At 74.1% G+C, this 113813-nt stretch carries 101 protein-coding genes and 2 pseudogenes (1 of these 103 only partly in view); 64 read left to right on the forward strand and 39 right to left on the reverse strand.

Features of this window, described 5'->3' with window-relative positions; genetic code table 11:
• Nucleotides 1–8 precede the first annotated feature (8 nt).
• The 6 genes from sp36 to JQX11_RS23035 all read left to right on the forward strand — a co-directional run bounded on the left by sp36 (nucleotide 9) and on the right by JQX11_RS23035 (nucleotide 7403).
• Nucleotides 9–164 (forward strand): Sp36 family protein, encoded by a 156-nt coding sequence (sp36, locus tag JQX11_RS23010; protein ID WP_088643831.1) that lies wholly within the window; start codon nucleotides 9–11, stop codon nucleotides 162–164.
• A gap of 12 nt (nucleotides 165–176) precedes the next feature.
• The gene (locus tag JQX11_RS23015; protein WP_088643832.1) at nucleotides 177–638 is read left to right on the forward strand and encodes a RidA family protein; all 462 of its coding nucleotides are present in this window, start codon (nucleotides 177–179) and stop codon (nucleotides 636–638) included.
• 123 nt (nucleotides 639–761) lie between these two features.
• Nucleotides 762–1562: an MBL fold metallo-hydrolase gene (locus JQX11_RS23020; protein WP_204927048.1), complete on the forward strand. Its 801-nt coding sequence runs from the start codon at nucleotides 762–764 to the stop codon at nucleotides 1560–1562.
• Nucleotides 1559–5134 (forward strand): adenylate/guanylate cyclase domain-containing protein, encoded by a 3576-nt coding sequence (locus JQX11_RS23025; RefSeq protein WP_204927049.1) that lies wholly within the window; start codon nucleotides 1559–1561, stop codon nucleotides 5132–5134. The genes JQX11_RS23020 and JQX11_RS23025 overlap by 4 nt, the downstream gene beginning before the upstream one ends.
• 163 nt (nucleotides 5135–5297) lie before the next feature.
• The gene (locus JQX11_RS23030) at nucleotides 5298–5816 is read left to right on the forward strand and encodes a hypothetical protein (protein ID WP_204927050.1); all 519 of its coding nucleotides are present in this window, start codon (nucleotides 5298–5300) and stop codon (nucleotides 5814–5816) included.
• Nucleotides 5817–5846: 30 nt separating this feature from the next.
• Nucleotides 5847–7403 (forward strand): serine/threonine-protein kinase, encoded by a 1557-nt coding sequence (locus tag JQX11_RS23035; protein WP_204927051.1) that lies wholly within the window; start codon nucleotides 5847–5849, stop codon nucleotides 7401–7403.
• On the opposite strand, the gene JQX11_RS23040 is transcribed toward JQX11_RS23035, so the two are convergent.
• Nucleotides 7390–7716 (reverse strand): hypothetical protein, encoded by a 327-nt coding sequence (locus JQX11_RS23040; RefSeq protein WP_204927052.1) that lies wholly within the window; start codon nucleotides 7714–7716, stop codon nucleotides 7390–7392. The two genes, JQX11_RS23035 and JQX11_RS23040, sit on opposite strands and share 14 nt — an antisense overlap.
• Before the next feature lie 129 nt (nucleotides 7717–7845).
• Here JQX11_RS23040 and JQX11_RS23045 point away from each other — a divergent pair, with 129 nt between their 5' ends.
• The 3 genes from JQX11_RS23045 to JQX11_RS23055 all read left to right on the forward strand — a co-directional run bounded on the left by JQX11_RS23045 (nucleotide 7846) and on the right by JQX11_RS23055 (nucleotide 11793).
• Nucleotides 7846–9639 carry an alpha/beta hydrolase gene (locus tag JQX11_RS23045; protein WP_204927053.1) on the forward strand — a complete coding sequence of 598 codons (1794 nt, stop codon included), beginning with the start codon at nucleotides 7846–7848 and terminating at the stop codon, nucleotides 9637–9639.
• Between the two features lie 175 nt (nucleotides 9640–9814).
• Nucleotides 9815–10756, forward strand: coding sequence for a transporter substrate-binding domain-containing protein (locus tag JQX11_RS23050; protein ID WP_204927054.1), 942 nt, complete (start codon nucleotides 9815–9817; stop codon nucleotides 10754–10756).
• Complete coding sequence (locus JQX11_RS23055; RefSeq protein ID WP_204927055.1) at nucleotides 10753–11793, forward strand: hypothetical protein; 1041 nt, start codon at nucleotides 10753–10755, stop codon at nucleotides 11791–11793. Before JQX11_RS23050 ends, JQX11_RS23055 begins: the two co-directional genes overlap by 4 nt.
• 33 nt (nucleotides 11794–11826) lie before the next feature.
• On the opposite strand, the gene JQX11_RS23060 is transcribed toward JQX11_RS23055, so the two are convergent.
• The 8 genes from JQX11_RS23060 to JQX11_RS23095 form a co-directional block, all read right to left on the reverse strand.
• Nucleotides 11827–12990, reverse strand: a complete 1164-nt coding sequence (locus JQX11_RS23060; protein ID WP_204927056.1) for an acyl-CoA dehydrogenase family protein — start codon at nucleotides 12988–12990, stop codon at nucleotides 11827–11829.
• Nucleotides 12987–14993, reverse strand: a complete 2007-nt coding sequence (locus JQX11_RS23065) for an ATP-binding protein (protein WP_204927057.1) — start codon at nucleotides 14991–14993, stop codon at nucleotides 12987–12989. The genes JQX11_RS23060 and JQX11_RS23065 overlap by 4 nt, the downstream gene beginning before the upstream one ends.
• Before the next feature lie 9 nt (nucleotides 14994–15002).
• Nucleotides 15003–16604, reverse strand: coding sequence for an acyl-CoA carboxylase subunit beta (locus JQX11_RS23070; protein ID WP_204927058.1), 1602 nt, complete (start codon nucleotides 16602–16604; stop codon nucleotides 15003–15005).
• Between the two features lie 58 nt (nucleotides 16605–16662).
• The gene (locus JQX11_RS23075; RefSeq protein ID WP_204927059.1) at nucleotides 16663–17859 is read right to left on the reverse strand and encodes an acyl-CoA dehydrogenase family protein; all 1197 of its coding nucleotides are present in this window, start codon (nucleotides 17857–17859) and stop codon (nucleotides 16663–16665) included.
• Complete coding sequence (locus JQX11_RS23080; protein ID WP_204927150.1) at nucleotides 17856–19565, reverse strand: acyclic terpene utilization AtuA family protein; 1710 nt, start codon at nucleotides 19563–19565, stop codon at nucleotides 17856–17858. The genes JQX11_RS23075 and JQX11_RS23080 overlap by 4 nt, the downstream gene beginning before the upstream one ends.
• 168 nt (nucleotides 19566–19733) lie before the next feature.
• Nucleotides 19734–20384: a TetR/AcrR family transcriptional regulator gene (locus JQX11_RS23085; RefSeq protein WP_204927060.1), complete on the reverse strand. Its 651-nt coding sequence runs from the start codon at nucleotides 20382–20384 to the stop codon at nucleotides 19734–19736.
• Nucleotides 20385–20500: 116 nt separating this feature from the next.
• Nucleotides 20501–21244, reverse strand: a complete 744-nt coding sequence (locus tag JQX11_RS23090) for a metallophosphoesterase family protein (RefSeq protein ID WP_204927061.1) — start codon at nucleotides 21242–21244, stop codon at nucleotides 20501–20503.
• A gap of 166 nt (nucleotides 21245–21410) precedes the next feature.
• The gene (locus JQX11_RS23095) at nucleotides 21411–22088 is read right to left on the reverse strand and encodes a Crp/Fnr family transcriptional regulator (RefSeq protein ID WP_067306583.1); all 678 of its coding nucleotides are present in this window, start codon (nucleotides 22086–22088) and stop codon (nucleotides 21411–21413) included.
• Between the two features lie 219 nt (nucleotides 22089–22307).
• Here JQX11_RS23095 and JQX11_RS23100 point away from each other — a divergent pair, with 219 nt between their 5' ends.
• From JQX11_RS23100 to JQX11_RS23125, 6 genes are read left to right on the forward strand one after another with little or no spacing between them, the layout of a single operon-like run.
• On the forward strand, nucleotides 22308–22973 hold the full coding sequence (locus JQX11_RS23100) for an adenosylcobinamide amidohydrolase (RefSeq protein ID WP_204927062.1): 666 nt from the start codon (nucleotides 22308–22310) through the stop codon (nucleotides 22971–22973).
• Nucleotides 22974–23030: 57 nt separating this feature from the next.
• Nucleotides 23031–24188: a CapA family protein gene (locus JQX11_RS23105; RefSeq protein WP_204927063.1), complete on the forward strand. Its 1158-nt coding sequence runs from the start codon at nucleotides 23031–23033 to the stop codon at nucleotides 24186–24188.
• 51 nt (nucleotides 24189–24239) lie between these two features.
• Entirely contained in the window at nucleotides 24240–25028 is a 789-nt protein-coding gene (nth, locus tag JQX11_RS23110; RefSeq protein WP_204927064.1) for an endonuclease III, read from the forward strand.
• A complete protein-coding gene (locus JQX11_RS23115) occupies nucleotides 25025–25636 on the forward strand; it encodes a TlpA family protein disulfide reductase (RefSeq protein WP_204927065.1) in 612 nt (203 codons plus the stop codon). Before nth ends, JQX11_RS23115 begins: the two co-directional genes overlap by 4 nt.
• Nucleotides 25637–25664: 28 nt before the next feature.
• Nucleotides 25665–26363 carry an NUDIX hydrolase gene (locus JQX11_RS23120; protein WP_204927066.1) on the forward strand — a complete coding sequence of 233 codons (699 nt, stop codon included), beginning with the start codon at nucleotides 25665–25667 and terminating at the stop codon, nucleotides 26361–26363.
• Between the two features lie 58 nt (nucleotides 26364–26421).
• Entirely contained in the window at nucleotides 26422–27600 is a 1179-nt protein-coding gene (locus JQX11_RS23125) for a MarP family serine protease (protein WP_088643850.1), read from the forward strand.
• 59 nt (nucleotides 27601–27659) lie between these two features.
• On the opposite strand, the gene JQX11_RS23130 is transcribed toward JQX11_RS23125, so the two are convergent.
• From JQX11_RS23130 to eccCa, 4 genes are all read right to left on the reverse strand, one after another.
• Complete coding sequence (locus JQX11_RS23130) at nucleotides 27660–28385, reverse strand: phosphatase PAP2 family protein (protein WP_204927067.1); 726 nt, start codon at nucleotides 28383–28385, stop codon at nucleotides 27660–27662.
• A gap of 29 nt (nucleotides 28386–28414) precedes the next feature.
• On the reverse strand, nucleotides 28415–29203 hold the full coding sequence (locus JQX11_RS23135) for a phosphatase PAP2 family protein (RefSeq protein ID WP_204927068.1): 789 nt from the start codon (nucleotides 29201–29203) through the stop codon (nucleotides 28415–28417).
• 40 nt (nucleotides 29204–29243) lie between these two features.
• Nucleotides 29244–30599, reverse strand: coding sequence for a type VII secretion-associated serine protease mycosin (gene mycP, locus JQX11_RS23140; RefSeq protein WP_204927069.1), 1356 nt, complete (start codon nucleotides 30597–30599; stop codon nucleotides 29244–29246).
• 75 nt (nucleotides 30600–30674) lie between these two features.
• Nucleotides 30675–34655, reverse strand: coding sequence for a type VII secretion protein EccCa (gene eccCa / locus JQX11_RS23145; RefSeq protein WP_204927070.1), 3981 nt, complete (start codon nucleotides 34653–34655; stop codon nucleotides 30675–30677).
• 102 nt (nucleotides 34656–34757) lie between these two features.
• Between eccCa and eccD the strand changes: the two genes are divergently transcribed.
• Nucleotides 34758–36158 (forward strand): type VII secretion integral membrane protein EccD, encoded by a 1401-nt coding sequence (eccD, locus tag JQX11_RS23150; protein WP_204927071.1) that lies wholly within the window; start codon nucleotides 34758–34760, stop codon nucleotides 36156–36158.
• An 82-nt stretch (nucleotides 36159–36240) separates the two neighbouring features.
• Here eccD and JQX11_RS23155 read toward each other — a convergent pair whose 3' ends face one another.
• The gene (locus tag JQX11_RS23155) at nucleotides 36241–36747 is read right to left on the reverse strand and encodes an inorganic diphosphatase (RefSeq protein WP_204927072.1); all 507 of its coding nucleotides are present in this window, start codon (nucleotides 36745–36747) and stop codon (nucleotides 36241–36243) included.
• Between the two features lie 606 nt (nucleotides 36748–37353).
• On the opposite strand from JQX11_RS23155, the gene dacB reads away from it, so the two are divergent.
• The 4 genes from dacB to JQX11_RS23175 all read left to right on the forward strand — a co-directional run bounded on the left by dacB (nucleotide 37354) and on the right by JQX11_RS23175 (nucleotide 43054).
• Nucleotides 37354–38781, forward strand: a complete 1428-nt coding sequence (dacB, locus tag JQX11_RS23160; RefSeq protein WP_307826318.1) for a D-alanyl-D-alanine carboxypeptidase/D-alanyl-D-alanine endopeptidase — start codon at nucleotides 37354–37356, stop codon at nucleotides 38779–38781.
• A 127-nt stretch (nucleotides 38782–38908) separates the two neighbouring features.
• Entirely contained in the window at nucleotides 38909–39976 is a 1068-nt protein-coding gene (locus JQX11_RS23165; protein WP_204927074.1) for an Rv3626c family coenzyme F420 biosynthesis-associated protein, read from the forward strand.
• 208 nt (nucleotides 39977–40184) lie between these two features.
• Complete coding sequence (gene tilS / locus JQX11_RS23170; RefSeq protein ID WP_307826319.1) at nucleotides 40185–41207, forward strand: tRNA lysidine(34) synthetase TilS; 1023 nt, start codon at nucleotides 40185–40187, stop codon at nucleotides 41205–41207.
• Nucleotides 41208–41425: 218 nt separating this feature from the next.
• The gene (locus JQX11_RS23175) at nucleotides 41426–43054 is read left to right on the forward strand and encodes a gamma-glutamyltransferase family protein (protein WP_204927075.1); all 1629 of its coding nucleotides are present in this window, start codon (nucleotides 41426–41428) and stop codon (nucleotides 43052–43054) included.
• Between the two features lie 28 nt (nucleotides 43055–43082).
• Here the strand turns inward: JQX11_RS23175 and JQX11_RS23180 are convergent, their stop codons facing one another.
• Nucleotides 43083–44045 (reverse strand): GlxA family transcriptional regulator, encoded by a 963-nt coding sequence (locus JQX11_RS23180; RefSeq protein ID WP_204927076.1) that lies wholly within the window; start codon nucleotides 44043–44045, stop codon nucleotides 43083–43085.
• Nucleotides 44046–44195: 150 nt separating this feature from the next.
• Between JQX11_RS23180 and JQX11_RS23185 the strand changes: the two genes are divergently transcribed.
• The 4 genes from JQX11_RS23185 (at nucleotide 44196) to folE (ending at nucleotide 48145) form a co-directional block, all read left to right on the forward strand.
• A complete protein-coding gene (locus JQX11_RS23185; protein WP_204927077.1) occupies nucleotides 44196–44333 on the forward strand; it encodes a hypothetical protein in 138 nt (45 codons plus the stop codon).
• A gap of 99 nt (nucleotides 44334–44432) precedes the next feature.
• Nucleotides 44433–45008 carry a hypoxanthine phosphoribosyltransferase gene (gene hpt, locus JQX11_RS23190; protein WP_067302270.1) on the forward strand — a complete coding sequence of 192 codons (576 nt, stop codon included), beginning with the start codon at nucleotides 44433–44435 and terminating at the stop codon, nucleotides 45006–45008.
• A gap of 432 nt (nucleotides 45009–45440) precedes the next feature.
• Nucleotides 45441–47447: an ATP-dependent zinc metalloprotease FtsH gene (ftsH, locus tag JQX11_RS23195; protein WP_204927078.1), complete on the forward strand. Its 2007-nt coding sequence runs from the start codon at nucleotides 45441–45443 to the stop codon at nucleotides 47445–47447.
• Nucleotides 47448–47482: 35 nt separating this feature from the next.
• On the forward strand, nucleotides 47483–48145 hold the full coding sequence (folE, locus tag JQX11_RS23200) for a GTP cyclohydrolase I FolE (RefSeq protein ID WP_204927152.1): 663 nt from the start codon (nucleotides 47483–47485) through the stop codon (nucleotides 48143–48145).
• Between the two features lie 48 nt (nucleotides 48146–48193).
• Here folE and JQX11_RS23205 read toward each other — a convergent pair whose 3' ends face one another.
• Both JQX11_RS23205 and JQX11_RS23210 read right to left on the reverse strand, forming a co-directional pair.
• The gene (locus tag JQX11_RS23205; protein ID WP_204927079.1) at nucleotides 48194–48898 is read right to left on the reverse strand and encodes a hypothetical protein; all 705 of its coding nucleotides are present in this window, start codon (nucleotides 48896–48898) and stop codon (nucleotides 48194–48196) included.
• Nucleotides 48899–49130: 232 nt separating this feature from the next.
• Entirely contained in the window at nucleotides 49131–51704 is a 2574-nt protein-coding gene (locus JQX11_RS23210) for an FtsK/SpoIIIE domain-containing protein (protein WP_443673948.1), read from the reverse strand.
• A 426-nt stretch (nucleotides 51705–52130) separates the two neighbouring features.
• Here JQX11_RS23210 and JQX11_RS23215 point away from each other — a divergent pair, with 426 nt between their 5' ends.
• Entirely contained in the window at nucleotides 52131–52691 is a 561-nt protein-coding gene (locus tag JQX11_RS23215) for a hypothetical protein (RefSeq protein ID WP_204927153.1), read from the forward strand.
• A 2-nt stretch (nucleotides 52692–52693) separates the two neighbouring features.
• Here JQX11_RS23215 and JQX11_RS23220 read toward each other — a convergent pair whose 3' ends face one another.
• From JQX11_RS23220 to JQX11_RS23250, 7 genes are read right to left on the reverse strand one after another with little or no spacing between them, the layout of a single operon-like run.
• Nucleotides 52694–53296, reverse strand: coding sequence for a hypothetical protein (locus JQX11_RS23220; protein ID WP_204927081.1), 603 nt, complete (start codon nucleotides 53294–53296; stop codon nucleotides 52694–52696).
• A 13-nt stretch (nucleotides 53297–53309) separates the two neighbouring features.
• The gene (locus JQX11_RS23225; protein ID WP_204927082.1) at nucleotides 53310–54485 is read right to left on the reverse strand and encodes a M23 family metallopeptidase; all 1176 of its coding nucleotides are present in this window, start codon (nucleotides 54483–54485) and stop codon (nucleotides 53310–53312) included.
• Complete coding sequence (locus tag JQX11_RS23230; RefSeq protein WP_204927083.1) at nucleotides 54482–55030, reverse strand: hypothetical protein; 549 nt, start codon at nucleotides 55028–55030, stop codon at nucleotides 54482–54484. The genes JQX11_RS23225 and JQX11_RS23230 overlap by 4 nt, the downstream gene beginning before the upstream one ends.
• 4 nt (nucleotides 55031–55034) lie before the next feature.
• A complete protein-coding gene (locus tag JQX11_RS23235; RefSeq protein ID WP_204927084.1) occupies nucleotides 55035–57005 on the reverse strand; it encodes an MFS transporter in 1971 nt (656 codons plus the stop codon).
• A gap of 2 nt (nucleotides 57006–57007) precedes the next feature.
• On the reverse strand, nucleotides 57008–60820 hold the full coding sequence (locus JQX11_RS23240) for an ATP-binding protein (protein WP_232378407.1): 3813 nt from the start codon (nucleotides 60818–60820) through the stop codon (nucleotides 57008–57010).
• A 49-nt stretch (nucleotides 60821–60869) separates the two neighbouring features.
• Nucleotides 60870–61232, reverse strand: coding sequence for a hypothetical protein (locus tag JQX11_RS23245; protein WP_067302246.1), 363 nt, complete (start codon nucleotides 61230–61232; stop codon nucleotides 60870–60872).
• Between the two features lie 13 nt (nucleotides 61233–61245).
• Nucleotides 61246–61560: a hypothetical protein gene (locus JQX11_RS23250; RefSeq protein WP_088643869.1), complete on the reverse strand. Its 315-nt coding sequence runs from the start codon at nucleotides 61558–61560 to the stop codon at nucleotides 61246–61248.
• 355 nt (nucleotides 61561–61915) lie between these two features.
• Between JQX11_RS23250 and folP the strand changes: the two genes are divergently transcribed.
• From folP to JQX11_RS23285, 7 genes are all read left to right on the forward strand, one after another.
• On the forward strand, nucleotides 61916–62803 hold the full coding sequence (gene folP / locus JQX11_RS23255; RefSeq protein WP_204927085.1) for a dihydropteroate synthase: 888 nt from the start codon (nucleotides 61916–61918) through the stop codon (nucleotides 62801–62803).
• Complete coding sequence (gene folB, locus JQX11_RS23260) at nucleotides 62800–63159, forward strand: dihydroneopterin aldolase (RefSeq protein ID WP_204927086.1); 360 nt, start codon at nucleotides 62800–62802, stop codon at nucleotides 63157–63159. The genes folP and folB overlap by 4 nt, the downstream gene beginning before the upstream one ends.
• On the forward strand, nucleotides 63156–63683 hold the full coding sequence (folK, locus tag JQX11_RS23265) for a 2-amino-4-hydroxy-6-hydroxymethyldihydropteridine diphosphokinase (protein ID WP_204927087.1): 528 nt from the start codon (nucleotides 63156–63158) through the stop codon (nucleotides 63681–63683). The genes folB and folK overlap by 4 nt, the downstream gene beginning before the upstream one ends.
• A gap of 19 nt (nucleotides 63684–63702) precedes the next feature.
• Complete coding sequence (locus tag JQX11_RS23270) at nucleotides 63703–64227, forward strand: DUF3180 domain-containing protein (protein ID WP_372444624.1); 525 nt, start codon at nucleotides 63703–63705, stop codon at nucleotides 64225–64227.
• A gap of 100 nt (nucleotides 64228–64327) precedes the next feature.
• Nucleotides 64328–65539, forward strand: a complete 1212-nt coding sequence (locus JQX11_RS23275) for an ABC transporter permease (RefSeq protein WP_204927089.1) — start codon at nucleotides 64328–64330, stop codon at nucleotides 65537–65539.
• 83 nt (nucleotides 65540–65622) lie between these two features.
• Nucleotides 65623–65928: a hypothetical protein gene (locus JQX11_RS23280; RefSeq protein WP_088643875.1), complete on the forward strand. Its 306-nt coding sequence runs from the start codon at nucleotides 65623–65625 to the stop codon at nucleotides 65926–65928.
• A gap of 65 nt (nucleotides 65929–65993) precedes the next feature.
• The gene (locus tag JQX11_RS23285) at nucleotides 65994–66491 is read left to right on the forward strand and encodes a hypothetical protein (protein WP_204927090.1); all 498 of its coding nucleotides are present in this window, start codon (nucleotides 65994–65996) and stop codon (nucleotides 66489–66491) included.
• A gap of 15 nt (nucleotides 66492–66506) precedes the next feature.
• On the opposite strand, the gene JQX11_RS23290 is transcribed toward JQX11_RS23285, so the two are convergent.
• Nucleotides 66507–67502, reverse strand: a complete 996-nt coding sequence (locus tag JQX11_RS23290) for an ABC transporter ATP-binding protein (RefSeq protein WP_204927091.1) — start codon at nucleotides 67500–67502, stop codon at nucleotides 66507–66509.
• 2 nt (nucleotides 67503–67504) lie between these two features.
• Here JQX11_RS23290 and JQX11_RS23295 point away from each other — a divergent pair, with 2 nt between their 5' ends.
• The 4 genes from JQX11_RS23295 to JQX11_RS23310 all read left to right on the forward strand — a co-directional run bounded on the left by JQX11_RS23295 (nucleotide 67505) and on the right by JQX11_RS23310 (nucleotide 72094).
• Nucleotides 67505–68191 carry an ABC transporter permease gene (locus JQX11_RS23295; RefSeq protein ID WP_204927092.1) on the forward strand — a complete coding sequence of 229 codons (687 nt, stop codon included), beginning with the start codon at nucleotides 67505–67507 and terminating at the stop codon, nucleotides 68189–68191.
• 105 nt (nucleotides 68192–68296) lie between these two features.
• Nucleotides 68297–69019 carry an ABC transporter permease gene (locus tag JQX11_RS23300; RefSeq protein ID WP_088643879.1) on the forward strand — a complete coding sequence of 241 codons (723 nt, stop codon included), beginning with the start codon at nucleotides 68297–68299 and terminating at the stop codon, nucleotides 69017–69019.
• Between the two features lie 153 nt (nucleotides 69020–69172).
• Nucleotides 69173–70177 (forward strand): glycine betaine ABC transporter substrate-binding protein, encoded by a 1005-nt coding sequence (locus JQX11_RS23305; protein ID WP_204927093.1) that lies wholly within the window; start codon nucleotides 69173–69175, stop codon nucleotides 70175–70177.
• Nucleotides 70178–70372: 195 nt separating this feature from the next.
• The gene (locus tag JQX11_RS23310) at nucleotides 70373–72094 is read left to right on the forward strand and encodes a hypothetical protein (protein WP_204927094.1); all 1722 of its coding nucleotides are present in this window, start codon (nucleotides 70373–70375) and stop codon (nucleotides 72092–72094) included.
• A 16-nt stretch (nucleotides 72095–72110) separates the two neighbouring features.
• Here the strand turns inward: JQX11_RS23310 and JQX11_RS23315 are convergent, their stop codons facing one another.
• Both JQX11_RS23315 and JQX11_RS23320 read right to left on the reverse strand, forming a co-directional pair.
• Nucleotides 72111–73280, reverse strand: coding sequence for an NADH-quinone oxidoreductase subunit D (locus JQX11_RS23315; protein ID WP_204927095.1), 1170 nt, complete (start codon nucleotides 73278–73280; stop codon nucleotides 72111–72113).
• Nucleotides 73277–74416: an SAM-dependent methyltransferase gene (locus JQX11_RS23320; RefSeq protein WP_204927154.1), complete on the reverse strand. Its 1140-nt coding sequence runs from the start codon at nucleotides 74414–74416 to the stop codon at nucleotides 73277–73279. The genes JQX11_RS23315 and JQX11_RS23320 overlap by 4 nt, the downstream gene beginning before the upstream one ends.
• Before the next feature lie 46 nt (nucleotides 74417–74462).
• Here JQX11_RS23320 and JQX11_RS23325 point away from each other — a divergent pair, with 46 nt between their 5' ends.
• The 8 genes from JQX11_RS23325 (at nucleotide 74463) to JQX11_RS23360 (ending at nucleotide 82862) form a co-directional block, all read left to right on the forward strand.
• A complete protein-coding gene (locus JQX11_RS23325; RefSeq protein ID WP_204927096.1) occupies nucleotides 74463–75743 on the forward strand; it encodes a phytase in 1281 nt (426 codons plus the stop codon).
• A 161-nt stretch (nucleotides 75744–75904) separates the two neighbouring features.
• Complete coding sequence (locus tag JQX11_RS23330) at nucleotides 75905–76882, forward strand: Rossmann-like and DUF2520 domain-containing protein (RefSeq protein WP_204927097.1); 978 nt, start codon at nucleotides 75905–75907, stop codon at nucleotides 76880–76882.
• Between the two features lie 64 nt (nucleotides 76883–76946).
• Entirely contained in the window at nucleotides 76947–77792 is an 846-nt protein-coding gene (panC, locus tag JQX11_RS23335) for a pantoate--beta-alanine ligase (RefSeq protein WP_204927098.1), read from the forward strand.
• A gap of 29 nt (nucleotides 77793–77821) precedes the next feature.
• Nucleotides 77822–78247 carry an aspartate 1-decarboxylase gene (gene panD / locus JQX11_RS23340; RefSeq protein WP_088647581.1) on the forward strand — a complete coding sequence of 142 codons (426 nt, stop codon included), beginning with the start codon at nucleotides 77822–77824 and terminating at the stop codon, nucleotides 78245–78247.
• 100 nt (nucleotides 78248–78347) lie between these two features.
• Complete coding sequence (locus tag JQX11_RS23345) at nucleotides 78348–79250, forward strand: septum formation family protein (protein ID WP_204927099.1); 903 nt, start codon at nucleotides 78348–78350, stop codon at nucleotides 79248–79250.
• Between the two features lie 74 nt (nucleotides 79251–79324).
• Complete coding sequence (locus JQX11_RS23350; RefSeq protein ID WP_204927100.1) at nucleotides 79325–81022, forward strand: L-aspartate oxidase; 1698 nt, start codon at nucleotides 79325–79327, stop codon at nucleotides 81020–81022.
• A gap of 114 nt (nucleotides 81023–81136) precedes the next feature.
• Complete coding sequence (gene nadC / locus JQX11_RS23355; RefSeq protein ID WP_204927101.1) at nucleotides 81137–82033, forward strand: carboxylating nicotinate-nucleotide diphosphorylase; 897 nt, start codon at nucleotides 81137–81139, stop codon at nucleotides 82031–82033.
• A gap of 70 nt (nucleotides 82034–82103) precedes the next feature.
• Nucleotides 82104–82862 (forward strand): type III pantothenate kinase, encoded by a 759-nt coding sequence (locus tag JQX11_RS23360; protein ID WP_204927102.1) that lies wholly within the window; start codon nucleotides 82104–82106, stop codon nucleotides 82860–82862.
• Nucleotides 82863–82890: 28 nt separating this feature from the next.
• Here JQX11_RS23360 and JQX11_RS23365 read toward each other — a convergent pair whose 3' ends face one another.
• Nucleotides 82891–83631 (reverse strand): class I SAM-dependent methyltransferase, encoded by a 741-nt coding sequence (locus tag JQX11_RS23365; RefSeq protein ID WP_204927103.1) that lies wholly within the window; start codon nucleotides 83629–83631, stop codon nucleotides 82891–82893.
• Between the two features lie 92 nt (nucleotides 83632–83723).
• On the opposite strand from JQX11_RS23365, the gene lysS reads away from it, so the two are divergent.
• The 3 genes from lysS (at nucleotide 83724) to JQX11_RS23380 (ending at nucleotide 88695) form a co-directional block, all read left to right on the forward strand.
• Nucleotides 83724–85232, forward strand: coding sequence for a lysine--tRNA ligase (gene lysS, locus JQX11_RS23370; protein WP_204927104.1), 1509 nt, complete (start codon nucleotides 83724–83726; stop codon nucleotides 85230–85232).
• 113 nt (nucleotides 85233–85345) lie between these two features.
• Nucleotides 85346–85690 carry a histone-like nucleoid-structuring protein Lsr2 gene (locus JQX11_RS23375; protein ID WP_168222573.1) on the forward strand — a complete coding sequence of 115 codons (345 nt, stop codon included), beginning with the start codon at nucleotides 85346–85348 and terminating at the stop codon, nucleotides 85688–85690.
• 479 nt (nucleotides 85691–86169) lie between these two features.
• Complete coding sequence (locus tag JQX11_RS23380; protein WP_204927105.1) at nucleotides 86170–88695, forward strand: ATP-dependent Clp protease ATP-binding subunit; 2526 nt, start codon at nucleotides 86170–86172, stop codon at nucleotides 88693–88695.
• A gap of 123 nt (nucleotides 88696–88818) precedes the next feature.
• On the opposite strand, the gene JQX11_RS23385 is transcribed toward JQX11_RS23380, so the two are convergent.
• Nucleotides 88819–89724, reverse strand: coding sequence for an iron-sulfur binding domain-containing protein (locus tag JQX11_RS23385; RefSeq protein WP_204927106.1), 906 nt, complete (start codon nucleotides 89722–89724; stop codon nucleotides 88819–88821).
• 96 nt (nucleotides 89725–89820) lie between these two features.
• Here JQX11_RS23385 and JQX11_RS23390 point away from each other — a divergent pair, with 96 nt between their 5' ends.
• The 3 genes from JQX11_RS23390 to JQX11_RS23400 all read left to right on the forward strand — a co-directional run bounded on the left by JQX11_RS23390 (nucleotide 89821) and on the right by JQX11_RS23400 (nucleotide 91891).
• A complete protein-coding gene (locus tag JQX11_RS23390; RefSeq protein ID WP_204927107.1) occupies nucleotides 89821–90333 on the forward strand; it encodes a glycine cleavage system transcriptional repressor in 513 nt (170 codons plus the stop codon).
• A gap of 114 nt (nucleotides 90334–90447) precedes the next feature.
• On the forward strand, nucleotides 90448–91011 hold the full coding sequence (locus JQX11_RS23395; protein ID WP_204927108.1) for a peptide deformylase: 564 nt from the start codon (nucleotides 90448–90450) through the stop codon (nucleotides 91009–91011).
• Between the two features lie 148 nt (nucleotides 91012–91159).
• The gene (locus tag JQX11_RS23400; RefSeq protein WP_204927109.1) at nucleotides 91160–91891 is read left to right on the forward strand and encodes a hypothetical protein; all 732 of its coding nucleotides are present in this window, start codon (nucleotides 91160–91162) and stop codon (nucleotides 91889–91891) included.
• Nucleotides 91892–91900: 9 nt separating this feature from the next.
• On the opposite strand, the gene disA is transcribed toward JQX11_RS23400, so the two are convergent.
• The 4 genes from disA to JQX11_RS23420 all read right to left on the reverse strand — a co-directional run bounded on the left by disA (nucleotide 91901) and on the right by JQX11_RS23420 (nucleotide 96596).
• The gene (gene disA, locus JQX11_RS23405) at nucleotides 91901–93082 is read right to left on the reverse strand and encodes a DNA integrity scanning diadenylate cyclase DisA (protein WP_088643288.1); all 1182 of its coding nucleotides are present in this window, start codon (nucleotides 93080–93082) and stop codon (nucleotides 91901–91903) included.
• A 142-nt stretch (nucleotides 93083–93224) separates the two neighbouring features.
• Entirely contained in the window at nucleotides 93225–94676 is a 1452-nt protein-coding gene (radA, locus tag JQX11_RS23410) for a DNA repair protein RadA (protein WP_204927110.1), read from the reverse strand.
• Between the two features lie 86 nt (nucleotides 94677–94762).
• A complete protein-coding gene (locus tag JQX11_RS23415; protein ID WP_204927111.1) occupies nucleotides 94763–95566 on the reverse strand; it encodes a copper chaperone PCu(A)C domain-containing protein in 804 nt (267 codons plus the stop codon).
• A 142-nt stretch (nucleotides 95567–95708) separates the two neighbouring features.
• Nucleotides 95709–96596 (reverse strand): UbiA family prenyltransferase, encoded by an 888-nt coding sequence (locus tag JQX11_RS23420; RefSeq protein ID WP_372444625.1) that lies wholly within the window; start codon nucleotides 96594–96596, stop codon nucleotides 95709–95711.
• Between JQX11_RS23420 and JQX11_RS23425 the strand changes: the two genes are divergently transcribed.
• The 4 genes from JQX11_RS23425 (at nucleotide 96595) to JQX11_RS23440 (ending at nucleotide 100408) form a co-directional block, all read left to right on the forward strand.
• Entirely contained in the window at nucleotides 96595–97353 is a 759-nt protein-coding gene (locus tag JQX11_RS23425) for a methyltransferase domain-containing protein (RefSeq protein WP_204927113.1), read from the forward strand. The two genes, JQX11_RS23420 and JQX11_RS23425, sit on opposite strands and share 2 nt — an antisense overlap.
• A 44-nt stretch (nucleotides 97354–97397) precedes the next feature.
• Nucleotides 97398–98564, forward strand: a complete 1167-nt coding sequence (locus JQX11_RS23430; protein ID WP_204927114.1) for an acyl-CoA dehydrogenase family protein — start codon at nucleotides 97398–97400, stop codon at nucleotides 98562–98564.
• Nucleotides 98565–98622: 58 nt separating this feature from the next.
• Nucleotides 98623–99684, forward strand: coding sequence for a type III polyketide synthase (locus tag JQX11_RS23435; RefSeq protein ID WP_204927115.1), 1062 nt, complete (start codon nucleotides 98623–98625; stop codon nucleotides 99682–99684).
• 160 nt (nucleotides 99685–99844) lie between these two features.
• Nucleotides 99845–100408 (forward strand): hypothetical protein, encoded by a 564-nt coding sequence (locus tag JQX11_RS23440; RefSeq protein WP_204927116.1) that lies wholly within the window; start codon nucleotides 99845–99847, stop codon nucleotides 100406–100408.
• Nucleotides 100409–100418: 10 nt separating this feature from the next.
• Here the strand turns inward: JQX11_RS23440 and JQX11_RS23445 are convergent, their stop codons facing one another.
• Nucleotides 100419–101138: a hypothetical protein gene (locus tag JQX11_RS23445; protein ID WP_204927117.1), complete on the reverse strand. Its 720-nt coding sequence runs from the start codon at nucleotides 101136–101138 to the stop codon at nucleotides 100419–100421.
• A gap of 328 nt (nucleotides 101139–101466) precedes the next feature.
• On the opposite strand from JQX11_RS23445, the gene JQX11_RS23450 reads away from it, so the two are divergent.
• The 5 genes and pseudogenes from JQX11_RS23450 to JQX11_RS33635 all read left to right on the forward strand — a co-directional run.
• Nucleotides 101467–101952 carry a CarD family transcriptional regulator gene (locus JQX11_RS23450; protein WP_007073334.1) on the forward strand — a complete coding sequence of 162 codons (486 nt, stop codon included), beginning with the start codon at nucleotides 101467–101469 and terminating at the stop codon, nucleotides 101950–101952.
• A gap of 54 nt (nucleotides 101953–102006) precedes the next feature.
• Nucleotides 102007–102702 (forward strand): 2-C-methyl-D-erythritol 4-phosphate cytidylyltransferase, encoded by a 696-nt coding sequence (gene ispD, locus JQX11_RS23455; RefSeq protein ID WP_204927118.1) that lies wholly within the window; start codon nucleotides 102007–102009, stop codon nucleotides 102700–102702.
• A 16-nt stretch (nucleotides 102703–102718) separates the two neighbouring features.
• The gene (gene ispF, locus JQX11_RS23460) at nucleotides 102719–103201 is read left to right on the forward strand and encodes a 2-C-methyl-D-erythritol 2,4-cyclodiphosphate synthase (protein WP_088643252.1); all 483 of its coding nucleotides are present in this window, start codon (nucleotides 102719–102721) and stop codon (nucleotides 103199–103201) included.
• Nucleotides 103202–103208: 7 nt separating this feature from the next.
• Nucleotides 103209–103406: pseudogene (locus JQX11_RS33630) on the forward strand (tetratricopeptide repeat protein); the annotation flags it as partial.
• A 357-nt stretch (nucleotides 103407–103763) separates the two neighbouring features.
• Nucleotides 103764–104546: pseudogene (locus JQX11_RS33635) on the forward strand (tetratricopeptide repeat protein); the annotation flags it as partial.
• A gap of 93 nt (nucleotides 104547–104639) precedes the next feature.
• Here the strand turns inward: JQX11_RS33635 and JQX11_RS23470 are convergent.
• Nucleotides 104640–105821 (reverse strand): homogentisate 1,2-dioxygenase, encoded by a 1182-nt coding sequence (locus JQX11_RS23470; protein WP_204927120.1) that lies wholly within the window; start codon nucleotides 105819–105821, stop codon nucleotides 104640–104642.
• A 95-nt stretch (nucleotides 105822–105916) separates the two neighbouring features.
• Between JQX11_RS23470 and JQX11_RS23475 the strand changes: the two genes are divergently transcribed.
• The 5 genes from JQX11_RS23475 to JQX11_RS23495 all read left to right on the forward strand — a co-directional run bounded on the left by JQX11_RS23475 (nucleotide 105917) and on the right by JQX11_RS23495 (nucleotide 110276).
• The gene (locus JQX11_RS23475) at nucleotides 105917–106768 is read left to right on the forward strand and encodes a hypothetical protein (RefSeq protein ID WP_204927121.1); all 852 of its coding nucleotides are present in this window, start codon (nucleotides 105917–105919) and stop codon (nucleotides 106766–106768) included.
• Nucleotides 106765–107961 carry a fumarylacetoacetase gene (gene fahA / locus JQX11_RS23480; RefSeq protein ID WP_204927122.1) on the forward strand — a complete coding sequence of 399 codons (1197 nt, stop codon included), beginning with the start codon at nucleotides 106765–106767 and terminating at the stop codon, nucleotides 107959–107961. Before JQX11_RS23475 ends, fahA begins: the two co-directional genes overlap by 4 nt.
• Nucleotides 107962–108115: 154 nt before the next feature.
• A complete protein-coding gene (locus JQX11_RS23485) occupies nucleotides 108116–108325 on the forward strand; it encodes a DUF397 domain-containing protein (protein ID WP_088643247.1) in 210 nt (69 codons plus the stop codon).
• 109 nt (nucleotides 108326–108434) lie between these two features.
• The gene (locus tag JQX11_RS23490) at nucleotides 108435–108917 is read left to right on the forward strand and encodes an SRPBCC family protein (protein ID WP_204927123.1); all 483 of its coding nucleotides are present in this window, start codon (nucleotides 108435–108437) and stop codon (nucleotides 108915–108917) included.
• 111 nt (nucleotides 108918–109028) lie between these two features.
• A complete protein-coding gene (locus JQX11_RS23495; RefSeq protein WP_204927124.1) occupies nucleotides 109029–110276 on the forward strand; it encodes an outer membrane protein assembly factor BamB family protein in 1248 nt (415 codons plus the stop codon).
• A 47-nt stretch (nucleotides 110277–110323) separates the two neighbouring features.
• Here JQX11_RS23495 and hisC read toward each other — a convergent pair whose 3' ends face one another.
• The 4 genes in view from hisC to hppD are tightly spaced (at most 40 nt apart) and all read right to left on the reverse strand, a layout consistent with a single transcriptional unit that may run on beyond the window.
• Nucleotides 110324–111427 (reverse strand): histidinol-phosphate transaminase, encoded by a 1104-nt coding sequence (hisC, locus tag JQX11_RS23500; RefSeq protein WP_204927125.1) that lies wholly within the window; start codon nucleotides 111425–111427, stop codon nucleotides 110324–110326.
• The gene (locus tag JQX11_RS23505) at nucleotides 111424–112524 is read right to left on the reverse strand and encodes an RDD family protein (RefSeq protein WP_204927126.1); all 1101 of its coding nucleotides are present in this window, start codon (nucleotides 112522–112524) and stop codon (nucleotides 111424–111426) included. Before JQX11_RS23505 ends, hisC begins: the two co-directional genes overlap by 4 nt.
• Before the next feature lie 40 nt (nucleotides 112525–112564).
• Entirely contained in the window at nucleotides 112565–113302 is a 738-nt protein-coding gene (locus tag JQX11_RS23510) for an RDD family protein (protein ID WP_204927127.1), read from the reverse strand.
• An 11-nt stretch (nucleotides 113303–113313) separates the two neighbouring features.
• Nucleotides 113314–113813: the 3' portion of a 4-hydroxyphenylpyruvate dioxygenase gene (gene hppD / locus JQX11_RS23515; RefSeq protein WP_204927128.1), read on the reverse strand. It continues 706 nt past the right edge of the window; 500 of the gene's 1206 nt are visible here — the last part of the coding sequence; its start codon lies off the right edge, out of view; it ends in the stop codon at nucleotides 113314–113316.

Here is a 113813-nt window from a genome sequence, read left to right on the forward strand (position 1 = left end):
TTCCACCGATGCAGAAGTGGGAATACGCCACGGTCCCGCTGCTGGTCCACGCGACCAAGCAGATCCTCGACAACTGGGGCGAGGACGGTTGGGAACTCGTCGCCGTGATCCCCGGCCCGAACCCGGACCAGTTGGTCGCGTACCTCAAGCGTCCCAAGGGCTGAAGGGGTCCGACGATGAGCAACGGACCCCACGCCAAGCTGGCCGAGCTCGGCCTGGCCCTGCCCGACGTGGTGCCGCCGGTGGCCAGCTACGTGCCGGCCGTGCAGTCCGGTCAGCACGTCTACGTCTCCGGTCAGCTGCCGGTGGCCGAGGGGAAGCTGCTCGCCACCGGCCAGGTCGGCGCGGGTGTCTCGCCCGAGCAGGCCAAGGACCTCGCCGAGCGGTGCGCGCTGAACGCCCTCGCCGCCGTCGACTCGCTGGTCGGCCTGGAGAACATCGTCAAGATCGTGAAGCTGACCGGCTTCGTGGCCTCGGCGCCGGGCTTCCACGGCCAGCCGGCCGTGATCAACGGAGCCTCGGACCTGCTCGGCGCGGTCTTCGGGGAGGCCGGCCGGCACGCCCGCTCCGCCGTCGGGGTGGCCGAGCTGCCGCTGGACGCCCCGGTCGAGATCGAGTTGATCGTCGAGGTGGCCTGACCGCGTCGCCACTCCCCGCGAGCTGACCCGACCGGTCGGTCGAAAGCCGTGAAGGACCACAAACCAGTGGGCCGGTTCGGCAAGATCGCGGGGAGTGGCGCACAGGGTCGTACGATCGCAGCCATGACCGGGCATGTGACGGCACCGCCGGCCGCACCGGCCGACCGGCTGCCGCAGTGGGTGACGTTGCTGCGTGCCCCCAACCCGGGGCCGATGACCCTGGAGGGCACCAACACCTGGCTGCTGCGCGCCCCCGACGCGGCCCGGGCGGTCGTCGTCGACCCCGGCCCGGCCGACGAGGGGCACCTGGCCGCCGTGGCCGCGTCCGGCCCGGTCGGGCTCGTGCTGATCACCCACGGGCACCCCGACCACACCGAGGGCGCCCCCCGGCTGAGCGACCTGCTCGACGGGGTCCCCGTGCTCGCCGTCGACCCGGCGCACACCCTCGGCGGGGACCCGCTGACCGGGGCCGCCGGGCAGCTCGACGGGTACGGGCTGGGCATCGACCTGATCGCCACCCCCGGGCACACCGCCGACTCGGTCTGCCTGCTGGTGTCGTACGGCACCGAGCGGGTGGTGCTGACCGGGGACACCATCCTCGGCCGGGGCACCACCGTCGTCGCCCACCCCGACGGCCACCTCGGCGACTACCTCACCAGCCTGGAGCGGCTGTCCGCGTACCAGGGAATCCCGGCGCTGCCCGGCCATGGCCCGGCGCTCGCCGACTGCGGCGCGGCGGCCGACTTCTACCTCGCCCACCGCCGGGCCCGGCTCGACCAGGTCCGGGCCGCCGTCGACGCGGGCGCGCGCACCGCACCCGAGGTGGTGGCGACCGTCTACGCGGACGTGGACCGGTCGCTGTGGTGGGCCGCCGAGTGGTCCGTCCGCGCCCAACTGGAGTACCTGGGAGTGGAGCAGCCGTGACCTGCCCGGTGTGCGGCACGCTCGCCGTCCCGGGCGCGCGGTTCTGCCACAACTGCGGGGCGGCGCTGCCGGCCGCCGCCGGCCTGCCGACCGCCGAACGCCGGGTCGTCACCGTGCTCTTCGGCGACCTGTCCGAGTTCACCTCCTGGTCGGAGGACCTCGACCCGGAACGCGTCGGCGCGGTCACCGACCGGGTGCTCGCCGCGCTCGCCGGCGCGGTGAAGACGTTCGGCGGGCACGTCGACAAGCTCACCGGCGACGGCATCATGGCGGTCTTCGGCGCGCCCGTGGCCCACGAGGACGACGCCGAGCGGGCCGTGCGGGCCGCCCTGTCGATGCAGCGGGCCGTGCGCCGGGTGCTCGACGACGAACGCGGCGGCGGCGCACCGCTCGGCCTGCGGGTCGGGCTGAACACCGGCGACGTGATCGCCGGCATCCAGGCCGCCATCGAGTACACGGTCATCGGGGACACGGTGAACACCGCCGCCCGGCTGGCCGACGCCGCCGCCGTCGGCGCGATCTACGCCGGTGCCCGTACCTCGTCGGCCACCCGGCACGTCGCCTCTTGGCGGGTGCTGCGCCCGCTGCGGCTCAAGGGCAAGCGCGAGCCGGTCGAGGCGTACGAGCTGCTGGGCCTGCTCGACGCCCCGGGCACCCGGTCGGGGCTCGGCGACGAGGCGCCCTTCGTGGGGCGGGAGACCGAGATCGGCCGGGTCGCCGGCCGGCTCGCCGAGGTGATCGACCGGGGCGAACCCCGGGTGCTGCTGATGACCGCCGAGGCGGGGATCGGCAAGTCCCGGTTCGCCGCCGAGGTGGAACGCCTCGCCGCCGGCTACGACGTCGGCGCGGGCCGGTACGCCGCCCACAGCGGGGCCCGGGTGCTCTCGGTACGCTGCGCCGCCTTCGGCGAACGGCGTCGGCTGGCCCCGCTGGCCGACCTGGTCCGGGCCGCCGTCGGCCTGCCCAGCGACACCTCCACCGCGCTCACCCGGCCGGCCGTGGAGGAACGGCTGCGCCGGCTCGCCCAGCGGCTCGGCCGGCTGCGCGCCGATGCGCCACCGCTCGCCGGTGACCAGCTCCTGGCCCTGCTCGGGTACGCCGAACTGCCCGCCGGCAGCCCCGGTGAACAGGGCGGCTGGGGGACCACCCCGCCGGCCGCCGACGCCGAGGCGGTGCCGGTCGCGGTGGCCGGGCTGCTCAGCGCCCTGGCCGCCGAGGCGCCGCTGGTGATCGTGGTCGACGACCTGCACGACGCCACCGGCGAGACGATCGCCGCCCTCGGCGCGACGCTGTCCCGGCTCACCGGCCCGGTCCTGGTGATGCTGCTGGGCCGCCCGGAGCTGGTCCGGACCGCCGGGGCGTTGACCTGGATCGCCGACGCCGAGGTGCAACCGCTGCCGCCGCTGCGCGGCGCGGACGCCTCCCGCCTGCTCACCAGCTATCTCAACGGCGGCAGGCTGCCCCAGGCCGACGCCGACCGGCTGCTCGCCACCGCCCAGGGAAACGCCTTCTACCTGGCCGAACTGGTCACCCTGCTGCGGGAACGGGGAGCGTTGACCGCCGGTCCCGACGGCGGCTGGCGGCTGGTGCCCGGGTCGCTGGGCAGCCGGCTGCTCTCCCGGGACCTCGCCGCCGTGCTCGCCGCCCGCATCGACGCGCTCCCGCCGGAGGCCCGGTCTGTGCTGCGGGACGCCGCCGTGGTCGGCGACGTGGTGCCCACCGGCGCGTTGGAGGCACTGCGTGAGCAACGGTCCGGGCCCGCCGGCCGGCCCGGCGCGGTGGCCGCCGTCGAGCTGGAACGGGCCGTGGAGGAGCTGCTGCAACGCCGGATGCTGCACCGCACCCGCAGCGGGTTCGCGTTCGCCACCCCGCTGATGCGGGAGGCCGCCTACGCCGGGGTGAGCAAGGCCGAACTCGCCGAACGGCACGCCGCGCTGGCCCGCTGGGCGACCGGGGTCCCCGGCGCGTCGGTCGCCCCGCCGGGCGGGTTCACCGACGCGGCCCGCGACGACTTCGTGGCCGAGCAGGTCGAGCGGGCCGCCGTCCTCGCCGACGCGGTGAAGCTCCGCCCGGACTCGCCGGCCCGGACGGTCGCCGGGCTCGGGGTGGCCGCGCTGGGCCGGGCCGCCCGCCGGGCGTTGCAGGCCGGCGAGCCGGCGCTGGCCGTCGAGTACGCCGAACGCGCCGCCGACCTGGCCCGCGACGGGCTGCCCCCGGCCGACCGGGTGGTGCACGCGCGGGCGTTGCTCCAGGTGGGCCGGGTCGGTGACGCGCTCGCCTTCGCCGAGAAGATCGCCGCCAACGCCGGTGACGACGCCGGCACCCGGGCCAGCGCCCTGCTGCTCGCCGGTCAGGCCCAGCAGACCCAGGGCGACCAGGCCCGCGCGGTGGCCTGCTGGCAGGAGGCGTTGCAGGTGGCCACCGCCGGGGAGGTGACCAACCTGCGGGCCTCGGCGATGCGCCGGCTCGGGATGGCCGACTTCGTCGCCGGCCGGCTCGGGCAGGCGAGCAGCCGCCTCGCCGCCTCCTACCAGATCAGCCTCGCCGCGAAGGACCTGCGCGGGCAGGCGTGGGCGTTGCAGAACCTCGCCTGGGTCACCACCACCCGGGGGGACTTCGCCGGCACCGACGCGGTGCTCGGTCGGGCCGCCCGGCTCTTCGCCGAGCTGAAGGACCCGTACGGGCGGGCCTGGCTGCGCGGCACCACCGCCTTCGCCCGGCTGCTGGCCGGCCGACTGGGGGAGGCCTGCCGGCTGGCCGGGATCTTCCTGCCGTTCGGGGAACGGGTCGGCGAGGCGTGGGCGGTGGGCACGCTGCGCGCGGTCGAGGCGTTCGCCGGGGCGGAGATGGGCGAGGTGGCCGAGGCGGACCGGTCGGCCCGCCGGGCGTACCGGGACTTCGCCGCCGTCTCCGACGACTGGGGGCGCGGGTTCGCCCTGGTCGTCCGGGGGGTGGTGGCGCGGGGGCTGGGCGAGCCGGAGCACGCCGCCGACCTGTTCACCGACGCCCTCGCGTACGCCGGGCGGACCTCGCACCCGCTGCTGACCGGGATGGCCGGCACGCTGCGCGGCTTCGTGGCGTTGGACATGGGCGACTGCGAGACCGCCGAGCGGGACGCCCGTGCGGTGCTGACCGCCGTCGAACCGCACAACCCGCAGGCACCGGCGCAGGCCGCGCCCCGGGTGCTGCTCGCCACCGCCCGGCTCGCCGCCGGTGACCCGGCCACCGCGGTCGGGTTGCTCGCCCCGGTGGCGACGACCGCCGCGAAGACGCCGACCCTGCTGTTCTCCCGCCGGCAGACCCTCGCCCGGTACGCTTCCGCGCTGCTCGCCCACGGCCAGTCGGAGCAGGCGTTGGACTGGGCCCGGCGGGCGGTCGCCGCCCCGGCGGAGGACGTCCGCAGCCAGGTGATCGGCGCCGGGGTGCTGGCCGAGGCGTTGGCGGCGTGCGGCCACCCGGTGGAGGCGGCGGCCAGCGCGCAGGAGGCGGTGCGGCTGGCGTACGCCACCGAGCAGCGCAGCGAACGGGCCAGCGCCGACGCCCTGGCGGCCCGGCTGGCCGACGGGGTCTGACCGGGACGTCGGCGGGTGCCGGCGGTGGGCCGCCGGGCTGCGGTCGTCGGCGGACGGCAGGTCTGTCGGTTCCGGGGATGTGCGCCTGTCGGCCGGGACGGTTAGCGTGTCACTTCACGCGACCGCCCCTCGGTGCCGGTCGCGCCGTCGGGTGGGGGGCAGGATGAGGTTGCCGCGTTCGGGCGCCGGTTGGACGATCGCGGTCTTCGGGGTGCTGGCGGTGCTGCTCGGCGCGCTCGGACTGGTGTGGCCGGAGGCGCAGCTGCGGATGCTCGGCTTCGAGGTGCCGGCGACCCGGGCACCCGGCGACTACACCGGCACGTTCCTCACCGCGTCCTCGATGGCCTCGTTCAACATGGGCGTCTACTACCTGTTGGCGGTGGCGACCGAGTGGCGGGCGTTCTACCGGTTCACAGTGGTGTTCCGGCTGGTCACCTTCACCGTCTTCACGCTGACCGTGCTGGCCGACGTGGCACCGGACCGGTTCATCGGGGTGGCGTTGTGGGAGGGTGCGGGCGCGGTGGCGACGGCGCTCGGCCTGCGCTTCGACGCCCGTCGATCAGCAGGTGGGGACGGTAGCGCTCCCAACTCGACACCGTCGCAGGTCAGTGGCGTATCCGGGGGCACGACGAGCCGGTCGGCCGCCGCCGGTCCGGCCACCGCCGCCGGTACGGACCGCTGAGCGCCCCGGCGGAACGGGTATTTTCGAGCCGTGACCGAGACCCCGCCCGGCGCCCTCCGGCTGCCCAATGTGCCCGGTCTGACCGACTTGCAGGTCTTTGCCCGGGGTGGCTACGCCACCGTCTACCGGGCCACCCAGATCTCCGTCGGTCGGGAGGTCGCCGTCAAGGTGGAGAACCGCACCCTGGACAACGAACGCGACCAGGCCCGGTTCCTGCGGGAGGCGCGGGCGGCCGGGCGGATGTCCTCGCACCCGCACGTGGTCGACCTCTTCGACGTCGGGGTGACAGTCGACCAGCACCCCTACCTGATCATGGAGTTGTGCGACGGGTCGTACGCCGAACGGATGCGGACCTCGCCGCTCGACGCGTCCGAGACCCGTGACCTCGGCATCAAGATCGCCGACGCGCTGGCCCACTCCCACGCGGCCGGGGTGCTGCACCGCGACGTCAAGCCGGCCAACATCCTGCACTCGCACTTCAACTCGGCGGTGCTCGCCGACTTCGGGCTGGCCGTGCTGGCCGAGGCGCGGGACGCCTCGGTCACCCTGGAGGTGCTCACCCCGGCCTACGCCCCGCCGGAGATGTTCAACCACAGCCCGCCGTCACCGGCCGTCGACGTGTACGCCCTCTGCGCCACCCTCTACGCGGTGATGACCGGCCGCCCCCCGCGCTGGCAGTCCGAGCGCAACCCGAGCCTGGTCACCGTGCTGGAGTTGTTCCACCACCCGATCCCCGACCTGCCCGGGGTGCCCACCGAACTGGTCGACGTGCTGCGCGCCGGGATGTCCAACGACCCCGACGCCCGCCCCTCCGCCCTCGAACTGCGCGACCTGCTGACCGCGCTGCCCGTCGATCCGGCTCCCGCCCCGGTCAGCGGCGCCCCGGTCTCCGGCGGGCCGTCCGGGGGCACCGGCGGCGGTGGGCCGTACACCCTCGGGTGGACCACCAGCCAACCCGGACGGAGCACCGGGCGGCCCACCCCCCGCCCTCCGTCCCAGGACGACCACCCGACCGTGCCGCACGGCACACGGCGGCGGCGGCGCTGGTTCTTCGGCGGCGCAGGGGTGCTCGCCCTGGCCGCCTCGGCGAGCGCCGGAGCGTGGGTCGCCGGTGGCGCGCCGCCGCTGGCCGGGCCGACCGCCGCCCCGTCGACCGTCGGCTCGTCCAGCCCGGCCGCCCGCTGGGGTGCCCTGCCGGGCTGCGCCGCCGACGGCACCGCCGCGGTCCTGCCGCCCGGCGCCCGGTGCGCCCCCGTGCTGGAGTGCTTCGGCCCCGTCCGGCTACGCGGCGACCGGGCCGAGGCCGCCCAGGTCTCCTGCGAGGGGCGGCACACCTGGGAGACGTACGTGGAGGGGCAGTTGCCGGCCGCGCTGGCCGCCGCCGGGCACGACGCGATCAGCGCCGACCCGACCGTCCGGTCGGTGTGCAACGCCCGGACGTTCCGGCTGACCAGCGGGATCGACTACGCCAACGGCTGGCGGCTCGAAGTGCTGCCACCCGGCGAGAAGGATTTCGACCGCACCTACCGCTGTCTCGCCGGGCGGGGCGTGAACGCCCTGGTCGCCCCCACCCTCACTGGTCGCTGACCTCGCGCATCCGGTGCAGCCGGCTCAACACCGCCGCGGTGTCCAGCGCGTCGAGGGTGTCGGCGTCGAGGAACGAGCCGGCCTCCGGCAGGCCCGGGGCGGCCGCCCCGACCGGTCGCTCCCGGTCGTCGCGTTCGCGCAGTGCGGCCAGCGCGGTGCCGGTCACCGTGGCGAAGAGGACACCGAGCAGCGCCAACCCCACCGTCACGATGCCGGCGGGATGCCGGAAGACCAGCACCACCACCACCGCGGCGGTCGCCAGCGCCGCGACCACCGCCACGGTCCGCGCGTCCGGCCTCAGGAATCGCCTCACCTGACAAGCATGGCCTTTTCGGGCGTGCTGTCAAACCATACGGCCCAGTGTGGTTGACCGTTCTGCCTAGAGTGACGAACGTCGAGGTGTCGTCTCGACTCGTCCCGTATCCCACCGGAAGGCATCTACATGCCACAAACCACCCGGTCACTGGCTGCCGCGGTCGTCGCCGGCCTGCTCCTCACCACGATGGCGGTCGTGCCGGCAGCCGCCGCGCCCGGCAGCCCGCACACCCGCCCCGCCGTGCCCGATCGGACCAGCCGCACCGAGGCCCGGCGCGTCGACAGCGTGCCCACCCCGAAGCTCGACTGGTACGCCTGCTACGGCTACGCCGAGTGCGCCACCGTCGCGCTGCCGCTGGACTACGACAAGCCGAAGGGCGCCACCACCGAGGTCGCCCTGCTCCGGGTGAAGGCCCGCGACCAGCAGGCCCGGATCGGCAGCCTCTTCCTCAACCCGGGCGGCCCGGGTGGCTCGGGCACCGACATCGCGCTGGCCGCGCCGTCCTTCCTCGGCGACGACCTGCTCGACCGGTTCGACATCGTCGGTGTCGACCCGCGCGGCGTCGCCGCCAGCACCAACGTCCGGTGCTTCCCGTCGGTGAAGGAGCAGACCCGGGCGTACGCCGGTCTGAACGTCGCCTTCCCGTGGACGAAGGCCGAGGAGAAGGCGTACCTGAAGTCGGCGAAGGCGGTCGGCCAGGCGTGTTCGACCACCGGTCGGCCGTTGACCTCGGCGATGTCCACCGCCGAGGTGGCCCGGGACATGGACGTGCTGCGCCGGGCGGTGGGCGACCAGAAGCTCAGTTACCTCGGTTTCAGCTACGGCACCGCGCTGGGCCAGTACTACGCGAACATGTTCCCGGACCGGGTCCGCGCGGTCGCCGTCGACGGGGTGCTCAACCCGGCCGCCTGGGTCGGCCAGGGTAAGGCGCGTGACCAGCTCCAGGAGTCCCGGCTGCGCAGCTCCGATGCCGCCTACCGGGCGTTGCGGGAGATCCTGGCCCGCTGCGCCGGGGCCGGCCCGCAGGCGTGCCCCCTCGCCGCCGCCGGTGACCCGGTCGCCTCCTACGATCTGGTGGCCAAGCGGCTGCGGCAGAAGCCCGTGGTGATCGACGACCCGGACGCCGGCCCGTTCACCGTCAGCTACGCCGACTTCGTGGCTGCCAGCCTCAGCGCGCTCTACAGCCCCTACGGCTGGGAGCCGATCGTGGACAGCACCGCACTTCTGCTCACCCTCACCGACCCGCAGTCGGCGTCGCCGGCCCGACTCGCCGGGGCGCGCGCGGCGCTCGGCCGGATCGCCGCACAGGCCCGTGAGCAGCGACGGTTCGACTTCCCGTACGACAACGGGCTGGAGACCATGGGCGTCGACTGCACCGACGCCTACCACCCTGGGAAGCTCGCCGACTGGCCCGCGCTCAGTGCCCAGGAGGACAAGCGGGCACCGTACTTCGGGCGGCCCTGGTCCTGGATCACCGCGCTGTGTGCCCGGGACGCCTGGACGGTCCGCGACGCCGACGCCTGGACCGGGCCGTTCAACCGCCGGACCGCCGCACCGGTGCTGGTGGTGGGCAACTACTGGGACCCGGCCACCAGCTACCAGGGGGCGGTGGCCTCGGCGCGGCTGCTGCCGAACAGCCGGCTGCTCAGCAGCGACAGTTGGGGCCACACCGCATACGGGACGTCGGCCTGTGTGACCGGGGCGATCGACGCGTACCTGCTGCGCGGGGCGCTGCCGGCCGAGGGCACCGTCTGCGTCGGCGACGTGCAGCCGTTCGTCGGGGCGTCGGAGCCGGCCGGGCGGGCCGCCTCCGACAAGAACGCGCTGGCCGCCGCCGGGTTGCCGGCCCGGGGTGCGCCCAAGCGACTGCCGCCGGTGGTCGCGCCGCTGCCCCTGGCGGGTTCGCTGACCGTGCGTTGATCCGACTCCGGGGTACGACGGGCGCTCGGGTCGTCCGTCGTACCCCGGGCTTCTCTCTCCGGCCGGTCGGGTGGACGTCGCGGCGGTCGACCCGGGGCCGCGATGCGGCGCGACGGAGATGGACGGGAGCCGCTACCCTCGGTGTCCCCAGGCTGTCCGTCAGCGAGGTGCGCCGATGAACCACATCTCCGCCCGCCACCGGGTCCGATCGGTCACCACCACCCTGGCGGTGGCCCTGACCCTCACCCTGGCCGCCGCCGCCGGCTGCGAGAACCGCCGTGAACCGTCGCTGCCCTCGGTCCGCGACAAGCTGCGCGAGTCGCACATCGACGGTCAGCCGAAGATCAAGATCGGGGTGGCCACCACCGAGCCGCTGATGGGCGAGCTGCGCAACGGCGTGCACTCCGGCTTCGACGTGGAGATCGCCCGCTACGTCGCCTCCTACCTCGGTTACGAGGGTGACCAGCGCATCGAGTGGGTCTCGGTGACCACCGAGGACCGTATCCCCGCCCTCCAGGGCGGCGTGGTCGACCTGGTGGTCTCCAGCTTCTCCATCACCGAGGAGCGGGAGAAGCTGGTCAGCTTCGCCGGGCCGTACTTCGTCACCACCCAGGAGGTGATGGTGCCGACCCGGCTCAGGGACAAGATCCGCACCATCGAGGACCTCCGCGAACCGACCTACAAGGTGTGCACCAGCGGTGGCTCCACCACCGAGGCCGAGCTTGCCAAGCACGACGTCAAGGCGCTGGTGGTCAAGGAGGTCGGCGACTGCGTCAAGGGCATCCGGGAAGGCCGCTACGACGCGGTCAGCTCCGACGAGACGATCCTCGCCGGGTTCCTCTCCCTCTACCCGACCGAGTTCGAGATCGTCGACATGCCCTTCGGCACCAGCGAACTGCTCGGCATCGGGGTGCCGATCGGCGACCCCGCCCTGCGCGACCTGGTCGCCTTCGCCCTGCAGAAGAGCTACCTGCAGGGCCGCAACGGGATCAGCAGCCCGTGGATCACCGCCTACACCAGGTCCCTCGCACCGTACCTGAAAGCGGAGAAGGCGCAGCCCCAGCCGCTGAACGTGCCGGAACTGGTCGACTTCGACGACAAGGCGCCGACCCGGTGACCGCCCCGGCCGTACCGCAGGATCTGGGCGCCACCACCGTCGCCGTGCGCGACGGCTGGGACCCGGCGGTGGAGCGGCGGGCGCGGGCCAGCCAGTCGTTCTGGACGGCCGTGGTCGGCGTGCCCGCCATCTTCTCCGTGCTGCGCCTCGGCGTCGAGGCGGGCGGCGAACTCCAGACCACGCTGCTGCTGGTGGCGAACGTCGGGCCGGTGAACCTGCTCGCCGGTTTCCTCACCACCGCCGCCCGGCTGCTCTCCACCGGCCTGGTCGCGGTCTTCGCGCTCGGCGCGGTGCTGCGGGTCAGCGTCGAACGGATGCCGCCGGCCGTGCGCCGCCCGCTCTTCGTCCGCTGGGCGGACCTCACCCCGGCCTGGTTCGTGCTGGCGAGCTTCCTCACCGCCCTGGTCACCTGGCAACTGCTCTACCTGCCGTTGCTGCTGCCGGCGTTCGTCGCCGCCTTCCAGCTCACCCCGGCCCGCCTGCACGAGCACGTGGTGCCCCGGACGCTGCTCGTGGTGGCGCTGCTCGGCGGTTACGGGTGGCTGCTCGCCCCCACCCTGGTCGACGCGTGGCAGCAACGGGAACTGCTCGTCCTGGCGCTGCTCGTCGCCCCGCCGCTGCTCGCCCTCGCGGTGACCGGCCCGCTGCCCGGGGCGGTGATCCGGCCGCTCGCGTCGGTCACCGAGGCGGCGGTGCTGGCCATGCTGGTCTGGGCGGCGCTGCCGGTGATCACCACCCCGGTGCTGCCGCTCACCGTGACCACGGTGGAGTCGAGCCCCGGCGTCACCGAGGACGTCCGGGGGCACGTGGTCACCGTGGACGACGTCAACATGGTGCTGCTGCAGGAACGCGGCGGCGTCCGGTACGTGCCGGTGGACGACGTCCGCGCCCAGGTGCTCTGCCCCAGCGAGGAGGAGCTGCCCCGGCACCGGCTGCGCATCCGCGACTACCACGTCGAGGACTCGCTGCTGGAGGGGCTGGGCCGGCGGGTGCGCCCGGTGCACCGCACCGACGCGGCCTGCCGCGCCGTGCACTGACCGGGCGCTGCGGCGGGTGACCGTCCCAGGGGGTCAGTAGGACTTCTCCTGGCCCAGCACGTGCTGGGCGACGAAGTTGAGGATCATCTCCCGGCTGACCGGGGCGATCCGACCGGCCCGCACCGCGCCGAGCAGCGTCGCCACGCCGTACTCGGTGGTCATGCCGGCCCCGCCGAGGGCCTGCACGGCGGTGTCCACGGCCAGCGCGGCGGCCTCCCCGGCCGCGTACTTGGCCATGTTGCCGGCCACGCCGGCCTCCAGGTCACGGCCCGCGTCGTACAGGGTGGCTGCCTTATGGATCATCAGTCGGGCGAGTTCCACCTGCACCGCCGCGTGCGCCAACGGATGCGCCACCCCCTGGTGCGCGCCGATGCTCCGCCCACCCCAGACCTTGCGGGTGGCGGTGTAGTCGGCGGCCCGCTCGATGGCGTACCGGCCGGTGCCGACGCCCATCGCGGCGACCGTGATCCGCTCCGGGTTCAGCCCGGCGAACAGCGCCGGCAGGCCGGCGTCCAGCGACCCGCCGACCAGCGCGTCAGCGGGCAGCCGCACGTCGTCCAGGTAGAGCAGGAACTGGTTCTCCGGGGAGACGATCTCCATGTCCAGCTTGGACCGGGTCAACCCCGCCGCGTCGGTCGGCACCACGAACAGCGCGGGCTTGAGCTTCCCGGTCGTCGCGTCCTCGGTACGCGCCACCACCAGCACGTACTGCGCCTCGTCCACGCCGGAGATGTAGCACTTGCGGCCGGAGAGCAGCCAGTCGTCGCCGTCGCGGCGGGCCACCGTGCCGAGCCGGTGGAAGTTCGACCCGGCCTCCGGCTCGGTGATCGCGAAGACCACCTTCAGCGAGCCGTCGGCGAACCCGGGCAGGAAACGCTTGCGCTGCTCCTCGGTGCCGTGCCGGTTGATCACCGTGGCGGCGATGGCCGGCGACACCACCAGCAACAGCAGCGGGCACCCGGCGGCGGCCAGCTCCTCGCAGACGATGGCCAGCTCGGTGAGGCCGCCACCGCCACCGCCGTACTCGGCGGGGACGTTGACGCCCAGGTAGCCGAGCCGACCGGCCTCGTCCCACAGCTCGGTGGTGTGCTCGCCGGCCTTCGCCTTCTCGACGAAGTAGGAGTGGCCGTACCGGCGGCCCAGCGCGCGGACGGCGTCGCGGAGCTGATCCTGCTCGGGGGTGAGGTCGAAGTTCATCGGGGTGCCTCCTCGGGGTTGACCACGGCCAGCACCGCACCCGTCTCGACCTGCCCACCGGCGGGCACCGGCAGGTCGGCGACCACACCGTCGGTCGGGGCGAGCACGGGATGTTCCAGCTTCATCGCCTCCAGGGTCAGCAGCAGGTCACCGGCGGCGACCCGCTGACCGGCCCCGACGTGCACCCGGGTCACCGTGCCGGGCAGCGGCGCGAGCAGCGACCCGACCGCGAGCGCCGCGCGGGGCAGCGGGAAGCGGGGCAGCTCGGCCAGCTCCGCCGCCCCGCCCGGGCCGTCCACGAAGACCACCGACCCCGCCCGGTGTACGCGGAACACCCGCCGCACCCCGGCCACGTCGAGCAGCACCCGGTCCGGTGCCGCCGTCACCAGCTCCACCACCGGCGGCGCGTCCGGTGCGTCGGTGGCCGTCGGGTCGGCGACGGCCGGGTCGGTGGACCAGTCGGCGAGCGTGCCGGACCGGTCCAGTCGGTAGCGCACCTCGATCTCGTCCCCGGTCGTCGTGGCGTACCGGACGGCCTGGGGGACGGCCGGCACGTTGCGCCAGCCCGAGGGGAGACCGGCGAGCACCGGGGCGGCGGCCCGACGTGCGGCGGCCCCGGCGAACGCGGCGGCCAGCGCGGCGACCGGCAGCCGGTCGGCCGGCAGCAGCGGCGCGAAAACCCCGGGGTGTGCGTCCAGGAACCCGGTGTCCACCTGCGCCGCGCCGAACTCCGCGCTGCGCAGCACCCGGACCAGCAGGTCCCGGTTGGTGGCCACCCCGTGCAGCTCGGCGCGGGCCAGCGCCCCGGCGAGCGACCGGGCCGCCTCCGCCCGGGTCGGTGCCCAGGCGACCAGCTTGGCGAGCATCGAGTCGTAGTGCACGCTCACCGTCGACCCGGTGTCCACCCCCGAATCGAGCCGCAGGCCCCGGGTCGGGGTGAACTCGCCGGCCACCCCGGGCACCGTGAACCGGTGCAGCGTGCCGGTCGCCGGCCGGAACCCCTGCGTCGGGTCCTCCGCGCACAGCCGTACCTCGATCGCGTGGCCGTCGGCCGGCGGGGTAGCCGGCACCGGCAACGCACCGCCCTCGGCGACCAGTAGTTGCAGCCGGACCAGGTCCAGCCCGGTGACCGCCTCGGTGACCGGGTGCTCCACCTGGAGCCGGGTGTTCATCTCCAGGAAGAAGAACTCGCCCGCCGGGGCGAGCAGGAACTCCACCGTCCCCGCCCCGACGTAGTCGACCGCCCGCCCGGCGGCGACCGCCGCCGCGTGCAGCCGCTCCCGCACCCCGTCGGGCAGCACCGCCGGGGCCTCCTCGACGATCTTCTGGTGCCGCCGCTGGATCGAGCAGTCCCGCTCGCCGAGCGCCACGACCGTACCGTGGGTGTCGCCGAAGATCTGCACCTCGACGTGCCTGCCGCGTTCGACGTACCGCTCGACGAAGACCGTGCCGTCGCCGAACGCGGCGGCGGCCTCGCGGCGCGCCGAGTCGACGGCCGCCGGCAGGTCGGCCGGGTCGCGGACGATGCGCATCCCCCGGCCGCCGCCCCCGGCGGACGCCTTGACCAGCACCGGGAAGTCGGTGACCTCGTCGCCGTCGGTCCAGGTGGGCAGCATCGGCACGCCCGCGCCGGCCAGCAGCTCCTTCGCGGCGATCTTGTCGCCCATCGCCGCGATCGCCCCGGCCGGCGGACCGACCCAGGTCAGGCCCGCGTCGGTCACCGCCGCCGCGAACCCGGCGTGCTCGGCGAGGAAGCCGTAACCCGGGTGGACGGCGTCCGCGCCGGTGCGCCGGGCCGCGTCCAGGATCGACCCGATCCGCAGGTACGTCTCGACGGGCGTGTTCCCCGGTAGCCGGACCGCCTCGTCGGCCTCGGCCACGTACGGCGCGTCGGCATCGGCGTCGGAGTGCACGGCGACCGTCGCCACGCCGAGCGCCCGGCAGGTGGTGAAGACCCGCCGGGCGATCTCCCCCCGGTTGGCCACCAAGAGCTTCTGAATCACCTGTGCCCCCTACATCCGGAAGACGCCGAAGCCGTCGGCGCCCTTCACCGGTGCGTTGTGGATCGCCGACAGGCAGAGCCCGAGGACGGTACGGGTGTCCCGGGGGTCGATCACCCCGTCGTCGTAGAGCCGGCCGGACAGGAACAGCGCCCCCGACTGCGACTCGATCTGCTGCTCGACCATCATCCGCATCGCCGCGTCGGACTCCTCGTCGTAGTCCCGGCCCCGGGCGGCGGCGGCCTGCCGGGCCACGATCGACAGCACCCCGGCCAACTGCGCCGGACCCATCACCGCCGACTTCGCGTTCGGCCAGGTGAACAGGAACCTCGGCTCGTACGCCCGGCCGCACATGCCGTAGTTGCCGGCCCCGTACGAGGCACCCAGGTTGACCGTCAGGTGCGGCACCGTCGAGTTCGCCACCGCGTTGATCATCAGGGCGCCGTGCTTGATGATGCCGCGCTGCTCGTACTCGGTGCCGACCATGTAGCCGGTGGTGTTCTGCAGGAAGACCAGCGGGGTGTCGGTGGCGTTGGCGAGCTGGATGAACTGGGCCGCCTTCTGCGCCTCCGCGCTGAACAGCACCCCCCGGGCGTTCGCCAGCACCCCCACCGGGTAGCCGTGCAGTTCGCCCCAGCCGGTGACCAGCGCGGTGCCGTACGCCGGCTTGAACTCGTCGAACTCGCTGCCGTCGAGCACCCGGGCCAGCACCTCACGCGGGTCGAACGGCACCTTCAGGTCGGCGCTGACGATGCCGAGCAGCTCCTCCGGGTCGTACCTCGGCGGTCGGGGTGCCGGGTCGCGCGGCGGTGGACCATGCTTGCGCCAGTTGAACCGGCGTACGCACCGCCGGGCCAGCCGGATACCGTCCCGCTCGTCCTCGGCGAGCTGGTCGGCGAGGCCGGACGTGCCGGCGTGCATCGCCGCGCCGCCGAGCGACTCGTCGTCGGTGACCTCGCCGGTGGCCATCCTCACCAGCGGCGGCCCGGCCAGGTAGACCTGCGACCGGTCCCGGATCATGATCACGTGGTCGGACATCCCCGGCACGTACGCGCCACCGGCGGTGGCGTTGCCGAAGACCACGCTGACCGTGGGGATCCCGGCGGCGGAGAGCCGGGTCAGGTCGCGGAACACCCGACCGCCCGGAATGAAGATCTCCGCCTGGGTGGGCAGGTCCGCCCCGGCGCTCTCCACCAGGTTGACCATCGGCAGCCGGTTCGCCAGGGCGATCTCGCCGGCCCGTCGGGTCTTCGCCAGCGACCACGGGTTCACCGCGCCGCCGCGTACCGTCGGATCGTTGGCGACGACCAGGCACTCGACGCCCTCGACGACGCCGATGCCGGTGACCACGCTCGCCCCGACCGGGAAGTCGCTGCCGTACCCGGCGACCGGCGACAACTCCAGGAACGGGCTGTCCCGGTCCAGCAGCAACTCGATCCGCTCCCGGGGCAGCAGCTTGCCGCGCCGGTGGTGCCGGGCCACGTACTTCTCGCCGCCGCCGGCCCGCGCCTGGTCGAGCGCGGCGTCCAGCTCGGCGAGACGTTCCCGCAGCGCGTCCCGGTTGGCCACGAAGGCCGGCGCGGCCGGATCGACCGCACTCTCCAGTGTCGTCACAGATCTCCCCCGTTCGTTCGCGACTGCGGGGCTCGCAAACCCGGCTCACTCCTCGCGCTCACAGGCCCAGGCCCTTCGCGATGATCTCGTTCATGATCTCGGTGGTGCCGCCGCCGATGCCGAGGATGCGGGCGTCCCGGTAGTGCCGCTCCACCTCGGCGTCGCGCAGGTAGCCGAAGCCGCCGTGCAGTTGCAGCGCGGCGTCGACCACCTGGTCGCAGGCGGCCACCGCGACGTTCTTCGCCATCGCCACCTCGGTCACCACCGGCTCGCCGGCCGCCACCCGGGCGGCCACCTGGTGCACGTACGCGCGGGCCGCCTCGGCGCGGGTGTGCATCTCGGCCAGCCGGTGCCGGACCAGTTGCCGGCTGGCCAGCGGACGACCGAACGTGGACCGGTCCCGGCACCACCGGGTCGAAAGCTCCACGCAGCGCTGCGCCGTCGCGTACGCCTGGGTGGCCAGGGAGAGCCGCTCGGCGGCGAAGCCCTGCATGATCGCCAGGAAGCCGGTGTCCTCCTCGCCGATCCGGTTGCCCACCGGCACCCGCACGTCCACGAAGGACAACTCGGCGGTGTCCGAGCAGTGCCAGCCGAGCTTGTCCAGCTTCCGGCCGACGGTGAACCCGGGGGTGCCCTTGTCGATCACCAGCAGGTGCAGCGACCCGCTGCCGGGGAAGTCGCCGCAGACCGCGGTGGTGACGAAGTCGGCGCGTACCCCGCTGGTCACGTACGTCTTCGAACCGTTGACCAGGTAGTGGTCGCCGTCGCGGCGGGCGGTGGTGCGGATCGCGGCGACGTCGGAGCCGGCGTCCGGTTCGGTGATCGCCAACGCGCCGATCAGCTCGCCCGCCAGCGTCGGCCGGACGTACCGGTTGACCAGGGGATCGTCGGCGGCGGACCGGCGGGCGGCGAGCCGCCCACCGAGCGTGCCGCCGGTCCGCCCGCCGGCCGCCGCGACGATGTGCGGCAGCGCGATGCCGTGCGTGAACAGCGCCGCGACCAGCCCGGACGAGCCGCCGGAGCGGATGATCTCCTCGGTGACCACGATCGAGTCGAGCAGGTCGCCGCCGCTGCCGCCGACCGACTCGGGGAAGCCGACGCCGAGCAGGCCGAGCTTCGCGGCGGTGGCGTGCAGCGCGCGCGGCACCTCGCCGGCCCGTTCCCAGTCGGCCAGGTGCGGCAGCACCTCCCGGGTCACGAAGGCCCTGGTCAACTCCCGTAACTGCCGCCGCTCCGGGGTGTCCACGATGGTCACCGGTCCGCCTCCCCGACTGCCGGCGGTCCGGGGGTGAGGGCGGCGGGCAGGTCGACGATGCGGGAGCGGAGCAGTTCGCCGAGCGCCTTGGCCTGCGGGTCGAACCGGGTGGAGGCGGCCACCCCCGGCCCGAGCAGTCCCCGGATCACGAAGTTGACCGCCCGCAGGTTCGGCAGCTCGTACCGCTCGACGGTCGACGCGGCCGCCTCCGGCAGCAGCTCGGCCAGCCGGTCGACGGTCAGCCACCCACGCAGCCACTCCCAGGTCGCGTCGGTACGCGCCCAGACGCCGAGGTTGGCGTCGCCACCCTTGTCGCCCGACCGCGCCCCGACCAGCTCACCCAACGGCCCCCGCCGGGTCGGCCCGGCCACCGGGGTCGGGCCCGCCGTGCCGGACGTCGGACCGGCCACCGCCGGTGCCACCGTCCGTGGCGGCGGGGGAACCGGCAGCCGGGTGCCGTCGGGCAGGACGGCCACGTGCGGCACGTCGGCCTGCGGCACCGCGTCGGCGGTGAAGACCCCGTACGGGGTGGCGTCGCCGGGCAGGGTGGTCAGCGTGCAGCCGGGGTAGGAGGCGAGGGCCAGTTCCACCGCCGCCGCCGAGAACGCCCGCCCGGCCCGCGCCCGGTCACCGTCACGCAGGTGTACGTGCAGCAGCGCGCTCGCCGTCTCGGTGTCGACCGCGTCGACGTGGTCGGTACGGGCCAGCGTGAACTCCAGCCCGTCCGCACCGACCGCCGCCTCGATCTGCCCCCGGACCAGGGCGGCCTTGGCCGGGACGTCCAACCCGCAGAGTACGAACGTCATCGCGTTGCGGAAGCCGCCCAGGTTGTTGACGCCCACCTTGAGGGTGTCCGGCGGTGGTGTGCCCCGGACCCCGTCCACCCGGACCCGGTCCGGCCCGTCCGGGTGCAGCCTCACCGTGTCCAGCCGGGTCACCACGTCCGGGCCGAGGTAGTCGGGGCCGCCCACCTCGTACACCAGTTGGGCGGTGACCGTCTCGACGGTGACCGCGCCGCCGGTGCCGGGGTGCTTGGTGAGCACGGACGAGCCGTCCGGGTGGATCTCGACGATCGGGAAGCCGGGCCGGTGACCGCCGTCGGGCAGCTCGGTGAAGAAGCTGAAGTTGCCCCCGGTGGCCTGCGCCCCGCACTCGATCAGGTGCCCGGCGACGGTCGCCCCGGCCAGCGCGTCCAGGTCGTCGCGCCCCCAGCCGAACCGGGCGATGGCCGGCCCGACCGCCAGCGAGGCGTCGGTGACCCGGCCGGTGACCACGATGTCCGCCCCGGCGTCGAGGCAGGCGGCGATGCCGAACGCGCCGAGGTAGGCGTTGGCGGTGAGCGCGTCGGGCCGGGCCAGGGCGTCACCCTCGACGTGGGCGACCCGGACGGCGAGGCCGAGCCGGTCGGCGAGCGCGCCGATCGCGGCGGCCAGCCCGGCCGGGTTCAGCCCGCCCGCGTTGGTGACGATCCGTACCCCCCGGTCGAGGGCGGTGCCGAGACACCCTTCGAGCTGGCGGAGGAAGGTCTTCGCATAGCCGAGACCGGGGTCGCGCAGCCGGTCCCGGCCGAGGATCAGCATGGTCAGCTCGGCCAGGTAGTCGCCGGTCAGCACGTCCAGCTCGCCGCCGTCGAGCATCTCCCGCCAGGCGGTGGACCGGTCGCCGTAGAATCCGGAGGCGTTGCCGACCCGCAGCACCCCGGTCACCGGGCGGCCGTCCCGGCCGCGTTCGCGCGGATCGTCCGGCCGGGGGCCGGACGCGGCCACGCCCCGGCGGGCGGCGCGTCGGGCTGGTCGGATCCGTCGGTCGGGTAGACGGGCGGTGCGGTCGGGTCGACCATGGTGCCTCCGGTCGGGTGGGCCGGTGAGTACGGGTCAGGTCGGGTCGGCGTCGTGGGGCTGGTCCGGTGCCGGTGCCGTCCCGGGGGCGAGCAGGGTGGCGAGCTGGTGTTTCCAGGTGCGCAGCAGCGCGGTGCGCCGGGCCGAGTCGTCGTTGAGCAGGTTGGCCACGCCGAGCCCGCGTAGCAGGTCGAGGGTGGCCTGCACGGCCTCGCGGACGCCGGGGCGGCGCTCGTCCACGTCGAGCAGCGCCACGGTGAGCCGGTGCATCTCCCGACCGACCCGCGCCTCCAGCGGCACCAGCGCGTCGCGCAGCTCGGGGTCGGTGCGGGCGGCCACCCACAGCTCCAGCGCGGCGACGAAGAGCGGCCCGGTGAAGGCGACACCGAGCAGGTCGACCACGCGGTCGAGGCGTTGCGGCCCGACCGGCAGCGCCTCGGCCTCGACGCGTAGCTCCTCGGCGCGTCGCTCGGCGAGGTGGGCGACGGCGGCGGTGACCAGGGCCGCCTTGGTGGGGTAGTGGTGCAGTTGGGCGCCCCGGGAGACACCGGCGTGGGCGGCGACCACGGTCGTGGTGGTGCCCGACCAGCCGTACCGCACCAGACAGTCGACAGTCGCCTCCAGCAGCCGGGCCTGGGTGGCGCGGCTGCGTTCCTGCTGCGGGACGCGGGTCGACGGGGTGGACACGGGAACAGCGTGCCGCCACCGAAACAAACAGTCAAGCCTGACTTTTTTAGGCTCCGGGGTGACCTCGGCCGGTGCCGTCGGTCCGTGCCGGTCGCTGGTCCGGCGCCGGGAGCCGGTCAGCGGCCGTCGCGCGGGGCGAAGGCGGTGAGCGCGTCGAGGTCGCTGTGCCGGGAGCGCAGGTACTCGTCCGCCCAGGCGGCGGCGTCCGGATAGCCCGACCCGGCGGCGACCCGGGCACAGGCCGCGTCGACGTCGAACCCCGTACGGCGCAGCTGCACCCCCGGGCCGAGTAGCGCCCAGTACGCCCCCGGCCCGCCGTACGGCATGCCCACGCTGCCCGGATTGACCACCAGCCGGCGGTCGACCAGCCGGGTGAACGGCATGTGGGTGTGCCCGCAGACCACGGTGCGCACCTGCGGGGGCAGCCCGGCGAACACCTCGGCCCAGCGGGCCGGCCGGGAGTCGACCAGCACCACCTCCTCGTCGTCGCGGGGCGTGGCGTGGCAGAAGAGCACCGGGCCGAGGCCGGCGACCGGGAGGGTGAGCGTCAGTGGCAGCGCGGCCAGCAGGGCCACCTGGTCGGCCCGGAGCTGGTCGGCCGCCCAGTTCGAGACGTCGTGCTCCGACGGGTGGCCGGCGCGGGCCTGCACCAGCTCCCGGTCGGCGTTGCCGCGTACCCAGCGGACCCGGTCACCCAGCCCGGTCAGCAGGTCCAGCACCTCGACCGGCTGCGGGCCGGCCGCCACGTCACCGGTGACCACGATCAGGTCGGCGGCGGCCACCTCCGGCTCGGCCAGCACCACCCCCAGCGCGGGCAACGCGCCGTGGACGTCGGAGAGCACCGCTACACGTTCCAGCACCGGTCCAGGGTCGCGCCCGGCGGAGCGGGTTGTCGAGGGATTCTGCGCCGGGCAGAGCGGGCCGTCGCCGACCGGTCGACCGGGGCGGGTGGAATCGGGCCGGAATGCCGACGAGCCAGGGCCGCCGGCGGGGGCGGTCCTGGCTCGGACGGTGAGGCGGTGCCGGTCAGACCCGGGCGCGGCGGGCGAGGCGCTCCGGGTCGAGGATGATGATGCTCTTGCCGTCCAGCCGCAGCCAGCCCCGCGAGGCGAAGTCGGCGAGCGCCTTGTTGACCGTCTCCCGGGAGGCGCCGACGAGCTGGGCGATCTCCTCCTGGGTCAGGTCGTGGGTCACCCGCAGCACGCCGCCGTCGCGGGTGCCGAACCGGCCGGCCATCTGGAGCAGGTTCTTGGCGACCCGGCCCGGTACGTCGGTGAAGATCAGGTCGGCCAGCGAGTCGTTCGTCCGGCGCAGCCTGCGGGCGAGCACCCGCAGCAGCTGCTCGGCGATCTCGGGCCGGTTGTTCAGCCAGGGCCGCAGCGCCTGCTTGCGCAGCCGGACCAGGCGGGTGTCGGTGACCGCGGTGGCGGTGGCCGTACGCGGGCCGGGGTCGAAGAGCGACAGCTCACCGACCATGTCCGACGGGCCCATCACCGCGATCAGGTTCTGCCGGCCGTCGGCTGCCCGCCGCCCGACCTTGATCTTGCCTGACAGGAGGATGTAGAGACTGTCGCCGGGCTCGCCCTCGTTGAACACGATCTCGCCCTTGCGGACGTCGATCGTCTCCATCTCCTTGGCGAGCGCCTCGGCAGCCTCCGGGTCGACACCCTGGAAGATCCCGCTGCGGGCCAGTACCTCGTCCATCGCGCACCTCCGGTTGCGCGTTGCCGTCCCTCGGCCGGGTCCGCCGTCCGCTGATCCCTCGCGCGCCGCCAAGTCTAGGCGCATGTGAGGACGAATCAGAGCTGCACCCCTGGAATCTTGATCGTTGGGCGTAACCTCGCCGACGCGGTCGGGCACTATGATCGTCCGCCCGAACCACCTGGTCACCGGGTCGGCCACCGCCGGTCGTAGGGTGTCCGGGTGCTGAGCGACCCGGTGCTGACCCACCGCCCCGAGGACGGGTGGGACATTCCGGTGCTCGTGTGGCGGGCCGACGCCCCGCTGCGGGCGGTCAGCTCCGGCCCGCTCGGTGGCGGCGTCGGCCCGCGCAACTGGGTGGTCAACGCGACCGTGCCGATGTCGTACCACCGGGACGACCCGGCGGCCCACCTGGCCGCGCTCGCCGACCGGTTCGACCTCGACGGGCCCGGGGTCGGCCTGCTCACCGGCGTCGACGTCGCCGAGGTGGTGACCCGGACCGACACCGGGGTCCGGGCCTGGGCCACCGTCGGCCTCGGCACCCCCCTGTGGGCCGCCGCCCCCGACCCCGCCCACGCCCCGGCGCAGCGGGTGGGCACGGTCAACATCGTGGTGTACGTGCCGACGGCGCTCGGCGACGCGGCACTGGTGAACGCCGTGGCCACCGCCACCGAGGCGAAGTGCCAGGCGATCGGGGAACTGGGCCTGCCGGGCACCGGCACGCCCACCGACGCGGTCACCGTGCTCTGCCCGACGGGCGACCCGGTCGAGCCCTACGGCGGACCCCGGTCGACCTGGGGCGCGCCGCTCGCCCGCGCCGTCCACGCGGCCGTGCGGGACGGCGGCGCGGTGCCCTGCGTCCCGTGGTCGCAGCGGCGGACGGGCTGAACTTCCGTCCGATCGGCCCGTCGTCGGTCGATTCGCCACCCGGTAGCGTCGCGGGCGATGTACTCTGCCGCCTTCCTCCAGCCCCGTCCCCGCCGCCGCGTCGCGCTCGCCTGCGGCGCGCTGCTCACCGTGCTCCTCGCCGGCTGCGGCCAGTCGTCCGACAGCCCGGACCCGGTCTGGCGGCCGGGCGGCGGCGGTGGCACCACCGGTTCCCCGGTGCCGACCACCGGGGCGGCCGACAAGACCGAGGCGATCACCCTGTCGGCGACCGGGGACATCGTCATGGGGATGGCTCCGTCCCGGCTGCCCGCCAACGGCGGCAAGGGCTTCTTCGACGAGGTCAAGGGCGCGCTCAAGGCCGACCTCGTGATGGGCAACCTGGAGGAGCCGCTCACCACCGACACCGGCACCGGCAAGTGCGGCGCGAACTCCAGCAACTGCTACCAGTTCCGGGTGCCGCCGGAGTACGCCGGCCACCTCGCCGACGCCGGGTTCCAGCTGCTCAACCAGGCCAACAACCACGGCTACGACTTCGGCCCGCAGGGCTACGAGAACACCCAGCAGGCGCTGGAGAAGCACGGCCTCAAGCACACCGGCGCACCCGACCAGATCACCGTGGTCGAGGTCGAGGGGGTGAAGGTCGCGGTGGCCGGTTTCTCGTCGTACCCGTGGTCCAACAGCCTGGTCGACATCGACGCCGCCAAGGGGGTCGTCGAGAAGGCCGCCACGATGGCCGACCTGGTCGTGGTGCAGGTGCACATGGGCGGCGAGGGGTCGGACAAGACCCGGGTCCGTCCGGGCACCGAGATGTTCCTCGGCGAGAACCGGGGCGATCCGGTGAAGTTCTCCCACGCCATGATCGACGCCGGGGCCGACCTGATCGTCGGGCACGGCCCGCACGTGCTGCGCGGGATGGAGTTCTACCAGGGCCGGCTGATCGCGTACAGCCTGGGCAACTTCGCCGGGGGCGCCCGGTCGCTCAACCCGACCGGCCGGCTCGGCTGGGGCGGGGTGCTGAAGGTGTCGCTCAAGCCCGACGGCAGCTTCGCCGGTGGCTCGTTCACCTCCACCCGGATGAGTTCGGTGGGCAAGCCGGGGATGGACCCCGCCGGGCAGGGGCTCGGCCTGGTCAAGCAGCTCAGCACCAACGACTTCCCGCGTACCGCCGCCCGGTTCGACGGCAAGGGGAAGATCAGCCCGCCCGACGCCGGCTGACCGGGGGCGTGCTCCGGCGGCCCGTCGGGGCGGCGACGTAGGCTGGCCGGCGTGACCATCAGCTCTCCCGGCCGGGTCGAAACGGAACTCGGCCGTACCCGGCGCGCCCGGCGGATCGGCCGGGCGCTGACCGAGGCGCACCCGGACGCCCACTGCGAACTCGACCACACCACCGCGTTGGAGCTGGCCGTCGCCACGATCCTCTCCGCGCAGTGCACCGACAAGAAGGTCAACGAGGTCACCCCGAAGCTGTTCGCCCGCTACCCGACGGCGGCCGACTACGCCGGGGCCGACCGGGGCGAGCTGGAGGAGCTGATCCGGCCGACCGGGTTCTACCGCAACAAGACCGACTCGCTGATCAAGCTCGGGCAGGCCCTGACCGAGCGGTACGACGGCCGGGTCCCCGGCCGGCTGACCGACCTGGTGACGCTGCCCGGGATCGGCCGCAAGACGGCCAACGTCATCCTGGGCAACGCCTTCGACGTCCCGGGGATCACCGTCGACACCCACTTCCAGCGGCTGGTGCAGCGGTGGGGGCTGACCATCCAGACCGATCCGGTCAAGATCGAACATGAGATCGGGGCGATGTTCCCGAAGCGGGAGTGGACCATGCTCTCCCACCGGATCATCTTCCACGGCCGACGGGTCTGCCACGCCCGCAAGCCCGCCTGTGGGGCGTGCACCCTGACCCGGCTCTGCCCGTCGTACGGGCTCGGGCCGACCGAGCCGGCCGCCGCCGCCAAACTGCTCAAGGGCCCCCGCGCCCGGGACCTCGCGGTCGCCGCCGGGGTCGACCCGGAGCTGGTGCCGGCGCAGGCCGCCGCCGCGGAGGCACCGTGAAACCCCGGTTCGCCGCACTGCTCGTCCCGGTGCTGCTGGCGCTCGCCGGCTGCACCGCCACCACCGGCGGGGAGGGCCCCGCCGCCGGCCCCACCCGCGCCGCCCGCCCGTCGCCGTTCGCCGACTGCGCCACCCTCACCACCGCGCCCGGCTCCACCCCCGCGCCGACCGGGTCCGCCGCCGGCAGCCCGCTGCCCGAACTGGTGCTCTCCTGCTTCACCGGCGGAGCCCCGGTGCAGCTGCGCGACATCCACGGCCCGGCCGTGATCAACGTGTGGGCCTCCTGGTGCCCGCCCTGCCGCAAGGAACTGCCGGCCTTCCAGCGGCTCAGCGTCCGCGCCGCCGGCCAGCTCCAGGTGATCGGGGTGAACAGCCGGGACAGCCGGGACGGCGCACAGGCCGTCGGCGAGGACTTCGGCATCCGCTTCCCGGTCCTGTTCGACCAGGGCGAGGCCCTGCAACGGGAGCTGCGCCGCACGGCGGTGCCGCTGACCCTGCTGGTGGACGCGCAGGGGCGGATCAGGCACACCGACACCTCCGGCGCGCTCGACGACGCCCGCCTCGCCGACCTCGTCCGCCGGCACCTCGGCCTGGTGGTGCCCGCGTGAGGCCGACCGTCGGTGCCGGGTCGACCCGATGAACCGCCGTCCGCCGTCCTGGTTCGATCCGCTGCTGGGCCGGCTCGGCACCGCCCGGGCCGAGGACTTCACCCGGCTGACCACCCCCGAGCAGGGCGGCCGGGAGAGCGCGGTGCTGGTGCTGCTCGGCGAGGAACCCGGTGTCGGGCCCGACGTGCTGGTCCTGCAGCGGGCCGCCACCCTGCGCAACCACGCCGGCCAGCCGGCCTTCCCCGGCGGCGCGGCCGACCCGGGGGACGCCGACGCGCGGGCCACCGCGCTGCGCGAGGCCAACGAGGAGGTCGACCTCGACCCGGCCAGCGTGACCGTCCTCGCCGAACTGCCCAGGCTCTGGATCCCGGTCAGCGAGTTCGTGGTCACCCCGGTGCTGGCCTGGTGGCACAGCCCGCACCCGGTGCACCCCCGGGAACCGGCCGAGGTGGCGCACGTCGCCCGGCTGCCCGTCGCCGAACTGGTCGACCCGGCCAACCGGATGCTGGTCCGCCACCCCAGCGGCTGGACCGGCCCGGCGTTCTCCGTCCGGGGGATGCTGGTCTGGGGCTTCACCGCCGGGGTGCTCGCCGCGCTGCTGGAGATGGCCGGGTGGACCCGCCCGTGGCCCCGGTCGCGGGTGGTCGACCTGCCGCCGACCGGCGCCACCCCGGCCCCCTCCGCCGGCACCGACAGGGCCGACGAACTGGCCGGCCCGCTGACCTGACCGTCACGTTCCGCAGCCGCGACGCCGCACGGGTGTCCGGTGCACGTACCCTTGACCGGTGTCGGCCGTGGATCTCGTCCTGCTCCTGCTCATGCTCGTGTTCGCGATCAGCGGATACCGTCAGGGCTTCGTCATCGGGGCGCTGTCGTTCTCCGGGTTCTTCCTGGGCGCGCTCATCGGCCTTCAGCTCGGGCCGATGCTGGCCCGCCAGTTCATCGACAGCGGGACGCGGGTGCTGGTCAGCCTGGTCGCCGTCTTCGGGCTCGCCGTCCTCGGTCAGGCGCTGGCCGGCTGGCTCGGCTCCCACCTGCGCCGCACGATCACCAACGACGTCGCCAAGCGGGCCGACGACATCGGCGGCGCGTTCGTCTCGATCCTCGCGGTGATGCTGGTGGCCTGGCTGGTCGCCGTGCCGCTGGGTTCCTCGTCGCTGCCCTGGCTGGCCGCCTCGGTCAAGAACAGCGCGTTGCTGACCGTGGTGGACCGGGTCCTGCCCGACCAGGCCCAGGAGCTGTCCACGGCGCTGCGCGACACCGTCGACACCAACGGGTTCCCCGACGTCTTCAACGGGCTGGGGCGTACCTCGGCCCGGCAGGTCGCCCCGCCGGACCCGGCGCTGGCCGGCTCGCAGGTGGTGGCGAACAGCCAGCGGGCGGTGGTGAAGGTGCTCGGGTCCGCGCCGAGCTGCTCGCGCCGGATCGAGGGTTCCGGTTTCGTCTACGCCGACGACCGGGTGATGACCAACGCGCACGTCGTCGCCGGCACCCGCTCCGTCGCCGTCGAGCTGCGCGGCGAACGGTACGACGGCGTGGTCGTCGTCTACGACCCGGACCGGGACCTCGCCGTGCTGCACGTGCCGGGGCTGCCCGGTCCGTCCCTGCGCTTCGCCGCCGGACAGGCCGGCAGCGGTGCGGACGCGATCGTGCTGGGCTTCCCGCTCGACGGCCCGTACGACGCCCGCCCGGCCCGCATCCGTGACGTCGACCGGATCGAGGGCCCGGACATCTACAACGCCAGCAAGGTCAACCGGGAGATCTACACCATCCGGGCGCTGGTCCGCAGCGGGAACTCCGGCGGACCGCTGGTCTCCTCCAACGGGCTGGTGCTCGGGGTGATCTTCGCGGCGGCGGCGGACGACCCGAACACCGGCTTCGCGGTGACCGCCGAGGAGGCCCGGCCGGTGGCGCTCGCCGGCGCGGAGCGTACCCGGGGCGTGGGCACCGGCGACTGCACCTGAGCCCCCGGACGTGCCCCGACCTGCCGGGGCCGGGGCGCCGTCTCCCCGGCGCGGCGGGGTCAGCCGCCGGCCGGCGCCGTGGCCGGGGCGTCACCGCCGGCCGGGGTGAGGCCGGGCAGCTTGGCCCGACCCCAGGTCAGCGACCTGTCGAGCACCGCCCGCGCCATGATCGCCACACAGGTGCCGCCGTTGACGAAGGACGCCACCACGTCGCTCGGGTGGTGCATCCCCCGGTACATCCGGGTCAGCGCCACCCCGACCGGGACCAGCACCAGCAGCGTCCACCAGGTCACCTTGCCGGCGGTGCTCCCCGCCCGCAGCGCCAGCAGCAGCGCGATGCCGACATAGAGGGCGACCGCCGCCGAGGTGTGCCCGGACGGGAAACTCGACGTCGGCGGGGAGACGTCCATGTGTTCCACCGCCGGCCGACGCCTGTCGATCGCCATCGTGGTGAGCAGGAAGACCAGCGCCTGGGCGGACACCGCCGCGCCCAGGAACAGCGGCTCCCGCCAGCGGTGCAGCACCAGCCGGAGCACCAGCGCCACCAGCACGGTGACCACCACGATCAACTGGGTGCTGGCCAGCGTGCTGAACACCAGCGAGACGTCGTTCCACCCCCCGGTCCGGTCGGCCGCCAGCTCGCGGTTGACCGCGTCCTCCACGGTGAACGGCCAGACGTCGTCGAGGACCCGGGTCACCAGCAGCCCGAGCAGGACCATGAACGAGAGCAGCAGGGTCACCGGAAGGAGCACCCGCTTGGCGACCTGCGCAGCGATGGCGGACATGGCCGCCCAGTACCCGGACCGCAGGGCCGCTACGCGTGCGGGTCGGTCTGCTCCGGCGCCACCCCGTCGACCGTGGCCCGGCCGGCCGGCAGCCCGACCCGCTCCCGCCAGGTACGGAACGCCGCCGCGGTGGCCGCCACCACCGCCACCCCCAGCAGACAGCCGGCGAGCACGTCGCTGGCCCAGTGCACGCCCAGCGCCACCCGGCTCAGGCAGGTCACCCCGACCAGCAGCACGGCCACCGTCCACAGCGCCACCCGGGCCGCCGGACGACCCCGGGTGAACGGCAGGAACACCAGCAGCAGCACCCCCGCCGCGAGGGTCGCGTTCAGCGCGTGCCCGGACGGGAAGGAGTACCCGGCGGCCCGCGCCACCGGATCGAGCAGCTCCGGGCGGTCCCGGCCGACGAGGAGCTTCAGCACCGCCCCCAGCGCCCCGCCGACGACCATCGTGGTGACCACCCAGAGCGCCAGCCGGCTGGCCCCGCGACGCCACAGCCACACCACCACGACCAGCGCGGCCACCCGCAGCGGCCCCGGCGAGGCCAGGTGCGTCCAGGCCGTCATCGCCCGCACCCACAGCGGATGGTCGGCGGCGAACCGGTGCAGGGCGTCGGTGACCGCCGCGTCCAGGTCGTGCAGCGGCGGCCAGGCCCCGACCACCAGCACCGCCAGCAGCGAGAACGGCACCAGCACCAGGAACGCCGCCGCCGACGTCAGGGTCAGCCGCAACCCGAGCGAATGGTCCCGGTCCAGGCGGCGGTCCCGCCAGGACCGGCCCGACGGGGATACGGAGGTACGCCGACCGGAGGCACTCATGCGACCTGCTCTACCCACCCGGACCCACGATCAGGCCCGGTTAGTGACCCCGCAGCCGGAACCGGCGGACCATCATCGCGAACCCGGTGACCAGGGCCGCCACGACGGCGACACCCGTCCACAACCGACGGGGGGCGTCCTCGTCGGCGCCACCGGCGGGCTGTGCCGTCCACCGGGTCTGCTGGCGGGGCGCGGTGAACCCGAGCGGGTCGCTGCCGGTGCCACCATCGCGGGCGTCCTCGGCGGAGCCGGGGGCCGGCCCGAACCCGACCACCCCGGGGGAGTCGTTGTCGTCCAGCGGGTTGTGGCCGATCAGCGGTACGTCGGCGGTGAGCGCGGCCACCGGGTCGACCAGGCCGTACCCGAAACGGTCGTCCCGGCCGACTGGCCCGATGTCCTTCGCGGTGCTCAGCAGCCGGTTCACCACGTCCCCGGCGGACATGTCCGGGTAGCGGGCGCGGACCAGGGCGGCGGTCGCCGTCACCAGCGGCGCGGCGAAGCTGGTGCCCTGCACGCCCCAGTAGTTGCTCGGCGGGCGGGCCCCGACCAGGCCGGTCGCCGGTGCGGTCAACGTGGTGGCGTGACCGGTGATCGAACCGGACCAGAGGTTCTCGCTGTCGCGTTCCAGACCGGCCACCGCGATCACGCCCGGCTCCCGGGCCGGGTACCAGACCTTCGAGGTGGTGGACGTGGCGACGTTGCCGGTGCAGGCCACCACCACCACATCCCGGGCGAACGCGTAGTCCAGCGCGGCGGCCAGGGCCGGGCTGTCGCCGCTGCCGCCCAGGGACAGGTTGATCACCCGGGCGCCGTTGTCGACCGCCCAGCGCACGCCCTTGGCGACGATCATCGCGTCGTCGTACCGGTTCTCGTCGTCGAGCACCCGCACGGGCAGGATGCGCGCGTCCGGCGCGAGCCCGACCACGCCCCGCCGGTCGTCTCCCCGCCCGGCGATCAGGCTGGCCACCGTCGTGCCGTGCCCCACCGGGTCCGGCTCCCCACCGCCGCCCGGAGAGACCAGGTCCATGCCGGGCAGCACCTGACCGACCAGGTCGGGGTGGTTGCCGTCCACCCCGGAGTCGATCACCGCCACCGTGACGCCACGCCCGGTCGAGGTACGCCAGGCGGTGGCCGCGTTCAACTCGTCGAGCTGGAACTGGTCGTCGCGGACCCGGTCGGCACGCGCCTGGGCCGGGGCGAAGTCGGGCTCGGCCAGCGGACTGCCGGCCCGCGTCCCGACCAGGGTGGACGACGACGGGGGCGCGGCGGACGCGGGAGGCGGGGCCGTGCCGAGCACGGTGACGGTGGTCGCCGCGACACCGAGCAGCGCCCGCCCGGCGAACCGGTGCAGCGCCGTCGGGGAGCCCTGCCGAACCCTGGTCACATCGTCAGCCATTCGTCACGTGGGACACATGCTGCTCGGAGATTACCGGTTCCGGCTGCCGACACGGCACGTTCCGGCACACCAGGATCACGGTGGCGGAAGATGAGCCAGTTGAACGAGGCGGACACCCTCGCGTCGGGTGACCAGCCGACCACGCCCCGCCGGCAGCGGGCCGGGACGGACCGCGCCGACGAGCTGCCCCTCGTCGGGGCTGCCGCTCATCACCAGCCCGGCGGTGGACAACTCCCGCAGCCGCTGCACCACCGGCTCGTACTGGGACCGGCCCGCGCCACCACAGCGCCGGGCCAGCACCAGGTGCAGGCCGACGTCGCGGGCCTGGGGCAGGTGCTCCTCCAGCCCGCGCAGCGGGTTCGCCGGGCCGCTGGCCACCAGGTCGTAGTCGTCGACCAGGATGAACAACTCGGGACCGGACCACCAGGAACGGTCCCGCAACTGGGCCGGGGTGACCTCCGGGCCGGGTAGCCGGCCGCGCATGTAGCCGGCGACCGACTCGATCAGCTCGGTGGTGTGCGCCGCCGCCGTGCCGTATCCGATCAGGTGGTCGGTCTCGACCGTGCCGAGCAGGCTGCGCCGGTAGTCGACCAGGATCACCCGGGCCTGCTCCGGGGTGAACCGCGTGACGATCGAGGTGGCCAGCGCCCGCAGGAACGACGACTTGCCGCACTCGGCGTCGCCGAAGACCACGAAGTGCGGCTCGGTGGCGAAGTCGAGCAGCACCGGGCGCAGGTCCGCCTCGGCGATCCCGACCGGGAACGCCAGCCCGGTGCCGGCGGTGGTGTCCAGGTCGGCGTAGGGCAGCACCGGGGGGAGCAGCCGCACCCGGGGGGCGGGCGGCCCCGACCAGGCCCCCGCGACCGCCTTGACCAGATCTGCCGTGTCCCCGCCGGTGAGCTGCGGCAGGGCGGTGAGGAAGTGCAGGCTCTGCGCGGTGATCCCCCGTCCCGGCTGCTCCGGCACGCCGGCCGCCGCCACCCGCTTCACCACCGAGTCGGACGGGTCACCCAGGCGCAGCTCCAACCGGGACCCGAACAGGTCCCGGATGCCGGGCCGGAAATCCAGCCAGCGCACGGCACTCGCCACCACGTGCACCCCGTACGACAGGCCCCGGGTGGCCAGGTCGGTGATCAGGGGTTCCAGGTCGTCGTACTCGCCGCGCAGGGTGGCCCAGCCGTCGACGACGAGGAACACGTCACCGAACGGGTCGACGGGGGGCTGACCGGCGACGGCCAGCTCCCGCCGCCGCTCGCGCCACGCCGCCACCGACTCCACGCCCAGCTCGGTGAAGCGGCGTTCCCGCTCGGCGAGCAGGGTGGCGATCTCCCCGACCGTACGCCGGACCACCGTCGGGTCGGCCCGGCCGGCGACCCCGCCCACGTGCGGCAGCTCCCGCAGCGCGGTCAACCCGCCGCCGCCGAAGTCCAGGCAGTAGACCTGCGCCTCGGCCGGCGTGTGGGTGAGCGCCAGCGCGCAGACCAGCGTCCGCAACGCGTGCGACTTGCCGCTCTGCGGCGCGCCGACCACGGCCACGTGCCCGGCCGACCCGCCCAGCGCCAACCACAGCACGTCGCGGCGCTGCTCGTACGGCTTGTCGACCACCGCAACCGGCACCTGGAGGCCGCCGTGCAGCTCCGGGCTGGCGAAGCCCAGACCCCGGTCGGGGTCGACGCCGGGCGGGCCGAGCAGCTCGTCCAGGGTGGGCGCCCGGTCCAGCGGCGGCAGCCACACCTGGTGCGCCGGCGGCCCCTGCCCGGCCAACCGGCCGACCAGCGTGTCGAGCAGGCTTCCCGCCTCGTCCCCGACGACCGGTGGAGTGACCGGGGCGGCCGGCTCGGGCACCGGCACCAGATGGGTGGAGAAGGTGAGCAGCCGGGCCGCCCCACCGGCCCCGCCCCCGGCCGGGCCGCCGTGGCGCCGCAGCGGACCGGAGACGTACGCGGCCCGGAACCGGACCAGCGGGTCGGTGCCGGCGCGCAGGAAGCCGTGCCCGGGGGAGCGGGGCAGCTCGTGCGCGTCCGGCACCCCGAGCACCGTGCGGGACTCCAGCGCCGAGAAGGTCCGCAACCCGATCCGGTACGACAGGTGGGTGTCCAGCCCGCGCAGCCGCCCCTCCTCCAGCCGCTGGCTGGCCAGCAGCAGGTGCACGCCGAGTGACCGGCCCAGCCGGCCGATCTGCACGAACAGGTCGATGAAGTCGGGCTTGGCGGACAGCAGCTCGGAGAACTCGTCGCAGACCAGCAGCAGCGACGGCAGCGGGGCCAGTGGCGCGCCGGCCGCCCGGGCCCGCTCGTAGTCACGCAGGCTGGCGAAGTTGCCGGCCCGGCGCAGCAGCTCCTGGCGGCGCATCAGCTCACCGTTGATGGCGTCCACCATCCGGTCGACAAGCGGCAGCGCGTCGACCAGGTTGGTGATCACGGCGGCGGTGTGCGGCAGCCGGTCGAAGGAGGCGAAGGTGGCCCCGCCCTTGAAGTCGACCAGGACGAAGTTGAGCTGCTCCGAGCTGTGCGTGGCGGCCAACGCCAGGACCAGGGTGCGCAGCAGCTCCGACTTGCCGGAGCCGGTCGCCCCGATCAGCAGCCCGTGCGGGCCCATCCCGTCCTGCGCCGACTCCTTGAGGTCCAGCTCGACCGCGCCGCCGTCCGGGCCGACCCCGATCGGCACCCGCAGCCGGTCCCGGGGCGAGCGGGGCAGCCAGCCCTGGTCGGCGGTGAACCCCTCCGGGTCGCCCAGCCCGAGCAGCTCGGGGAGGCCGGGTTCGGCCCCGGGGGCGGCCTCGGTGCCCCGGGCGACGGCGGCGAGCCGCAGCGGGGCGAGCCGCCGGGCGACCGCCTCCGCGTCGACCACGTCCAGCCGGTCGGCGGTGCCCACCTCGGCGTGCCCCTCGGCCGACCAGGAGTGCAGCCGTCCGGCGCGGACCTCCAGCAGCAGGGCGAACCGGTCCAGCAGGCGCGGTGCCGGGGTGTCCAGGTCGAGCACGGTCACCGCGTCGATGCCGCCGTCGCCGGTCAGTTCGGTGGCGTCGGTCAGGTCACCGCCGTCGAGGAGCACCACCACGTGCGGGCCGTCGGTGGCCGGTCCGGCCGGGCTGAACCGGGACCGGCTGGCCAGCACGTCGCCGAGGAGCCGTTCCAGGTCGACGGCGGAGCTGGTGACCAGCCGGACGGGGCCCAGCGCGTCGACCCTGCTCGGGTGGTGGGCGTGCGGCAGCCACTTCACCCACTCCCAGTGCCGACGCCGTTCCGGGCCGGCGCAGACGGCGACGAGCAGCTCGTCGGGGGCGTGGAAGACGGCGAGCTGGACGAGCATCGCGCGGGCCAGCGCCTGCGCGTCGGGCGACCCGGTGCCGCTCTCCGCCGCACCCCCGCCCGGCCCGACCGCGCCGCCCGGCTGCCCGCCCCGGACGAAGACCCGGGCGAAGCTGCGCAGCGACAGCGCCACCGGCAGGTCCGGCACCACCGAGTACGCGTCGAGGAAGCGCCGCAGCGCCCCCGCGGTCATCGGCTCCAGCTCCTCCAGCGGTCGGGTGACCGGCGGCACCAGCGGGGTGGCCAGCGTCTGCGGACCGACGGCGACCCGCACCACGCCGAAGTCCGGGTCGCCGGGGCGGCGTTCCCAGACCCGGTGACTGTCCACCGTCGACCAGAGCCGCTCCGGGTCGGGATGCCGGTAGTACAGCCCGGCCCGCTGCTGCCGGGCGGTCTGCCGGACCCGCCGCCGCAGGGTGGTCAGGTGCCGCAGGTACTCCCGGCGGGCGGCCATCATCTCCGACTTCCCCGGGCTGCCCGAGGCGCTGCCCCAGGAGGTCATCAGCATCGCCACCGAGGAGAGCCCGAACATCCCGCCCACCACGTACGAGTAGGCGCCGCCACCGCGACCGAACATCATCGCCATCGCCACCGTGCCGCCCAGCATCGGCAGCACCATCAGCGCCTGCTGCCAGCGTCCGCCGGTGACCACCGGGATCTCCGGCGGACCCTCCACGGGCAGCTCGCCGACCGGGATCTCCGGGGCGGGCCGACGCGGTGGCCGCCTGATGACGACAGTGGACAAATCCACCTCCCTGTGGCGCTCGGTAACCCGAACCTGGCTCATCGTAGGTAAAGTGCGCGTCGTCCGTCAGCCGCCACCGCCTATCGATATGGAGTCCAGTCGATGACCATCGGGCTGGCCAGGGTCACCATCAGCGCGCCGGGGCGACGCGTCGACGTGGCCCTGCCGGAGCAGGTCCCCCTGGCCGAGCTGCTGCCCGAGGTGCTCCGGCACGCCGGGGAGGGGCTGGCCGACGACGGCGAGCGGCACGGCGGCTGGGTGCTGCGGCGCACCGACGGGGCGGTGCTGGTGACCGCGCAGCCGCTGCTGCCGCAGGGGGTACGCGACGGCGAGGTGCTGCACCTGGTGCCCGCCCACGACCAGTGGCCCGAACTGGAGTACGACGACGTGGTCGAGGCCATCGCCGACGGCGCGCGTCGCCGGGGGGCGGCCTGGTCGGCGGCGACGACCCGGGCGGCCGTGCTGGCCGGTGCGGGCGTCCCGCTCGCCGTGGGGCTGCTCGCCGTGCTGGCCGCCGGGCCGGGACAGCCCGCCGCCTGGCCCGCCGCGGGTGTGGTGGCGCTGCTGCTCACCCTCGCCGGCACCACCGCCTCCCGGGCGTGGGGTGACGGCCCCACCGGGGCCACCCTCGGCGGCTACGCCCTGCCGTACGCCGCCGCGGCGGGCGCGCTCGCGGTCAGCTCGGGCGACCCGGTGGGGGTGTTGCGGCCACTGCCCTGGCTCGGCGCACCCGAGCTGCTCGCCGGTGCGGTGGCGCTGCTCCTGGCCGCCGTGCTGGGCCTGCTCGGCGTGGCCACCCGGCTGCGGGTCTTCGTGGCCGGTGCGACGGCGGGAGCGGTGGGCGGGCTCGCCGGTCTGGGCGGGCTGCTGCTCGACCCGGCCGGCACCGCCGCCGTGCTGCTCTGCGTCATGGTCTTCGTCCTGGGGGCGCTGCCGCTGCTGGCGATCCGGCTGGGCAAGGTGCCGCTGCCACCGATCACCCTGCCGGCCGGCCCGACGGGTGGCCCGGACGGCGTACGGGACCTGCCGGACCGGGCCCGGGTGCACGCGGCGGTGGCCCGCAGCGAGGAGATGCTGACCGGGATGCTGCTCGGGCACGCGGTCGCGGTGGTGGCCGCCGCGCTGGTGCTCGCCGCCGACGGTGGGCCCGCCGGGCGGGTGCTGGTGGCCGTCGGCGCGGGGGTGCTGCTGCTGCGGTCCCGGCTGTTCGTGGCCGTCCGGCACCGGGTACCCCCGGTCACGGCCGGCCTGGCCGGGTTCGCGGTGCTCGGGGCGGTGCTCGCCGGCCGGCCCGGTGTCCCCGGGCTGCTGGCGTTGAGCGGGGGCGGGCTGGTCGTCGCCCTGCTCGCCGTCGCCGCCGGTACGACGTACGCCCGGCGGCCGGTCTCGCCGTACCTCGGTCGGGTGGCCGACCTGACCGACACCGCGCTGGTGGTGGCGGTGGTGCCGGTGGCCTGCGCGGTGCTGGACCTCTACGACGCGGCCCGGGGCCTGCTGGGTTGACCGCCGCCGACCGGGACCCGCGGCCGGTCGGGCGACGACGAAGGCCCGGACCGTCCGGTCCGGGCCGCTCGCGGTGAGCCGGTCAGTGCGCGGTGCCGCCCTGCGCCTCGGCGTCGCGGGCCCGCTGGTAGGACGCCAGCACCTCGGCCTCGGCCTCGACCCGGCCGACCCAGGTCGCGCCCTCGACCGACTTGCCCGGTTCGAGGTCCTTGTAGACCTCGAAGAAGTGCTGGATCTCCAGCCGGTCGAACTCGCCCAGGTGGTGGATGTCGCGCAGGTGCTCCTGACGCGGGTCCTCGTAGGGGACGCAGAGGACCTTGTCGTCGCCGCCCTTCTCGTCGGTCATCCGGAACATGCCGATGGTGCGGCAGCGGATCAGGCAGCCCGGGAAGGTCGGCTCGGGGACCAGCACCAGCGCGTCCAGCGGGTCGCCGTCCTCGCCGAGGGTGCCCTCGATGAAGCCGTAGTCGGCCGGGTACTGGGTCGACGTGAACAGGGTGCGGTCCAGCCGGATCCGGCCCGTCGCGTGGTCCACCTCGTACTTGTTGCGGTGACCCTTCGGGATCTCAACCGTGACGTCGAAATCCATCTCCCACGCTCCCTCGTCTGCCCACGCTGGCTGAACGGAACCACTGACGCCCGGTACGGATGAATGGCCACCCGTCGGCTCCGGACGCCGCATAGTCTTCGGACCGAAGTAGTGTCACCCAGGCGAGTTCGGCGGCGGGAGGAGGGGGTCGTGGGGAGGGAAGATTCACACTACCGCCCGGAGGGGGTTGACGGCCGGGGATCGGGCCGGTCCGTGACCGGCGGTGCCACCGGTCGGGTCTCGGTGCCCGACGCGAACGTCCCCCGTCGCCCCGAGTCGACGCCCGAACCGCCGGTCACCGGCCGGTCCGGTGAGCATCCGCCACCGCCGGCCTGGCGTCCACCGTCCGCGACCGAGGGCCGACCGGCCGTCGGGTCCGCCCCGGTGTCGCCCCCGTCCGGTGCCGCCCCGGCGTCTGCCGCGCCGGCCACTCCGGCGTCCGGCTCCGCGACGGTCCCTCCGCACCGGGGCTCGGCCCCGGTCGCCACCCACCCGGTCGTGGCGTCGCCGCCGGCCCGTCCGGAGCCGTCGGCCCGTCCCGGCTCCGCGCCGCCGGACGGTGGCCCGCCACCGCCCGCCGGTCCACCGCGTCGGCGTCGGCGGTGGGTGCCGGCGCTGCTGGTCGTCGTGCTGCTGGTGGGTCTCGCCGGAGCGGCGGCGGTGCTCCGGCCGGGCCCGGTCGCCGGCTGGCTGGGCAGGGCGGACAGCACCCCGTCGCCCACCGCGCGACCGCCCGAGCCCGACCCGTCCCCGGTGCTCGCCGGCCCCGACGGCACCGCACCGGAGCCGGCCCCGGCCGGGGTACGCGCCGCAGTGGAGCCACTGACCACCGCCGCCGCCCTGGGCAGCCGGGTCAACGTGTCGGTGGCCGACGTGGTCACCGGCGAATCGCTGTACGCCAAGGGCGGCGACGACGCCACCGTGCCCGCCTCGGTCACCAAGCTCGCCACCGGGGTGACCGTGCTGAAGGCGCGGGGCCCCGGGCACCGGATCGCCACCCGGGCGGTGGCCGGGGCGAGCCCGGGCGAGGTGGTGCTGGTCGGCGGCGGCGACCCGACGCTGGCCGTGGACAAAAACGGCTTCTACCCCGGCGCGGCCCGCCTCGACGCGCTCGCCGCGCAGGTCAAGCAGGCCCTCGGCGGCACCACCCCGACCCGGGTGGTGGTCGACTCCACGCTCTTCCCCGGCCCTGTCCACGGTCCCGGCTGGGACGCGGACATCCCGACCGGCGGATTCGGCGCGTCGATCACCGCGCTGATGACCGACGGCGCGCGCCGGGACCCGGTGGGGGCGCGGAAGAACTTCGCCGACAGCCACGGTGCGGCCACCCGGTACGCCGAGCCCGACCTGGCCGCCGGCCGTTCCTTCGCCCGGCTGCTCGGCCTGCCCCAGGGCGGGGTGGTCCGGGGCACCGCCCCGGCGGCCGGTAGCGCGACGGCGGCCGGCACACCCGCGCCCGGCACCGAACTGGGCAAGGTCGAGTCGTTGCCGATGGTCCGGCTGGTCGACATCATGATCACCGACAGCGACAACGTGATCGCCGAGGCCCTGGCCCGCCAGGTCGCCCTGGCCCGCAACCAGCAGGCGTCCTTCGCCGGTGGCGCGGCGGCGATGGACGAGGTGATCGGCGAGCTGGGACTGCCGGCCGACGAGATCAGCCTCGCCGACGGCAGCGGGCTGTCCCGCAGCAACCGGATCAGCCCGTCGCTGCTCACCGACCTGATCGCGGTGGCCGGCAACGGAACCCACCCGGAGTTGACCGCGATCTTCGGCGGTCTCCCGGTGGCCGCCTGGTCGGGCACCCTCGGCACCCGCTACGAGTCGCCGGAGACCGCCGCCGGAGCCGGCGTGGTCCGGGCCAAGACCGGCACCCTGACCGGGGTGCACGCCATCGCCGGCCTGGTCACCACCCGCGACGGCCGGCTGCTCACGTTCGCGGTGCTCACCGACCAGGCCCCGGCCGGCGACCCGGAGGTCACCCGGGCGGCACTGGACCGGATCGCCGGCGCGCTGGCCGGCTGCGGCTGCCGCTGAGCGGCGGCACCCGACCTGCCCCGGTGGGCGCGGACCGCCCGGGCCGGCGGGACGCGTCGGCCCCGCCGCCGGTGGCCCGGACGCGGGCAACCGGCCGGGGTGTCGCGGCGCGGGTACGGTGGGTGGCATGGCGCAGTTCGTGGACTGGGATCTGGCCGCCGCCACCGCTGGGGCGCTGAGCAAGTCGGGCCCCCGCGTGTCGTACGCGGAGGCGACCGGGGTGGTCGGCGATCTGCGCCGGCTCACCGACGAGGCGGCCGGGCACGTCGCCGACTACACGGGGCTGCGCCCGCAGGTGAGCCATCCGCCGGTGCGGGTGGTGGACCGGCGCGACTGGGCGGCCACCAACATCGCCGGCCTGCGTGAGGTGATCACGCCCCTGGTCAGCCGGCTCTCCGGCGACAAGCCGCCCGGCGCGCTCACCGAGGCGGTCGGCTCCCGGCTCACCGGGGTGCAGGCCGGCACCGTGCTGGCGTACCTCTCCGGCCGGGTGCTCGGCCAGTACGAGGTCTTCTCAGCCGATCCGGGGCAACTGCTGCTGGTCGCGCCGAACATCGTCGAGGTGGAACGCAAGCTCGGTGCCGACCCGCGCGACTTCCGGCTCTGGGTGTGCCTGCACGAGGTCACCCACCGCACCCAGTTCACCGCCGTGCCGTGGATGCGGGCGTACTTCCTCGGTGAGGTGCAGGCGTTCGTGGACGCCTCGCAGGGCACCGAGCACCTGGTCGAGCGGCTGCGCCGGGGGGTCTCCACCCTCTCCGACGCGGTCCGCGACCCGGACAGCCGCACCAGCGTGCTGGACATCGTGCAGACCCCGGCACAGCGGGCCGTGCTGGACCGGCTCACCGCGCTGATGACCCTGCTCGAGGGGCACGCCGAGTTCGTGATGGACGGCGTCGGCCCGCAGGTCATCCCCAGCGTGGAGCGGATCCGGGCGGGTTTCAACCGCCGCCGTGAGACGGGCAACCCGCTGGAGAAGGCGATCCGCCGGCTGCTCGGCGTGGACGTCAAGATGCGCCAGTACGCCGAGGGCCGCAAGTTCGTGCACGGCGTGGTCGAGCAGGTCGGCATGCCCGGCTTCAACAAGATCTTCGGTTCGCCGCTGACCCTGCCCCGGCTCGACGAGCTGGGCGACCCGGCAGCCTGGGTGGCCCGGGTGCACGGCCCGGCCGGTGCCACCCCGACCGCCGGCTGACCCGGTGGCCGGCCGGCCCAGCCCCGCCGACCCGGTGACCGGGCCCAGCCCCGCCGACCCGGTGACCGGGCCCAGCCCCGCCGACCCGGTGACCGGGCCCAGCTCCGTCGACCCGGTGGTCGGGCAGAGCGGTGCCGCGCCGGTGGGCGCAACCAGTTGCGGCGAACCGACCGGGGCCGGACGGCACGTTCGCGGTGCCCCGTCCAGGGTGGCCCTCGCGCCGTCGGTGGCCGCCCTCCGGGTCGCGGTACGCCGTGCCCTGGCCGGGTTGCCCGCCGATGGGCCGGTGCTGGTGGCCTGCTCGGGCGGGCCGGACTCTCTCGCCCTCGCCGTCGCCACCGCCTTCGTGACGTCCCGGCTCGGGCGGCGGGCCGCTCTGGTGACCGTTGACCACGGGTTGCAGACCGGGTCGGCCGAACGCGCCGCCGCCGTCGCCGACTGGGCTGCGAGCGTCGGGTTCGATCCGGTCGAGGCGGTGCCGGTGACGGTGGCCGGCCGGCCGGGGGGCCCCGAGGCGGCCGCCCGGCAGGCCCGCTACCAGGCGCTCTCGGACGCCGCCCGCCGGCACCGGGCCAGTGCCATCCTGCTCGGACACACCCGCGACGACCAGGCCGAGACGGTGCTGTTGGCGCTCGCCCGGGGGGCCGGCCCGCGTGGGCTGGCCGGGATGCCGGCCCGGCGGGACCTGGCCGGGGTGCAGCTGCTGCGCCCCCTGCTCGACGTCACCCGGGCACAGACCCGCGACGCGTGCGCGGCATCGGGCCTGACCCCGTGGCAGGACCCGCACAACACCGATCCGTCATACGCGCGGGCCCGGGTCCGCGCCGACGTGCTGCCGGCCCTGGTCACCGCCCTCGGCGCGGGGGTCTTGGACAACCTGGCCCGGACAGCCCGACTGCTCGCCGCCGACACCGCCGCCCTGGACGACCTGGCCGCCGCCGCCCTCGCCACCCCGCCACCCCCATCCGACGGGGCAGCAGTCGACCGGCCTCTCCTGCGGGACGGTGGGGGCTTGTCCGTCGTGGCGCTGGCCGGGTTGCCGGGGGCGGTCCGCAGCCGGGTGCTGCACGCCTGGGCGCGGGAGTTGGGGGCCCCACCCGGTGCGCTCTCCCACCGGCACGTGGACGCGCTGGACGCGCTGGTCACCGCCTGGCGGGGGCAGGGTGCGACGGCGCTGCCCGGCGGGGTACGCGTCGGCCGTCGGGGCGGCCGGCTGCTGCCCGTCGGCTGAGCACGCCTGAGTGGGGGACCCGTTGGCTGGCTGAGTGCGCCTCAGGCAGGGTGGCCGGGGGCGGGGGAGTGATCAGATTGCGTTTTTGAGCATTCGGGCCGGCGTGTCGTCTCCATTTTCGCAATCTGATCATAATGCGCCGAGCGCCGAGGCGCGCGCGTAGCGGCGTGGCCGCGTGCCCGTGGGGGTGGGTTGGGGTGGTGCGGTAGACAGGGCTGATGGCGTACCCCCGCAGTGCCCTGTTCGCCCCGCACGGTGCCGTCTCGACCAGCCATCCGCTCGCGGCGGCGGCGGGCCTGGCCGTGCTGCGGCGCGGCGGCAACGCCGTCGACGCGGCACTGGCGACCGCGATCACGTTGACCGTGGTGCAGCCGCCGTCCAACGACATCGGTGGTGACCTGTTCGCCATGGTCTGGGACGGCGACCGGCTGCACGGTCTCGCCGCCGCCGGGCGGTCACCGGCCGGGTTGACCCGGGAGGTGGTGCTGGCCGCCACCGGCGGGGTTGCGGCGGAACCGGTGGCGGCGCTCGGTGGCGCGCAGGCGTCCGGCCCGGCGATGCCCGCCCGGGGCTGGCTGCCGGTGACGGTGCCCGGAGCGCCGGCCGGCTGGCGGGACCTGCACGACCGGTTCGGCGTGCTGCCCTTCGCCGACCTGTTCACCGACGCGGTCGGGTACGCCGAACACGGCCATCCGGTCTCCACCGGCACCGCCGCCACCTGGGCCCGGGCACTGGCACAACCGGTGCCGGCGGGTGCCGAGTTCACCGAGTTCGAGCGGGTCTTCACGGTGGCCGGCCGGGCGCCCCGACCCGGCGAACGCTGGCGCAACCCGGCGGCGGCCCGGACGCTGCGGCTGATCGCCGCCACCGGCGCGGAGGACTTCTACCGGGGCGCGATCGCGGCGGCGCTGGACGGGCACGCCGCCCGTACCGGTGGCCTGCTCACCGCCGCCGACCTGGCCGCGCACACCTCGACCTGGGTCGACCCGGTCAGCGTCCGCTACCGGGGGCACGAGGTGTGGGAGCTGCCGCCGCCGGGGCAGGGGCTGGCGGCGTTGCTGGCGCTGGGCGTCCTGGACGGCCTCGACCCGGGCGTCGACCCGGTGGACCGGGTGCACCGGCAGGTGGAGGCGGTCAAGCTCGGCTTCGCCGACGCGCACGCCCACGTGGCCGACCCGGAACGCGCCGAGGTGCCGACCGCCGGCCTGCTCGACCCGGGCTACCTGGCGGCGCGGCGGGCGCTGCTCACCGGCCGGGCCGGCGACCCGGTGGCCGGCACGCCCGAGCGGGGCGGCACCGTCTACCTCTGCACGGCCGACGCGGGCGGGCTGATGGTCAGCCTGATCCAGTCCACCTACCTGGGGTTCGGTTCCCGGGTGGTGCTGCCCGGCCACGGCTTCGCCCTGCAGAACCGGGGTACCGGTTTCCGGCTCGACCCGGGTCACCCCAACCTGGTGGGGCCGGCCAAGCGTCCTTTCCACACGATCATCCCGGGTTTCCTGACCCGCGACGGCGCACCGGTCGGCCCGTTCGGGGTGATGGGCGGGCACATGCAGCCGCAGGGGCACGTCCAGTTGGTCGCCGCGACCGTCGACGACGGCCGCGATCCGCAGGCCGCCCTCGACGCCCCCCGCTGGTACTGGCATGCCGGCCGGACCCTGCTGGTCGAGCCGGCGCTGGCGGCCGAGCCCGGCCTGGTCGCGGGGTTGCGCGCCCGGGGCCACGAGGTCACCGTCGCCGACGAGCCGTCCGTCTTCGGGTACGGCCAGGCGCTGTGGCGGGCCCCGGCCGGCGGCTGGGTGGTCGGCGCGGAGCCCCGGGTCGACGGCGCGGCGCTGGGCTACTGATCCCCGGCGCGGCCCCCGGGGCGGCGGCTCAGGCGGTGGGGACGCGGTCGCGGAAGGTGGTGCGGTAGCCCTGCGGGGTGGTGCCGACCCGGCGGGCGAAGTGGTGGCGCAGGGCGGCGGCATCGGGGAAACCCGAGCGGCCGGCGACGCTCTCCACGCTCAGCCGGGTCTCCTCCAGCAGCCGGCGGGCCAGCAGCACCCGCTGGTTGGTCAACCAGTCGTGCGGGGTGGTGCCGGTCTCGGCCCGGAACCGGCGGGCGAAGGTCCGTGGCGACATGCCGGCGCGGGCCGCCAGCTCGTCCACGGTGGTCGGCCGGTCCAGGTGCCCCACCAGCCAGCTCAGCACCGGTTCGAGGGTGGGCGCGTCGGGAGTGGCCGGGATCGGCGCCTCGACGTACTGGGACTGGCCGCCGTCGCGGTGCGGGGGGACCACCATCCGCCGGGCCAGCCGGGTGGCGGTGACCGAGCCGTGTTCCTGGCGCACCAGGTGCAGGCAGGCGTCGATGCCGGCGGCGGTGCCGGCGCTGGTCAGCACCGGGCCGTCGGCCACGTAGAGGCTGTTGCACCGGACCCGGGCCGAGGGGTGCCGGCGTTGCAGCTCGTCGGCGTACTTCCAGTGGGTGGTGCACTCCCGGCCGTCGAGCAGGCCGGCCGCGCCGAGCACGAACGCCGCCGAGCAGACGCTGAACACGTACGCCCCCCGGTCGGCGGCGCGGCGCAGCGCGGCGAGCACCGCCTCGGGCACCTCACCCCCCTGGGTGTACGCGGGCACGGCGACCAGGTCGGCGTCGTCGACCGGGGCGAGGTCGGCGTGCGGGGTGAGCCCGAACCCGGAGGCGGTACGGACCGGGTCGCCGTCGGCGGTGCAGACGGTGAACCGGTAGCCGGGGAAGTCGTCGTCGGTGCGGTCGGTGCCGAAGACCTCGGTGAGCACGCCCAGCTCGAAGACGGCCACCTGGTCCAACGCGATGACGGCCACCGATCGAATCATGTGACGAGGGTAACCGGAAAGGTGGCAGGAAATCGAGGGTACCTGGCATGACTGCCACTGTCCCGGCCCGGACCACTGGCGGAAACTGGGATGAGTCCGGTGCGCACCGGCGGCGAAAACCACCCAGATCGCGAGAAAGCGAGCGCCGCCATGCAGTTCCTGTTGTTCCTGCTCTTCCTCGCCGCGCTGACCGCCGCCTCGGCGTTCGGCCTGACCGCCGACACCCGCGACTCGGCCGACTGGAAGCCCACCGAGGAGGGCCGCCGCTGGCGATCCCGCGCCTGCTGAGGTGATTGATTCCGTTGTGCCGGAAAATTCGGGGCGGGACCGCGCCAGAAGGGGCGGCCCCGCCGACGCGGGCCCTCCGGCGTACGGCAGGCTAGGAGCATGGCTGACGGCTCCTGGTACGACGCCGACATCGATCACGTGATCATTTCTGAGGCGCAGATCCGCGAGAAGACGGCGGAGCTGGCCAAGCAGGTCTCGGCGGACTACGCCGGGGTCACCGACGGACTGCTGCTCGTCTGCGTCCTCAAGGGCGCGGTCATGTTCATGGCCGACTTCGCCCGCGCGCTGGGCCGGCAGGGTCCGCCCGTCGAGCTGGACTTCATGGCCATCTCCTCGTACGGCCAGGGCACCACCTCCTCCGGCGTGGTGCGCATCCTCAAGGACCTCGACCGGGACATCGCCGGCCGGCACGTGGTGGTGGTCGAGGACATCGTCGACTCCGGCCTGACCCTGTCCTGGCTGCTGCGCTACCTGGAGTCCCGGTCGGCCGCCAGTGTCGAGGTGGTGGCCCTGTTCCGCAAGCCCGACGCGGTGAAGGTCACGGTGCCCGTCAAGTACGTCGGCTTCGACATCCCCACCGAGTTCGTCGTGGGCTACGGCCTCGACTTCGGCGAGCGCTACCGCGAGCTGCCCTACGTCGGGGTGCTCAAGCCCGAGGTCTACGCCCGCGCCTGAACTGCGCCCGTATCGGTCGTCATCGAGCGGACGTTCAGCGGGCTCCCAGGCAATCCGACTACCGTGGGTGCCGGTGGCGTGGGACATCTCCGCGTCCGGCACCCCGACCCGCGTGACCGGGCGGTCGACGGAGCCGGTGCGCACGTTCCCCGTCACGCCGGCCGAAACCCGGTTCGCCGTACGCGTAACTGCGGGGCTCGCAAGCTCGCTCCTCGCGTGCAGGAGGGCTATGAATGTGCCCGACTGCGGGGCTCGCAAGCTCGCTCCTCGCGTGCACGGTGTACCGTCGAATGACCGCGGTGCGGCAGTTCGCGCGCCTCGGGGTCGAGGCCGGCCCGCACGGCGGCTCGACGCCGCCCCCGGCGGCGACACCATTCAGACGGTCAGGACGTCGATCAGGAGGATGCGGGCGCTCCGGCGCTCGACAACAGCATGGAACGTACGCGTTTCTTCCGCCGACCGGTGGTCTGGATCATCCTGGTCATCCTCGGCGCCGTTGTGCTCAGTCAGCTGTTCACCGCTGGTCCCAGTTACCACCGGGTGGACACTTCCGTTGCGCTCGACCAACTGCACACCGCCAAGATCAACAAGGTCGTCTTCCAGGACAAGGAGCAGACGCTCCAGCTCAACCTGGCCGAGAAGACCAAGTTCGGCGACACCACGACCGACCGGATCGAGGCCCAGTTCCCCTACCAGGCCGGCGAGCAGGTCTGGAACGAGGTGCTGGCGGCCAAGGCGGCCAACCGGGTCACCGGCCCGGCGGACGCCAAGGTGTCCTCCGACAGCATCTGGGTGAGCCTGCTGGTCAACCTGCTGCCGATCGCGCTGCTCGTGCTCCTGCTGCTGTTCTTCATGTCGCAGATGCAGGGCGGCGGCTCCCGGGTGCTCAACTTCGGCAAGTCCAAGGCGAAGATGATCACCAAGGACACCCCGAAGACGACCTTCGCGGACGTCGCCGGGGCCGAGGAGGCGGTGGAGGAACTCCACGAGATCAAGGACTTCCTCCAGAACCCGGCGAAGTACCAGGCCCTGGGTGCCAAGATCCCGAAGGGCGTGCTGCTCTTCGGTCCGCCCGGTACCGGTAAGACGCTGCTGGCCCGCGCCGTCGCCGGCGAGGCCGGGGTGCCGTTCTACTCGATCTCCGGCTCCGACTTCGTCGAGATGTTCGTCGGTGTCGGCGCGAGCCGGGTCCGCGACCTCTTCGAGCAGGCCAAGACGAACGCCCCGGCGATCGTCTTCGTCGACGAGATCGACGCCGTCGGCCGGCACCGTGGCGCCGGCATGGGCGGCGGCCACGACGAGCGGGAGCAGACCCTCAACCAGCTGCTCGTCGAGATGGACGGCTTCGACACCAAGGGCGGGGTCATCCTGATCGCCGCCACCAACCGGCCGGACATCCTCGACCCGGCGCTGCTGCGTCCGGGCCGGTTCGACAGGCAGATCCCCGTCGACGCCCCCGACATGGAGGGCCGCAAGGCGATCCTGCGGGTGCACGCCAAGGGCAAGCCGTTCACGCCCGACGTCGACCTCGACGCGGTCGCCCGGCGTACCCCCGGCTTCTCCGGTGCCGACCTGGCCAATGTGATCAACGAGTCGGCGCTGCTCACCGCCCGCAAGGAACAGCGGGCGATCACCAACGACTCGCTCGAGGAGTCGATCGACCGGGTGATCGCCGGGCCGCAGCGTCGGACCCGGGTGATGAGCGACCAGGAGAAGAAGATCACCGCGTACCACGAGGGTGGGCACGCGCTGGTCGCCTGGGCGCTGCCGCACGCCGCGCCGGTGCACAAGGTGACCATCCTGTCCCGGGGTCGCTCGCTGGGGCACACCCTGGTTCTGCCGACCGAGGACAAGTACACCCAGACCCGGGCCGAGATGATCGACACCCTGGCGTACGCCCTGGGTGGCCGGGCCGCCGAGGAACTCGTCTTCCACGAGCCCACCACCGGAGCCGGCAACGACATCGAGAAGGCCACCCAGTTGGCCCGCGCGATGATCACGCAGTACGGCATGAGCTCGAAGCTCGGCGCGATCAAGTACGGCACCAGCGGGGACGAGCCGTTCCTCGGCCGCAACATGGGCCATGAACGGGACTACTCCGACTCGGTCGCCGCCGAGATCGACGGCGAGATGCGGGCCCTGATCGAGCTGGCCCACGACGAGGCCTGGGAGATCCTGGTGGAATACCGGGACGTCCTGGACAACATGGTCCTGGAGCTGATGGAGAAGGAGACCCTCTCCACCGCCGACATGGCCCGGATCTGCTCCCGGGTGGTCAAGCGCCCGCCGATGGCCCCGTACAACGGCTTCGGCAAGCGCCTGCCCTCCACCGAGCCGCCGGTGCTCACTCCGGCCGAGAAGGAGAAGCTCAAGGCGCAGGCGACCGCCGACGGCATCTCCGTCGGCGGGGCCACGAACAACTCGGACGGTCTGCACTGAACACCGACGCCGCGGCCAGCCCCGACAACCCGGGGCTGGCCGCCTCGTCCACCGAGCCCGGTGACGAGACGTTGGACTACGTCGCCGCCCGGCTGATCAGCGGCAAGCTCAACGGTCGCCCGATCGAGGACACCATGGACCTCGGCCGGATCGAGAAGGCGGTCCGCGAGATCCTCATCGCGGTCGGCGAGGACCCCGACCGCGACGGCCTCCAGCAGACCCCGGCCCGGGTGGCCCGCGCGTACGCCGAACTCTTCGCCGGCCTGCGGGTCGACCCGTCCCAGGTGCTCAGCACCACCTTCGAGGCCAACCACGAAGAGTTGGTGCTCGTCCGGGACATCGACGTGATGAGCCTCTGCGAACACCACCTGCTGCCGTTCCGGGGCAGCGCGCACATCGGCTACATCCCCGGCCCCGACGGCCGGATCACCGGCCTGTCCAAGCTGGCCCGGCTGGTCGAGGTCTTCGCCCGCCGTCCGCAGGTGCAGGAACGGCTGACCTCGCAGATCGCCGACCTGCTGATGAGCAAGCTGCAACCGCGTGGCGTCATCGTGATACTGGACTGCGAGCACATGTGCATGGCGATGCGCGGCATCCAGAAGTCCGGTGCCAAGACCATCACCTCGGCCGTGCGGGGCGTGCTCCAGCACGACGCGAAGTCCCGCGCCGAGGCGATGTCCCTGATCATTCCCCGCTGAGCCGCTGAGCCGCTGAGCCGCTGAGCCGTGACGCGTGGGGCGGCGCGGTCAACCGGCCAGCAGCGCCAGCGTGATCCCGGCGGCGGTCACCACCGCCGGGATCAGGCAGGTCAGCAGCCCCAGTCGGGGCGTACGGTCCCACCGGCCGTCCGGCCCCGGCGGGAACAACCGACCCACCCCCACCCAGCCCGCCGCGAACGCCGCCGCCGGCATCGGCAGACCCACCAGCAGCGCCGCCACGACCACCGGTCCGGTGCCGAGGGTCATCAGGAGCAGCAGCTGCACCAGGGGCACGACCAGCGCCAGCGGACCGTACACCAGGAGGTTGCGCAACCGGGGCGGCCAGGCCGCCGGCCGCAGCGAACCGCGCGCCGCCAGCGCCGCGTCGGCACCCTCCGCCCAGCCCTGCGCCTTGCGCAGGCCCGCCAACACCGCCGCCGGGCCACCCGCCATCGCCCGGGTCGCCTCGGCCAGTTCCGGTGGCGTCGGGGTCAGCGAGATCGCCGGTACGCCCAGCTCGCGCAGCCGGGTCTGCTGCGGCGTCAAGCGGGCGCGTACCTCGGTCAACTCGGCGCGTGCCGCCTCCACCGCCCGGGCCTGCGCGGCGGCTGCCGTCGCCGCGCCCCGGCGTACCCCGTCGAGCTGACGGGCGGCGGCCAGGTAGTCGGTCCAGGCGGCGGCCACCGATGGGGTCGGCTCGCCCCCGGCCCGCTGTCGGACCGGAGCCACCGTCACGGCGTCGTCGATGCTCACGGCCGAGGCTCCTCGCGGCTCGTCACGCCCGGTTCTCCTCGCGGTCGGTCACCTGCGGTCCTCCCGGGGGTCGGTCCCGCACGCCGCGCATCGCGGCCGGAGCCGCGTGGCGGCCCTGCCCGGCCGGCTCCGCGCGGGCCGCCTTCCGGACCGCGGGTTCCGGCCCCGTCGTGGATGGTCTCCGCGCGGGCTGCGCCGTGAATGGCCTCCACGCGGGCCCGGCCGTGGCCGGTCATGCCGGGTCCGCCTCGTCGGCGAACGGCACCAGAACCGTGCCCCGGTCGTCGGTGGTGTCCCAGAGGACCACCCGGGCCGGTCGGGGACGCCACTGCACCGGGTGCCCGAAGAGCGGGGCGAGCTGTGCACCCGGCACGTCGACCGTCGCGACCGCGGCCAGCTTCCCGACCTCGCCGTCGGGCTCCACCAACCCGGCCAGCGGCGGCACCGTCCGCCACCAGCCCAGCAGGTGCCGACCCGCCGGCGGGCCCTCCCGCAGCAGCGTACGCAGCCGGTCCGGCGGCAATTCCTCCGTCGAGGGCACGTCCACCCCGAACACCACCAGGTAGGTCGGACCGGTGCCCGAGAATTCGGTCAGCAACCCCGGCCCGTCCACCGTCGACACCCGGTGACGCTCACCCAACTCGGCGGCGAGCGCGGCGGCCAGCGACGCGGAGCCCTCGGCCAGCGGCGCGAGCACGAACTCCGCGCAGCCCGGCGGATGGTGCGCGGCGGTGCTGCGCGCGGCCGTCGCCAGCAACGTCGCCGCCGCCGGACCCGGCCCGAGGACGGCCAGGTTGCGGCCGGCCACCGGGCCCAGCGGCACCGCCACTGTCGTCCGGGCCACGTCGACCGCCCGGCCCAGCAGCGCCGCCGGCGCCCCGCACCGACCGGCAACGGCGGCGCGCATCCGGGGATCGTTGCCCAGCAACGGCCGGGCCCAACCCGCGAACACCACAGGCGGTACGGCATCCTCCGGCCGTGCCGCGAACAGCCGGTGCCGCAGCTCCTCCACCACCTCCGGGGCGTCGTGCGGGTCGGGGAACCGGACCAGCCGCTCGTGCCCGCGCGTCGCGCCGCGTGGGCCGCCCAGGCCACCGGCGGTGTTGACCACGGCACTGCCCACCGCCAGACCGGCGGCGGCGTCGTTGGTCGGCATCAGCACCGCACTGCCGCCGGCAAGCGCCACCCGTACCGGGAACTGCCCCAGCACCGAATCCCGGGGTGCCGCTCCCGCGCCGACGCCCAGATCACCCGCGCCGGCCAGAAGCAGGTGTACGCCGTACCCGCGACCCGACCTGGCCAGCCCGTCCAACCGGGCCAGCACCTCGGCGGCCACCGGTTCCCGATCCGACAACAGCAGCGGAAAGTTGTCGATGACGCAGACGACGCGCGGCAGCACCTGATGGTCACGCAGCTCGGCGAAACGCTGGCCGCCGGCCCGTGCCGCCGCCTCCTCCCGGCGATTGATCTCCGCCGCCAACTGGTCGAAGAGGTCCCGCACGTACTCCGGGTCGGCGGCCATCCCCGCCGCGCGGACCTGCGGCACCCACGACCTGTCCCGCCGGGTCTGGAGGAACTCCACGAACGACTCCCCGGCACCCAGATCCACCAGGTACAGGGCCAGTTCGTCCGGGCCGTAACGGGCGGCCAGGCCGAGCAGCGTGTTGGTCAGGAAGGCCGCCCGGTCCGCGTCCGACCGGCCGCTGACCAACCAGTGCGGAGTCAACTCGGTGAAACCCACGGTGACCGGCCGGCCGCCGGCGTCGCCCACCGTGGTGGACAGGCCGTCGACCGAGGAGGACGCCCAGAGCGGCGCGTCCCCGGGCGGCAGCAGCTCGGCGAGACCCAACCGGGAGCCCGCCTCGATCTGGTCGGCCAGCCGACGGCAGACGGCGTCGATCAGCTCCGCGCCGGGGTCCTCGTCGACGAGGACGGGACAGTTCAGGCCCCCCGGCGCGTCGGTGCCCGGTCCGCTGAACGGGCTGCCCGGTGGATCACCCAGCAGCGCGTACGAGGTGCGCAGCCGTACCGGGGTGGCCTTTGGCAACGGTGGCCGGGCCGCCGGCCAGCCGGCGACCACCAGGTGCAGCCCGGCACCCCGACCCCGCTCGGCGAGCGCCACGATCCGGTCCAGGTCACTCGACGCCGTCGACCCGGGCAGCCCGGCGATCACCAGCAGCAGCGTCCGGTCGTGCCGGCGGGGTCGGCCGGCCCCCGGGGAGACCCACTGCTCGGCCTCGGCGAGCACCGCCCGCAGACCGGCCACGTCCGTCGCCGCAGGCGGGAACAGTCCGGCGTCGGCCAGCGCGGTGAACGGGGCGAAGACGGCCCCGTCCCGGGGGTTCGTCGTTCCACTGTGCTGCGGTGCGGTGCTCGCGTCGGCGGCGGTGTTCTGGGGGGCGGCCCCTGCGGTGCGGGCTCTGCCGATGTCGGATTGCCCGGCACCGGCCTGTTCCGTGCCAGCCGTGTCGGTGTCGGTGCCGGTGCCCGCGGTGACCGGGCGGGCGGTGGTGTCGGAGGTGCCAGGTCGGGTGCCGGTGCCTGCGGTGCCCGGTGCTGCGGTGCCGTCGACGCCACGGACCAGGAGGCAACCCGCCGGCGTGGCCGCCAGCAGGCGCAGCAACACGGCCCGGACGAGACCCGCCACCCGGGTGTCACGCACGTCCACGTCGAGAGTCAGGTGCGCCGAGCCGAGCAGCGGCACCAGCGCCGGGAAGCGCGCATCCTCCAGCGGGGCCCCCGTCCCGATCCGGACGAAGGGCGGATGCTCCTCACCACACGGCGTGTGCGCCGACAGGTCCGTCAAGGCGTCCCCGGCCCAGCCCGGGGCGAGCAGGGCTGCGGCGTGCCGCAGCCGGTCCGCCAGCTCGTACTGGCGGCGTTGGTCGGCGGGGGCCGGACGGATCTCGTCGAGGACCGTGGCGGCAGCGGCGACGGTCGCGGCGGCCCGGCGGTGCAGGGCTGCGGCGCGGTTCGTGCGAGCCTTCGGACCGGCCACCGCGTCCACCCCTCTTTCCGAGGTGCTCCACCCCGCTGTTCGCGACGGGAAGCCTCCCCGACTGCAGACCGTATCCCAGCCCCGGCCACTCCTCCGGGAAGCGCGGCGGCGATGCGCCGGGCTTGTCGCACATCGCGACGAACTCTCACCTCCCGGGGTCGTCCTGTCACGATCCGCAGCCTTCGGGGCATTGGGTACAGAGCGTCCAGCCGATAGCCTCAGGGGGTGGAATCAGTGCAGCCCCCCGCCGGTTCCCAGGTGTCCCGAGTACCGGCGCAGCGGACCCCACCGGAGCACTCGGCACCCCCTGCGCCGCTGCCGGTGCCACAGCGTCCACCCCGTCGGCTCCGGACCGTCCTCACCGTCGTCGCCGGGGTGCTGGCGTTGCTCTGCGTCGGCGGCGGGATCACCGGCTACGTGCTGTACGAGCGGGCCGCCACCCCGGATCGCAGCGCCCCGGACGTCGTCGTCGACAACTATCTCCGTGAGTTCCTGGTCAACGAGAACGACACCCGCGCCAGTCTTCTCGTCTGCAGCGAGAGTTCAGACGGGTTAGCGGCGCTTCGAGCGCTTCGTAATGATCTACGTGACAGGGAGCGCCGTTTTTCAGCTACCCTCACCGTCAGTTGGGGTGCACTTTCAGTACAGCGAGATGGCGAAACCGCTCAGGTGGAGACCGATCTGATTCTTTCGGCAGCCGTGGACGGCATCTCACAGAGTGATCGCCAACGTTGGCGGTTTCAGACTCGCCTGGACGATCATTGGACAATCTGCATGGCAAATATGGTCGGTTGAGGTTATTCAATCCACAGCAGGTGGACGGGGATTTCCATAGTAGTGGGTGGTTGTCCGCGCCAGGCCCAGCGGTACCACTCCAGTTCCGGCGTGACCCGGACACAGATGTCACCGTCGGCACCGGAGTAGGACTCGGTCACCGCGCGTAGATCGCGGTGTTCGACGGCGTCCTCGACGTGGACCACCCGGCGTCCGCTGACCGCGTCGGTTTCGAAGACCGGGGTGGGGGCGCGGTGCGTCGGCCCGTCCAGCGAGACGAGTTGGATCCCCTGTTCCCGCACCGGTCCGGTAGGCGCGGGCCGGTCACCCAGGGTCTCCACCCAGACCCGCTCCACGGGGACGAGCGGGGCGAAGACCTCCACCTGGTCGGCCTCCGCCCGGTACCACTCGTGCTCGGGGATGACCGGCACATAGGTACGGCTGCCCTGTACCACCCGCTCGTCGGCGCGCAGGTCCCCGCGCCAACCGAGGCCGGGGAGCCCGACGAGGACCCGCCGGCCGCGCAGCTCCACCCGGCCGGTGGCGGGAACGATCTCGACCGGTCGTGGTGGAAGTGGCGCCCAGTCGGGCTGGCCGGCGAACGGGTCCGGCAGTGGTCCGCTCATCGAGGCGACAGCCTCATGCCGAACCGTTCAGCGGTGCACCACGCTGCCGCATGAACGGCACCGGGTTGATGCCGCCGGAGAAGCTGCGGTTGCTGTCGATGTGCACCTCGAAGTGCAGGTGCGGGCCGGAGGAGTTGCCACTGCTCCCGACCAGACCGATCACCTCCCCGGCTTTGACGAGCTGCCCGGGGACCACCCGGGGCTTTTCGATCATGTGGCAGTACCGGGTGATGAAGCCGCCGGCGTGCAGGATGTCGACGAACCACCCGCACCCCCCCTTGCCCGGGAAACCATCGACGTCACAGTTGCGATTTCCACGGTGGTCGGGATCGCAGCGGGCCACCAGCACCCGACCGGTGGCGGCGGCGTGGATCTCGGTTCGCTTGCGGGCACCGATGTCCACGCCGTTGTGTCGCGGTCGGCTCGCTGTCCGAAAGCCGGAGCCGACCCCGCCGTCGATCGGCGCGGTCCAGCCGGAGGCGGCGATGGCGCGGGCGGAGGCGCGGTCGCACACCGCCCGCTCGGCGATCTGGACCGTGCGGGCAGCCCCACCGGCGAGCGCATTGACGATCTGACTGGCGACGTCCTCGTGTTTTGCGTACGCGTCGGGGTAGGCGCTGATCTGCACCTTCTGCGCGGCCCGGGTCAGGGGCATCCGTTCCCAACCGTCGATCTTCAACAGCTTCTCGTAGAACTTGCGGGCCGCATAGTCGGGGCTCATCCGTTGGGTGACGCTGCCCCAGCCGGCCCGCTGCTGGAAGAGACCGAGGGAATCGTGGTCAGAGCCGACACCCTCGTTCGGAATGCCGCTGGAACCGGCGACGGTGCTGTTGGACAGGTTGCGCAGCGCTGACTCCTGCATCGCCGTCGCCACCGCGATCACCCAGCCCCGCGGTGCCACCTTCATGTCCTGACCGACCTTGATGATGATCGCGGCATTACGCATCTGACTGGCCCCGTACGCGGACATCCGGGGCATCTTGCCGGTGACGTTGACCCGGTGCTCGTCATCGCACTGCTGCTCGTTCGACACCAGGGTCTCCTGGTCGCCGCCGAGATTGGTCAGGAAGAACGCGGCGCTGCCGCCACCACAGCAGAGCAACGCGAGAGTGCCGGTCAGTGCGGCGGCAACGGCACCCATCCGGACCCGGCGGCGTGGGGCGCCGGTCGGTGGCAGTTCGGCAGTCATTCCCGCTCCCAGTCCACGGCATCCACCAACCAGCGGCCGTCGGGGGCGACCAGCTCCAGCCGCAGCTGTCCGCCCTCCAACGGAACCAGAACCTCCGTGAAGACCGCCGTCCGAGGTCGTAGCGTCGGAGTGCCGGCAATCTTGACAGCAGGCACTCCGGCCGGGTCGGCACCGGCCAACTTCTCGGTGAGTTCCGACGTCGACATCGGCCGCAGAGCCGCCTGCCACTGCTCCGCAGTGATGGTGGCCCCGCCCAACCAGGCGGTGGTGAATCGGGTCGCCGTCTGCTCGGGGGTCAGCTCCCCGGGCCGGGTGCGCGGTGACTCCGGGACCGGGGTGGCGATGACTCCGTCGTCACCCTCCTCTGGATCGACGGCCGTGATCGGTTCCCGTGGACGGCTGCTGAGTCCCGCTGTGAGGTCTTCGGGACCAGACACCAGGCGAGCCGTACCGATCACCCCGAGCACCAGCACGGCGATCACGAGCGCGATGCCGAGCCGCGACCGGATGAGTCGCGTGAAGAGGAGTTCGATCGCTCGCCGCATCGCGTCACCTCGCCTCGGAGCGTATACGGGGGCTGGGTTTCACGGGTGTCGGTGCCGGCGCGGAGTCAGGCCGGTAGACCACGAAGGACGGCGCCTCCTCCGGCACGTCCGGCTCGGTCCAGCTCGCCGGACGGCGCCGGGGACGAGGTGCGGGCGTGGGCCGCTTGCCCTCCCGAGTCGATGGCTTCGTCTCGGTCTCGTCGGCGCGTTCGCGTCCATCCGGGCGCTCCCGCTGCCCCGGCGTGCTGACCGTCGAGTGGCTGGGGTCTTCCCGCCTGGCCTCAGGCCGCAGGGTGGCCGGCTCCAGCGCGGCCCCGCGTCCCCTGGTGAGCTTCGGCTCGGCCGTGCCCCCCGGCTCGGCCACGTCGAGTCGGGCGGCGACGCGCATGTCCCGGAAGAAACGGCGGTGCCACGACCCGGCCGAGCCGACCGCCTCACTGCTGTCCTTGCCGCCGAGCTGGGTGATCCTCCGGTAGGGCCGGAGCAGCAACCAACCGACCACACCACAGAGCCAGACCAGCACCACCTGGAGCCAGCCCGGCAGTGTCGGAGTGCTCATGATCAGGTCGACGGCGAACAGGTAGATCGCCGCTCCGGTGCCGAAGATGGCGATGTTGAACACGGCAGCGACCACGGCGTTCGCCAGCCGCCGCAGCCCGGCGCTGGCCGGGCGGAGCATGCCGATCGTGCCCAGGATCGGTGCGGCGATCACCGCCCACCGGAAGATCATGAATCCGAGCAGCACCAGCAGCGAGGCGGTGAGGTCGAACATGGCGAAGAGCAGTGCGGCCAGGACCGCGATGAACCCGGAACCGATCCGGTCCATGTCCCGGCTGCCCTGGAGATACTCGTAAGCCTCGGGATTCTCGGTCTTGATCTGTTCGGCGACCGTCATCCACTGCTGTTGCTTGGCCTTGATGGTGGCCTCGCGGGTGGCGGGATTCTCCCTGAGCTTCTCGGCCTCCTCCCAGGAGAGCGACTTCGCATCGTAGAGGGCTGCCCCGTACTTCTTGGCCGTCTCGCTGTCCGCCGAGCCCAGGACCCCGCGCAGCCAGTTGCGGTACAACATCGATTCGGTGGCGGTGTCACTGGCACGGACTGCCGGGGGACGCTTGTCCACACATGCATCGGGATTCGGCAGAACGCACTTGTCTGCTGGAATGTCTCGCGTCGCTGGTCCGACGGCGTCATGGACGACGCCCAGTGAGGTGATGAGGGTGCCGTCGGCAATGTTGGCCGACTTCACCGGCCAGGCGGCCAGTGCGGTCACCGCGACCATCACCAGCAGGGCCCAGCCCGCGGTGGTCATCGCGTTGCTCATGTCCGACTGACGGGAGCGCCAGAGCAGGTAGAGGCCCACCACACAGAGCGTCACGATGCCGAAGACGCTGAACACCTTCTGGTAGACGGCCTTGGTCGCCTTCTCCACCAGCGGGTCGGCCCAGTTCCACATCGACCGGGGGTCCCAGGCGCGTTCCCGGAGCGCGTTCGAGGCACCCACCACGGCAGTTGCCATCATCAGTTCGCCGTTGGCGACAGTGGTGGTGAACTTGTAGTCCGGATGCAGGACGGTGGAGGCACAGCCCCCTTCCACGTCGTACGTGTTGAAGCTGTAGCCACCGTAGCCGTAGTCGCTGTAGAAGCCTTTCGGCCCGGGAAGCTTCGACGAGTCGGGGCGGGAGGCGAACCAGCCCGCCAGACCGGAGTCCGGGGCCGACGGTACCGGCGGCTTCCGGCAGTCCACCTCCGTCTCGCTGACCTGCTTGAGCTTGGCGACGCAGGCGCGGAAGTCGGCCTGCCACTCCTTGGTGGTGCAGAGATCGGCAGCCGCCTGTGCCGTCAGGGTGGCCTGACCTGTGACGGGGGTACGGGCGTACGCCGGTGTGGCCCCGACCACCGGCCAGGCGATCGTGGCACCGGCGAGTACGCCGAGTGCGAGGAGGAGCGCCGTGATCCGTGCCCGGGCCCTCGCCATTGTCACGCCTCCAGATCAGCCAGGACGGTCGGCAGTATCCCGGCGGCCTGGGCGACCGCGGCGGGGGTGGTGTCGAGGTGATCCAGCAGCCCCTCGACGTACGACACGTCGACCCGGACCTTCTGCACCCGGCCGTCGACGTCCCGCATGACGAACTCGCGGAAGCCGAGCCGGGTGGCGGAGGTGGTGTCGACGGCGGACAGGGAGGCCAGGGTGGCCTCGTAGCCGTCGTCGACCGGCACCCGGAGCAGCCGGAGCGCCTCGGAGGCGATCTCGGTGTCCTCGGCGATGCGGCCGACGAAGACGGTGGAGACGAGGTTCTGGACGTCGAGGCCGAGGATGTCCTTCGGGTTCTGCGAGGCGACCAGGGCGGCGAGGTTCCACTTGCGGGAGTCGCGGGCGAGGCGGACCAGGAAGGACCGGCCGGAGCGCCAGCCCTCCATGAAGTGCGCCTCGTCCAGGCCGACGAGTTTGCGGGAGGACATCGACCCGCCGTAGCAGCGGCGGACGGCGAGGCGGTGCGCGGTGTGCAGCATCGGCAGGGCCAACGCCTCCTCGGCCGACCAGTACTCGCGTTCGATCTTGAGGTCGGGCAGGCGGAGGCCGGCCATGGTGATCACGGTGAGCGCCGCCCCCGCACCGAGCAGCCCCTCCGGCGGGCGTCCGAAGAAGAGCATGGCCAGGGGCATCTCGGCGGTGTCGAGCAGCAGGTGGGCCAGTTCCCGGCCGGCGTCGTCGTCGAGCCCCTGCAGGCAGGTGACCACGTCGTCCAGGGTGGACGTCTCCTCGGCCGGCACCTGCCGTACCGCGTGCCGGAACAGGGTGGCAGTGGACGCCTCCCGGGCCACCTGCGGCGGCACCAGCATCATGCAGATGTCCTGCACCAGCATGCGTCGCTCGGCCCGGGCGTTGGAGACGGCGATCTCGAACTCCCGGTCGCCCGCCGCCCCGGAGGTGAACTCGCTGCGCAGCGGGGTGGGGATGAGCGCGTACGGGGCCAGCGTCCCCGGCTCCGAGCCGGTCAGGTTGAGCACCCGGGCGTACGGCTTGAGTTCCGGCATGGCGCAGAGCCGGGCCAGTGGCCCGGACGGGTCGAGCAGGGTGACCTGCACCCCCCGCCGGGCGGCCAGGTAGCCGAGCGCGCCGAGCAGGGTCGACTTGCCACCACCGGGTTCGGCGACGAAGACGGCGAGCCCGGAGCGCTCGCGTACCTCCATCGGGAAGTGCAGGTCGAGGAAGACCGGCCGACGGCAGGTCCCGGCGGTACGCCCGATCAGGTCGCCCCGACGGTCGCCGACGGTCGAGGCGGCCTGGGGGAGCGCGGCGGCCAGCAGCGGCACCGGCATCCGGCGGACGTAGCCGGTGTTGGCGATCGGCTCGCCGGGGATGAACTCTCGGGCCAGCCAGTCCTGGTTCTTCGGGTGTTGCAGGGAGATGCGCAGCTCGCGCGAGTACAGCTGGATGAGCCGGCGGGCCCGTTCCATGCACTCCTCGCGGGTCCGGCCGCCCACGGCGATCCGGTGCCAGCCGTGTGCCCGGGCGGAGTCGACCGGCAGGCCGGTGGTCATCTCGTCGCCGATCACCAGCGCCCGCTTGGCGAGCCGTTCCAGCTCGGGCGGGGCGTCGATGCCGTGTTCGGCGTAGTCGAGCTGCTGCGACCGGATCATCCGCAGCCGGTGTTCGAGGTTACGGAAGGAGTCACCGGAGCCGAGGATGTCGACCCGGGTGGAGATCTCCATCGGCCAGGGCAGCCGCTCGTGGAAGTGCAGCCACGGCTCGTGCCGTTCGGGGATCTCCAGTGGCTCCATCCGGCCGACCGCGAGCACGGCCACGTGCCGTTCCTCGCCGGTCATCCGGTTGACCAGCTTGACGGTGGTGCCGTACGGGGTGCGGTACCGCTCGACCTGTTCGGTGAGGGCGAGCAGGTCACCGCGTTCCCACCGGCCGTTGGTCACCGGGGAGAGCGCACCGGGCGGGGCCATGCACAGTGCCACCGAGCGGTAGAGCAGCCATTCCAGCTCCTGCGCGGTGACCCGCCGGCCCCGCATGCCGAAGCTGCCCAGCACCTCGTCGAACTGCTCGACGGTGCGACCCAGCTTGCGGCGTTCACCGTCGGCGGTGCCCCTGCCGAAGGCGCGCAGCAGACGTTCGGTGAGGGAGTCGCCGAGGGAACGACGGGCGAAGGTGACCCCGAGGTAGGTCTGCCCCTCGGCGTGGTTGACCGACATCAGGTGCTGCTGCGCGGCGACCAGGTGGTCGGCCCAGCCGGGCGTGCCGGGCACGTCGGGCAGCGGCGACGCGGTGTGCGCGTCGATGGTGCGGGCCCACTCGTCGGCGGGGAACGGCCTGGTGGTGCGGCGTAGGTGCAGCCGGAAGCCGGCCAGGCCGGCGTACTGCTCGGAGATGGCGGAGAGCAGCGCCTCGCGTTCGGCGTCCGGACGGAACGCCCACCGCACCTCGGGGAGCCAGTACCAGGCGGTGACCGTGTTGGGGGTGAACGTCAGGTGCCCGGCGATCTCGGTGATGGCCAGCTCGATCGACGGGTCCCGGTCCCCGAACTTGATCTTCGGTGGGCGTACCCGGACCGGCTTGGTCGCGGCGGTTCGGCGGCTCGCCGCACGTTCCCGGGGCGTGGCAAGTTCCCGGGAGCCGGGGTCCGCCGGCGCGGGCCGGTCGGGGTCGACGGGCGCGGGCCGGGCCGGTTCGGCGGCCAGCGCGCCGGCCGGGGCCACCACGGCCTCCGCCCGGATCGGCTCGGTCGGCTCCGGCCAGGCCGGCTCGACGTCCTCCGGCCAGGCCGGCTCGACGGGTTCGGGCCTGGCCGGGGCCGGGGTCGCCGCGGGGGTGGGGCGGGGTCGGGGGGTCAGTGTGGCGTCCCGCCGGGACTGGCCGGCGTTCTCCCGCCGCGCCTGCTCGGCGGCCTCGCGTCGGCCCCGCTCCGCCGTCTCGCGCCGGGCCGCCTCGGCCGCCTCCCGCCGGGTCTGCTCGGCGGCCTCGCGTTCGGCCTGAGCGACCGCCTCGCGGTGTGCCGCCTCCGCCGCCTCGCGTTCGGCCCGGACCACCGCCTCGCGATGTGCCGCCTCGGCTGCCTCGCGGCGGGCCGCGTCCGCCGCCGCCTGTTCGGCGGCCTCCCGGCGAGCCCGCTCGGCGGCCTCGCGCCGGGCGCGGTCGGACGCCTCCCGGGCCCGTTCGGTGGCCTCCCGGCGGGCGCGTTCGGCCGCCTCCCGTGCGGTGAGCGGTTCGCCGGTGTCCCGGGGGAACGGGTCGGTGGGGACCCGGCGCGGTGCCCGCTGCGGTGCCTCGGCCGGACGGTCGCCGGTCGGGGTCGCCGTCGACCGGTCGCCCTGCTGGTGCGGGACGCGGGTACGCGCGGCCGGGGGGGCCGCCTCGATGGCCGCCGCAGGTGCCTGCGCCTCGATGGCCGGCGGCGGGGTGGGGGTGGGGGCCGGCTGGTGCGGCACGGGTCGGTGCTCCCGGCCGGGTCCCCGGCGCGCCGGGGTGCCGGGCGACGGGGTGGCGCCGGGGCGGGGACCACCACCGAAGAGGTCGAGGAAGGGGGAGTCGATGTCGGTGCCGTCACCCACCAGCATCGGCGCGGCGGGTGCCGGCTCGGCCGGCGGAGTGCCCCGGCCGGGACTGGGCCGGGGAGCCTGGAAAACCCCCACACCGCCCTGTCCCGGGCCGGTGAGCAGGGACGGGTCGTACGGCTCGTCGTCCCGCAGCTCCTCCTGGGGGTAGTCGAACGACCGCGCACGGTTACCGTGTGGGGCGCTGTGTCGTCCGGCCGGGAAACCCGGCGTGGAAGAGCGACTCATTCGACCGCCTCACCCGTGTGGTCCGACTGCCCGATAGGGAAACGCCCCGTCATGCCAGTTCCTCCCGGATCCTGATCCGGCTGCCGACCAGGCGGGGGTCCCGCAGTTCGGCGGCCGGTTCCCGGGTGCGTCGCCAGTCGGTGAGCGCGGTGCGGATGACCATCCGCGCCGGCCGGTCCGGGTCGACGTACCGGAAGATGAACGAGGTGCTCACGATGGCGAGCGCGATCTCCCAGGCGGGAAAGAGCTCGACCTGCAGCGTGAACAGCCAGTGGATGAACATGTAGAGGGGTACGAGCAGCATGAACAGTCCGTACTGGGCGTACGGGAGGTGGACCGGAAGGGTGTAGCCGGGCGGCCCGAGGTAGACCAGGCGGGCCCGGTAGATGTCGTCGTCGGTGCGCAGCCGCATGTCTCGCCCGCGCCTATTCGAAGATCAGATCGATCAGGTAGTCACCGATGAAGAAGAGTGTTGCCGCGCCGGCGATGAAGGCCAGCCCGACGATCGCGATGGCCGAACTGGTCAGCACCTTGGAGATCTCGCCCCGGCTGGCCCGGCCGATGAAGATGACCCCGAGCACGGCGAGCAGGATGGGTGCGATCTTGCTGGCGAAGAAGGTGACGACACCGTTGGTGTCGATGCCCTTGGGGGCCGGTTCGGCGAGTGGCGTCGTCGCCAGGGTGTGCAGCACCTGTGCGACGCCGGAAGACGTCGTCTCCATCAGCTCGAAGGCGATCACTGGAACCTCCCCATAACGCGGCCGGCGGTGCCGCGGTGGTGCAGTAGGCAAGCCTGGCGGGAATGTGCTCACTGTGCACAGCGTCGATGACGCGGCGCGGGTCTCTCACCACGGAGAGTGGCGAGATTTGGGGGGATTTTCCCGCTTCGGCCCTCCCTCCAGGCTTCGCCATCTCTTGATGCTGGGCAATTCCACAGCGTACGGGCCGCCCCCCTTTGCGACAAGCCGCGAAGAGTCGACCCGATTCGACCCGGACGACCGATCGTACACCTGTTCCAACAGGCACGTCAGGGTGGTCGTGGCGGGGCTGGTGGGGGGCCCCGGAGCGCCCCCGTGCGACCGGTACCGTCTAGTCGTGACCGATCTGGTACGGGCGCAGGCCCCGGTGGTGATGGGCGTCCTCAACGTCACCCCCGACTCCTTCTCCGACGGCGGCCGGTACGCCGACCTCGACGCCGCCGTCGCACACGGGGTGCGACTGCACGACGAGGGCGCGCACCTGGTCGACGTCGGGGGGGAATCCACCCGGCCGGGCGCCGACCGGGTCGACCCCCGCACCGAGGCGTCCCGGGTGCTGCCGGTGATCCGCGAACTCGCCGCCGCCGGGGTGCCGGTCAGCATCGACACCACCCGCGCCCCGGTCGCCGAGGCGGCCGTCGTCGCCGGGGCCGCCGTGGTCAACGACGTCTCGGGCGGCCTGGCCGACCCCGACATGGCCCGGGTGGTCCGCGACGCCGGCTGCCCCTGGGTGCTCATGCACTGGCGGGGGCACTCCCGGGGGATGCGCGAGCTGGCCGGCTACACCGACGTGGTCACCGACGTCCGGGCCGAACTGGCGAGGCGGGTCGACGACGCGCTGGCCGCCGGGGTGGCCGCCGACCGGCTGGTGATCGACCCCGGGCTCGGCTTCGCCAAGACCGCCGCGCACAACTGGGAACTCAGCGCCCGCCTGCCCGAACTGCTCGACCTCGGCCTGCCGCTGCTCTTCGGTGCCAGCCGCAAGTCCTACCTGGGCCACCTGCTCGCCACCCCCGACGGCACCCCGCGGGACACCGACGGTCGGGCCGCCGCCACCATCGCCACCAGCGTGCTCGCCGTCGCCGCCGGCGCCTGGGGGGTACGGGTACACGACGTCCGGGGCACCACCGACGCGCTCGCCGTCTGGTCGGCCACCGGCCGCCCCCGGCTCGCCACCAGCGGCAACGACCCGGCCCCCACCGGCCGGACGGAGGGAGGAACGTGACCGACCGGATCGTCCTGACCGGACTGCGGGCCCGGGGCCGGCACGGCGTCTACGACTTCGAGCGTGCCCAGGGCCAGGAGTTCGTGGTTGACGCCGAACTCGAACTCGACCTCGCCCCGGCCGCCCGCTCCGACGAGGTGACCGACACCGTGCACTACGGCGAGCTGGCGCAGCGGCTGGTCGCGGTGGTCACCGGCGAGCCGGTCAACCTGATCGAGACGCTGGCCGACCGGCTGCTCGCGGTCTGCCTGGCCGAGCCGCTGGTCGTCGCCGCCACCGTCACCGTCCACAAGCCCGAGGCCCCGATCCCGCACACCTTCACCGACGTGGCCGTCACGATGCGGCGTACCCGGTGACCCGGGCGGTGCTGTCGATCGGCAGCAACCTCGGCGACCGGCTCGACCACCTACGGGCCGCGGTCGCCGGTCTCGGTGACGCGGTGCTGCTGGTCTCCGGCGTCTACGAGACACCCCCGTGGGGCGACGCCGACCAGCCGGCGTACCTGAACGCGGCGGTCATGGTCGCCGACCCGGCGGCGACCCCGGACGACTGGCTGGCGCGGGCGCACGCCGCCGAGACCGCCGCCGGCCGGGTCCGCGACCCGGCCCGCCGGTACGGGCCGCGCACCCTCGACGTGGACGTCGTCGCCGTCTGGGACGACGACGGCCGGCCGGTGCTCAGCGACGACCCCGCGCTGACCCTGCCGCACCCCCGCGCCCACCAGCGCGCCTTCGTGCTCCGCCCGTGGATCGACATCGACCCGCACGGGCGGCTGGCCGGGCACGGCTGGCTGACCGACCTGCTCAACGCCGAACCGGTCGCCGGGGACGCCCTCGAACTGACCCCCCGCCCCGATCTTTCGTTAGAGTCGGACACATGAACCAGTGGAGCCGGCCGGTATGACGCCGCCCCGACCACCCCGTGACCGGGAGCCCGACGGGTCGAGGATGGGCCCCACCAGGTTCTCGACGCTGCTGGTCGCCGCGCTCGCCGCCGCCGCCGTGGCCTGGTTGCTGATCAGCAGCTTCTACTACAGCGGCACTCCCCGGCTGCCCTGGCTGCCGGTGGTCACCCTGGCCGCGCTGGCCGTGCTGGAGGCGTACGCGGCGGTCAACACCCGTGGCCGGATCGAGCGGCGGCCCGGTCGGGAGCCGGTCAACCCGCTGCTGGTCGCCCGGTTCGTGGTGCTGGCCAAGGCGTCCGCGCTGGCCGGGGCGATCTTCCTCGGCTTCTACGCCGGGCTGACCGGCTGGCTCTTCGTCGAGCCGACCAACGCCGCCATCGAGGACCGGCCGGCCGCCGGGGCGGGCACCCTCGCCGCGCTGGCCCTGGTCGCCGCCGCGCTCTGGCTCGAACGCTCCTGCCGGGTCCCCGAGTCCGACGACGACGCCGACGACCGGGCCGACCGACCCGGGCAGCGCTGACAGGGGTTACGCCCGCCCCCGGCGCGCGGGTACGGTGCCTGGCGACCGGAACACAGTCAGCCGTCACCGGTGACGGCCGGTCACCTGGGAGGCGCACCGCATGGTGTACGACGAACCGGGCCGGACCGCGTCGGCAGAGGTGCCCGCGACCGTACCCGAGAACGTCCTCGACGGCCCGGAGCAGGGAGAACCCGGCCGGGACCGGCTCGGCGTGCACGTGGTCTGGGAACTGGCGCTGCTGCTCGCCCTCGCCGCGTTGGCCTACCTGCTGTGGCGGGACGACCCGGACGCGCTGCGCGGTGCCGGCCTGCGGCGGCTGCTCGTCGACGCGGTCGCGCTCGGCCTGCTCGTCCTCGCCGCCGGGCTGAGCCTGCGGACCGCCGCGGTGAACCTGGCGATCGGCCCGGTGGCGCTGGCCGCCGCGCTGCACTTCGCCGAGCAGGGCGACCGCGGGGTGTCCACGGCGGTCGTCCCGGCACTGGTCGCCGCCGCGCTGGGCGGGCTGGCCCTGGCCTGGGCGGTGGTGGTACTGCACGTGCCCGGCTGGGCGGCCAGCCTCGCCGCCGCCGCCGGAGTGATCGTCTGGATCGAACGGCGGGACCTGCCGGTGGCGGTGCAGGCCGACTACGACCCCCGGCGCAACGCCTACTACCTGTTCGCCGGGTTCGCCGCGGTGGTCGTCCTGCTCGGCGCGTTCGGCGCGATCCGGACCGTACGCCGGCTGGTCGGCCGGTTCCGGCCGGTGGCCGACCCGGCCCGCCGACGCGGCATGGCCGCCGCCCTGGTGACCTCGGCCGCGCTGATCGCCTCCACCGTGCTGGCGATGCTCGCCGGGGTGCTCGTCGCCGCCAACGCGGACGGCCCGGTGACGCCCACGTCGGGACTGGACTGGACGGTGCTCGCGGTCGGGGTGTCCATGTTCGGCGGCACCAGCGCGTACGGCCGGCGGGGTGGGATCTTCGGCGCACTCCTCGCGGTCGGCCTGGTGGTTACCTACCTGGCCTGGGCGGACGGTGTCGGCGCGCCGACCGACAGGTGGGCCGTCGGTGGGACGGCCCTGGCCGGTGGCCTGCTGGTGACCCGGCTGGTCGAGACGTACGGCCGGCCCCGCACCGTCCCGGGTGAACCGGTGGAGCTGCCGCCGGTGCGGGACGGGGCGATCAGCTCCGGTTGGTCGATGCCCCCGGGCGGGGAGGCGCGCAACTGGACCCCGGCCCTGCCGGAGCGGACGACCGACGACACCCCGCCCGACCCCTGGGAGGCCCCCCGCTGGCCGAGCGCCCCACCCCGCTGGGACGCCGACGAGCGGTGAGCGGCCCCCGCCCGGACCGGTGCGGCCGGCGACCGGGCGTGGACGACGGGCCGGCGACGATCTCTCCGGTTAGGCTCGCGGGCATGACCGAGACTCCTTCCGCCGGCACCGGCCACACCTTCGACCAGCTCGACGCCCTCTCCACCGAGGAGCTGCGCGAGCGGGCCTTCGCGCGGGCCCGGGAGCGGCGGGACGTCGGGTTCTTCTGGTCGGTGCTCCGGCATCTGCCGAACGCCGACGAGGCCGCCGCGCTCGACGGGGCGCCCAACTCGGTGGGGCCGACCATCGACGAGGCGGCGGCGCTGTGGCGGGAACTGACCGGGCACGGCTACGAGGAGTCCGCGCCGCTGCTGCGGGCGGCGTTCATCGACTACCTGATGAAGCACTGAGCGGCCGGCCCGCCGGCTGGCGGGAGAGGTTTGCCGGCCGTGGCGGGTCGGGAACTTCCCGCCGCATGGCCCTCACCCAACGCCCCCGCAGCGTGCAGGGGTACGGCACCGCCGCCGGCACCGGCACTCTCGCCGCGTTGATCCTCGTCGTCGTCTGCGGCAGTCCCTGGTACGTCCGCTGGGCCGAGGCCCACACCGATCCGAACTCCGCCGGGGGCTGGTACCTGCGGCTGCTCGCCTGGCCCGCCTGGCGGGTCGAGTCGACCCCGGAGCACGGGGTGCTCGCCACCGACCTGCGGGCCATCCTGCTGCTGCTGTTCGCCGGGGCGCTGCTCTACCTGCTGCCGGCCGGTCAGGTGGCCCGGGTGCCCGGGTCGGCCAGCCAGTTCTTCTCCGGCTGGGCCGCGTACACCCTGGCCGCGGCGGCGGCGACCCTGCTGGCGGCGCTGCTCACCGCGGACGGCCCGCTGCTGGCGGCCTTCGAGGCCACCGGCACCGGGGCCGGCTACGGCTTCTTCGCCGGCTGGATCATCGGGCTGGCCAGCCTGGGCGGGCGGGCCTGACCCGCCGGGCACGGGCTAGCCGCCGGGCTGCCCGAGGTCGAGCACCCGGGCGCGGCTGAGCGTGCCGGCCGGCCGGCCGTCGGCGGTGACCACGACCGCGTCGGTGCCGGCGGTCAGCATCGCGGCCAGCGCGTCGTACGCCGAGCGGCCCAGCGGCAGCTCCGGCAGGGTGGCGTCGGTGGCCTCGCCGTCGAGCACCTCCCGGGTGACCGGGGTGACCGCCAGCCGGCGGATGCCCCGGTCCGCGCCGACGAACTCGCGCACGAACGGCGAGGCGGGCGTGCCGAGCAGGGCCGCCGGGGTGTCGTACTGCTCCAGCCGGCCGCCCTCGGAGAGCACCGCGATCCGGTCGCCGAGCCGGACGGCCTCGTCGAGGTCGTGGGTGACCAGCACGATGGTCTTGCGGACCTCGGCCTGGAGCCGGAGGAACTCCTCCTGCAGCCGGGTCCGCACGATCGGGTCGACGGCGGAGAACGGCTCGTCCATCAGCAGCACCACCGGGTCGGCGGCCAACGCGCGGGCCACCCCGACCCGCTGCCGCTGCCCGCCGGACAGCTCGTGCGGGTAGCGGCGTCCGAACTGGGCCGGGTCCAACCCGACCAGCTCCAGCAGCTCGCCGCTGCGCTGCCGGATCCGCTCCTTCGGCCAGCCGAGCAGCCGGGGTACGGTGCCGACGTTGGTGGCGACCGTCTGGTGCGGGAACAGGCCGACGTTCTGGATCACGTAGCCGATGCGTCGGCGCAGTTTCACCGGGTCGACCCGGGTGATGTCCTCGTCGCCGAGCATGATCCGGCCGCCGGTCGGCTCGATCAGCCGGTTGACCATCCGCAGCACCGTCGACTTGCCGCAGCCGGACGGGCCGATCAGCACCACCAGCTCGCCGGCCGGCACCTCCAGGCTCAGCTCACGGACCGCGTCGGTGCCGTCGGGATACCGCTTGCGGATGCCGTCGAGCGTGATCGAGGCGGCACTGTGTCCTGCGTCGCCGGTGCCCCCGGGGGTAACGTCCACGTGTGTCCTTCCACCTGAGTTACCGGGCCGAGCCGGGTAATCCGTGGTTCTCCTGGCAGTACGTGCGGGACAACTCTGACACCATTCTCGCCGCGCTGCGCGAGCACGCCTCGCTGACCGGTCGGGCCGTGCTGCTCGCCGCGCTGGTGGCCCTGCCGCTGGCGGTGCTCGCCTACTGGTACCGGCGTCTCGCCGGGCCGATTCTCGCATTGACCGGGGTGCTGTACACGATCCCCTCCCTGGCACTGTTCGCGTTCATCGCCCCCTACCTGGGCATCGGCGCGGTGACCGTGCTCACCGTGGTGGTGCTGTACGCGCTGCTGGTGATCGTCCGCAACGCGGTGGCCGGGCTGAACCAGGTGCCTCCCGAGGTGCGTGACGCCGCCGAGGGCATGGGGTACGGCCGGTGGGCCCGGCTGTTCCGGATCGACCTGCCGCTGGCCCTGCCCGGCATCCTCACCGGGGTACGCCTCGCCACGGTCTCCACCGTCGCGCTGGTCACCGTCGGGGTGGTGATCGGCCGGGGTGGCCTGGGGCAGCTGATCTTCGCCGGGTTCCAGAACAACTTCTACAAGGCGCAGATCATGACCGGCACCCTGCTCTGCGTCCTGCTCGCCCTGGTGCTGGACCTGATCCTGGCCGGCGTGGGCCGCCTGCTCACCCCCTGGCTGCGGAGCCGTTCCCGGTGAGCGCGAGGAGCGCAGCGCAGCGGAGCCCCGCAGTCGCGAGCGAAAGGTCGGTCCGATGAGTGCAGCGCAGCGGAGCCCCGCAGTCACGAACGAAGGATTTGACCAGTGAATCCGGTGCAGCAGGCGGTGGTCTGGCTCAACGACCCGCTCAACTGGACCAACCCCGGTGGGGTGCTGGACCGGGTCGGGGAGCACCTGAGCATGTCCGCCGCGGCGGTGCTGCTGGGCTGCCTGGTGGCCTGGCCGATCGGCCTCTGGCTGGGGCACTCGGGGCGGGGCGGCGGCGCCGTCGTGCTGATCTCCAACCTGACCCTGTCCATCCCCACCCTGGCGCTGCTCACCATCCTGCCGCTGACCTTCCTCGGCTTCGGGCGACCGGCGGTGGTGGTGGCGCTGGCCGTGTTCGCGGTGCCGCCGCTGCTGGCCAACGCGTACACCGGGGTGCGGCAGGCCGACCCGGAGGCCCGGGACGCGGCACGCGGGATGGGGCTGTCGGGCTGGCAGGTGCTGCGTCGGGTGGAGTTGCCACTGGCGGTGCCGTACCTGGCCGCCGGGTTCCGTACGGCCGCCGTCCAGGTGGTGGCGACGGCGGCGCTGGCCTCGTTCGTCAACGGTGGAGGGCTGGGCCAGATCATCCGGGCCGGTTTCGGGCTCGACATCGCGGCCGGTGGCGGGCAGATCATCGCCGGTGGGGTGCTGGTGGCGGGGCTGGCGTTGGCGGCCGAGGGGGTGCTGGCACTTGTCGAGCGGGCGGTGACCCCGCGACCGCTGCGGCGTACCCGGCGGGCGGCCAACCGGCGGGCGGCGGACGCCACGGCGGGGAACTGATCCCTTTCCGTGACGATCACGTTACGAAAGCGGTTCAGAGTTTGTCGGTCGGTCCGGAAGGATATTGGCTGAACCCGCGGGCGGCGGCCGTCGCCCGTCGGACACGCGGCCGGCCCTGCCCGGGGTCGCGCCGGGACACGGAAGGCGGGCACGATGCGCGTACGGACACGGCTGGCGGCGGGTGCGGTGGGTGCCCTGACCCTGGCGGGTCTGTTGACCGGGTGTGGGGACGCCGGCTCGTCCGGCACCGACGCTCCGCAGCAGGGCGCCAGCGGTGCGGGCTGCGCCCCGGTCGCCGGTGACCAGCTCGTCGTCCTCGACGACGACAAGAAGCTCCAGAACACCGACAACATCATCCCGGCGGTCAACGCGAAGGTGGCGAACCCGCAGCTGCTCGCCGCGCTGGACAAGGTCTCGGCCGCGCTGGACACGCCGAAGCTGATCGCCCTCAACAAGGCGGTCGACGTGGACCGCAAGACGCCGAAGGCGGCCGCCGAGGAGTTCGCCTCGGCCAACGGGCTGACCAGCGGCATCGCCAAGGGCCCGGGTGGGCAGATCGTCGTCGGGGCGGGCAACTTCTCCGAGAGCCAGACCCTGGCCGAGCTGTACAACATCGCCCTCACCGCCGCCGGCTACCAGGTCAAGGTGCAGCAGATCGGCAACCGCGAGCTGTACGAGCCCAGCCTGGAGAAGGGCGAGATCCAGGTCGTCCCCGAGTACGCGGCGACCATGGCCGAGTTCCTCAACACCAAGGCCAACGGCAAGGACGCCACCCCGGTCTCCTCGCCGGAGTTGGACAAGACGGTCAGCGCGTTGAAGTCCGAGGGTGACAAGGCGGGCATCACGTTCGGCACCCCGTCCGCGGCGCAGGACCAGAACGCCTTCGCGGTGACCAAGGCGTTCGCCGACAAGTACTCCCTGAAGACCCTCTCCGACCTGGCGGCCAAGTGCTCCGGCAAGGACACCGTGCTGGCCGGCCCGCCGGAGTGCCCGCAGCGGCCGAAGTGCCAGGCCGGTCTGGTGGAGGTCTACGACTTCAAGGCCGGTTCGTTCAGCTCGCTGGACGCCGGTGGCCCGCAGACCAAGAACGCCCTGAAGACCGGCACCGCCAGCGTCGGCCTGGTCTTCTCGTCCGACGGCGCGCTCGCCACCAGCTGAACGTGATCCCGGTCGCGGTCGGTGGCAGCCGACCGCGACCGGGAACGTCCCGCAACGGGCTGATCGTGCCCCGTTGACCAGGGCGGATGCCGGTCGGCGGCGATCCGGTCGCGCCGAGGCGTACCGGCCGAGATCGGGGCAATTCTGCCCTGGGACCGTTCCCAGCCCGCGTACATCTCGGTAGGCTGCACAGCCATGCCCTCCCCGGTCGTCTCCGAGAAGCGCAGACCGCAACTGCTGACCGTCCTGTTCTGGATCGGGGTGGCGTTCGCGCCGATCGCCGCGCTGATCCTGCTGTTCGCTGACGGCAACGGTCCGCTGCGGTTCGCCGCGGTGCTGGCCATCACCGCCGTCGTGCTGATCGGCCTGTCCATCGCGCTGCGCGCCGACGGCGGTGTCCGGGCGTCCGACGAGTCGGTGCTCGACGAGTTGGAGCAGCTCCGGCGCGAGCTGCGCAGCGAGATCGTGGCCGCCGCCCAGCGTGGCAACCAGGCGTTGGACCAGTCGCAGCGGGCCGAGGAACAGGTCACCGCGTTGCGTCGCCGGTTGGACTCGGCGGCCGAGCTGGCTGCCGCCGTCGCCGCCCCGCCCGCCGAGGATTCCGTCGCCGGTGCCGGCCGGGCCCGGGTCCCGGCCGCCGAGCCGGCACCTGAGGCCCCGGTGGGCCGGCGACGGGCCGCAGTCGAGGAACCCGCGTCGGACTGGAACCACCCGGAGGCTTCCGAGCCGGTCGTGGCGGGCCGGGGGCGGGTGCCGTCCGACCGGGAGGCCGCCGAACCGACCGGCCGTCGCTACGCCCCGGAGCGCCCGACCACCGGGCAGGCCGGGGTGTACGGGGCGGCCGGCCGGGAGCCACGCGGCGGGGGGCCCGCCGCCGAGTCGACGTCCCGCCCGCTCGGCGTGGTGCGGCACACCGAGACCGTGCACGTGACCACCCGGCACACCGTCGTCGACGGCCCCGACCCGTCCGGCGGATACGGCGGCGGGTACGCCGGCCGGTGGGCCTCCGGCGGGGACGAGTCGTCCTGGGCCGGCGGGGAGCCGGAGCGTTCCTGGTCGGCACCGTCCGAGCCGACCGGCCGGGGCTGGTCGGCCCCGCCGGAGGACCGTTCCCGGGCGGCCCGTCCGGCATCGCGTGACGAGCGGGCCTGGCCGGCCGCTGCCGGCCCCGCCTGGTCGACGCCGGGCGACGACCGGCCCGAGCCGGGCCGGCCGGAGTGGTCGGCGGGTGGCGGGGAGGCCGGTGGCTGGTCGGCGGGAGGTCGGTCCGGTTGGGCGGGAGGCCGTGCCGAGTCGCCCGCGCCGCGTGCCGGTGACCGCTGGGGGCAGGACCGGGCCGAACCGCCGGCCCGCCAGGCGCGGGCCGGTGACCGCTGGGCCGAGGCGCGTGACGAGGGCCGGGCCCGGGAGGTGCGGGTCGGGGAGCGCCACGCGGAGGCGCGCGCCGACGGCGGCTACCACTACTCGGACCGCTGGGCCTCGGTGCGACAGGAGGAGCCGTACCGGGACGGGGCGGAGCCCACCGGCGACCGCTGGGATGGCGGTCGACCGGAGCAGTCCGAGCGTCCCGCGCTGCCGGCCGGCGGGGTGCCGGTGCCGCAGCAGTGGCGGGAGCCGGCGCGCAGCTACCGGCCGGCCGAACAGTGGCCGGCCCACGCGACCCCACCGGACCAGGACCGGCCGGACGGGCAGTGGCCGTCCCGCGCCGAGCCGCAGCCCGCCCAGGACCGGTCGGCGCGCGCCGACGACCGGCGGTGGGAGGGACAGCGGGCCGAGCAGTGGCGGGACCGGGAGCCGGTGGTGTCGTGGCGCGACCCGGAGCCCGAGCCGCGCGACCATCCGCAGTGGGCGGGCGAGCAGCGGTACGGCTACCCGCCGCAGGACGACACTCCGCGCGCGGGCGGGCACTGGCGCTGACCGGGTCAGCGGCGGGTCACTTGTCGATGTCGCCGACCACGAAGAACATCGAGCCGAGGATGGCGATCAGGTCGGGCACCAGGCAGCCGGGGAGCAGGGTGGCCAGGGCCTGCACGTTGGCGTACGACGCGGTGCGCAGCTTGAGCCGCCACGGCGTCTTCTCGCCCCGCGACACCAGGTAGTAGCCGTTGATCCCGAGCGGGTTCTCCGTCCACGCGTAGGTGTGTCCCTCGGGGGCCTTGACCACCTTGGGCAGCCGGGTGTTCACCGGGCCGGTGAGCCGGTCGACCCGGTCGAGGCACTGTTCGGCGAGGTCGAGGGAGGCGTACACCTGGTCGAGCAGCACCTCGAAGCGGGCGTGGCAGTCCCCGGCGGTGCGGGTGACCACCGGCACGTCGAGCTGGTCGTACGCCAGGTAGGGCTCGTCGCGGCGCAGGTCGAGGTCCAGCCCGGAGGCGCGGGCGACCGGCCCGGACGCCCCGAACGCGGCGGCGTCGGCGGCCGACAGCACCCCCACCCCGACGGTACGGGCCAGGAAGATCTCGTTGCGTCGGATCAGGTTGTCCAGGTCGGGCATCCGGCGGCGTACCTCGGCGATGGCGGCGCGGGCCCGGCCGGTCCAGCCGGCGGGGACCTCCTCCTTGAGCCCGCCGACCCGGTTGAACATGTAGTGGATCCGGCCGCCGGAGACCTCCTCCATGATCGCCTGGATGGTCTCCCGTTCCCGGAACGCGTAGAAGACCGGGGTGATCGCGCCGATCTCCAGCGGGTAGGAGCCGAGGAACATCAGGTGGTTGAGCACCCGGTTCAGCTCGGCCAGCGTCATCCGCAGCCAGGTGGCCCGCTCGGGCACCTCCATGCCCATCAGCCGTTCGACGGCGAGCACCACGCCCAGCTCGTTGGAGAACGCCGACAGCCAGTCGTGCCGGTTGGCCAGCACGATGATCTGCCGGTAGTCGCGGACCTCGAACAGTTTCTCCGCGCCCCGGTGCATGTACCCGACGATCGGTTCGGCGGCGACCACCCGTTCCCCGTCGAGCACCAGCTTCAGCCGCAGCACGCCGTGCGTCGAGGGGTGCTGCGGGCCGATGTTGAGCACCATGTCGGTGCCGAGCTGTTCCCCGCCGGCCCCGGTGCCGACGGTCAGCTCGCGCAGTTCACCGGTGTCCGTGGTCATGCCGGTCATCGTGCCATGAGCGCGTCGACGGCGACGCCGACCGGCTGGAGCAGCCAGTGGTGTCCGCCGAGCCCGGCCGGGTCGGTCAGCTCGGCCACCGCCGAGGCGGCGGCGAGTGCCCGTACGTAGCCGGCCGGGTCGGTGCCGGCCAGGGTCAGCGCCGGTCGCCCACCGTCGGCCCCGAGCGCGAGCAGCGCCTCCCGCTGCGACACCAGCGTGTACGCACACCCGGCGACCTGTGCACCGGCGGCCGCGACGGAGTCGATGGCGACGTGTGCGGTGATGTCGCACGACCCGTCCGGCACCGGCGGCACCTGCCGTCCGTCCCGGTACCCGGTCAGCGTCCCGTCCACCGGCCGCCGCTCCCGCAGGTGCCCGTAGTCCACGGCCAACGCCACCCCCCGCCGCAGCCGCCCGACGGCCCGCCCCCACGCCTCGTCCCGACTCCGCCCCACCTCCACCCGCCCCCCTCGCCCCTCTCGCTCCCCCCGCCCGGTGATCAAGAGGTTTGCGTCAGGTTCGGGCCCCTCCGTTGACGCAAACCTCTTGATCACCGGGGCGGTGCTGGGGGGTGGGGCCGGGGTGGGGGGTGGGGTGGGGTGCCAGGTGGTCAGCCAGGTGAGGTCTTGCGGGGTCAGTGGGGGGCCGGGGGTTTCCTCTCCGGTGCTCGGGTCCACCAGGTGGTAGCGCCAGCCGGTGTCGGTGGGGACGGCCACGTCCAGGGGGACGTTGTCCAGCCATTCGGTGGCGGTCAGCAGGCCGGTGATCCCCGTCGGGGGCTCGGTCGTCCAGGCGATGGCGGGCGGCAGGTCGGCCGGGCGGGGGGCCAGTTCCACGGCCGTGAGGCGCAGGCGGTGGGCCAGCGGCGTCGCAGCCGTGTCGGGCGTCGCCGACCCGTGGGCCAGAGCGGCCAGGGCGCGCAGCAGTTCACCCCGGCCGGCACCCACGTCCACCACGTCGAACGGGGTGGGGAAGTCGAGGGCGGCGTCGAGGCGGGACACGAGCCGGAACACCGCCGCCGCGAACGCCGGGGAGGCGTGCACGCTGGTCCGGAAGTGGTCGGCGGGGCCGGACCCGGAGACGAAGAAGCCGTGCTGCCCGTAGAGGGCGGTGCCCATGGCGTCCCGCCAGCGAATCGCGTTCATCCCGTGTTCAGGGTCCGTCACCGTGCCGACCCTACGGTCTGCGGGCATGAGACGAATCGTGATCCCCGCGCTGGCGGTCGTACCGCTGTTGGTGACGACCACCGGTGCCGCCGCCGCGCCCGCCCTAGACGGCGTGCCGCGTGCGGTCCGGGCGGTGGCCGAGACTCCCGCCCTGTTCGACGACGCGGCCGGTGGCGACGCCGACGCCGACGATCCGGCGATCTGGGTGCACCCCACCGACCGGGCCGGCAGCCTGGTGATCGTCACCGCCAAGAACGGCGGCCTGCGGGTGTACGACCTGCGGGCCCGGGAGCGGCAGGCGGTCGCCACCCCACCGGCGCCCGGTCCGGACGACGAGGCGGGCCGGTTCAACAACGTCGACCTGGTCAGCGGCTTCCGGCTGGCGGGCCGGCCGGTCGACCTGGCGGTGGTCACCGACCGGGGGCGTGACCAGCTCCGGTTCTACCGGATCGACCCGGTGTCGCGGCGGCTGGTCGACGTGACCGCGCCCCGGCCGCCGTTCGCGTTCAGCCGGGACCAGGCGGAGGTGAACACCCAACGCACCGCGTACGGGTTGGGCACGTTCACCGACCGGGACGGGGCCGCGTACGCGGTGGTGAGCCGGCGCAGCACCCCGGAGGTGGGGGTGTTCCGGCTGGTGGAGCGGGCCGGGAAGGTCAGCTACCGGCCGGTGGGGCGGCTGGTGCTGCCATCGACGTTCACCCTGCCGGACGGCTCCGCCTGGTCGCCGTGCACCGACCCGGGGGACGGTCCGCAGGTGGAGGGGACGGTGGTGGACCCGGCCACCGGTGTGGTGTACCTGGCGCAGGAGAAGGTCGGCCTGTGGCGGACCCGGCTGGTCGGTGGCCGGTTCGTGGGCGTACCCCGGTCGGTGGAGCGGGTCCGCGAGTACGGCGTCCCGGCGGTCTTCGACCCGGCGGTCGACGACTGCGTCACCGACCACACCGCCGACCCGGGCTTCGGCGGGCGGATCGCCCAGGACGTGGAGGGCCTGACGATCCTGCCCACCGGCCGGTACGCGGGCACCCTCGTCGTGTCCAGCCAGGGCGACGACACGTTCTTCACCTACGACCGGGTCAGCAACCGGCCGACCGGGCGGTTCGCGGTGGTCGACGGCCGGGTCGACGGCGTGCAGGAGTGCGACGGGGCGGCGGTGACGGCCACGCCGCTGCCGGGCTTCCCCGGCGGACTGCTGGTGGTGCAGGACGGCCGCAACACCCCGGCGACGCCGGACGGGGACGACGGGGTACGCCCGGACACCAACGTCAAGTTCGTCGACGCCGGGTTCCTGGCCGGCCAGCGGTGAGCTGCCACGCCCGGTGAGCTGCCGCACCGGGTGGGCCGCCGCCATCGGGCCACCCGGTGCCCGGGGTCGGTGAAGGTTTTCACACATCCTTGTTCGGGTTCCCTGCCCCCGGCGCATACTTGCCATCGACCGGTACCCCCTTCGAGGACTGGATCGTCGTCATGAGCGCACCGCTGCGCCCGCGTCCGGCCGCCGTACCCGGCGTCGCCGCACCGCAGGGCCCCGTCGTATCCGATGCCCCGTTCGCCCTTCCGACCCGCCTCACCGTGGGCGTGGTCGGTGCCGGCCGGGTGGGTGCCGTGCTCGGAGCGGCGCTGGTCTCCGCCGGGCACCGCGTGGTCGCCGCCTCCGGCGTCTCCGGGGCTACCCGGGCCCGGATCGCGTTGCTCCTGCCGGACGCGGTGAACCGGTCCGCCACCTCGGTCGCCCGGTACGCCGCCGACCTGCTGCTGATCGCCGTTCCCGACGACGCGTTGGCCGGTGTGGTCGCCGGGCTGGCCGACACCGGCGCGCTGCACCCGGGCCAGGTGGTCGCGCACACCTCCGGCGCGCACGGCCTGGGCGTGCTGGCCCCGGCCGCCGCCGTGGGCGCCCGGCCGCTGGCCCTGCACCCCGCGATGACCTTCACCGGTACGCCTGACGACCTGTCCCGGCTGGCCGGCATCTCCTTCGGGGTGACCGCCCCGGCGGAGCTGCGGGCGGCGGCGGCCCGGCTCGTCGCCGACCTCGGCGGGGTGCCGGAGTGGGTGGGGGAGACCGACCGGGTGCTCTACCACGCGGCGCTGGCGCACGGCGCGAACCACCTGGTGACCCTGGTCAACGAGGCTGCCGACCGGTTGCGGGACGCCGGGGTGACCCAGCCGGAGAAGGTGCTGGCCCCGCTGCTGCGGGCGGCGTTGGAGAATGCTCTGCGCCTCGGCGACGACGCGCTCACCGGCCCGGTGTCGCGTGGCGACGCGGGCACCGTACGCCGGCATCTGGACCGGCTGGCGCAGACCGCGCCGGAATCCGTGGCCCCCTATCTGGCGTTGGCCCGACGGAGCGCCGACCGGGCGATCGCGGCGGGCCGGCTGCGTCCGGTCGACGCCGAGTCCCTGCTCGACGTGCTGGCGGGCGTCCACCGGGAAGTGGCGGCGTGAGCGGGCCCGGATGGGCCGGTGAGCCGGGTTTGCGGGCCCCGCAGCGCGAACGAAGGGTAATTCAGTGACGGAACTGGTGCACACCCGCGCGGAGCTGGCGAAGGCGCGGGCCGGGCTGGCCGGCACGGTCGGCGTCGTGATGACGATGGGTGCGCTGCACCCGGGGCACGAGACGCTGATCCGGGCCGCCCGGGAGCGGGCCGACCACGTGCTGGTGACGATCTTCGTGAACCCGTTGCAGTTCGGCCCGAACGAGGACTTCGACAGGTACCCGCGCACCCTCGACACCGATCTGGAGGTGTGCCGGCGGGCCGGTGCGGACCTGGTGTTCGCCCCGGCCGCGGCGGACATGTACCCGGACGGGCAGCCCACGGTCCGGGTGAACCCGGGCCGGCTCGGTGAGGAGCTGGAGGGGCAGAGCCGGCCCGGCTTCTTCGACGGGGTGCTGACCGTGGTGTTGAAGCTGCTCCAGCTCACCCGGCCCGATCTCACCTTCTTCGGGGAGAAGGACTACCAGCAGCTCACCCTGGTCCGCCGGATGGCCCGGGACCTGGACGTGCCGGTCGAGGTGGTCGGCGTGCCGACCGTCCGGGAGCCGGACGGGCTGGCCCTGTCCAGCCGTAACCGTTACCTGTCGGCGGACGAGCGGCAGGTGGCGCTGGGCCTGTCCGCCGCCCTGCGGGCCGGTGCGGCCGCCGCCGAGGGGGGTGCGGACGCCGGTGACGTGCTGACCGCCGCCCACCGGGCGCTGGGCGCGACGCCGGGCGCGCGGCTGGACTACCTGGCGCTCACCGACCCGGAGTTGGAGCCGGGGCCGGTCGCCGGGCCGGCCCGGCTGCTGATCGCGGCCTGGGTGGGCGGCACCCGGCTGATCGACAACCTGGCCATCCGGCTCGCTCCCCGCAGCTGACCTTGTACCTGACTCGGAAAGGCACCACGATGCTCCGGACCATGCTCAAGTCGAAGATCCACCGGGCGACGGTGACCCAGGCCGACCTGCACTACGTCGGTTCGGTGACGGTGGACCAGGATCTGCTCGACGCCGCCGACCTGCTCCCGGGCGAGCAGGTGGCGATCGTGGACGTGACCAACGGGGCCCGGCTGGAGACGTACGTGATCCCCGGCGAGCGGGGCAGCGGTGTGATCGGCATCAACGGCGCGGCGGCGCATCTGGTGCACCCGCAGGACCTGGTGATCCTGATCTCGTACGGTCAGATGGACGACGCGGAGGCCCGCACGTACCGCCCCCGGGTGGTCCACGTGGACGCCGACAACAGGGTGGTTGAGCTGGGCGGTGACCCGGCAGCGGCGGCCGTCGGCACGGCCGGTGACCCGGTGCCGAGTCCACTCGCCGTCGTCGGCTGACCAGAATTCCGGTCTGTTACCGGAAGGTCATTTTTGGTTACCCTGGGCTGACCGTCGGATTGACGGTCGTCGGCTGGGGGAGGCCGCGTTGCGCCGTGCGATGAGGGTCCGCCGAGCGGTGACGCTCGTCGTCGCCGCCGTGGCGGCGGGAGCGGTCCTGGCGGCCTGCGGTGCCCCGGGCGGCCTTGACGGCGATCTCACCGACGACTGGGCGGCCCTGCCGCCGGCCGGGCCGTTCACCCCCGCGGCGGGCGTGTGCCAGGTCGCCGACTTCACCGACACGGTCTCCCTGGCGGCGTACGCGCCGGTGGACTGCGCGGTGCCGCACCGGGTGGAGACGGTGCACGTGGGCGCGTTGCCGGGGGAGCGGGCCACCGCGCCGGCCACCGGCTCGACCGAGCTGCGGGGCGCGTTCGCCGAGTGCGACACCCGGGCCGCCGGGTACGTGGGCGACGACTGGCGGGCCGGCCGGCTGCGACTGGCGGTGGCGCTGCCGACCGCGCCGGGCTGGGCGGCCGGGGCGCGCTGGTTCCGGTGCGACCTGAGCGAGCTGAACACCGTCGAGGCGGCGGCCACCGTGGTCACCCGCACGGGCAGCCTACGGGACGCGTTGAAGGGGCCCTCCCCGCTGCAGCTGGGCTGCCAGCGGGCCAAGAGCGGTCGGGGCGCCGGGGTGCAGGTGCTGGTCCCGGTCGAGTGCCCGGCGGCGCACGAGGCGGAGTTCGTGGGCGCCTGGAAGGCCCCCGACCGGCCGTACCCGACCAAGGATGTCGACTGGCTGCCGTTGTACGCCGGCTGCCGCAGCCTGCTGGCCCGGTACGTGGGGGTGCCGGACGACACCAGGCTGCGCTTCCGCAGCGGGGTGGTGGTGCGTCCGCCCGGTCCGGGCCGGTGGCGGGTCGGTGACCGGGGGGTCCGCTGCTACCTGTGGTTGAGCGACCGGACGGTGACGGCCTCGTTGAAGGGCGGCGGTCCGGCCGCCCTGCCGGTGCGGACGAAGTAGCGGACGGGGTAGCCGAAACCACTCGTCCCGCCCCCCGCCCCCCGTCGCGAGGATCGTTCGGGTTGACTGTGGTCATGGAACTTCGTCCGACCGTCGACCTGCCGGCCCTGCCCAGCCTGCTGGCTGCTCCCGCGCCCGGCTGGGTGGAGACCACCGACGTGATCGTGGTCGGCTCCGGGGTGGCCGGGCTCACCGCCGCGCTGCACCTGCGCGAGGCGGGCCTGCACGTCACCGTGGTCACCAAGGTCAACATCGACGACGGTTCGACCCGCTGGGCGCAGGGCGGGATCGCCGCCGTACTCGACCCGGCGGACTCGCCCGCCGCGCACGCCCGGGACACCGAGATCGCCGGGGTCGGACTCTGCGACCCGGCGGCGGTCCGGCTGCTGGTGGAGGAGGGGCCGCTGCGGCTGCGGGAGCTGATGCGCATCGGCGCGGAGTTCGACCGCAACCCGGACGGTTCGCTGATGCTCACCCGGGAGGGCGGGCACCGGGCCGACCGGATCGTGCACGCCGGTGGTGACGCGACCGGGGCGGAGGTGCAGCGGGCCCTGCACGCGGCGGTCCGCCGCGACCCGTGGATCAGGCTGGTCGAGAACGCCCTGGTGCTGGATCTGCTGCGCGCCCCCGGCGACGGCCCGGACGCTCCCGGCCCGGCCTGCGGGATCACCCTGCACGTGCTGGGCGAGGGCAGCGAGGACGGCGTGGGCGCCCTGCTCGCCCGCGCGGTGGTGCTGGCCACCGGCGGGATGGGGCAGGTCTTCTCGGCCACCACCAACCCGGCGGTCTCCACCGGGGACGGCGTGGCGTTGGCGCTGCGGGCCGGCGCGGCGGTCACCGACGTCGAGTTCGTGCAGTTCCACCCGACCGCGTTGATCGTGCCCGAGCAGGCCCGGGTGCCCGGTGCCGGCCTGGCCCAGCAGCCGCTGGTCTCCGAGGCGCTGCGGGGCGAGGGCGCGTACCTGGTCGACGCCGACGGCAAGCGGTTCATGCTCGGCCAGCACGAGCTGGCCGAGCTGGCCCCCCGCGACGTGGTGGCCAAGGGCATCCACCGGGTGCTGCTGGCCACCGGCGCCGACCACGTCCATCTCGACGCCCGGCACCTCGGCGGGGACTTCCTCGCCGGGCGGTTCCCGACCATCGTCGCGTCCTGCCTGGCCATCGGGGTCGACCCGGCGACGGATCTGATCCCGGTCGCCCCGGCCGCCCACTACGCGTCCGGCGGCGTCCGCACCGACCTGCGTGGCCGGACCTCCATCCCCGGCCTGTACGCCTGCGGCGAGGTCGCCTGCACGGGCGTGCACGGCGCGAACCGGCTGGCCAGCAACTCGCTGCTGGAGGGGCTGGTCTTCTCCCGCCGGATCGCCGAGGACATCGCCACCGGCCTGCCCGAGCAGGCGCAGCCGGCGTCGACCGGCGCGTGGGTGGGCGGCGGGGGCGGGGTGCTGTCCGCCGGGGGCGTGCCGGCGCTGCAACGGTCGATGACCCGGGGTGCGGGGGTGCTGCGGTCGGCGGCCAGCCTTGCCGGGACCGCCGCCACCCTGACCGAGCTGGCCGGTGACGCCGGCCGGGCGGGCACCGCCGGTTGGGAGGCGACGAACCTGGTCACCGTGGCGGCGACCCTGGTGGCCGCCGCGTACGCCCGGCAGGAGACCCGGGGCTGCCACTGGCGGGAGGACTTCCCGACGGCCGACGAGCGGTGGCGCGGCCACCTGGTCGCGGCGATCGACACCCGGGGCGGGCTGACCGAACGCTGGGAGGGGCTGCCCTGACCACGGGCGGCGAAGGAGCGGTGGCGCGGGCAGCGCCGACGAACGGAGGGGTCGTGTGAGCCCGAGGAGTGAGCCGGGTTTGCGAGCCCCGCAGTGGCGAACGAGAGGAACACAGTGCGGGAATCGACGCGGCAGGCGCTGGCCGCCGGTGGGCTGGACCCGGAGCGGGTGCGGCGGGTGATCGTCGACGCGCTCACCGAGGACCTGGGGGCGGACTTCCGCGACGTCACCAGTGTCGCCACCATCGCGGCCGGGCAGACCGACACCGCCGACCTGGTGGCCCGGGAGGCCGGGGTGGTGGCCGGGCTGGCGGTGGCCGCCGCGGTGTTCGAGCTGGTCGGGGAGGTGACCGCTGCGGAGCGTACGGTCGAGGTGGTCGTGGTGGCCCACGACGGCGCGCGGGTGGCCCGGGGTGACGTGCTGGCGACGGTGACCGGCCCGACCCGGCTGCTGCTCACCGCCGAGCGCACCGCGCTGAACCTGCTCTCCCGGATGTCCGGGGTGGCCACCCACACGCGGGCCTGGGCGGACGCCCTGGCCGGCACCAAGGCGACCGTGCTGGACACCCGCAAGACCACGCCCGGCCTGCGGATGCTGGAGAAGTACGCGGTCCGCGCCGGTGGCGGCACCAACAAGCGGATGGGCCTGTACGACGTCGCCATGATCAAGGACAACCACAAGCTGGCCGCCGGTGGTGTCGGGGCGGCCTACCGACGGGTCCGGCAGACCTTCCCCGAGGTGCCGGTGCAGGTGGAGGTGGACACCCCGGCGGAGGCGGTGGAGGCGGTCGAGGCGGGTGCCGACTTCCTGCTGCTGGACAACATGTCCCCGGCGACCCTGCGCGAGGTGGTCGCGGCGGTCGGCGACCGGGCGGAGCTGGAGGCGACCGGCGGGCTGACCCTGGAGGTCGCCGCCGAGTACGGGGCGACCGGGGTGGACTACCTCTCGGTGGGTGCGCTGACGCACTCGTCACCGATCCTGGACATCGCCCTGGACCTGCGTGAGCGGTGAGCCGGCACGGGCGGCCGGGCCCGGCCCACTCCTCGCGCCCGGCGGCCCGGCCGGCGTCTAGGCTGCGTGCGTGCTGCTCTGCATCGACATCGGAAACACCAACACCGTGCTGGCGACCTTCGACGGCGACCGCCTGGTGCACTCGTGGCGGATCAAGACCGACGCCCGTTCGACAGCGGACGAGCTGGGGCTGATGTTCCGGGGGCTGCTGGCCGGTGACGCCGTGGAGATCACCGGGGTGGCCGCCTGCTCGACGGTGCCGGCGGCGCTGCGCTCGCTGCGGACCATGCTGGCCCGCTACTACGCCGACCTGCCGAGCGTCGTCGTCGAGCCGGGGGTACGCACCGGCGTGCAGCTCGCCATCGACAACCCGAAGGAGGTCGGCGCGGACCGGGTGGTCAACACGCTGGCCGCGTACACCCTCTATGGTGGCCCGTCGATCGTGGTGGACTTCGGTACCACCACCAACTTCGACGTGATCAGCGGTCGGGGGGAGTTCCTCGGCGGGGCGTTCGCCCCCGGCATCGAGATCTCCTTCGACGCCCTCGCCGCCCGCGCCGCCCAGCTGCGCAAGGTGGAGGCGAACAAGCCCCGCTCGGTGATCGGCAAGAACACCGTCGAGTGCCTCCAGTCCGGCCTCTACTTCGGCTTCGCCGGGCAGGTCGACCGGATCGTCGAGCGGATGGCCGAGGAGTTGGGCGAGGTCCGGGCGGTGATCGCCACCGGAGGGCTGGCCTCGGTGGTGATCGGCGAGTGCCGGACCATCACCCACCACGAGCCGATGATCACTCTGATCGGCCTGCGCATGGTCTACGAGCGCAACACCTGATCACGACGGCCGGGCCGGTCGCGGCGGTTCAGCGCCGCCGGGCCCGGAAGACCAGCGTCTGGTACGGCAGCTCGACGGTCGCCCGGCCGGCCAGGTCGGGGTGGGTGGCGAACAGCTCGCGCAGTTCCCGGTCCATCCGTTGCCGCTGCTGCGGGGCGGCGACCAACCAGTGTGAGCGGGTACGCATCAGCCCGAGGACCTCGTCGGAGGTGACTGTCGTGCGGTGGGTGAACCGGCCCAGCTCGACCGGGCCGAAGGCCGCACCGAAGGTGGTCACCTTCACGGTCAGGTCGCTGATGCTCTCGCCCATCTGGGCGATCCGCCCCAGCTCGGCCACCCAGCCGACCGTTTCGTCCCGGATGTTCCAGATCGGAGCGAAGATGCCGTCCGGCCGGAGCACCCGGGCGATCTCGACGTGCGCGCGTTCCCGGTCGAACCAGTGGTACGCCTGCCCGACCAGCACCGCGTCGGCGCTCGAGTCGGGCAGCGGGACCGCCTCGGCGGAGCCGGCGAGGGCAGTGGTCCCGGGGACGGCCGTGTCGAGCCGGGCCCGCATCGCCGGGTCGGGTTCCACCGGGGTCACCTGGTGGCCGAGGGCCCGCAGGCCACGGGTGAGCAGGCCGGTGCCGGCGGCCAGGTCGACCACGCCGGCGACCGCACCCGCGCCGGCCAGCGCCCAGCGCAGCGCCTCGGCGGGATAGCCGGGTCGGAACCGGTCGTAGTCGACGGCGACCGTACCGAAGGACCGTGCCCGGGTGTCCTCGACCATGACGGGCAGGTTATCCCGTAACGGCCGCCCGGGGGCATGAGTACGCTCATGGGCTGACCCAGTCGAAACTCCCTTAGCCGAGGAAGCGTGCCGTGACCGAGCAGAACGCCGTGCCAGTGGACCCCGCCGACGACCTTCCCGAGCAGATGAAGGTCCGCCGGGAGAAGCGGGACCGGATGCTCGCCGAGGGCGTCGAGCCGTACCCCGTCGGTTTTCCCCGGACCAGCACCCTGGCCGAGGTGCGTGAGCGGTACGCCGAGCTGCCCACCGACACCGCGACCGGGGACCGGGTCGCGGTCACCGGCCGGGTGATCTTCGTACGGAACACCGGCAAGCTCTGTTTCGCGACCCTGCGCGACGGCGACGGCACCGAGTTGCAGGCGATGCTCTCCCTGGACCGGGTCGGCGCGGAGCGGCTGGAGGACTGGAAGCGCCTGGTCGACCTGGGTGACCACGTCGGTGTCACCGGCGAGGTGATCACCAGCCGGCGTGGTGAGCTGTCGGTGCTCGCCGACGAGTGGGCGGTGACCGCCAAGGCGTTGCGTCCGCTGCCGGTGGCCCACAAGCCGCTGAGTGAGGAGGCCCGGGTCCGCCAGCGTTACGTGGACCTGATCGTCCGCCCGCAGGCGCGCCAGATGGTCCGGACCCGGGCCGCGGCGGTGCGCAGCCTGCGCGACTCGTTGCACGGCCAGGGATTCATCGAGGTCGAGACGCCGATGCTCCAGTTGCTGCACGGGGGCGCGGCGGCCCGCCCATTCGTGACCCACAGCAATGCGCTCGGTACGGATCTGTATCTGCGAATCGCGCCGGAACTGTTTCTCAAGCGCGCCGTGGTCGGCGGGGTCGACCGGGTGTTCGAGATCAACCGCAACTTCCGCAATGAGGGAGTCGACTCGTCGCACTCGCCGGAGTTCGCGATGCTGGAGACCTACCAGGCGTACGGCGACTACGACACGATGGCCGAGTTGACCCGTAATCTCGTGCAGCAGGCGGCGGTGGCGGTCAGCGGCTCGACGACGGTGACCCATGCCGACGGGCGCGAGTTCGACCTCGGCGGGCAGTGGCGCTCGGTGACCCTCTTCGGGGTGCTTTCCGAGGCCCTCGGCGAGGAGGTCACGGTCCGCACCGACCGGGCCCGCCTGGTGGAGTACGCCGACAAGGTGGGGCTGGCGGTCGACCCGAAGTGGGGTCCGGGCAAGCTGGCCGAGGAGCTGTTCGAGGAACTGGTGGTGCCGAGCCTCCAGGCGCCGACCTTCGTGCGGGACTACCCGGAGGAGACCAGCCCGCTCACCCGGGCGCACCGCAGCGAGCCGGGCCTGGCCGAGAAGTGGGACCTCTACGTGCTCGGCTTCGAGCTGGGTACCGCCTACTCGGAGCTGGTCGACCCGGTGGTGCAGCGGGAACGCCTGGTCGCGCAGGCGCAGCTGGCCGCCCGGGGCGACGACGAGGCCATGCGGCTGGACGAGGACTTTCTCCGGGCCATGGAGTACGGAATGCCGCCGGCCGGGGGTATGGGAATGGGAATCGACCGGCTCTTGATGGCGCTGACCGGCCTGGGAATTCGGGAAACCATCCTCTTCCCGTTGGTCCGTGCCGAGTAGCCCCGCAGGGGGACCTTTGCCGGGTCGTTACAGCGACCTATTGACGTGGCAAGCATCGGGCGGGTTATCGTGCTCCTATTGCAGGAGCACCCTGCTCGAAAGGAATGTGGGACGTGGCCAAGCAGATCATTCACAAGCTGGTCGATGACCTGGACGGCGGGGACGCGGACGAGACCGTCAAGTTCGCCCTCGACGGCGTTCAGTACGAGATCGACCTGTCGAACTCCAACGCCGACAAATTGCGGGATGTTTTCGCGCCGTACGTGGCCGCCGGTACCCGGGTCGGTCGGGGCGGCGTGGTCGTGGGTGGCCGGGCCGCCCGGGGCCGGGGCGGGGCGACCGCCGACCGCGAGCAGAACAAGGCGATCCGGTCCTGGGCCAAGAAGAACGGCAAGGACATCTCCGACCGGGGTCGCATCCCGCAGGAGATCGTCGACGAGTACCACGCGACCCGCTGAGCGTCAGTGGCGAACCGACGCCGGGCCGGAGCACGCCTCCGGGCCGGCGTCGCCGTCTGGGGCCGGTCCGGAGGCGTGCTCCGGGCGGTCTGCGGTGCCTCCGGGCGGTCCGGGTGCCCCTCCGGGCGGTCGGCGGCACCCTGCCCGGGAGGGAAGTTCTCCGGCTCCGGCGGCGTTGTCCACAGCCGGTGGAGACTTCGTCCACAGCCTGTGGATGACCCACGGGGCCCCGGGAGGGCGTCGTGCACCCCGGGCGAATTTCGCTCTGCGCGTACAGGCTGGGGTGCCGGAACACCTCCTGAGCGCGGATGGTTGGTCAAAACGACGTCGGAACGGCTCGGTACGAGGAGACACGACCTCAGCGGAGTCGGTCAGCGGCGATAGAGTAAGGAGGCACGGACGCCCGTCCCGGACGTCCGAGCACCGGCCCCGCCAAGATCTCGCAGTCGAGGCGCACGGCACGTGAGGAGCACGAGGGCATGTTCGAGCGGTTCACCGACCGAGCGCGACGGGTTGTCGTCCTGGCCCAAGAAGAGGCCCGGATGCTCAACCACAACTACATCGGTACGGAGCACATCCTGCTGGGCCTGATCCACGAGGGTGAGGGTGTGGCGGCCAAGGCCCTGGAGAGCCTCGGCATCTCCCTGGAGGGCGTCCGTCAGCAGGTCGAGGAGATCATCGGCCAGGGCCAGCAGGCGCCGAGCGGGCACATCCCGTTCACGCCCCGGGCCAAGAAGGTGCTGGAGCTGTCCCTGCGCGAGGCGCTGCAGCTCGGCCACAACTACATCGGCACCGAGCACATCCTGCTCGGGCTGATCCGCGAGGGCGAGGGCGTCGCCGCCCAGGTGCTGGTGAAGCTGGGCGCCGACCTCAACCGGGTCCGCCAGCAGGTGATCCAGCTCCTCTCCGGCTACCAGGGCAAGGAGCCGGCCGCCGCCGGCACCGCGCCGGGTGAGGCCGCGCCGTCGACCAGCCTCGTGCTGGACCAGTTCGGTCGCAACCTGACCCAGGCTGCCCGCGAGGGCAAGCTCGACCCGGTGATCGGGCGCGAGAAGGAGATCGAGCGGGTCATGCAGGTGCTGTCCCGCCGCACCAAGAACAACCCGGTCCTGATCGGTGAGCCCGGCGTCGGTAAGACCGCCGTGGTGGAGGGCCTGTCCCAGAAGATCATCAAGGGCGAGGTGCCCGAGACGCTGAAGGACAAGCAGCTCTACACCCTCGACCTCGGTGCGCTGGTCGCCGGCTCCCGCTACCGGGGTGACTTCGAGGAGCGCCTCAAGAAGGTGCTCAAGGAGATCCGCACCCGGGGCGACATCATCCTGTTCATCGACGAGATCCACACCCTGGTCGGTGCGGGTGCCGCCGAGGGCGCGATCGACGCGGCGAGCATCCTCAAGCCGATGCTGGCCCGGGGCGAGCTCCAGACCATCGGTGCGACCACCCTCGACGAATACCGCAAGCACCTGGAGAAGGACGCCGCGCTGGAGCGTCGTTTCCAGCCGATCCAGGTGGGTGAGCCGTCGCTGGCCCACACCATCGAGATCCTCAAGGGCCTGCGGGACCGCTACGAGGCGCACCACCGGGTGAGCATCACCGACGCGGCCCTCGTGGCCGCCGCGACGCTTGCCGACCGGTACATCTCCGACCGCTTCCTGCCGGACAAGGCGATCGACCTGATCGACGAGGCCGGGGCCCGGATGCGCATCCGCCGGATGACCGCGCCGCCAGACCTGCGTGACTTCGACGAGCGGATCGCCCAGGTGCGCCGCGACAAGGAGTCCGCGATCGACGCGCAGGACTTCGAGCGGGCCGCCCAGCTGCGCGACAAGGAGAAGCAGCTCCTCGGGCAGAAGGCGCAGCGGGAGAAGGAGTGGAAGGCCGGTGACCTGGACGTCGTCAGCGAGGTCGACGACGAGCAGATCGCCGAGGTGCTCGGCAACTGGACCGGTATCCCCGTCTACAAGCTGACCGAGGAGGAGACCTCCCGGCTGCTGCGGATGGAGGACGAGCTGCACAAGCGCGTCATCGGCCAGGAGGACGCGGTCAAGGCGGTATCGAAGGCGATCCGGCGTACCCGGGCCGGCCTGAAGGACCCGAAGCGGCCGTCCGGCTCGTTCATCTTCGCCGGCCCGTCCGGTGTCGGTAAGACCGAGCTGTCCAAGGCGCTCGCCGAGTTCCTGTTCGGCAGCGAGGACGCGCTGATCCAGCTGGACATGTCCGAGTTCCACGACCGCTACACGGTGTCCCGCCTGGTCGGTGCCCCTCCCGGCTACGTCGGTTACGACGAGGGTGGCCAGCTGACCGAGAAGGTGCGTCGTCGGCCGTTCTCGGTGGTGCTCTTCGACGAGATCGAAAAGGCCCACCCGGACGTGTTCAACACGCTGCTGCAGATCCTGGAGGACGGTCGGCTCACCGACGGTCAGGGCCGGATCGTGGACTTCAAGAACACGGTCATCATCCTGACCACCAACCTGGGCACCCGGGACGTCGCCAAGGCCGTCTCGCTGGGCTTCCAGCAGTCGGAGGACTCCGAGTCCACCTACGACCGGATGAAGCAGAAGGTCAACGACGAGCTCAAGCAGCACTTCCGGCCCGAGTTCCTCAACCGGATCGACGACACCATCGTCTTCCACCAGCTGCGTCAGAACGAGATCCTCTCGATCGTGGACATCATGATCCAGCGGATCGAGGGCCAGCTCCGCAACAAGGACATGGGCCTGGAACTGACCGACAACGCCAAGAAGTACCTGTCCAAGAAGGGCTTCGACCCGGTGCTGGGTGCCCGTCCGCTGCGTCGGACGATCCAGCGCGACATCGAGGACAACCTCTCCGAGCGGATCCTGTTCAACGAGCTGACCCCCGGTCAGATCGTGGTGGTGGACTGCGAGGGAGACCCGGAGGACATCGACAAGTCGAAGCTGGTCTTCCACGGCTCAGACCGTCCGGCCGAAGTGCCGGACGCCGTCCCGGCCGACCTGGGTGGCGCCGCCACCACGGGCGAGTAGGCCCCGACGGGTCGGCAGGGCATCGAGCACGAGGGCGGCGGCCCGGTGGCGTGAGCCACCGGGCCGCCGCCCTGTCTGTCCGGTGGGTCGGGCGCGGCCGGGGCCGGCCGGATGCGGTCCCGGTCAGCCGGGAAGCGGTTGGGTGACCGGCCCGTCCCCGATGAGCCGGAAGTGTTCCTCGCCGACCGGCTCCACCATGCCGTCCTTGACCAGCGCGGCGAGCGCGCGGGCCCGCTGCACGTCGTCGTGCCACACCTGGTCGAGCCGCTGGTGCGGCACCGGGCCGGTGGCCTCCCGGAGCACCCCGAGCAGCAGCCCGCGTACCTGACGGTCGGTGCCCGCGTACCGCTGGATCTTGCGGGTCGGACCCGTGGGTGCCGCCTGGCCGGACGCCCGCCAGGCGCAGATCGACTCGACCGGACAACTCGTGCAGCGTGGCGAGCGGGCGGTACAGACGATCGCCCCGAGTTCCATGAAGGCGGCGCTGGCCAGCGCGGCGGCGGCCGGCTCCACCGGCAGCAGCTCCGCGCAGGCGACCAGGTCGGCCGGGGTGGTGGCCGGGCCGGCATCCGGCGCACCGGCGACGGCCCGGGAGACGACCCGCCGGACGTTCGTGTCGACCACCGGGTGCCGCTGGCCGTAGGCGAACGCGGCGACCGCCCGCGCCGTGTACGTCCCGATGCCGGGCAGCGCCAACAACTGGTCCAGCTGGTCGGGCACCCGGCCGCCGTGCCGCTCCACGATCGCCACCGCGCACTCGCGCAGCCGTACCGCGCGACGGGGGTAGCCGAGCCGACCCCACATCCGGATCGCCTCGGCCGGGGTGTCGGCGGCGAGGGCGGCGGGATCGGGCCAGCGGGCGAGCCATGCGTGCCAGGCGGGCAGGACACGTACCACCGGGGTCTGCTGGAGCATGACCTCGCTGACCAGGATCGGCCAGGCCCCGATGCCGGGCACCCGCCAGGGCAGGTCGCGGGCGTTCTGCTCGTACCACCGGCTGACCAGGGTGGTGAAGGTGGGTTCAGTCATCGCGCCGACGATGATGTCACGCGATGGCTTCCCGCTGGTTGGGCGGGCCGGGCGGGGCGTCGCCGCGCCGTCGTGCGGATCGGGCAGAATGCCCGGATGAGCGAGCTCGCGATCACCGTCATCGGTCGGGACCGGCCCGGCATCGTGGCCGACGTCGCCGAGGTGCTGGCCGGGCTCGGCGCGAACCTCACCGACTCCACGATGACCCGGCTGCGCGGTCACTTCGCCATGACCCTGATCTGCGTCGGTCCCGCCGTCGCCGAGGTCGAGGCCGCCCTGATCCCACTGGCCGCCGACGGCCAACTCCTGGCCACCGTACGCGCGGTCACCCCGGACGGTGCGGCGACGCCGGCGGGTGAGCCGTACGTGCTGTCGGTGCACGGTGCGGACCGGATGGGCATCGTGGCCGCGATGACCCGGGTGATCGCCGAGGCGGGTGGCAACGTGACGGATCTGAGCACCCGCCTGGCCGGCACGCTCTACGTGGTGGTGGCCGAGGTGGACCTGCCCACGGGCCGCGCCGACGAGCTGGCCGGCCGACTCGCCCGAACGGCCGCCGACCTGGGGGTCGGGGTCTCCCTGCGCCCCGCCGACCCGGACCTCCTGTGAGCGCGAGGAGTGAGCGGGGTGTGCGAGCCCCGCAGTCGCGAACCGAGGTGAATCCGTGAGCGCGAGGAGTGAGCGGGGTGTGCGAGCCCCGCAGTCGCGAACCGAGGTGGCCCCGTGAGCGCGGAACCGTACCTCGGGCTCGGTGGCTGGACCCCGGCGGACCTGGGCCTGCCGGGGGAGGTGCGTCGGGTGGTCTGCGCCCCCGAGCCGGTGCTGAGCCGGCCGGGCCCGGAGGTGGACCCGACCGCCGAGGAGACGATCCGGCTCGCCGCCGACCTGGTGGCCACGATGCGGGTGTCGCCCGGCTGTGTGGGGTTGGCGGCGCCGCAGGTCGGGGTGGGGGCGCAGGTGTTCGCCGTGGATGTGACCGGGCATCCCAAGGCGGTGACGGTGCACGGCACCTTCGTGCTCTGCAACGCCCGGGTGGTGGAGGCGAGCCGGTGGAAGCCGGGTCGGGAGGGCTGCATGTCGGTGCCCGACCTGACCGGCGACGTGAAACGGGCCAGCCGGCTGGTGGTCGAGGGGGCGCTGCCCGGCAGCGGCACGGCGGTCCGGCTGGTCACCGACGGGTTCGAGGCGCGTGCCCTGCAACACGAGATCGACCACTGCGCCGGGCTGCTCTTCCTCGACCGGGTGGCGGGCGCGCACGCGGTCTACCAACGCAAGGTCTACCTGTGACCCGGCCGGTCACCACGGTGGCGACGCGGGTTCCCGGCGGGGCGGGCCGGCCGACTGTCGTCAGTGGAACGTCATTCGTCGACCGGTGGCTGATGCCCGGCGAGTCGTGGCCGGTCCACGTGCGCAGCGCCGCTACGGTGGGGGCATCATGCGTCTGACGGTCGGTCCCCTGCCTTCCGCCGTGTACTGGCGGCGTCGCGCCGTCGTACTCGGAGCGGGGCTTCTGCTCCTGGTTGTTCTGCTCTACTCGTGTGCCCGATCGGGGGACACCGGCACCAAACCCGGTGCCGGGGCCTCGTCGTCGGCTCCCGCCGCGGGTGCGGCCACACCGACGGCCGCCTCGCCGCCTGCCGGTTCCGCGTCCCCGTCGGGTGGCTCCGACGCGGCGGGCCCGCCCGCCGGGCCGACCGCCGATCCGGACACGAGCAGCGCCCCGGCCGCCGATCCGCCCGCCCCGCCGGTCAACCCGGCCCGGGCCGACGAGGGCACCTGCACCGACAGCGAGATCGCGGTGACCCCGGTGGCGCTCCCCGCCGAGGTGCGTCGGGGTGCCCCGGTCGACCTCAGCCTCAAGGTCAGGAACAAGTCCCAGCGGACCTGTAACCGGGACGTCGGCGCGGACGCCCAGGAGCTGTTCATCAAGTCCGGGGCGGAGAAGGTCTGGTCGTCGGACACCTGCGGCACCGGCCGGGGCTCCGACCCACAGACGTTCACCCCCGGCTTCGAGCGTTCCTACCAGCTCACCTGGAACGGCATGGACGCGAGCCGGTGCAGCCAGGGGGTGGCCGCGGGCCCCAACCCGCCGGCCGGCAACTACCAGGTCTTCGCCCGGGTGGGCACCAAGCTGAGCGAGCCGGTCAAGCTGGTCGTCACCGGCTGACCGGCCCGGTCAGACGTACCGTTCCAGGATGGACGCCTCGGCCAGCCGGGACAGCCCCTCCCGGACGCCCCGGGCCCGTGCGTCGCCGACGCCCTCGACGGCCTGGAGGTCCTCCACGGTCGCCCCGAGCAGCCGCTGGAGGCTGCCGAAGTGCAGCACCAGCCGGTCGACGATGGCCACCGGCAGCCGGGGCACCTTGGCCAGCAGCCGGAACCCGCGCGGGCTGACCGCCGCGTCGAGCGCGTCGGAGGCGGCCGGGTAGCCGATCGCCTTGGCGACCGCGACCAGGTCGATCAGCTCGGTCGCGCCGAGCAGGTCCAGCTCGACCAAGGCCTCGTCGAGGGTGCGTGACTTGCGGCCGGCGGGCAGGTAGTCGCGGATGACCAGGGTACGGTCGGCGTCGACCCCGGCCATCAGCTCGTCGAGTTGCAGGGCGAGCAGGCGGCCGTCGGTGCCCAGTTCGACCACGTAGCCGGCGATCTCGTCGGCGATCCGGCGGACCATCTCCAGCCGCTGCACCACGGCGACCGCGTCGCGGACGGTGACCAGATCCTCGATCTCCAGCGCGGACAGGGTGCCGGAGACCTCGTCGAGGCGGAGCTTGTACCGCTCCAGGGTGGCCAGGGCCTGGTTGGCCCGGGAGAGGATCGCCGCCGAGTCGTCGAGCACGTGCCGCTGCCCGTTGACGTAGAGGCTGATGATCCGCATCGACTGGCTGACCGAGATGACCGGGTAGCCGGTCTGCCGGGCCACCCGCTCGGCGGTGCGGTGCCGGGTGCCGGACTCCTCGGTCGGGATGGACGGGTCGGGCATCAGGTGCACCCCGGCCTGCACGATCCGGGTGCCGTCGCTGGAGAGCACCACCGCGCCGTCCATCTTGCACAGCTCACGGACCCGGGTGGCGGAGAACTCGACGTCCATCGGGAAGCCACCGGTGCAGATTCCGTCGACGACCTTGTCGTAGCCGAGGACGATCAGTGCGCCCGTGCGACCGCGCAGGATGCGTTCGAGCCCGTCGCGCAACGCGGTGCCGGGTGCCATCAGGGCGAGGTTGGCCCGTAGCGGATCACCGGCGCTGCCGGTGGCTCCGGCCACGCTCACGCTGATCGGACGGGTGGGCGAGCCCACGGCGGCGGCGCGGGTGTGGGGCGTCGCGCCGGCAGGCTTGGCGGCGTCGCGGTCGGTCGGCACGCGCACAGTCTACGGACTGCCCTGCGGTGGGTGCTCTCGTGGTTACTGTGATGTGTCACGGCGTCGGATGCCTCCCCCCGGTCGGGCCTGCCGGACGTCGACCGGTATGGCCCGACCGGTCCCCCGCCGTCGCGACCCTCGGTCACTCCGCGGATGCGCGGGCGACAGCCTGGAGCGCCGACCGGACGTCCGTGACCTCGGTCACCCGCATGGTGTCCGGGCCGGCGCCGGTGCTCTCGGGGCCGCACCCGGGCGGCACCAGGGCCATCCGGAAGCCGAGCCGGGCCGCCTCGGCGAGCCGGCGGGGGACCGCGCCGACCCGGCGCACCTCGCCGGTCAGCCCGACCTCGCCGATCGCCACCAGGTGCGGCGCGATGGCCAGGTTGAGCCCGCCGGAGGCGACCGCCAGCGCGACCGCGAGATCGGCGGCCGGCTCGACGACCCGGATGCCGCCGACGGTGGCCGCGAAGACCTCCCGGTCGTGCAGGGTGAGCCGTTCGGTACGGCGTTGCAGCACTGCCAGCACCATGGCCAGCCGGGCCCCGTCGAGCCCCGAGACGGTACGCCGGGGCGAGCCGGCCACCGTCGCGCCGATCAGGGCCTGCACCTCGGTCAGCAGCGCCCGCCGCCCCTCCATCGCCACCGTGACGCAGGTGCCCGGGACCGGCTCGGAGTAGCGGGTGAGGAAGAGCCCGGACGGGTCGGCCAGGCTGCTGATGCCCCCCTCGTGCATCTCGAAGCAGCCGACCTCGTCGGCCGCGCCGAACCGGTTCTTGACGCCCCGGACCATCCGCAGCGAGGAGTGCTTGTCCCCCTCGAAGTGCAGCACGACGTCGACCAGGTGTTCCAGCACGCGGGGGCCGGCGACCTGACCGTCCTTGGTGACGTGACCGACCAGCACGGTGGCGATGCCGCGTTCCTTGGCGACCGCGACCAGGGCGGCGGTGACGGCCCGGACCTGGGTGACCCCGCCCTGCACCCCTTCGCTGCCGGTGGTGGAGATGGTCTGCACCGAGTCGAGGACGAGCAGGCCCGGCTTGACCGCGTCGAGGTGCCCCAGGACGGCGCTCAGGTCGCTCTCGGCGGCCAGCCAGAGCTGTTCGTGCAGGGCACCCATCCGCTCGGCGCGCAACCGGACCTGGCTGACCGACTCCTCGCCGCTGACCACCAGCGACGGGCTGCCGGCGGTGGCCGCCCACTGCTGCGCCACGTCGAGCAGCAGGGTGGACTTGCCGACCCCCGGCTCACCGGCGAGCAGGACCACCGCGCCGGGGACCAGGCCGCCGCCGAGGACCCGGTCGAGTTCGCTGACCCCGGTGGGGCGGGCGCGGGCCGGCGCGGCGCTGATCGTGGCGATCGGCCGGGCCGGCTCGGCCGGCATCCGGGAGCTGACCACCCGGCCGGAGACGACCGGCCCGGTGACGGTGGACTCGACCACCGAACCCCACTCGCCGCACTCCGGGCACCGCCCGACCCACTTGGGCGGCTGGTGGCCGCAGGCGTCGCACGCGTAGGCGGGGCGGGGTTCGCGGGCGGCCCGGCCCCGGGACGCGCCGGACGCGCCACGGGCGGGAGTCGATCGGGGGGTGGTCACCCCAGGACGCTAACCCTCACCGGTGACGAAAACACCGCCGGCGTGGTCGTCGCCACGCCGGCGGTGCCGGTGTCTCGCTCGCGGGGTCAGCCGCCGTGGCCGGAGCTGCCCTCCTGGCCGCTCTCCTCGCCACCCTCGCGGTGCACGATCGGGGAGGACTGGGGCGCCGGGCTCAGCGGCACCCCGACCGGGACCGGGGTGCTGACGGTACGGCCGTCGCCGAAGTCGAAGGTCAGGTTGACCTGCTGACCGGTGCGCAGTGCCCCGTTCAGCCCGACGAGCTGGAGGTGCTGGCCGTTCTGCACGTTGAGCTGCACGTACCCGAGGGCCGGGATCTCGATCCGGGCCGGCTGACCGGCCGGCGCCGACGGGGAGGCGCCCTCGGAGGGGGAAGCGCCCTCGGACGGCGAGGCGCTGCCCGACGGCGAGGCGCCCTCGGACGGCGACGCGCCCTCGGCCGGCGAGGCGCTGCCCGACGGCGAGGCGCCCTCGGACGGCGACGCGCTCCCGGACGGCGAGCCGCTCTCCGAGGGGGAGGCGGAGCCGGAGGGGCTGGCCGAGCCGGCGGCCCCGGTGAGCACGATCTGCCGGGCGCTGTCGGTGGTGACGGTGACGGTGACCGGGTCCCGGGTGTCGTTGTAGATCACGGCGTTGAGCGCGGCGTTCGCCCCGGCGGTGAGACCGTCCTCACCCGGGTAGTCGACGTAGAGGCCACGCACCTTGTACGCGTTGTCCGACGTCTGGACGTTGACCCCCTGGACCGACGGCTGCTTGTTGGCGGTCTCGGACACCTGGCCCGCCCCGCAGCCCGTCGCCAGCAGGGCGGTCGCCCCCGCCAGGCCGGACAGCAGCAGGGTGGCCCGCCGGGAACCCCTGATCGAGCGCGTCACGTCGGTCCTCCTCGTCACGATCCCCACCCGGTGCGTGCCCCGGGCGCGGGGTGGTCATACCCGCGCAGACCGCGCTCCAGGGTAGTTGGGGCTGATCGAGGGCCGCACACGGACCCGGTGCCGCCACCCGGGCGGGTGCCGGTCAGACCACCCGACCGCTCGCCACCAGCAGCAGCACATCGATCAGGGCCACCACCAGTACCGCCCGGAAGGCGGCCACCGAGCGGCCGTCGCGCCGGGTGGCGGCCCTGCCCGCGTACCAGCCGACGGCCGGCACCGCGACGGCCGCCGCGACCGCCGACCAGCCGACCCACGACGGCGGCCCGGGTGGCCCGAGGACCAGGGCGACGGTGGCGGCGAGCAGCAGCCCGGCGGCGGCCAGCCGGCTGCCGGTGGCACCGAGGCGGTGCGGCAGCCCGCGTACCCCGGTCCGGGCGTCGTCGGCCAGGTCGGGCAGCACGTTGGCGAAGTGCGCCCCCGCGCCCAGGCAGGCTGCCGCGACGACCAGCCAGAGCGGCGGCGTGGGCGCCCCCGGCAGGGCGAGCACCACGAACGCGGGCAGCGAGCCGAAGGAGACCGCGTACGGCAGGACCGAGACCGGGGTGGACTTCAGCGGCCAGTCGTAGAGCAGCGCCGAGACCAGGCCCACGGTGTAGCAGAGCGCGGCGACCGGGGTGGTGGTCAGCGCCAGCAGCGGGGTGGCGAGCGCGGCCAGCACGGCGGCCACCAGCACGGTGCGGCGGCCCACCGCCCCCGCGGCGACCGGCTTGTCGGTACGCCCCACCGTGGCGTCCCGCCCGGCGTCCACCGCGTCGTTGGCCCAGCCGACGGCGAGCTGGCTGGACAGCACGGTGAGCACCACGGCGACCGTCCCGGCCGGACGGTGACCGACCGCGACGGCGAGCAGCCCGGCCACCGTGGTCACGGCCAGGCCCGGTTCCGGATGACTCGCTTTGACCAGCCCTAACACCGTCCGCCACATAAGGGAAGTCTGGTCGTTACCGGCCGGTCGTGCCACGCTCGATGCCATGGGTCACGGTCCGGTGTCCGACGGTGTACGCGTGCTGCCCCCCAACGATCCCCGCCAGTACGACGACCTGGCCGGCGAGTGGTGGCGGCCCGACGGCGCGTTCGCGATGCTGCACTGGCTGGCCCGGGCCCGTGCCGCCCTGGTACCACCGGCGTCCCGGCCCGACGCGGTCCTGGTCGACCTGGGCTGCGGCGCCGGGCTGATGGCGCCCCACCTGGCCGGCAAGGGTTACCGGCACGTCGGGGTGGACCTCACCAGGTCGGCCCTGGAACAGGCGGCGGCGCACGGCGTCACCGCGCTGGCCGGTGACGTCACGGCGGTGCCGCTCGCCGACGGGTGCGCCGACGTGGTGGCGGCCGGCGAGGTGCTGGAGCACGTGCCCGACTGGCGGGCGGCGGTCGCCGAGGCGTGCCGGCTGCTGCGCCCCGGCGGGCTGCTAGTGCTGGACACCCTCAACGACACGCTGCTGGCCCGGCTGGTCGCGGTGGAGCTGGGTGAACGCCTGCCCACCGTGCCCCGGGGCATCCACGACCCACGGTTGTTCGTGGACGACCGGGCGCTGGTCGTCGAGTGCGCCAGGCACGGCGTCACCCTGCGGGTGCGGGGGGTCCGGCCGGGGCTGCGGGCGACGCTGGGCTGGCTGGTGCGGCGTTCCCGTGGGGGTGCCGCCCGTGACGTCTCCCACGACGGGCCCGTGATCCGCCCGACCTGGTCGACGGCGGTGCTCTACCAGGGCCGGGGGGTCCGGCACGGCTAACCGCCCCGGTCAGGGGTACCAGGAACACCCAGGAAGGGGTCGGTATGACTGTGGACGCACCGGCGGTGGCCCGTCGGTTGGCACCGAGGTTCGCCGCCCGCGCCGCCGGGCACGACCGGGACGGCACGTTCCCGGTCGACGACTTCGCCGACCTGCGGGGGTCCGGGCTGTTCGGGCTGATGGTCCCAGCCGCGCTGGGCGGCGCGGGAGCCTCCTTCGCCCGGTACGCGGCGGTCGCCACCGAACTGGCCCGGGGCAACGGCGCGACCGCGCTGGTGTTCAACATGCACGCCTCGGTCACCGGCGCGCTCGGCGCGGTGACCGAGGAACTGGCCGAGGCGCTGGGCGTACCGGACGAGGCGCTGGCCGCCCGGGACCGGCTGCTGCGCGCGGCGGCCGAGGGCGCCTGGTACGCGGTGGCGATGAGCGAACGTGGCGCGGGGGCCCGGCTGTCCCGGCTCAGCACGGTCTACGAAGCGGTCGACGGCGGCTGGCGGATCAAGGGGAGCAAGACCTTCTGCTCCGGGGCCGGGCATGCCGACGGCTACCTGGTGGCCGCCCGCAGCGCCGCCGACCCCTCGCTGGTCTCCCAGTTCCTGGTGCCCGCCGGCACGGGGGTGACGGTGGAGCCGACCTGGGACGCCCTGGGCATGCGGGCCACCTCGTCGCACGACCTGCACCTGGACGTGACGGTGCCGGCGGACCGGCTGCTCGGTGGCGTGGAGGGGCTGGCCCTGGTGGTCGCCCAGCTCATGCCGCACTGGCTGGTGGCGAGCTACGCCGCCGTCTACGTGGGGGTCGCCCGGGCGGCGGTGGACGCCGCCGCCGAGCACCTCACCGCGCGGGGCCTCGGCGGTCTGCCGGCGGTCCGGGCCCGGCTCGGCCGGGCGGACGCGGCGGTGGCGGCGGCGGAGCTGGTGGTGGCCGAGGCGGCCCGCCGGGTCGACGACGCGCCCGGCGACGCCGAGACGAACCGGTGGGTGTGGCGGGCGAAGCTGCTCGCCGGCACCACGGCGGCGGAGGTGGCGGCGTCCATGCTGGAGGCGGCCGGGACGTCGGCTACCCGCCGGGGGCATCCACTGGAACGGCTCTACCGGGACGCCCGCTGCGGCTCGCTGCATCCGGCGACCTCGGACGTGTGCGCCGACTGGCTCGGGGTGGCGGTGCTCGGGGGTGACCCGGACCGCGACGGAACGGCCCCTCGTTGGTGAGGGTGACGGGGGTCGGGGCGACCACCGGACGGGCAGTGCGGACGAGAGGCGGGGACAGATGGCTGTGCCGTTGATCGCGGGGCTGGGGGCGGCACACCCGCCCGGCGCCGCCCAGGACGAACTCTGGACGGGCTACTTCGCGAAGCACTTCTCGGGTCCCACCCGGGCACTGGCCGAGCGGATCTTCGCCAACTCGGGGGTGTCCCACCGGCAGGCGGCGGTCAACCCGCTGCTGGAGGACGTCTCCGACTGGCCGACCGACCGACGGATGCGGCGTTACCAGGTGGAGGCGCTGCCGCTGGGCAAGGAGGCGATCGGCCGGGCGTTGACCGCCGCCGGCCTCGCCGCCGGTGACCTCGGGTTGTTCGTGGTCTGCTCCTGCACCGGTTACGCCACCCCCGGGCTGGACATCCTCCTCGCCCGGGACCTGGGCATGGCCCCGGACTGCCAGCGGATGTTCGTCGGGCACATGGGCTGTTACGCGGCCCTGCCGGGGTTGGGCGCGGCGGGTGACTTCGTGACCGCGCGGGGCCGGCCGGCGCTGCTGCTCTGCGCCGAGTTGACCAGCCTGCACATCCAGCCGTCCTCGGCCCGGATGGACACCCAGCAGATCGTCTCGCACGCCCTCTTCTCCGACGCCGCGGTCGCCACCGTGCTGGTCCCCGGCACCGACACCACCGGCCGGGGGTACGCGCTGCGCGAGGTCGCCTCGGTGACCGACACGTCCACCGCCGACCACATGACCTGGGACGTCACCGACACCGGCTTCCGGATGGGCCTGTCGCCGAAGGTCCCGCAGGTGCTCTCGGCGCACGTCCGGGGTCTGGTGGACGGCCTGCTGGCCCGGCACGGCACGACGGTCGCCGAGGTGGACGGCTGGGCGGTGCACCCGGGCGGTCCGCGCATCCTCAACGTGGTGGAGCGGGAGCTGGCCCTGCCCGACGACGCGTTGGCGGCCTCCCGGGCGGTGCTGGACGCGCACGGCAACTGTTCGTCGCCCACGGTGCTGCTGATCCTGGAGCGGCTGCTGGGGGCGGCGGCTCCGCCCCGGTGGATCGTGCTGCTCGCCTTCGGCCCGGGACTGACCCTCTACGCGGCCCTGCTCGAACGCCGCTCCTGAGCCTCGTCCACCCACCACCGCAGTCCGGCCTGAACCACTTCCGGCCGGCGGCGGTCCGGGCCGGCCGGGAGCGCTCGCAGTGAGGTGGACGACCTGGTCAGGGCGGGTGTGGTCGGCGCTGCGCCGAGCGCCGCCGTCGGCTGCTGGTTACCCTCGCCGGGTGGGGGTCGAGAGGGTCGGCGGTGATCGGCTGCGTGGTGCGGTGCTGGCCGGCGTGGCCCTGCTCGCCCTGGTCGGGGGCGGCTGGTGGTGGTCGGCCACCGCCCCGGCGGTCGACCCGGTGGGCTCGGCGGCGACGGGGTCACCGCAGCCGTCGGCCGGCGCGGAGGCCACCCGGCGGGTGGTGGTGATCGACGTTCGCACCGGGCGGGTGCTGGGCGCGACCGAGCTGCCCGGGACCTCCGGCGACCCGGACGTGGGGCTGCCGACGTTCACCGACACCACCTGGCGGGAGCGGATGACCCTGGTGTCCGGCCGGGCGCCGGTACGCCGGGAGTCGGCCCCGGACGGCGCACGGCACCTCTTCCAGTACCGCTGCTCGGGCGACGGGACGCTGCTGGTCTCGGTGCTGCACGACGACCCGCCGCAGCACCGGCGGACGGCCTGCGACGGCGAACTGGTCGCCTGGGAGCTGCGCGGCCCGGACGGCGGCACCCGGTTGGAGTTCTCGGTGGTCGGGCCGGGCTCGGTCGAGCTGGAGGCGCAGGTCGTCGCGGTGCCCTGAGCGGCCCGGTTCAGCCGCCGAGCCGGATCAGGTCGCCCCGGTAGTCGGCGGCGGCACCCAGCTCGGGCAGTACCCGGACGACCGTGCCGGCCCGGTCCACCAGCAGCGCCGGGGCGGCACCGGCCTGGGCGGGCAGGTGCAACGCGGCGCGTAGCTCGCCGGCGGGGTCGGCGAGGGCGCGGACCGGTCCGCCGACCGGTGGCGCGGGGGTGACCTGCCGTCCGGCGGCGACGCTCACCACCTGCACCCCGTCCGGGGCGGCGCTGGCGGCGGCGGCCACCTGTTCGGCGCAGGCACAGCCGTCGACCAGGATGATCATCGCGGGCAGCAGGCCGCGCAGCGGGACCGGCCGCTGGTCGACGTCGACCAGGTCCAGTGCGGGCAGCGACCGCCCGACCAGCGGCACCGACGTGCCCGTCTGCGGCAGGACGGTGGGTCGTTCGGTGCCCCGGGACGACCGGGGCCAGGTGACGGTGACCAGGCCGACGGTGGTGGTGAGCACGGCCACCAGGAGTATCAGCAGGGGTAGCCCGAGCGGTGGCCGCCCGTCGGGGCGCGTGGTCAACCCCAGCCGGCGTCGCCACCGGCCGGACCGGGCCTGCCGGCGCAGCTCGCGGCGGAGCTGGGCGGCCTCCTCGGCGAGCGCCGACGCGTCGTCCGGCACCACCACCCGCCCCCACTCCGGTGGCAGGTCGGGCAGTCCGTGTCCCTCGGCGTCGGGCATGCCCATCGGACCCCCCGGGTCAGCGGTGCGGCGAGCGTGTGCGGTACCCCTCCAGCGTCCCGCACGGACCCTCCTGCCGCCAGACCTGGGCGGCCGGAGCGCCGCCGGGCTACCATGGGAGAAGCGCACAGCTGGAGAAATCCGCGCTCCGATCACCCGTACCGGGTTGTCATCCGCTGCTCACGGAGCGTGTTTGAACCACTGGTTTGGCCGCCTGTCAAGCCGAAGCAACGCCTCTCACAGGGCCCCTGAGCTGCGCCAACGGTCAGGACGGCAGCGGGACATTGGTGCCTGAGCGTGTTACCCTAGACACAGCGAAAGGGGTTTCGAACCTATGGTTTTCAGCGTCGGCGAGACCGTTGTTTACCCCCACCACGGGGCCGCACTCATCGAGGCAATCGAGACTCGGGTCATCAAGGGCGAACCCAAGCAGTACCTCGTCCTGAGGGTCGCGCAGGGTGACCTGACGGTCCGGGTGCCGGCCGAGAACGCCGAGATCGTGGGTGTGCGTGAGGTGGTCGGCGAAGAGGGCCTGGGAAAGGTCTTCGACGTGCTCCGTGCACCGCACACCGAGGAGCCGACCAACTGGTCGCGGCGTTACAAGGCGAATCTGGAGAAGCTGGCCTCCGGCAACCCGCTGAAGGTCGCCGAGGTCGTCCGCGACCTGTGGCGTCGGGAGCGGGAGCGGGGCCTGTCGGCGGGTGAGAAGCGCATGCTCGCCAAGGCCCGCGACATTCTCGTCGGCGAGGTCGCGCTGGCTGAGAAGAGCACCAAGGACGAGGCGGAGACGCTGCTCGACAAGGTCCTCACCGAGGCCTGATCCCACCGCATCGTCGTACCCACCCCGCAGCGAAGAATTCCCGAGGACCGCGACGTGACCGCGCAGCTCAATCCGCGCGGTGACGTCGCGGTCCTCGTTCCTGCGGCCGGTGCCGGCGTACGACTCGGGCCGGGCGGTCCCAAGGCGCTCCGGCTCCTCGGCGGTGAACCCCTGCTGGTGCACGTGGTACGCCGGGTCGCCGCCGCCCCGTCGGTGCACACCGTCGTCGTCGCCGCGCCGGCCACCGAGGTCGACGCCGTCCGGCAGTTGCTGACCCCGGTCGCCCCGGTCCTGGTGGTGGCGGGCGGTGCCGAACGCCAGGCGTCGGTGGCGAACGCGCTGGCAGCGGTGCCGTCCGGCCCGGACATCGTGCTGGTGCACGACGCGGCGCGGGCGCTCACCCCGCCCGCGCTCGTCGAGGCGGTGGCGGCAGCCGTCCGGGCCGGGCACGACGCGGTGATCCCGGTGCTCCCCGTCAGCGACACGATCAAGCGGGTGGACGCCGCCGGCGTCGTCCTCACCACCGTCGACAGGTCGGCCCTGCGGGCCGTGCAGACCCCGCAGGGTTTCCGCCGGGGGGTGCTCGCCGCCGCGCACGCCGCCGCCGGTGACCCGCTCACCGACGACGCCGGCCTGGTCGAGCAGCAGGGGGTGCCGGTGTTCTGCGTCCCCGGCTCGGAGTACGCGCTGAAGGTCACCCGCCCGTTCGACCTGACCCTGGCCGAGCACCTGCTGGCCGCCGGGCACTGACGCGTACCCTCGATCCATGATCGTTCCCAGGGTCGCCGTCGGCACCGACATCCACGCCTTCGCGGCCGGCCGGCCGTGCTGGCTGGCCGGCCTGCACTGGCCGGGCGAGGACGGCCTGGCCGGGCACTCCGACGCCGACGTGGTCGCCCACGCCGCCTGCAACGCGCTGCTCTCCGCCGCCGGGCTCGGTGATCTCGGGGCGAACTTCGGGGTGGACCAGCCGGAGTGGGCCGCCGCCTCCGGGGTCACGCTGCTCACCGAGTCCGCCCGCCGGGTCCGCGCCGCCGGGTACGCGATCGGCAACGTCTCGGTGCAGGTCGTCGGCAACCGGCCCCGGATCGGGCCACGGCGCGACGAGGCGCAGCAGGTGCTCTCCGCGGCGGTCGGCGCACCGGTCACCGTCACCGCCGCCACCAGCGACGGCCTCGGCTTCACCGGGCGGGGCGAGGGCCTCGCCGGCATCGCGGTGGCCCTGGTCTACGACGCGTCGGCCGGGTAGGGCCGCGATGACCGACGACGAGTCGCCGCTGGACGGTTACCGGCAGCGGGCCCAGCTCCTGGCAGAGTTGGGCCGCCACGACGAGGCCACCGAGGAACTGGGCTTCGCGCTCGCCCTGGCCCCCGCCGACCCGGCTGCGCTGACGCTGCTGGCCCGGCTGCACCTCGCCGCCGGCCGCCCCGGTGAGGCGCTCGCCGCCGCCGACGCGGCGATCGCCCCACCCCGCCCCGACACCCCACCGCTCCCCGGACCGCCGCACCCGCCTGTGCCACCTGGCGCGGCTGCGCCGCCTGGTGCGGCTGCGCCCCCAGGCCCGGCTGTTCCCTCGGGCCCGGCTGACCGGTCAGGTGGGCCGGCACCGACCGGCCCTACCGGATCATGGGCGGCACCGGGGCAGGCGGGCCCTCCGACCCTGCCCGACCCGTCCGGATCGTCGCCGGACCGGCCCGCACCGCCTCTCTGCTCCGACCAGCCGGGGACGCCCTCCTTTCCCGGCCCAGGCGGTGCACCCGCCCCGGCCGGCGAATCCGGCCCGTCGGGGGAGGCGAGGGTGCCGACCGCCGCGCTGGTCGTCCGGGCCATCGCCCTCGCCGACCTGGGGGAGTACGCCGAGTCGGCGCGTACCGCCGATCGGATCCTGGCGGCCGGGCCGGGTGACGCGTACGCCCAGCGGAGCGCGGCGGCGATCCTGGCCGAGGCGCGCAACGGCCAGCCGGCGCTGAACGCGGCCTGGCGTGGGGTGGAGTTGGCCCCCGACGAGCCGCAGGCGCATCTGGTGCTGGCCCTGGTCGCCGGCCGGCTGGAGTTGTTCGACCTGGCCGAGCGGGCCTACCGGGAAGCGCTGCGGCTCGATCCGGAGCTGGCCGAGGCGCGGCACGACCCGGGGGTGCTGCGGTTGGAGCGGCGGCGCTGGGTGCTGGCGCTGGAACAGGTGGCCGCGTTGGCGCCGGTGCAGCCGGCGCGGGCCGAGAAGCTGCCGCTCTGGGCCGGGCTGCGTCGGCTCGTCCTGATCGGCAGCGGCTGGTCGCTGGTCGCCAGCCTGCTGCTCGCGTTCCTGGCCGCCGGCGGGGCGGGGGCGAGCCGGGTGGTGGCGGTGCTGGCGGCGGCCGGTGGCGCGCTGCTGGCCTGGCGGCTGTCCCGGCGGGTGCCCGAGCTGGGCCGGGTGGTCCTGCCGGCGCTGCGCCGCGAGGACCGCGCGTTGGCGTTCGCCGTGTACGCCGTCCCGGCCGGGCCGGCCCTGCTCCTGCTGTTCGCCCTGGTGGGCAGCCCGTGGCCGCTGGTGCTCGCGATCGCCCTCGCGGTGCCGGCGACCCTGATCGCCGCCACCCGTGCGGGCGTCTCCTAGCCTCGCGCCCCACCTCCGACCAACGACGGCTGGGCGAGCCGACGTGCCCGGGAAGCCGCCGCCGAACCTCGACCGATCGAGGCACCCGGAGGGTCAGGGCTGGCGGTTCCAGGTCCAGGCGTAGCCCGGGTCCTCGCACTCGACGGCGGCGTCGCAGAGGTCGAGGGGGCGGAAGGTGTCGACCATGACGGCCAGTTCGTCGAAGAAGTCGACGCCGATCGAGCGTTCCGCCGCGCCGGGCTGCGGGCCGTGGGTGAAGCCGGACGGGTGCAGCGAGATCGAGCCCTGCCCGATGCCGGAGCCGCGCCGGGCCTCGTAGTTGCCGCCGGTGTAGAAGAGCATCTCGTCGGAGTCGACGTTGTGGTGGTGGTACGGCACCGGGATCGCGTCCGGGTGGTAGTCGACCTTGCGGGGCACGAACGAGCAGATCACGAAGTTGGGGCCCTGGAAGGTCTGGTGCACCGGTGGCGGCTGGTGCAGGCGGCCGGTGATCGGCTCGAAGTCGTGGATGGAGAACGCCCACGGGTACTGGTGGCCGTCCCAGCCGACCACGTCGAACGGGTGGTGGGCGTAGACGTGCCGGGTCCAGGCGGTGCCGGTGGCCCGGGACCGGTGCCGGACCAGCACCTCCACGTCGGTGCCGTCGACCAGCAGGGGCGCGTCCGGCCCCCGGACGTCCCGCTCGCAGTAGGGGGAGTGTTCCAGGAACTGGCCGCGTACGGACAGGTAGCGCTTGGGTGGGCCGATGTGCCCGGTGGCCTCGATGGTGAGCAGCCGGACCGGGGCGTCGCCGGTGGGCACCAGCCGGTGCACCGTCGAGGTGGGGATCACCGCGTAGTCGCCGGCGACCAGGTCGAGCGCGCCGAAGGTGGACTCCAGGCGCAGGGTGCCGGCCTCGACGTACAGGCACTCGTCGCCGGTGGCGTTGCGGTAGAGCGGGGACGGCCGGTCGGCCAGCACGTACCCGATCCGGACGTCGTCGTTGGCGAGCAGCTGACGCCGGCCGAGTACCGGGTCGGCCCCCGCGCCGTCGAGCTTGTGGGTCTGCAGGTGGCGTGGCTTGAGCGGGTGGTTGGGCAGCCGGGTGTAGCCGGGCGGGGTGAACTCCTCGGCGGCGACGATTGCGGTCGGCGGGTGCCGGTGGTAGAGCAGGGACGAGTCGGCGGAGAAGCCCTCCTGACCCATCAGCTCCTCGGTGTAGAGGCTGCCGTCGGGCTGGCGGAACTGGGTGTGCCGCTTGCGGGGCACCTCGCCGACGCTGCGGTAGTACGGCATGTCGCCTCCCGTATTGTCCCGATATCCGGCCGGTGGCGTCCGATAATCGGACGTAGCTGTCCGTTCCTTGACAGCGTCCCGTAGATTCTTGTCTCGTGTCAACGCAGGTCCCCCGCCTCCTCGCCGGACTCGTCGACGACGCCGCCGTCTTCCCGCCCGGCAGCGCGTCGCTGCCCGACGCGATCGCGGCACACCGCGAACACCGCACCTCCTGGTACGCCGACCTGGTCGGTCCGCTGCTGGTGCCCGCCTCCGCCGTCGGCGGGCCGGACGGCCTGCCCGAGGGCACGGTGACCGGGCTGATCGGCGACACCGGCGTCGCCGGGGTGCCCGCCGCGCTCGCCGGGCTCGCCGCCGCCGGCATCGCCGTCCGGCAGGTCGAGGTGGCCGTCGCCCGCCGCGGCCAGGACCCCCAGCCGGGCCTGGCCGCGCTGCGCGGCGTGCTCGCCGGGCACCGTGACCTCGACTGGTACGCCGAACTGCCGCTGACCTTCGGGCTCACCGCCGCGCTGGACACCCTCGCCGAGGCCCGTGCGGCCGGCGAACCGGTCGCCGCGAAGTTCCGCACCGGCGGGCTGGCCGCCGAACTCTTCCCCACCCCCGTCGAGCTGGCCGCGGTGATCTGCGCCTGCCGGGACCGGGCGCTGCCGTTCAAGCTGACCGCCGGGCTGCACCACGCGCTGCGCCAGATCGACCCGGAGACCGGCTTCACCCACCACGGCTTCGGCAACGTGCTGGCCGCCACCCTCGCCGCCGCAGGCGACGCCGAGGTGGACGCGGTCGCCGCGCTGCTCGCCGACACCGACCCGCTGCGGGTGGTCGAACCGGTCCGGGCGGCCCGGGACGACGACCGTCCGCTGTGGATCGGGTTCGGCTCGTGCAGCGTGCGGGAACCACTGACCGATCTGATCCGGCTGGGGCTGGTGAACGGGGGATTCGACCGATGAGCTGGGTGACGGGCGCGGACGGCTCGGCGTACGGGGTGACCAACCTGCCGTACGGGGTGTTCCGGCACGACGGGCGGCCACCCCGGATCGGCGTACGCGTCGCCGACCTGGTGTTCGACCTGGCGGCAGCCGAGGAGGCCGGGCTGGTCCTCGCCGCCGGGGCGTTGCGCCGACCCACCCTCAACGACTTCATGGCGCTCGGCCGCCCGCAGTGGACCTCGGTCCGGCAGCGCATCGTCGAACTGCTCACCGACCCGGCGCACCGGGGTGCCGTCGAGCCGCTGCTGGTGCCGCTGGCCGCCGTCGAGCTGCTGCTGCCGTTCGAGGTGGCCGACTACGTCGACTTCTACTCCTCCGAGCACCACGCCGGCAACGTCGGGCAGATCTTCCGCCCCGGCCAGCCGCCGCTGCTGCCGAACTGGAAGCACCTGCCGATCGGCTACCACGGCCGGGCCGGCACGGTGGTGGTCTCCGGCACCCCGGTCGTCCGGCCGAGCGGGCAGCGCGCCACCGGCGAGGGCCCCACCGTCGGCCCGTCCGTACGCCTCGACATCGAGGCCGAGGTGGGCTTCGTGGTCGGCGTGCCGAGCGCGCTCGGCGACCGGGTGCCCACCGGCGACTTCGCCGACCACGTCTTCGGGGTGGTGCTGGTCAACGACTGGTCGGCCCGGGACATCCAGGCGTGGGAATACCAGCCGCTCGGGCCGTTCCTCGGCAAGTCCTTCGCCACCTCCGTCTCCGCCTGGGTGACCCCGCTGGACGCCCTCGCCGACGCGTTCGTGCCGGCCCCCGAGCAGGACCCGCCGGTGCAGGACTACCTGCGCCAGACCCCCCACCTGGGCCTCGACCTGCGGCTTGCGGTCGAGTGGAACGGCGAGCGGGTCACCGAGCCGCCGTTCGCCGGCATGTACTGGACCCCCGCCCAGCAGCTGGCCCACCTCACCGTCAACGGCGCGTCCCTGCGGACCGGAGACCTGTACGCCTCGGGCACCGTCTCCGGCCCCGAGCGTGGCCAGGTGGGCTCGTTCCTGGAACTGACCTGGGGCGGGGCCGAACCGGTCACCGTGGGCGGCGACACCCGCACCTTCCTCGCCGACGGCGACACCGTCACGCTGCGGGCCACCGCGCCCGGCCCGGACGGCTCCACCATCGCCCTCGGCGAGGTCACCGGGCGCATCCTGCCCGCCCGCTGAGCCGACGCCGGGCGATCGCACCCGCTGTCCGACCGTTCGACGCTCCTGCCGCGTTTCTCCCACCGGATTCCGCCGTACGCCCCGCGCCGCCGTCTCCCGTCGGCGGCGCGGGGCGCGTCGGCGTGGCACGTCCCAGTGGAGAGGAGGTACGAGCATGAACGATCTCGTCGGCGCGGTGTGGCGCACCAGTAGCCGCTCGAACGACCAGGGGCTCTGTGTGGAGGTGGCGGACAACCTCGTCCGCACCCGGGCCGTGGTCGGGGTACGCGACTCCAAGGACCCGTCGGGCCCGGCCCTGGTCATCGGCCCACCGGGTTGGACGGCGTTCGTCGACGCCGTCCGGCAGGGGACCTTCCGTCCCTGACCGCCCCCGTCGCCGGCGTCCCCACCCGGGACGCCGGTGACGGAAATTTCACCGTACGGCCCCCCGTCGGTCGCTCACCCGCCGTACGGTGGACGACACGGGAGGTGCCATGTCGACGGTTGCGGTCACCGATGTCATCGAGGCGTCAGCCGTCGACGTGTGGGAACTCCTGACCGACCTGCCCGTCCGGGTCGACTGGCTCTGCACGGTCAGCTCCGTCGAGCTGCTCACCCCCGGGCCGTTCGGGCCGGGCACCGCCTGGCGGGAGACCCGTACCCGCCCGGACGGCGGCGACCAGCCGGAGGAGTTCCTGGTCCTGATCGCCGAGCCAGCACACCGGCTGGTGCTCGCCTCCCCGGGCATCGGGGTGGACTACCGGATCACCTGGACCCTGCGCGCCGTCCGCCGTCGTCGCCGGGTCGGCACCGCCGTCACGGTCGAGCACCGGGCGCTGCCGACCGCCCCGTACGGGCGGGTGATGGCGCTGCTCTTCGGCGGCCTGGCCGCCCGGACGGTGGAGGGCGCGATCCGGCACGACCTGACCGCGCTGGCCGCCACCGTGCGCAGCACCGGCCGGGCCACCGCCGCCTGATCCGCGTCCGGGCACCGGCGGTCCGCCGGCCCGACTTCGTTCGCGCGACGCGACGCGACCTGACCGGTCCCCAGGGGGGACGTCTGGGTAGGGTGCCGGGCGGAGGTGGGCATGGGATTCCCGAAGGGACGGCGGCGACTCGTGGTCGCGGTCACCACGCTGCTCACCCTCGTGGCGGTCGCCGGCATCGGCTACCGGGTGCTCGCCCCCGCCGAGGTCGTCACGGCCGCCCGGGGCGCACCGCCGCCCGCCGGTACCCCGGCCGTCGGCGTGGTGGGTCGGCTGCCGGTCGCGCCGCTGGTGGTGGCGGGCCGGCTGCGGGTCTACGCCGCCGAGCGCCAGCTCTATGCCGACCAGCCCGCCGACAGCCGCAACCGGGTCACCCCGTTCTGGTCGTACCGACGCTGGCCGGCCACCCTCGACGGGGTGCTGGCGGCCGGCACGATGGTGCTCAGCCGCTGGTCGGACGGGAAGCTGGTGGCCCTGGACGGGCTCACCGGCACGGTCGCCTGGCGGGCCGACGGGCCGACGCCGTACGCCGTGGCCCCCGCCCGGCGTACCGGGGCGGCCACCGTGTGGGACCCGCACGGCATCTCCGTCGCCCCCGCCCCCGGAAGCCGGACGGTGCTGGTCGTCTCCGGCCGGGACGGTCTGCGCGGCTACGACCTCGCCGACGGGCGGGAGCTGTGGCGGGTCGACGGTGGCCGGGACTGCCGTACCGACCTGGGCACCACCGCCGCCGGGCAGGTCTTCTCCGTCGACTCCTGCGCCGGCCCGACGGCTGTCGAGTTCCGCGCTGTCGCCACCGGCGCGGTGGGCACCCGCTGGCGGCCCCCGGACGCACCCGAGCGGTTCACCGTCACCCCGGTCGGCTGCCTCACCCCCCGCTCGCAGTGCCGGGGGCTGCGCACCGACGGCGGCTCCGGCGGCCGGGGCTGGCAGGTCGGCCCGGGTGCGCCGATGGCCGCCCCCGCCCTGGACGCCGCCGGCACCACCCTGGTCGGCGAGCTGGCCGTCGGCGACGACGGCGGGGTGCTCAAGGGCTGGGAGGCGCGCACCGGCAAGGGCCGCTGGCAGCGCGGTGACCTGGGCCCGGTGACGATCCTCGCCACCGAGGCCGGTCGGCTCTACGTGCTGACCGAACGCCGGGAACTGGTCACCCTCGACCCGGTCACCGGCGCGCAGCGGTCCCGGTTCCCGATGACCCCCGGCCGGGACGGCATCGGCTGGAAGCCCGGCCGGGCGTACGCGGCCGACGGCTACGTCGCGGTGGAACGGCTGCGGGAGCGCGCCGACCCGGACGACGACGACCAGGCGTACTTCCTGATGGCCGAGCCGGTGGTGCTCGCCGCGACCTGACCCGGCCCGACCCGGCCGGTGGGCCGGGGCGGGGGCCGGCGGGTGGTTCAGGACAGGGCGGCCTCCGCCACGGCCAGGAAGGCGTCGTTCTCGGCCGGGGTGCCGATGGTGACCCGCACGCCGTCGCCGGGGAACGGCCGGACGATCACGCCGCGCGCCTCGCAGGCCCGGCCGAACTCCACGGCCTTCTCGCCCAGCGGCAGCCAGACGAAGTTGGCCTGGCTGGACGGCACGTCGGGGACGACCTTGCGCAGCGCCGCGGTGACCCGGTCCCGTTCCGCCACGACCAGCGCGCAGCGGCGTTCGACCTCGTCGGCCTGGGCGAGCGCGGCCAGCGCCCCCGCCTGCGCCGCCGTGCTGGTGGAGAACGGGGTGACCACCTTGCGGACCGCGGCGGCGACCTCCGGGGCGCCGACCAGCCAGCCGATCCGCAGCCCGGCCAGGCCCCACGCCTTGGACAGGGTGCGCAGCACCACCACGTTGGGCCGGTCGAGGTAGGTCAGCCCGTCGGGCACCTGGGGGTCGGTGACGAACTCCCGGTACGCCTCGTCGATGACGACAAGCACGTCGTCGCCGACGGCGTCGAGGAAGCGGTCCAGCTCCGGCCCGCGTACGGCCGTGCCGGTGGGGTTGTTGGGGTTGCAGACCAGCACCATCCGGGTCCGGTCGGTCACGGCCGCGGCCATCGCCGCCAGGTCGTGCCCGTGCCCGGCGTCGTTGGGCACCCGCACGCTGCTCGCGCCGCTGGTCGCCGCGATGATCGGGTACGCCTCGAACGAGCGCCACGAGTAGAGCAGCTCGTCGCCGGGCAGGCAGGTGGCCCGGACCAGGTGCTCGGCCAGCGCCACCGACCCGCAGCCGGTGGCGATCCGGTCCGGGTCCACGCCGTACCGCTCGGCGAGCGCGGTGCGCAGCGCCACCACGCCCATGTCGGGGTAGCGGTGCGACCCGGTGACCGCCTCGGTGACCGCCTCGACCACCCCGGGCAGCGGCCCGTACGGCACCTCGTTGCTGGCCAGCTTGATCGCCTCGGCCAGGCCCAGCTCGCGGGCCAGGTCGGCCGGGCTGCGGCCGGGCACGTAGTTCGGCAGGGCGTCCAGGTCGGCGCGGGTCAGTCGCAGCGGGGGCTGGTGGCGTCCGGTGTCGGTCATGGGGTGTCTCCCGGGGGCTCGGGGTCGGTGCGGTCGGTGGCACGGTCGTCGGTGGGGGCGTCCGGGTGGTCGGCACGCGGCACCCGCACCACGACCGTCTGGGCCCGCTTGTCGTGCAGGGCCTGGCGCAGCGGGTGGTCGAAGAGCGCGGAGACCGCGTCGACGAACTGGAGCAGCAGCCCGAAGCCGCAGCAGAACCAGAGCAGGGTGGGCATGCCCATGGTGCTCCACCGCCGGGTGGCCCGGCCGAAGCCGAGCGGCTGGTCGGCGTCGACGGGCACCGCCCGGATGCGCAGCAGCCGCTTGCCCAGGGTCTGCCCGCCGGACGCCATCGTCGGCACCTCGTAGGCGAACCAGAGCGCGGTCGCGATGACCAGGATGGCGATCTGGAGGCCGCCGGCCTGCTCACCGATGGCGGGCAGACCCTCCCGCGAGGAGTCGCCGGCCATCGCCCGCCGGACCGCCTCGCGCAGGTAGGGCGCGGTCTCCTCGAAGTACCGCCAGACGAACCAGCCGTTGACCACCGCGTTGAGCCCGAGGACGACCCCGAAGTCGACCAGCCGGGCGAGCAGCCGGGCACCGTAGCCGGCCAGCGGCACGCCGTGCGGCCTGGGTTCCGGCGGACGCCCCGGCCAGGTCGGGTACGGCCACCCGGGCGGCGGCCCGCCGGGCTGCCCCGCTCCCGGCTGCCCGGCCCAGGGCTGCCCCGGCGTCCCGGGCTGTCCCACCCCGGGCTGCACCGGACCTGGTTGTCCTGCTCCCGGTTGTCCTGCTCCCGGCTGTCCGACCCAGGGCTGTCCTGCCGCGCCGGGTTGTCCCGCGCCGGGTTGCCCGGTCCAGGGCTGGCCCGCCCAGGGTGGGCCCGGCGCGGCCGACGCGCCGGGCCCGGCCGACGGGTGCCGGTCGGAGGCCGGGGTGGCTCCGGCGGGGGAGGTCGGGGCGGGCGGCTCGGCGGCGGGTTCCGGCTCGGGCGGGGGCGGGCCGTCGGGTGGGGTGGCGTCGACCGGGATCGGGGCACCGATCCAGCCCTCGCCGTCCCACCACCGTCGGGTGGTCGGCTCGGCCGGGTCGACGTACCAACCTGGTTGCACGCTCACGGTCTCGCCCTGCGCTGTCCGGTGCGGTCGCTCTGCTCGCTCACCCGGCAACCTTAACGACGATGGTGCCGGCGAACTTGTCGTGGAGGCACTGCTGCCACGGCTTGTCCCAGAGCTGCCACAGCCCGTCGAGGTAACTGAAGCCGGGAATGACGAACCCGCCGATCTGGTAGACGGCCCACCGCTTGGCCGCCGCCGTGCGGGTCAGCGTGGCGGCCGGGTCGAGCGGCACCACCTGGAGCTTCATCGCCCGCTTGCCGATGGTCTGCCCGGTCTTGTACATCATCTCGACCTGGTAGACGTAGCTCAGGGCGAACATGACCAGGAAGATCACGGCCTCCAGCGCCAGCAGCGGCAGCAGGAAGTTGGTGAACGGGTCGGCGGTGGGCTGGCCGTCGGACCCGGTGGTCAGGTCCGGCATCACCATGGTGAAGAAGACGATGAAGGCCGGCACGATGAAGACCAGGCTGGCCGCCCCGAGCACCAGCCCGTCGATGAGCACCGCGAGCAGCCGGTCGCCGAAGCCGGCCAGCGGCAGGCCACGCGGCGAGAAACCCGGGAAGCCGGGCGGCGGCATCCCGGGTGCCGGCGGCGGGTATCCGGGTAGCCCGGCGTAGGGACCGGGTCGGGGGTGCCCGCCGGGCGGGTCGGCGTAGGGGCCGGGTTGCGGCGGCACGGCGTACCCCTGGGGGTGCGGGCCGGCGGGCGGGGCGAAGCCGCCGGCGGCGGGCCCAGGCCCACCGGCCGGCGGTGTCGGGTAGCTCGGAGGTTGCGTCACGCGGGACAGTGTTACAAATTGCCGCGCGCTTCCTGCTCACGCTCGATGGCTTCGAACAGCGCCTTGAAGTTGCCCTTGCCGAAACCGAGCGAGCCGTGCCGCTCGATCAGCTCGAAGAAGACCGTCGGCCGGTCCTGCACCGGCTTGGTGAAGATCTGGAGCAGGTAGCCGTCCTCGTCCCGGTCGACCAGGATCTTGCGGGACTTCAGCTCCTCGATCGGCACCCGTACGTTGCCGATCCGGGCCCGCAGCTCGGGGTCGTCGTAGTACGAGTCCGGGGTGTCGAGGAACTCGACGCCGGCTGCCCGCATCGCGTCGACGCTGGCCAGGATGTCGTTGGTGGCGACCGCGATGTGCTGCGCGCCGGGGCCCTGGTAGAACTCCAGGTACTCGTCGATCTGCGACTTCTTGCGGGCCACCGCCGGCTCGTTGAGCGGGAACTTGACCTTCCGGGTGCCGCTGGCGACGACCTTGCTCATCAGCGCCGAGTAGTCGGTGGCGATGTCGTCGC

It is taken from the genome of Micromonospora humida (assembly GCF_016901255.1).
GTDB classification, from domain to species: Bacteria; Actinomycetota; Actinomycetes; order Mycobacteriales; family Micromonosporaceae; genus Micromonospora; species Micromonospora wenchangensis.

Bases quoted from the DNA above. Each gene is read 5' to 3' on its own strand.
- sp36 (WP_088643831.1), top strand. From the start codon at position 9: ATGCAGAAGTGGGAATACGCCACGGTCCCGCTGCTGGTCCACGCGACC.
- JQX11_RS23015 (WP_088643832.1), top strand. From the start codon at position 177: ATGAGCAACGGACCCCACGCCAAGCTGGCCGAGCTCGGCCTGGCCCTG.
- JQX11_RS23020 (WP_204927048.1), top strand. From the start codon at position 762: ATGACCGGGCATGTGACGGCACCGCCGGCCGCACCGGCCGACCGGCTG.
- JQX11_RS23030 (WP_204927050.1), top strand. From the start codon at position 5,298: ATGAGGTTGCCGCGTTCGGGCGCCGGTTGGACGATCGCGGTCTTCGGG.
- JQX11_RS23045 (WP_204927053.1), top strand. From the start codon at position 7,846: ATGCCACAAACCACCCGGTCACTGGCTGCCGCGGTCGTCGCCGGCCTG.
- JQX11_RS23050 (WP_204927054.1), top strand. From the start codon at position 9,815: ATGAACCACATCTCCGCCCGCCACCGGGTCCGATCGGTCACCACCACC.
- JQX11_RS23060 (WP_204927056.1), bottom strand. From the start codon at position 12,990: ATGAACTTCGACCTCACCCCCGAGCAGGATCAGCTCCGCGACGCCGTC.
- JQX11_RS23095 (WP_067306583.1), bottom strand. From the start codon at position 22,088: ATGGACGAGGTACTGGCCCGCAGCGGGATCTTCCAGGGTGTCGACCCG.
- JQX11_RS23105 (WP_204927063.1), top strand. From the start codon at position 23,031: ATGTACTCTGCCGCCTTCCTCCAGCCCCGTCCCCGCCGCCGCGTCGCG.
- JQX11_RS23120 (WP_204927066.1), top strand. From the start codon at position 25,665: ATGAACCGCCGTCCGCCGTCCTGGTTCGATCCGCTGCTGGGCCGGCTC.
- JQX11_RS23130 (WP_204927067.1), bottom strand. From the start codon at position 28,385: ATGTCCGCCATCGCTGCGCAGGTCGCCAAGCGGGTGCTCCTTCCGGTG.
- JQX11_RS23135 (WP_204927068.1), bottom strand. From the start codon at position 29,203: ATGAGTGCCTCCGGTCGGCGTACCTCCGTATCCCCGTCGGGCCGGTCC.
- mycP (WP_204927069.1), bottom strand. From the start codon at position 30,599: ATGGCTGACGATGTGACCAGGGTTCGGCAGGGCTCCCCGACGGCGCTG.
- eccD (WP_204927071.1), top strand. From the start codon at position 34,758: ATGACCATCGGGCTGGCCAGGGTCACCATCAGCGCGCCGGGGCGACGC.
- JQX11_RS23155 (WP_204927072.1), bottom strand. From the start codon at position 36,747: ATGGATTTCGACGTCACGGTTGAGATCCCGAAGGGTCACCGCAACAAG.
- JQX11_RS23165 (WP_204927074.1), top strand. From the start codon at position 38,909: ATGGCGCAGTTCGTGGACTGGGATCTGGCCGCCGCCACCGCTGGGGCG.
- JQX11_RS23175 (WP_204927075.1), top strand. From the start codon at position 41,426: ATGGCGTACCCCCGCAGTGCCCTGTTCGCCCCGCACGGTGCCGTCTCG.
- JQX11_RS23180 (WP_204927076.1), bottom strand. From the start codon at position 44,045: ATGATTCGATCGGTGGCCGTCATCGCGTTGGACCAGGTGGCCGTCTTC.
- JQX11_RS23185 (WP_204927077.1), top strand. From the start codon at position 44,196: ATGCAGTTCCTGTTGTTCCTGCTCTTCCTCGCCGCGCTGACCGCCGCC.
- hpt (WP_067302270.1), top strand. From the start codon at position 44,433: ATGGCTGACGGCTCCTGGTACGACGCCGACATCGATCACGTGATCATT.
- ftsH (WP_204927078.1), top strand. From the start codon at position 45,441: ATGGAACGTACGCGTTTCTTCCGCCGACCGGTGGTCTGGATCATCCTG.
- JQX11_RS23220 (WP_204927081.1), bottom strand. From the start codon at position 53,296: ATGAGCGGACCACTGCCGGACCCGTTCGCCGGCCAGCCCGACTGGGCG.
- JQX11_RS23225 (WP_204927082.1), bottom strand. From the start codon at position 54,485: ATGACTGCCGAACTGCCACCGACCGGCGCCCCACGCCGCCGGGTCCGG.
- JQX11_RS23230 (WP_204927083.1), bottom strand. From the start codon at position 55,030: ATGCGGCGAGCGATCGAACTCCTCTTCACGCGACTCATCCGGTCGCGG.
- JQX11_RS23235 (WP_204927084.1), bottom strand. From the start codon at position 57,005: ATGGCGAGGGCCCGGGCACGGATCACGGCGCTCCTCCTCGCACTCGGC.
- JQX11_RS23240 (WP_232378407.1), bottom strand. From the start codon at position 60,820: ATGAGTCGCTCTTCCACGCCGGGTTTCCCGGCCGGACGACACAGCGCC.
- JQX11_RS23245 (WP_067302246.1), bottom strand. From the start codon at position 61,232: ATGCGGCTGCGCACCGACGACGACATCTACCGGGCCCGCCTGGTCTAC.
- JQX11_RS23270 (WP_372444624.1), top strand. From the start codon at position 63,703: ATGACGCCGCCCCGACCACCCCGTGACCGGGAGCCCGACGGGTCGAGG.
- JQX11_RS23275 (WP_204927089.1), top strand. From the start codon at position 64,328: ATGGTGTACGACGAACCGGGCCGGACCGCGTCGGCAGAGGTGCCCGCG.
- JQX11_RS23280 (WP_088643875.1), top strand. From the start codon at position 65,623: ATGACCGAGACTCCTTCCGCCGGCACCGGCCACACCTTCGACCAGCTC.
- JQX11_RS23285 (WP_204927090.1), top strand. From the start codon at position 65,994: ATGGCCCTCACCCAACGCCCCCGCAGCGTGCAGGGGTACGGCACCGCC.
- JQX11_RS23305 (WP_204927093.1), top strand. From the start codon at position 69,173: ATGCGCGTACGGACACGGCTGGCGGCGGGTGCGGTGGGTGCCCTGACC.
- JQX11_RS23310 (WP_204927094.1), top strand. From the start codon at position 70,373: ATGCCCTCCCCGGTCGTCTCCGAGAAGCGCAGACCGCAACTGCTGACC.
- JQX11_RS23315 (WP_204927095.1), bottom strand. From the start codon at position 73,280: ATGACCGGCATGACCACGGACACCGGTGAACTGCGCGAGCTGACCGTC.
- JQX11_RS23320 (WP_204927154.1), bottom strand. From the start codon at position 74,416: ATGAACGCGATTCGCTGGCGGGACGCCATGGGCACCGCCCTCTACGGG.
- JQX11_RS23325 (WP_204927096.1), top strand. From the start codon at position 74,463: ATGAGACGAATCGTGATCCCCGCGCTGGCGGTCGTACCGCTGTTGGTG.
- JQX11_RS23330 (WP_204927097.1), top strand. From the start codon at position 75,905: ATGAGCGCACCGCTGCGCCCGCGTCCGGCCGCCGTACCCGGCGTCGCC.
- panD (WP_088647581.1), top strand. From the start codon at position 77,822: ATGCTCCGGACCATGCTCAAGTCGAAGATCCACCGGGCGACGGTGACC.
- JQX11_RS23345 (WP_204927099.1), top strand. From the start codon at position 78,348: ATGAGGGTCCGCCGAGCGGTGACGCTCGTCGTCGCCGCCGTGGCGGCG.
- JQX11_RS23350 (WP_204927100.1), top strand. From the start codon at position 79,325: ATGGAACTTCGTCCGACCGTCGACCTGCCGGCCCTGCCCAGCCTGCTG.
- JQX11_RS23365 (WP_204927103.1), bottom strand. From the start codon at position 83,631: ATGGTCGAGGACACCCGGGCACGGTCCTTCGGTACGGTCGCCGTCGAC.
- JQX11_RS23380 (WP_204927105.1), top strand. From the start codon at position 86,170: ATGTTCGAGCGGTTCACCGACCGAGCGCGACGGGTTGTCGTCCTGGCC.
- JQX11_RS23385 (WP_204927106.1), bottom strand. From the start codon at position 89,724: ATGACTGAACCCACCTTCACCACCCTGGTCAGCCGGTGGTACGAGCAG.
- JQX11_RS23390 (WP_204927107.1), top strand. From the start codon at position 89,821: ATGAGCGAGCTCGCGATCACCGTCATCGGTCGGGACCGGCCCGGCATC.
- JQX11_RS23400 (WP_204927109.1), top strand. From the start codon at position 91,160: ATGCGTCTGACGGTCGGTCCCCTGCCTTCCGCCGTGTACTGGCGGCGT.
- JQX11_RS23425 (WP_204927113.1), top strand. From the start codon at position 96,595: ATGGGTCACGGTCCGGTGTCCGACGGTGTACGCGTGCTGCCCCCCAAC.
- JQX11_RS23420 (WP_372444625.1), bottom strand. From the start codon at position 96,596: ATGGCATCGAGCGTGGCACGACCGGCCGGTAACGACCAGACTTCCCTT.
- JQX11_RS23430 (WP_204927114.1), top strand. From the start codon at position 97,398: ATGACTGTGGACGCACCGGCGGTGGCCCGTCGGTTGGCACCGAGGTTC.
- JQX11_RS23435 (WP_204927115.1), top strand. From the start codon at position 98,623: ATGGCTGTGCCGTTGATCGCGGGGCTGGGGGCGGCACACCCGCCCGGC.
- JQX11_RS23445 (WP_204927117.1), bottom strand. From the start codon at position 101,138: ATGGGCATGCCCGACGCCGAGGGACACGGACTGCCCGACCTGCCACCG.
- JQX11_RS23450 (WP_007073334.1), top strand. From the start codon at position 101,467: ATGGTTTTCAGCGTCGGCGAGACCGTTGTTTACCCCCACCACGGGGCC.
- ispF (WP_088643252.1), top strand. From the start codon at position 102,719: ATGATCGTTCCCAGGGTCGCCGTCGGCACCGACATCCACGCCTTCGCG.
- JQX11_RS23470 (WP_204927120.1), bottom strand. From the start codon at position 105,821: ATGCCGTACTACCGCAGCGTCGGCGAGGTGCCCCGCAAGCGGCACACC.
- fahA (WP_204927122.1), top strand. From the start codon at position 106,765: ATGAGCTGGGTGACGGGCGCGGACGGCTCGGCGTACGGGGTGACCAAC.
- JQX11_RS23485 (WP_088643247.1), top strand. From the start codon at position 108,116: ATGAACGATCTCGTCGGCGCGGTGTGGCGCACCAGTAGCCGCTCGAAC.
- JQX11_RS23490 (WP_204927123.1), top strand. From the start codon at position 108,435: ATGTCGACGGTTGCGGTCACCGATGTCATCGAGGCGTCAGCCGTCGAC.
- JQX11_RS23495 (WP_204927124.1), top strand. From the start codon at position 109,029: ATGGGATTCCCGAAGGGACGGCGGCGACTCGTGGTCGCGGTCACCACG.
- hisC (WP_204927125.1), bottom strand. From the start codon at position 111,427: ATGACCGACACCGGACGCCACCAGCCCCCGCTGCGACTGACCCGCGCC.